The sequence below is a fragment of the Planococcus sp. 107-1 genome, from assembly GCF_021513255.1.
Classification (GTDB): domain Bacteria; phylum Bacillota; class Bacilli; order Bacillales_A; family Planococcaceae; genus Planococcus.
The window spans coordinates 2246290-2361632 of record NZ_CP090977.1; the positions used below are offsets into that span (position 1 = coordinate 2246290).

Genomic DNA, 115343 nt, shown 5'->3' on the forward strand with positions numbered 1-115343 from the left:
AGCTAAAGCTGAGAACCTCTTTCAGCAACTAAAACGTTCGACCACGACTCCGTATTTCGTCATGCTTTTGGTAATGCTGATTTTCGCCTTCGGATTAGCCAATTTCCAATCGACGATCGCTTTGTACGTCGACAAGAAATATCAATTCACCCCGAAGGAGATTGCAGTCCTGATCACTATCGGCGGGTTTGTCGGCGTCATCGTCCAAACCTTTGTCATCAATAAATTATTCAAACGCTTCGGAGAAATGAAAGTTATTCTGGTGAACTTGCTGGTTTCTGCAGGGGCGATGATCGGAATCTTATTTGTCAACACATTCTGGACCATTCTTTTAGTATCTGCTGTCTTCTTTACAGCTGCCTCTCTGCTGCGGCCGGCCATCAATACGCTGATTTCCAAACTTGCAGGCAACGAGCAAGGGTTCGCAGCCGGCATGAACAATGCTTATATGAGTTTAGGGAATATGTTCGGCCCTGCAATGGCAGGAATTCTTTTCGATATCGACATGAGCTTCCCGTATATTTTCGGAACAGCCATTTTAATCACTTGCTTCTTTATTGCAAGCAACTGGTCAGCCAAAAAGCAGCAGTTGCTCGCAACGAGCAGAAGCTAAGAAAAGCGGAAGCGGCTGTTCAGCTCCGACTGGCATAAGACACAACAGCGAAGCGGCGCTCTTTGCCGCACAGCTGGGCTGGCTTATGACCCGAGGAGCTAGCTGCTGGAGTCTGGACACCGAAAAGCGGAAGCGCCCATGTAGATTCGACGGGCTTAAGACGATCTGGCGAAGCGGCGTTTCTTCAGCCGCATAGCCAGAGTGGCTTATGTCCCGAGAATCTGGGCGCTGGAGTCTGGACATCGAAAAGCGCAAGCACATCATAAAAGCGAAAAAGAGGTCATCCCCTCTTTTTCGCTTTTATTAATTGTTCGATGGTTTGCGGAGGTGCTTCTGGTGATGACGAAACCGCCGCTTTTGGTTTTTTCAACGAAGGGATCAATCGAAGCCCGAATCTGCGGATTGTGATGTCTACGAAAAACAGCAGCATCGCAAGCAGCAGTAAGAAATGCTGGATCGGCTGATTGGTCCCGCTTTCGTATGGGATTTCCCGGAGCGACTCTTCCAAAGATTCCAGAACTCTTCCTCCGCTCCTCTCAGCTACAGAAGCGAGCAATGCCGTGTTGGGTTCACTTAGGCGATATTCTTCTCCATAAGGGATTGTCAGCCCCGTCTTATACGCTTCCCCGTTTTCATTCCGGATGCTGAAGAAAACCAGCCCCGGATCCGCATCCAAGGTTACTTCCATTTTGCCTGGAGCCACCGGTTCACTTTGCAGCGGGATTTCCATTCCTTTTTCATCGATAGCGGCCACTTCAATAATGGCCGATTGCCGAGTGGGATCTTCCATCGTGTAAACGCCTTGTTGCTTCCTTGCCACTGTAAAGGGGATTTCGTCATATGACGGCAAGAGCTCGGAAACGGAGCGGTTCCAAAACGCCGGCCAATTTTTCCACGCCTGAAAATCTCCGCTCCATGCACTGCTTCCGGAAGTATAGGCCATCGTTTTGCCGAGGCCATAATTCCACGATGCGAGCACCGGGTCCCCTTCCTCACTTTCCAAAGCGACAGAGGCTGCAGGTTTCGCAGTTGTGGCAATATACGCATTCATTTGCGGCACGCCATCAGAAAACAAGTCGCTCCAAGGGCTGTCATAGACAATCGGATAAAACGGTTCATCTACGATATAAGTCCGGGACATCATAATCGTTTCCCGAGAAAGAATGGCGGGGATCGTTGTGGCATCCGCTACTTCATAAAATCGCCCATTGCCGGTGGCAGCCAAATCTTCCAGTAACCCGATGTCCGCATCTTGCCCGATTGAAACCGTCGATAAGGTAATATTTTCTTCCTTGCCGTCTTCGATTAAGCTCGTGTAATCACTCGGGGGAGATTGTCCGTCCGTCAATAAAATAATGTGTTTCCGCTGCAGCTCCAAACCTTCCAATTGCCCGTAAGCTTCAGTCAATGAACGAAAGATTTCTGTACCGCCGCCTGGCGTAACAGATAGAATTTTATCAGCTGCAGCCTTCGGGTCTGCCAATTTTTCCGTTTCAACAATTTGCCACGGCTGATCATCAAAAGCGATCACACCAACCGTATCATCTTCCCGGAGAAGTTCAACGGAACGTGCTGCCGCTTCCTTTGCCAACTCCATTTTCATGCCAGCCATACTCCCAGAACGGTCCATGACAATGATGAGTCCGAGGGAAGGAAGTTCGTGCTTTCCCTTGACTTCCATTTCAACTGGCAAAAGCCGTTCAATCGGCGATTTAAAATAGCCGCCGAGTCCATAACTTTCATCGCCGCCAACCATCATGAAGCCGACGCCGAACTGCTTGACTGCCTGTTCGATGACATCCATCTGCTGGCCGCCAACGGAGGTTCCAGAAACGTTGTCAAAAATGATGCCATCATACTGCAGGATCGATGAAAGACTGGCCGGAAGTTCGTTGGAGTCAATATTTGTTGTCCGTATATTTTCACCATCCAATAAACCAGGGATTGGACTTGGAATAGTTCCATTCACGACTAATAATTCCGGCTTCCCTTCCACTTCCGTGACACTCACCAAGGCGTTATTTTCCAGAAAACGATCTTCTGCAATCTCCAGTCTCGCTTCATATTTCAATAATCCTTCTTCACTAGCAGGGTATCGATAGGAAAACACATTTTCTCCATCAGCTAACTGAATACGATGCCGATCAAATTCTTCATCATTTTTCGAAAGGACCAGTTCCGCTTCCCTCTCGCCGTCCGACTGAAGCGTTAGGGAAAATGCCTGCGATTCGCCGAGAAACGCCTTCGAAGGCGTTTCAAACCCAGTAATCGCTGCGTCTTGAGAACTGTCTTGCTGAACCGGCAAGACATCAATTTGAACACGCTCACTTTGAAGCCTATTCAAACTTTCGAGAGCCGAAGCTTTTGTTTCGTTGCCATCGGAAATCAGCACCAGCCTCGTCGCTAAATCCGTATCACCGCTGTTGGAAGCGAGTTCCAACGCTTGGGCAATATTTGTATGGTTCGCCATCATTGTGCTTTGATCAAGCGGCAATGCCCGTGGTTCCGCTGATATCGGTAATAGCGTCTGAAAATCTTCTGCAAACGTATAGACACCGACATGCTGGCTATCACTCTTTTCAGCAATGGCTGTCTCAATCGATTCCGCAATCGCCGATTGAGATCCTTCCATTGAAGCGGAGCGATCTATGAGATAGATGATTTGCTGTTGATCGGCTGGCCGGTAAATCGATGGCATGGCTAAAGCGAAAATCAATAAAACTACGGCCGCAACACGCAGGACAAAAACAAGGCGGAAGAAAAGGCTGCCCAGTTTAACGTTTTTAAAACCGCTATACGCAAAGTAAATGAGTGCCGGTAAAAGCAGCCAAAGAAAGAGAGGTTCATCTAATCGCAATTCCACGGCGGTACACCTCCCATTCAACTAGCAGCAATAATAAGACAAGGGCAATGGCCCAGGGAATCAGTGGATATTGGATTGTTTCATCTTCCCCTTCAGTTTGGCCAATTGCATAAGATGGGCCGGATGATAGTATTTTTTCTTCGGAACTCAACTGGACAATCATCTGCATGGATCGGCCGTCTCCATTCACTTCATAAACACCTGGCTCTGTAGGGGCGATAAAAGGGCCTTCCCCCTCCAGATAGGAGCTTACATAATCTTCTCCCTTAAACAATTCCCATTCCCCTGCTTCAGAAGCAAGCCGGGACGGACCGATGTTCATTTGGCTGAAAATAGCCTAAAAAGGCTTCGTTTCCCGACAATTCATCCGCAGCACTCCACAGAAACAAAGGAAATGATGGATCCAATGGCCAATTTGTCGATTGGATATCTGAGAGAATTACGATATCGCCTTTTGGACTGATTTGGATAAATGGCTTTCCGTCGATTTCTGCAATGGTTTCATAAGCTGTAAATCCCGGATAAAGCGCTGATACATATACATTTTCCAAATCGGCATAAGTAAACAAGGGGTGCGCAGCCGTTTCAATCAATCCCGAAACCTCGGTTGCTTGAACATCATTTCTGCCAATTAAAAGAATCGGGGAATCCGACTCTATCAGTTCCGTTTGATTGGTTGCAAGCATCGATCCCGTCCGTTCTGCAAGCTGCATTGGGTCGGCAGTCGCCGCTTCCATGCCGATGGATTCAAAGCCTTTCGCTAACAACGAATGAAGCGACGAATCGATCACTACGCCAGTAGATTCTTGCTGGACAAACGATAGCATCCGGTTATCCACCTTGTAGTCATCTTCGACATTTATTTCAGCCGTCCATAAATCTTCAACAGGCAGGTCTTCAAACGGCACCAATAAATCTTCTCCTGCCGGCAGCTCCAACTCAGCTTCTTTTGAAACGTCTCCAGCCGATAAGCTTACTGTACCTTTCATCGTTTCTTCGCTTTCATTGACGACTTGCACAATCGCCCGCAAGCCATTGTCGGATTGGGACAAGCCAAATTGCCGGATGGACGCATTAACCAAATTATCTTCGTTTGCATGGACGACAAAAGACTGATCCGTTTTAGCCGCTAAGGCTTCACGCGCCAAAGCATCCGTGAAGATATGGATGACGGTCGATTCATCTTTCACTAGGGATTCCGCAAACAAAATCGTCTGGTCCATCCTAGCCTCTTCGTAGCTGATATCCAGCTGTTCGATGTTTTTTAAAAGTGTCTGCTGATCCCGTTCTTCCCGAACGGCGATTTCCGGAGTCTGGCCGGTCTTAATAATGGTCACAGGTTTCCCCCCGCTTGGTCGACCAGTTCCGACATTTTGATTTTCTGTTGATCGAAGCGGCTGGGCGAACCGGCAAGCATCGTAGCAGAAGTGTCCACAATAAAAATCAGTTCATTGCCTTGGACCGTCTCCGACTCGATATACGGTTGAAGTAATCCGAAAACACATAGGATCAATGCCGCCAACTGTAGATAAAACAAGAGATGATGCTGCAATTTTTTTAAGTACGGTGAAGCTTGAATTTCTTTCATCATTTCTTGCCAAAAAAGAACAGATGAAACATTTTTGTTTTGGTATTTTTTCCGGAAAAAATAATAAAGGATAACGGCAACCGGCATGATCGCTGTCCAAATCCAAATCCAATTCGCTATTCCCATGCCGCTCCCCCTCTATTCAATCCATTTTTTCCGAGCCAATTGATGAATCATTACTTGCTGGATGCCGTCTTCGATATGGATGGGCATATAATGGACACCGTGTTTTGCACACAGAGCTTCCAACGCCTTATTATGCTGCTCCCGCTGTTTTAAATACGCTTCAATCGCCTGGCGCGTCATCGTTACATTTAAATCCGTACCGGTTTCTTCATCAATGAGACGTATATCCCCTTCAAAATTAGGAAACCTTTCTTCAGCTGTGGATAAGTGGAGAAAGCGTACATCGTGGGAATATTTTGGCACCTGCTTAAAGAATAGTTGCCATTCTTCCAGTTCTTCCAAGCCGTCTGAAATAACGAATAAAACCGTGGAATCTTTTGCACTGTAAAAACTCGCATTTTTTGCAAAAGAACGGCTTTTGGGATCCGGGAGATTCACCATAAAATGTTCAAAAAGCTTTTTGGCCGACTTTCCTTTTTTCTTAAAAGGCGATGCTGAAGCTCCACCCGCTGAAATGCTCAAACGATCATCTTTGCTTAACACCATCACGCCTAAAGAAAACGCTAATTGCTTCGAGAAGAGCCATTTTTCTTCCATCGATTTTGAATCATCCAGCAAGACATGGACCCGCATTTCCTGTTCGTCCAAATACCGTTTTATATAAACTTTTTCCGTTCGGGCAAAAACGTTCCAATCGATATGGCGAACATCATCTCCAGGATGATATTCCCGGAAATCCGAAAAATCGAGGGAAGAACCAAAACGGCTGGAACGGTGAGATCCTTTATGATGTCCTCGGATTTTTGCTTTAGTGGCTATGGAATAACGGCTTAACCGCTTTATCCAATCGCCGGGCAATTGCAGCCCACTCATTTCAATACGCCTCTTCCTGCGGTTTCCAAAATCATTCCGATAAGATCGTCAATTGTTTTTTCAGCCGCTTCTCCTTCATAATTCAACAAAATCCGGTGCCTTAATACGGGTTGGGCTACATATTTCAAGTCGCCAATCGAGACATGAAAACGCCCTTCTGATAGCGCTCGGGCCTTCGCAAGTTTGATTAAGCTTTGAAGTCCCCTTGGACCGCTGCCATATTGGACAAATTGTTTGATTTCATCAAACTGCGTGTACTCCGGATTTGAATGCTGAATGATATCGACCGCCACCATGAGAATATCTTCCGCAATCAATACTTCTTTCACCATTTGCTGCGCTTCGATTAAAGAAGCTGTATCCATTTTCTTAACGAGGGAAACCGTTTCAGCTCCAGTTGTTCTTCGGCTAATTTCCGCCAACTCTTCACGATTCGGGTAAGATACAAGAATCTTGCATAGGAACCGGTCCATCTGTGCTTCCGGCAACGGATAAGTCCCTTCCATTTCGATCGGATTTTGGGTCGCTAATACGAAAAACGGCCGCGCCATTTTTTTCGTATCGCCTAATATCGTCACCGTTTTTTCTCCCATCGCTTCAAGCAAGGCACTTTGTGTCTTCGGCGTAGCCCGGTTAATTTCATCGGCTAATACCATCTGATGGAAAATCGGGCCTTCTCTGAAAGTGAATTGCTGCCTGCCTTCAGCATCCCGTTCGATCAGGCTGGTACCGGTAATATCAGATGGCATCAAATCCGGCGTGAATTGGATACGGGAAAAACTCAAATCCATCACATCTGAAATGGTACGGATTAACATCGTCTTGCCGAGCCCCGGCAAACCTTCAAGCAATGCATGGCCATCCGCTAAAATAGCATACAAGGAAAACTCCACCGCTTGTTCTTGTCCAACGATAAATTTGCCGATTTCCTCTCTGACCTCTTGCAGTTTGTTGCTCATTTCCTTAAAATCATCTGGTGAATACGCCATATAGTCCCCTGCTTTCTCTTAATCGGATTCAACTGTTGAAAAATACTGCTCAACGACTTTTTGCAAGTCTGGCGGCAATGCCAAACGATCGGCGCTTGTAAAATAGGAATCGCTATATTCGCCCACCACTTCAGAATAAGGACGGACTGTCCCTTTCGTAGCCGGGACAACCCCCTCCTGTTCTTCTGCCGCTTCACCGTCGCCAAGTTCTCCTTGATCGACAGTTGTCTCACTTTCTCCACCTATTCTAGAAGGAACTGTTAGGAGTTCACGGCTTCCTTGACCCGTTCCAAAGCCTGAGCCTTGTTGTCCTTGGCCTTGCCCCTGGCCTTGACCTTGTCCTTGTCCTTGTCCCTGGCCCTGGCCTTGGCCTTGGCCTTGACCTTGTCCTTGGCCTTGGCCCTGCCCTTGGCCTTGGCCCTGCCCTTGACTTTGTTGCTGATTCTGGCCATCGCCTTCGCTTTCGGATTCAGTATTGGGGGTGCCGCTGCTCCCTTCACCGGATTCACTTCCAGATTCTGAAGAATCTTCAGCGCCTTCAGATGCTGCCCCGTCACTTTTGGAAGCTTCCGGGTTTGCGGCCCCGGCAATGGTCTGTTGAAGCGGAAAACTTACCGGTTTCCCCATATTGCTCAAAGCTGTCTGTGTTTCTCCCGCTTGTTCAGCAAGCTGTTTTGCTGCATTTTCAAGATCTGCTTTTTCCTGTTCTGCAGCTTCCCCTTCTGCTGGCAATTGCTGTTGCTGAGCCATTTCTTTTTGCTTCTTGACCACTTCTTTCAACGCTTCTTCAGCTGTTTCGCTTTCTTCCACTTTTTTCAGAACTTCCTGCAATTCCTCTTTAACGACTTCTGTTTTTGCCTCTTTTTTCAGATCAGTAATTTTTTCTTTTACTTCTTCTATCACTTCTTGTTCCTTTTCAATATCTTTTGCTTGTTCCTGCAGCGTACTCGGAAACAAAAACAGCAGCATCAGCAATGCTCCTGTGATTAATGAAGCACTCAACCATTTCCCAAGAAACCATTTCTGCGGTTCTTTTCTAAACAATTGATAGCTAAAAGGGATGACTTCCGCAGTCTGTTTGGTCAATGCTTCTGTCAGCTCGTTCTGTTCCTTGATCTTCCAAGATGTCAACAGAAGATTATGGGGAGTAAACCGATCCAACTGTTCTACCGCTTGGCCGATGTTCGGCATGTTCTTATAAGAAAAAAGCAGGCCGACCAGTAAAAAGATGGACCCGGCGGCATATGCATAAAATTCATAATAAGGAAGGACGAACAACCGGGAGATGACCACAAGCAAAAGTGCAGATAGGAGTCCTAAGAAAACTGCAATTTGTAAAGCTCGGGTCATGTGAACAAGCTTCAATCGCATGGCTGTTTTTTTTACATAGCGGACCAATTCCCGGTTGTTCATGCGTATCCCTCCTTATTTGTATTTATTCATATTGACGCGCAAACGTTTGACCGACAGCCAAATCGCGCCCGCTGTCAGCAAACTGTAAAATACCAAATAACCGACCCAAAGCGGCAGTTCAATTACCGTCATCGTTTGGATTTCCTGGGCAAATCCGGGCTGCAATAAAGTAAGCATCACGATAGCCGGGTTAATGCTTGCCCAGAAATAGGAAAATGGCGAAAAGCTAGGCGCGGTTGTTCCAAGCGTTGAAATTTGAACGGACAGCAGCAGGAAAAACGCTGTCACGACAGCTAAGAAAATCATCGTTCCGTACGTGACGATCATCGACACGATCGTCTTTCGAATTAAGGTTGAATACATGACACCTATGCTTCCGATGGCCAATAACGTCAAGAAATAGAAAAGAAAAATGACAACAATCTGAAGCGGATCAACTCCACCATATAAAAATACCAAACTGTAGATAGGCAGACCCGATACGATCATCAACAGCAGAAATGCGATGGATGAAGTCATTTTTCCAAAGATGATTTGGAAAGATGTCTGCGCAGTCGTCAGCAAAATATTCAAGGTCTGCTTTTCTCTTTCCGTACTGATTGTCCCTGCCGTTAAACCGGGAGTGATGAAAAGGATCAAGCCTAGCTGGATATAGGTCATCATGCTAAATAACAAGAAACTCTCATCCGGTCGGAAAAATCCGCTTCCGGACAAAGAAGTCGTTAAAAAGATGAATCCGAAAACAAATATACTCATCGCCATCAAATAGAAGAGAATGCCTGTAAAGCTCTTCATACTGCGAAAACGCAACTTTACTTCTTTTATGAGTACGGGATTTGCGAGGAGTGTTTTCACTTAACTTCCACTCCTTTCGTAATGGCCATAAAGACATCTTCCAGATCTGTCTCTTCTTCGGCAAATGATAAAATTTGAAGGGATTGCTCCATAGCTTGCCGCAGTAAACGGATTTGGTCTTCTTCTGTTCCCCGATATAAGAATTCAATCGATTGTTTTTCCGGCTTCTCAATCAATTTTGAAACAAGTGGGTCGTTTTCAAAGAAAGCCATCGCTTCTTGTGTCGGCCCGGCTAGTTTAACTTTTAATACTTTTTCACTTTGAAGATGCGCTTGGATTTCATGCACAGAACCTTGAGCGATTAATTGCCCTGAATCAATGACTCCAATGCTGTCGCACATTTCGGCAAGTTCCGGCAAAATGTGGGAAGAAATCAGGATGGTTTTGCCCATCGATTTCAATTCCTTCAAAATATCCCGCATTTCCACGCGTGCCCGTGGATCAAGTCCAGATGCCGGCTCATCCAGAATAAGAATTTTCGGATCGTGGATTAAGGCTCGTGCCAGACACAGCCGCTGCTTCATCCCGCGGGACAATAAATCAACATAATCATATCGTTTATGCGACAAATTGACGAGCTCCAATAGCTTGGGAATCAGAACTTCACGCTCTTTAGGTGCTATCCCGTAGCTTGCCCCGTAAAAGTCCAAATACTCATTAGCCTTCAATTGATCGTATACGCCGAAGAAATCCGGCATATAGCCAATCTGTTTCCGCACCTCATGCGCATTTTTAGTAACACTCATTCCATTGATGAAGGCATCACCGGCAGTCGGCTGCAGCAAAGTTGCCAAGATGGAAAATGTGGTGGATTTCCCTGCTCCGTTGGCTCCTACAAAGCCAAAGACTGTGCCTTCTTCTATCGTTAAATTTAAATCTTGCAGCGCATAGAAAGAGCCATATTTCTTTGTCAATCCGACGATTTCAATCACGGAGCAACCACCCCTTTCAGCTTGATTTTCGGCAGCATGATTTCAGGCGAATTGCTGTCGGTATTGGCATCGACAACAAAGCTGACTATGCCGTCTTTTGAAATGTAATCCGTTATATTTTCTGTAATGGCTGCTCGGTTTTCTTCAATTTTTTCAAGTTTGTCGGTAGAAATATTGCGAATGGCCACTTCTCCCTTTGTATCGCCTCTTGAAATCTCCAGTGCACTCCACTCTGTTTTATCCAAGCTCAAAGCTTTCGGCGTCTGGTAAGTCATTTCAACTTGGCCGCCATCTATATAGTAAAGATAAGGATCCGGAGCAACATTCTCAAAATAAGTCGACTGATTCGCCGCCGCCACTTTTAAGGTCAGGGCTTCTACTTGCAGATCAATTTCTCCAGTCAAAGTCGTTTCGGGATTGAAAGGTTGTGCAACCAAGTTCATGGCTGAAACCGATGCCCGCTGATCTTTAAGCGAGACCGGAACAATCGCATCTTTCGTATAGGCAATCACATATGGCGAACTGTTATCTGCTTCCATTTGGTTATACGAAGCGGATAAGATCGTTTGTTTTCTGGCGGTTTCCAATTCCTTTTTATCTTGAATCTGTTGATAAGAATAATTCGTGGAAATCGGCGAAATAGATGCCAAAATATCGGATTGGACTTTTTCATTTACGGTCAGTTTTTCCCCCGGGCTTAAATTGCCCAAAGACATGATCCGGGTTCCTGTCCAAATGGAAACATCTTCGATCGCAAACGGGAAATTATTTTTGATCGTTCCTGACAATCGCTTATTTTCCACTTTCAGTTGAACATCAAAATCCCCTGTATTTTCAATATACGATTGGCCTAAAATCGACCCTACTGACCAATAGCGCATATTCCGCATAGTCAGTTGGTTGCTTGCAGCTTGATGTTCCAAAATAGCCGCATCTTGAGGCGACCCTTCTGAAAACTGCGAGTTCAACAAACTCGTCATTGAAGTTGAAGAAGGAGCTGTAAATTGATAATTGCCTCCTCGATTTGATAGGAGTGTATTCATATAATAGCCGTTTAATCCACCATCCTGATCAACTTTAAAAAATCCGGTCTGCTGGATTTGCGGACTCGCAATTCGGTCTTTTGCACCTACAGCAAACAAGCCGATTGACGTAAGCACTGCCACTGCCGGAATAATCACCCATGCAAGTTCACGTTTATCCCGTTTCTTCAAAACGATATACAGCACTGGAATAATTAAAATGATATAGAAAAAAACGATTGCGATTGTCCAAAATTTTGAAACGGCAAAGCTTTCAAACAGCTCATTCACATTGCCCACTTCATAGGACATGTATTCCAAAGTCGATTGGCCCTGGTTATATTGCTGATTGCTGATAGACAGCGGCAACAGGCCTTTCATCATTTCTGCAAATCCTTCTTGGGAGCTGATCTGGCTGTCGCCAAGCGAAAAAGCGGTTTGGGTAATAGAGCCAGCCCCTATTTGCTTTCGTGCTGCTAAAACAGCTGAGCCTTGAGTTAATAAGGCTTCGGCTCCTTCGTTCAACGCAGCTTCGAAAACTGGAACCTCTTTTTCAAGTAGCGGAACTGCCATTTGAACTTGCTTTCCTATGTTCAATGGCAATTCCTTGGCGAGTTCGCCCATCGCCGCCTCAATATTCTCTGTAGAACCGACAATTAAACTTCCGCCTTGTTGGACCCACTGCAAGATCGCTTGCCGATTAGCTTCAGGCAGATCACTGAATGAAAATTCATCGATCAGTAAATGATCAATGGTCCCCCAAGCAATCGCTTCTGTTGGCAACGAAAATTGATTCAATTGATTTAAATGGAAGACTTGTGTCAAGTCGCTTCCAGTCGGTACAACTTTATTCAATTGCAAAAGCCGATCTGAGTTTTCCGTTAAAGTTGCAATGAACAGTGAAGAAGGAGAGAAAAAAGATGGAGACAAATTTTTATCTCCTTTAATTTCTATTTGCTTTCCTTCTTCCCATCCTCCTTCATATAGAAAAATGTTGCGAGAAGAGTTTCCCATCGACATCATATCGGACAATCCCGGCACTGCGACTTGGATTGTTTTTGTTTCTCCTTTTGCCAAATCAACCGGCACGGAAATTCCTGCGCCAAGGCTGTAAGTTTCACTGTAGCCTAAAACCAAATCTCCTGAAAAGTCATCCCCATTGTTTACCAGTGTAAATTGAATGGGCACTCCGCTTTCATACTTCACTTTATTGGCAAATCCCGCTTCAGCATCAACGGAAATTTCTGCGGCTGCCAAAGCAGTCTGAGGCAGGATAATAATTAATAACATGAATACGCTTGCACTGATTGCCAGCCATCGCTTGAACATATGGACCCCCCTATTTATTCTCTCTACTAAGTAGTACGCTGTTAAACGGATTTAGTTCCATCTACATAGAAAAAAAGTGGCCAGCTGCATGCCGGCCACTTTTAAAGTTGTTTAAAAAATTGATGGATGAAATTCGGCAAAGTTTCCAGCACCGATTCATTTGGATTTAATCTGGAATGATGCAGCCCAAACGCTGAATCCACTCCTGCCCAAAACATGACGCCCGGCAATTCATCTGTAAAATAGCCAAAGTCTTCACCGGTCATGGCCGCTTCACTTCTTTTTGCTTGAATGCCTATAAAATTTTCAGCGAAGTTCAAAAGCTCTTCAGCCAATACTTCATCATTGTTCACTTCCAAATAACTCGAACCGTAGTCAATGGAGATTCGGCACTGATAGCCTTCTTCAACAGCCCGGCACATCGCTTCAACTCGCTGTTTTACTTTCAGCATCGATTGCAAATTCAAGGTACGGATAGTTCCTTCAAGCCGAGCGTTTTCAGCTATGATATTTTGGACTGTCCCTGCAGTGAATTTTCCGACTGTCAGGACCGCTGAATCCATCGGGTTCACATTGCGGCTGACAATCGTCTGCAGCTGCATCAGCAAAGCGGCTCCAGCAACGGCCATGTCCTCTGTTAAATGAGGAAACGCCGCATGGCCGCCTTTGCCGTGCAAGTCTATAAACAATTCAGATGTATTGGCGAATAGAAGGCCGGGTTTTGTCGCTATCGTTCCGACCGGTAATTCAGGAGCAATATGCAAAGCATAGATTTGATCCGGCAAAAACGAAGGCTGTTCGTTTTTTAGCCATTCTCGGAAAGGCAAAGCGCCCCCAGGCCCTTCTTCTGCAGGTTGAAATAAAATCACGGCATCTTCAGCAATCGGGTCTTGAATCAGCTTCTCAAGAAGCCCGATCGCATTTGCCATGTGGATATCGTGGCCGCAGGCATGCATAAATCCAGGGTGAGTGGATTTAAAGTCAAGGCCTGTTTCTTCTTGTATCGGAAGACCGTCAATGTCGGTACGCCAGCCAATGAGCTTTGTTGGATTCAAGCCGCGAATTTTAACGGCAAGGCCCGTTTTCCATTGGATGATTTCCAGACGCTCTTGCGGAAAAGTTGAAATGATTTCCTTTAAATACGACTGGGTCTTCACTTCCTGGAATCCAATTTCCGGAATTTGATGTAATTCTCTTCTGATTTTCACTAAATCCATCTGGTATCCCCTATTATAATTGGCGAAGTTCGTGTTTAATTTCCGTTTTCGCACGTGTTTTTTCGTCCATCAATTTCAAAACGCGCGCTGGCGTACCACCGACTACTGCATTTTCAGGAACGTCTTCAATAACAATCGCTCCAGCAGCAACAACCGCACCTTTGCCGATGCGTACGCCTTCTAATACAACGGCATTTGCGCCGATCATCACATTGTCTTCCACAATTACCGGGGTTGCAGATGCTGGTTCGATAACACCGGCTAGCACTGCACCAGCACCAATGTGGCAATTCTTCCCTACTGTTGCACGGCCGCCAAGAATAACGCCCATGTCAATCATGGTGCCATCTCCGATGACTGCTCCGATATTGATGACAGCGCCCATCATGATGATGCAATTATTGCCAATTTCCACATTTTCACGGATAAACGCACCCGGTTCGATGCGGCTATTGATGTTTTTCATATCCAATAATGGGATTGCCGAGTTTCTCCGGTCATTTTCGACGACTGAATCTTCAATAACAGCGGCATGCTCTTCAAGAGCTTTCTGGATTTCAACCCATTCCCCAAAAACAACTGCATTGTTGCCTTCACCGAATACTTTTGCTTCTTTTCCAAAATCCAAGTCAGCTACGCCTTGGCCTTTTATGTAAACTTTCACTGGTGTGGATTTTTTTGCATTCTGTATGTACGAAATAATCTGTTCTGCATTCATTTGTTCCATTATTCTACCTCTTTCCATAAGTTATGCTGTAATTATAACGGACATAGCAACTAAATTCATCACTTTAGCTTAATAAAGCGGCATGTTTTTTGACTATATCGACAAATGCCTCAACTTGCCTTAATTGAAACGCCGCATCATAGCCAATCAGCCATGTGTCCCGGGTCAATTCCAATTCTTCTGCACTGCTCGAAAGCGGCATCATATGAACCCCTTCCGTACCGCTTAATGTAATAGAAGGCAAAATCGCATAGCCGATTCCATTGACCGCCATTTGCTTGCAAGTCTCGATTTGATCGACTGTAATTTGGCGTTTTGGATTGGAGGAGAAATGCTTTTGCCACCATTGCTGAATTTCTTCGTAATAATTCGAGTCGCTTTTAAATTGGATGAAAGGGCGCTCGGTTTTCACAACTTCAGCCAAAGTTTGAATTTCCTTATCGACCAAATACAGCGTATCTTTGAACAAGTGGATTTTAGGCCCTTTCCAGTCCGTATGTCCACGTACAATTCCGATATGAGCTTCCCCTTCGTATAAAGCACGGACAATTTCAGAACTCCAGCCGGTGATCAGCTGAATTTTCGCTTCCGGGTAGAGCGTCACAAAATCTTTTAAGACTTTCGGCAGCCAGTTTTGTCCAATGATTGTGGCACAGGCAATTTTTAACGTCCCATGGACTTTCGATGTCAATGTATGAAGAACTTCAAACACTTCTTCTTTGCGCAGAATCATTTCATTGGCGTATTCAATGACCAATTCGCCCGCAGGTGTCGGGGTCAATCCTTTTTGGGAACGGATGAATAATTGTTCACCCCAATCTTTTTCAATTGTCTGAAGCCTTTGGGAAAGCGCCGGCTGTGAAAGAAATAATCGTTCCGCAGCTTTTCGCATATTCCCTTCTTCAGCTAAAATTTTTATGATTAACTCTTCATTGGACATCGCCGTTCAACCCTTTCTTTCTTGGCAAACCGAAAATCAACAGGAAGCTGATGCCGGCAAACAATGCTGTCACGCCGTAGACATTCTGCAACGCACCGCCCAAAGCATCTTGTAAATAGACTAATGTTTCAGCCGGTATCGCTTCCCTTCCTTTTTGTGTCAGCAATTCGTTTACTGAATTCAAATTCAAATTCAGTTCTCGTTCATTAAAATACTTTAATAGGGAAGAATTCAGAAGGCTTCCAAGCAAAGCGACTCCGATGGTGCTTCCTAAATTCCGCATGAACACATTGGAAGCTGTCGCAGATCCGCGCTGCTCGTAAGAAACCGCTGCTTGAATGGAAACGATAAAAGAAGTGCTTGTCAGCCCCATCCCGACTCCTACGAAGAAACTCGACATCGCCGCCCAAAATGGTCCGAATCCCGGTTCCATCAAGACGAAGAGAAGCGTGCCGATCACGAGAAAGACACCGCCTGCCAACGACGTCTTGAAATAGCCGAATTTAATCAGCAGCTTTCCGGAAAAGAAAGAGGCAATCGGCCAGCCGATGGACATCGCAGTTAAGGTGAAGCCAGCCACTGTAGCGGATTGTTCCATCACTCCTGTTACATATGTAGGCAAATAACTCGATACCGCAATTAATATAATGCCTGTGAAAAGTGAAACGAGGTTCGCATATAAAATGGAACGATTACTCCAAATATCAAACGGCATCATCGGATCCACTGCTTTTCGCTCAACTAAAATGAATAATCCAAAGACGAGCAATGCCCCTCCGCACAATACTGCCGACTGCGCCGACACCCACGGAAAGCCGACACCGCCTTCCACTAACCAATAGAGGAAAGCCGTTAGTGAAACTGTTAATAGAAATGCACCGATATAGTCAATCGAAGGCTTCGATTTTTTAGCAGGTTCCACTAAAAACAGCATAACACCGAGCAAAGCCAGGATTCCGAGAGGGATATTCACCCAGAAAACATACTCCCACCCAATGGTTGCCACGAGAATACCGCCGATTGCCGGTCCCGTAACAGCTGATATTCCCCAGACACTCGACAAATATCCTTGGATTTTTGCCCGTTCTTCAGCGGGATAGATATCACCGACAATGGTCGTAGCAATCGGCAAAACGGCTCCAGCCCCAATTCCTTGGATAAACCGGTAGAAAATAAGCATTTCCATTGAGTCCGCTAAACCGCAGAGTAAGGATCCGAACAAAAAAAGCAGGACCCCGATTGCAAAAATCGGTTTTCTGCCGAATATATCCGATAATTTTCCGTAAAGGAGGACCGTTACGGTACTCATCAGCAAATACGAAGAAAACACCCAACTGTATTTTGCAAAACCGCCGAGATCTGCAGAAATGCTTGGCATGGCGGTTGACACAATGGTCGCTTCTACTGCTCCGATAAACATTGCAAGCATGACCGCCGCAAGTACTAGTGGCCTATTTGTTTTTTTCATCTCTTGCCCCTTCTTTCAATTGACAGAAAAAAGGCCTCAAAATGAGACCTTCTTATAAATTCAACATTATTTTCTTAATTGATAAATCTGCTTTTTTAACTGTTTTAAAATGACTCGGCGCGTGAGAATCCCCATAAACATACCTTCAGCATCTACTACACATAGAAAGTTTTGATCAATCAGTAAATCCAAAGCGCGTTGAAAACGTTCAGTGATGTTGATCAGCGGCAAATCTGTCTGCATAATCTCGTCGACTTTTATATCAGGCAAACGTTCATACTCAATGTGTTCTAAACCTAAAATAGCATCCGTAATCCGCTGGGCATTGATTAAACCACAAAAGCGGTATTTAGGATCCAATACGGGAATAGCGGAATATCCGGTTTTTGTTAAGACAAGCAATGCATGTTCAGCACTATTTCCAAGTTGCACATGCGCGACTTTTTCCGATGAAATGATAAATTCTTCAATTGGCGTATCTAAAAAATCTCTGCTAGGTAATGAAATCATGTACTCTTCTCCTTTTGCATCCTAAACGAGTCACACTACTTACTTCGATTTCATCATAACATCTTTATTCGAACTATTCTATTTTGTTCTTTCGCTTTCCGTATTAAAATGGAAATTTATTTAACCACTGCCCGCCATCCAAAGTGACAATTTCACCATTCATATAAGAGGCTTTATCCGACATCATGAAGGCGGCAAGCTCTGCCACTTCTTCCGGTTTGCCCAAGCGGCCGATTGGAATCGACTCTAATGTCCGTTTTGCCGCTTTTTCAGATTCCCATAGTTTATCAGCTCCGCCTGTGCGTTCAATCGGACCAGGAGCGATCCCGTTTACCCGAATGCCGAACTGCGTTCCCCATTCAACAGCCAATGTCCGGGTCAATGACATGACGCCAGCTTTAGCTGCAGCTGAATGTGCGACACCAGCCCCTGCATTCCAAGCATATGTGGCCAGCATATTGATGATATTCCCTTTGATGCCATTTTCAATCCAGTAATTGCCGACAGCGTGGGAACAGAAAAAAGTACCATTCAATACGATATCAATGACGGATTTCCAGCCATTCGGCGTCAGTTTCTCTGCATGGACGATGAAATTCCCTGCAGCGTTGTTGACTAGGCCATCAATGCTGCCAAAAGTTTCATGCGTGAACTTGACCATCGCTTTTGCATGTTCCGGTTCACGGACGTCCATTTGGAAAGCTTCCACTGATCCCCGCTGTGCATCAATGGTTTTCACAGCCTCATTCAATTTTTCCATATCGCGCCCTGTGATGACTACATTGGCACCTTCAGCTGCAAATTTTTGTGCCATATGCAATCCCATTCCACTTGAACCGCCTGTTACAATTATCGTTTTTCCTGCTAGCATGATGCATTTCCCCTTTTTCATTATTTTCCCCGATATGCCTATTATTTAACTAATGGAAATTCACTATTTGCGCCGGTATACACTCGTACCGATTTTTGATATGATGAATCTGTATTGCACTGTAAAAGAATTGTCAAAGAAAGGAATGAGCCCATGTCCATTAAAAAAACAGATTCTGATATCGCCCAAGCCATTTTCACAGTGAATAGGCACGCTAAAACTGCGCCGGACAATCAATATCTGTATGCATTGAAAAAAGAAGCACTTTCTATCATGATTCTTCAAGAACGCGCCCAAAAGATCGGGCTTCACTTCAGCAAAAACCCCCGGAAAAGTCAACAGCAATCTTCAGTCCTCGTAAAATGCGGAAATTATTATTTTCACATGCTGCCGAAAAAAGAAGACTTTGAAAATCTCGAACATTTGGGCCAGCTCGATGAGTCTTATCGAAATCCGCCTAGCCGCATGAACCTTAAGATGGCGAAAGAAATGTTAAGCGAATTGACCGGCCTTACGCCGAAGAAAAAAGAAGAACCGAAAAAACAGTTCACGAAATCTTATCAGCCGCGGCAAATGGATCGATTCTACACGCCGAAAAAATCCTATTTTGATTGATATTAAACACCGAAGCCTTATAGGCTTTCGGTGTTTTATTTTTTATAGCGTTTTTACGATTTGCTGTAGAAATGGATCAATGCCTGTGTGCCATTTTCTTCAAAGCCTTGGTCGGCAAGTTCTTCATACATGCCTAGTGAAAGGCGCAGCCCTGGAAGATTTAAGCCCATTTGCTCTGCTTCTTCTGCAGCGATTTTCATGTCTTTTATAAAATGTTTGATATAGAAGCCCGGAGCAAAATCTTCGCCGATCATCCTCGGAGCCAAATTGGATAACGACCAGGAACCTGCTGCCCCCGATGAAATCGACCGCAAAACAGTTTCAGGATCAAGCCCCGCTTTTTTGGCATAAATCAAAGATTCACAAACACCGATCATATTCGTTGCGATATTGATCTGATTGCACATCTTTGTGTGCTGGCCAGAACCCGTTGGCCCTTGATAGACGATGTTTTCCCCGAACAATTGCAGCAACGGGAGCGATTTTCTGAAAACGGCTTCGTCTCCTCCGACCATAATGGATAGGACCGCTTTCTGCGCCCCGACGTCACCGCCCGATACCGGGGCGTCTAAGACGTCAATCTCATTAGCTTTCGCCTCTTCAAAAATGCGTTTAGCTAAATTGGGTTTGGAAGTGGTCATATCCACCAGCGTACTTCCTTTTCTAGCGTGCTTCAGCAAACCATTTTCACCGAAATACACTTCTTCTACATCACTTGGGTAGCCGACCATCGTAAATACTACATTTGACTGCTCTGCCACTTGCTTCGGCGACTCGGCCAAAACGGCTCCTTTCTCGATCAGCTCTTCCGCTTTTTTAGCGGTGCGGGTATAGATGGAAACTTGATGCCCTGCCTCAAGCAAATGCTTAACCAAACTTTTGCCCATAACTCCGGTTCCGATAAATCCTATTTCCATATGTAACATCTCCTTCAAGTTGTATAATCAGTTTAGCAAAAATCTTCTGATCATTCATCCTTATTTATTGATTCTCAAGGTTAACGACTTTGCGTAAGCTAATAACTTATGAAGCAAATTTGGAAAAAAGGCAAAAAAAAGAGGCCGACCCGTTACCGGACCGACCACAAAAGGGGGAAATGAGAATGTTGCTGTGTTCAAGTATACTATGCCCGCTGGCAACCCCTCTTAAACATCTTTTTTCAAAAAGTTTTCTTTCAATTTTTGGATTTCATTTATAAAGGGAGTTGCTTCTTTTTCCGATATCGACCCTTCACCGTAGCGGACGAAATCATAGGTCTGAAAAAAACTATCCGAAACCGGCCATGCCATTCGGGCAGTCCACTCTTTCACCGTTTCAAAATCTTGTCGCCCTTTCCCTGCCGCTGCTGCTTCCCTATCAAATGCTCGGAATGCTTCTCTGACAATCTGAAGATCCATTTCTCCGTACACAATTGGACTTTTCGCATCAGTTTCTACATTTTCAGGGATGGTTGCAAAACGTTCTACCGACACATGACTTTCCGGCTTTTCGTTTCCTTTTTCGACTTTTACTTTCTTCAGCCAAAAGATCAACGCGATTAAAGCCATTATAATCCCAGCTCCCAAGAAGACTTCGGTTGGAAAATCAAAACTTCCGGACTGGATGATTTCCTGTGCCTGTTCTTCACTTTCATCCGGCCCCATCTTTTCTAAAGTCGCTTCCATTTCGGACTCGGTGGATAAACCGGATAGATAATCCGTCAGTTTTTCCATAATTCCCGCAAACGGCCAAAGGACAACCCGGAGAATTCCGGCCAAAACAAATGCAGTACCTTGCCTTACTTCATCTGCAAGGAACCAAACAAGAAAAGAAAGGACACCGGAAATTCCAACTACCACTAATGCGGCGCTAACCGCCTGCCCTAATTTCACCCCTTGTGTTCTCGCTTCCAAATAGCGGTATGCCATTCGGAAAAACACATAGAAAACAAGGGCACTAGCTACAATTGAGAAAATGATCATTGAGGAATCAGCTAACGGGCTGAACAAGTCCACGATCAGGCTCGCAGAAAATAAGAGAACAAAAATCAGCAGGAAATTTCCGTCTGCATTCAATCCGTCGTCAAGAACCGAAAAGCGGGCATGGAGCCGGTACATGGTTAAAAAGATCAATAATAGAGCAACCCCTACCGATGCGCCGAGCAAAATTGCCGCTGACATGGTGAGCGCAGAAAGGGCAAAGGCTACCCCTACATGATAAGGCCATTTTGCAAAAATGAGAAAGCTAAGAACAGCAACAGCAAAACTTGAAACGAGCCAAATGAAAGCCAGCGGCAAGTCTGTTTCATTTGCGAAAAAAACGAAGATGAGTGAAATCGCGAATGCATCGAGCATATATTTGCCGGCAGAAAGAAAGCGTGCGCTAATCATGCACTTTCACTCCCTTTCATCCCATTTAGCATTTTCAATTCTGTTCTTCGACTCCATCTTGAAGCGAATTCCATCACCTCAGCTGGATCTTCCATCAGGAGATAAGTCGTGAAGGGAAGCTCCGTATGAACATCCAAATGCGCCAACATGGAACGGAATGGCATTGTAGAATGGTTCTTTGAGATCAATGAAAGAAAATCCAACGCTTTTTGGCGCTGCATCTGCCCTTCACCGGAAGCCAAATAAATATACGGTGTTTTTCCGGCGGACCGGATATTAATCGCTACAGAATAAGGAATGCCTTCCCTATAGCAATGTTCTATATAGGAAGCGACTTCTTCTATGCGTTCTTCTAAATTGGTAATGGTGGCATAATGAGAAGCTACATTCATCACAAACAAGATCGACTCATTAGCGACACGTTCAACGATTCTCGTCTGATAATTTTGCATCCTCGCACTGGCTTTCCAGTGGATTTGGTTAAATTGGTCAGTCGGCACATAATCTCTTGTGCCAATCGGCTGGAACGTATCTTCAAAAAGGGAATGCTTTAAATTGAACTGGCCAGGCCGTTGATGGGATGGTGCATAACGGAACGGATTCTTCCGGAGTTTCGGGTAGACGAGCTGCTCCTGCAGAATCATCGGTTTGTATTCCAGCACGACATTTCCTTCGCCAAACGGATGCGGGACGCTGAGTTCCATCTTTTTCAACCGCGCTAAGCCGCGTTGCTTGGCGATTAACGGAACTTTTAACACAATCGTCTCATTGCGTCCCACCGTTAAAGGCAGATCCATTTCTACTAATTCTCCGTAATTCACCATTAAATCGCTTTTGGATTGAACCGCATCAGAAAACCAGATTTTCAAGTTGCCTCCCCAAATCGGCAATCCTTTATTCGCGAAAGCCAACTCCCAGGAAGTTTCACTTCCGTTCAGCACCCGCTTCCGCAGCTTCTCATTTTTAAACTCCAGCCCATTGCCGACTTTAGAAAAATATAGCCATTGAAGGCCCACAATCGCAGCAATAAAGGCGATAACGGCAGCAGCAGCAAATTGCAGAAAAACCAATGCCATAAATAAGAAAACCAGCAAAAAACCGAATATCCATTTGGTGTTTTTAGCATGATGGTCATGTCGGATCCACATCATAATTAGATCGCCTCAACAGGCGAAGGAATAGATTCTGAAATTTCCTGGAGCACATCGCTCGCCTTTAAAACGAGCAGGCCTTCTGCTGATAGGAGCAGCCTGTGCAGAGCGACCGGCTTCAATACATACTTCACATCGTCAGGCGTCACAAAATTCCGGCCATCGATAAACGCTTTTCCTTGTGCCGCATGGACAAGAGCCAGTGCTGCACGCGAACTCAAGCCCAGCTCGATCATCGGATGTTCCCGTGTTGCCCGGACTAAACCAATAATGTACCTTTCAACATCTTCATGGATTTTCACTTTTTTCGCTTCTTGTGACCAGCCTTGAACATCCTCAATCGAGGCCACTGCCTGAATCGTTTTTTTATGGGACACATTGTCCCGGAAGTTTCGGATGATTTTCATTTCTTCCTCTGGAGTCGGATAACCGATTTCCAGACGGAAAAGAAAACGGTCCAATTGGGCCGCTGGCAGCGGGAACGTGCCTTGCTGCGACTCCACTGGATTTTGGGTAGCAATCACAATAAAGGGTTTTGGCAATTGCAAGGTCTCCCCATCGATGGTCGCTTGCTTTTCTTCCATGGCTTCAAGCAAACTCGATTGCGTTCTCGGAGTAGCCCGGTTGATTTCATCTGCCAATAAAAGATTGGTCAAAACCGCGCCGGGACGCAACTCGAATTCTTGAATTTTCGGATTAAAGAAACGGATGCCGGTCACATCAGACGGCAAGACGTCTGGAGTAAATTGCAGTCGTTGGAATTGCCCTGTAAACGATCCAGCGAACGCTTTTGCCATCCAGGTTTTCCCCGAGCCCGGCACACTTTCCAATAACACATGCCCTTCCTGGATCAACGCAATCAACATAAAATCAATTTCTTTTTCCCTTCCGACAATCAATTCATTCAAATGACCTTTAACTTCGCTCAATGTCCCCATTAGGCTCCCCCTTGTATGTATTGCTGCTTATTTTGATGGTTCTTCAGTATATGTATAAATCGTGATGCCGTGATGATAAGCTACCCCTCGAAAATGCTTAAAATCCGGCCGCTTAATTAATACTTTCCGGAATTCCAAAAAATCCTCTTTTTCAATCTTGATGGATTCCAACTCGCCATTTTTCAATTGCTCCAGCATTTCTTCGTAATTGGTCATAGAATATTCTCCTTTCGTCCCTAAATCGACTATTTTCGTCTGTTATAATAATTATTGGATACCTTAAGCTTTCATGTGTAATATAGGTAGCTACACCACCCAAAAATAATTGGTCTTATTTAACAGTATACAACATTAAAATAACTTACACAGTCTTAGCCAAGCCGATCTGGATTTTTAAGAACGGCTTTTCATTTTTAGGAGGATTTTTCATGTTCACTTTTTTAAAAGATCATAAATTGATTTTATTTATCCCGGTGGCACTGTTCTTATATGACTTAGCTTTCCGTGATACTGCTATTTTTTGGTATATGTATACATTTTCCATCTTGGTCTTAATGTCTATCGCCATGCTCTATACGAAAATATTGGATGAAATGCCGACATGGAAGTCCTTGATCTACGGCTTAGTTTTCGGTGGATTGATTTATGCATTGATCGCCGGCGGTTTCCAGTTGATGCAGTGGTCACCGGTTGCAGTCGAAAAGTCTGTGCGTTCTTTCCTTAACACCTATGCTCCGGCCTCAATATGGCATTATTTGCTGCTCATGTTCCTAATCGTTCCAGGAGAAGAAATTTTTTGGCGAGGGTTTGTCCAGCAGGAATTGAAGAAATACATGCCGTTGAAATGGACGATTCTCCTTTCAAGTGTTCTGTTTGCCCTAGCAATCGGCATCAGCGGTTTCTGGCTAGGTGCCCTTGCAGGCTTGGCAGCCGGCCTGGTGCTAGGCGGCTTATACGAGTGGAAGCGCAGCATGCCTTTGCTAATTATCACACATCTCGTTATGATAGTATTATTGTTTCTTATAGCGCCATTGGCTGTTTAAAATGAAACATATTGCCAGGTGAGTGCGTCAACTAGAGTAAAGGGAGGAATTTTTTATGAAAAAGAATTTATTATTTGCAGCATCCATTCTAGCAATCGGCGGTTTCTTGGCTGCATGCGGGTCGGAAGAAACGACTGATGAAAATACCGGATCATCTCCGGACAAGGCTACTGAAGAAGTGGTAGACAACGAAACAGCGGAAGAAACGCCAGCGGAAGAAACTGCTGAGGATTCAGAAGTCGTTGAAGAATCGGAAGAAGATGCAAGTCCTGAAGAAACAGAAGCCCCTTCTGAATCTGTTGATGAAACGGAAGAAGCGGCAGAAGCTGACGAAGCAGCTGAGGCGCCTGAAACAGAAGGCACTGTAACACAAAGCCCTGAACAAGCATATGAAATCACGGTATTGCCTGCCTATGAGCTTACTTCTGAAGAGCCTGGAAAAGATTCACTATTCCTTACTTCAGATTCTTCCGTATTCATGCGTGTGGAAACTTTCTCACCTGACGACCTCGACTTTGCTTATGCAGAAGACATCATGAAACAGACTGTACAAGCCTCAAACGGCGAAGCGGAAATGACTGAAGGGGCAGAACTGGACGGAGAAGAGTACATCAACTCCTCCGTTTATGAAGTTTCAAGCGAAGATGGAAAAGTGACTGGCGTTGTTTATGAAAAAGATGACATGATTGTACGCCTTACTATTTTCGATAAAACCGCTATTGATGCGACTCCTGACTTTATCAAAATGGGACAAACCATCGACTCAACCAACTAAACGAAAAAAAGCAGCCTATAAAGGCTGCTTTTTTTGATGCTTACTAAATTTAAAGGGTATTACTCTTCAATGCCTGTTTCTGCTGTTCTTAATAAGATAAATCCTTGATCGACAATCCAAGTTTTTTCATCAATTCGATGGCTTGCTCTTTTTCTTCACTCGATAAGGCATTTGTCAGTTCATGGAGATGCTTTTCATGTTCTGGAAAGATCTGGCTCATAAATTCATTACCGGCTTCGGATATTTCAGCGTAAGTGACACGACGGTCAGACGGGCAATTGACGCGCGTGATATAGCCCCTTTTCTCCAGCTTATCAATAACATACGTAATAGATCCGCTCGCAAGCAGGATTTTACCGCCAATTTTCTGCAGAGGCTGTTTGCCTTTATGGTAAAGAAGCTCCAAGACAGCAAATTCTGTCGGATTCACGCCATTTGCTTGGAAAAATTGATTGGTTTGTTCAGAAATCGCTTTATGTGCGCGCGACATCACGATAAATAATTTCAACGATTGCTTTATATCTTCATTCATTCTTTTCACTCATTTCCGATTAAAAATCTATTATACCAATTATAATCATTAAATCGAAAAAAGGCACGGTTTATAGTCTTTTTGTGGCTTTTTCTGTATTTAAAGCAAGCAAATCTTTACCCGATGATCACGCGTTCTTTAGGATAATGGAACTTTGTTGGATCAGTCTTTCCACCTATCGTGAACAGGAACGAGATCAAGCCAACCCGTCCGATAAACATCAATGCCATGATGATCAATTTACCCGGACTGGATAAGTCTTCGGTGATGCCGAGCGACATTCCGCAAGTTCCAAATGCTGAGGTGATTTCAAACACAATTTCGATGAGGCTAGCAGCCGGCTCTGTTAAGATCAATGCCATTGTTGCTGCCAAGACCATGAATCCTGCAAGGATAATTACAGCGTAAGACCGGAATACATCAATCAATTGAATTTCTCTTTTGAATATTTGTATCGTATTTTTTCCCCGTGCGAAATTGATCAAGAACAAAAGCGCAATGGCAAAAGTCGTTGTCCGAATACCGCCTCCAGCTGAACTTGGCGAAGCGCCAATAAACATCAATGCACTCATAAACAGATTGGTCGCTTCACTAAATTGAGTGATATCCATAGTTGTCATCCCGCCAGAACGGGAAGAAACAGAGTGGAACATCGCAGCAAAAAGCGTTTCATGCCAAGAATAATCTTTAAAAGCTTTAAAAGATTCGAAAGCCAGCAAAACCACGGTTCCTATCACCAATAATCCTCCGAACGTGACGGTCGTGATTTTCGTGAATAACGAAAAACGGAATTTCTTGTTTTTATTGGATAGAAATTCTTTCAGTTCGATCAATACAGGAAAACCGATTGCCCCTAAGATGATCAGGATCATATTAATGATTTGCACAAAGTAATCATTAAAATAAGGAGCCATCGACTGGCCAGTAATATCAAATCCACCATTGGTCGTTGCACTGACTGAAGCAAAAATCCCTTGCAGCATGGCTTCGTCGAATCCATCGTAATACTGCGTAAAATACAAAGTGAAAATAATGGCTCCGACTGCTTCAATCAGCAAAAGGATTTTAATGATTTCCCGAATCAGCTTAACCGCTCCGGACATGTTGAATTGGTTGTGGTCTACCATAATCAATTGGCGCTCTCTCAACCCGATGCGCTTGCCGACCAATAACCAGAAAAATGTCCCGATGGACATGATTCCGATCCCGCCTAATTGCAGGATGAACAGTAAAATCGCAATGCCGAAAATAGAGTAGGTTTCTGAAATATTGATAACCGTCAATCCTGTCACACTTACTGCACTCACAGCTGTGAATAATGTATCAATCCAGCTTATTTCAACCCCAGGCAAATGCACTTTCGGCAAGCTGAGCAGCAAAAAGGAAAAGGCAATCGCTACGAAATAATACGAAACGATTACCTGCGCAGGCGTTAATGACCTAATTTTTTGCAGCGATTTATTCATAACTTTTAATTCCCTTCAGCCTTATCTTCTTTCCTTATTCTATGAAAAGAATGTGGAAAAAGAAAGGATAAAATAAATTACTTTCCTAAAACAAGCGAAAAGAGCAGAAGAAGGACTTCTACTCTTTTCCGTTTTTCCCTTTATTATTTCCAGTTTGTCCATCTGGATTTTTCTTGTCTTGCCCTGGCGGTGTTTGCTTTTTCTCTTGGCCAGGCGGCGCTGCCTTCTTCTTTTCCTGTCCTGGAGGTGTTTGCTTCTTTTCCTGTCCAGGCGGCGTTGCCTTTTTCTTTTCCTGTCCTGGCGGTGTTTGCTTTTTCTCTTGGCCAGGCGGCGCTGCCTTCTTCTTTTCCTGTCCTGGAGGTGTTTGCTTCTTTTCCTGTCCAGGCGGCGTTGCCTTTTTCTTTTCCTGTCCTGGAGGTATTTGCTTCTTTTCCTGTCCAGGCGGCGTTGCCTTTTTCTTTTCCTGTCCTGGCGGTGTTTGCTTCTTTTCCTGTCCTGGCGGTGTTTGTTTTTTCTCTTGGCCAGGCGGCGTTGCTTTTTTCTTTTCCTGTCCTGGCGGTGTTTGCTTTTTCTCTTGGCCAGGTGGCGTCGTCTTTTTCTTATCTTGGCCAGTCGGCGTCTGCTTTTTCTCTTGTATAGGAGGAGTTGCTCGATTTGAACGTTCCGGTGCTGTCGCTTTCTTCTCTTGTTCTGGTGCAAGATTTTCTTTGTTCTGCTCAGAAGAGTCAGGCGGTGCTTTTACCGGATCTTTCTGCTTACTTTTTTCTTTTAAAGGCGGCTTGCTGTCCGCCGGAGTTTCTTTCGTTTTTGAAGATTCCTCAAAAACTTTAAAGTCCTCTACTTTTTGGCCGACTGGCACATTTTCCTTAATAGATTTTCTCCATTGCTCAGGGCTTGCTTCTTTTAAATGGACTTCTAATTTTTCTTTTGCCACTTTAGCTGAAACAGCCAATACCGCAGCTTCGAGATCAGCCAAACTTTCTTTTTCATCGCCAGTCACTACCGTTGTAATGGTCACTTCTTCTGTCGATTCCCGTAATGACAACAGGATGGCTTTTTCCAGAACTTCATCTACCGATAGATTTTCCCAATCCTTTATCTTCGAAATGACTTCCAGGCCATCTTTATTTAGTTCCCTTAACGATACCACTCGGAAATTCTCATCAATTCCCATTTCAATGCTCGGATTTACTTCTATCTGCACATAGGCATAAGCTTCATTTGAAGGAAGTACTGTTGATAAAACAAGCATGAGGATGGCCGCCGCTAACACAGCCGGTGCCAACATCATCCCTACGCGGCTTTTGGCTTTTTTTACTTTCGGAAAGAAATAAGCCTCTTCTCCGACAGCCGCTTCATCCGCTGGGCGGCCCTCTACAAATCTGCCATCCTTTAAGATGAAGACGGAGCGGTCCTTATTCAATTCCAGACAAATTCCTTTTTGCATCTGCATTAAAGCAACCGCTCCTTTAAATAATCTTTTAAATAATGTAAATCACTTTTGATCAAAATAATAATAGCGATAATATACTTCCGATTCCGTTCAATGGTTTTTCGGGACACTTTGACATGTTGTTCAATTTCTTTAATCGGCAATTTCTTTTTTTCGTAAAGATAGTCAAAGTATTCTTCTGTTTCTGCTATCATCTGTGCAATTTGCACGGCCGTTTTTCTAGCATCTTCATGAGCAGGTGAAACTTTAGCTAAGACTTGGAAACTGAGCTTGTATTCTGCGAGCATCTGCTCATATAAGTGAATTTCTTCTTTGCGGATCTCTGCTTGCTTTTTTACATCGTAATGTTTGATAGCTGCATCGGCTTCAATCCAATGATTGGTCTCATCACTATCTATCTGAACTTGGAAATCATGGCTGAATTCCGAGCGGTTACTTTCTTTTCGAATAAAATCAATCACTCTTCTGCGAATGATTAAATGGGCAAACGTTAGAAAGGAAGCATTTTTATCTTTTTCGTATCCTTTAACAGCTTCATGAAATGCTGACAACGCAATGCTCCATTCGTCATCATGCTGATCGATGAATCGTTTGCATACTTGTGCTGCAGTTTTTTTTACAAAAGGGGCATAAGATTGAAGCAATTCATTTAAAGCCTCTTCATCCCCAGCTTTGGCGAGCAGCGCTAATTCTTCAGCAGAATGTTTACCATCTCGACCAAATAACCCTGTTATTGCAGACAAAAGCATGACCATTCACCTCTTTTCATTTCTTCACTACTCCTGATTGTAACGGCAGCATTTCGAAATGAAAAGGAAGAGTTAACTTGCTCTCTATATATATTCGGAGATTTTTACATCTTTATGTCCGCATCTAAAGAATAATTTTCCAAAAGAAAAAGCCTCCCGAAGGAAGCTTTTTATCAAACATTCTCTTGCTTGCTTTTACGTACCCCTAAAACGGCACTTACTACGACAATACCGATTAGAACTGTCCAGAACGTAAGCGTCCATGGTGTTGAATGCGGGAAGTCATGCGGCAAAATACCAACATTTTCGTGTGCCAAAGTCATAACAAGAAGTTTGACCCCAACCCATCCGACAATGACAAATGCCCCTGTTTCAAGTTGCGGATACTTCTCAAGAAGCTGAACAAATTTATGGGCTGCAAATCGCATGATGATAACACCGATTAAACCACCCAATAGCATAACTGTGAATTGACCGGAGTTGATGCCGCCAATTTCTTCGACGCCGAATAGATCCAAATGAGGCAAGGTTACTGCAAGTGCAACAGCCGCTAACATAGAGTCAATCGCAAATGCGATATCTGCTAGTTCGACTTTTAAAACCGTCATCCAGAAACCAGAACCTTTTTTCTCGACTTTCTCGCCTTTATCATCGAGAATTTGATCACTGTCGCCTTTACGCTGATCGTAAATGCTCTTAACCGAGATAAACAGGAGATAAGCTGCTCCTAGGGCTTGGATTTGCCAAATATTCACAAGTAATGTGATCATGAATAGGGCTGCAAAACGGAAAACAAATGCCCCAACTAATCCGTAAAATAAAGCTTTTTTCTGTTGCTCTTTAGGCAAATGTTTTACCATTACTGCCATTACCACTGCGTTATCCGCAGCGAGCAGCCCTTCAAGCCCTACTAAAACCAACAGGACCCAGGCATACTCCAATAATACTGCTTCCATCTTCTTTCTCCTCCTAATTTTTGCCAGCAAAAAAGACCCCTGCCTAATAAAAGGCAAAGGTCTCGCTAAGCAATTAAAATCGCTATCATAACCGATGGTTACTAACCATGTATTGACGATTATGAAATAGGTTTCCCTAAAGCTACTCCCCCTTGACTGAAAGCCAAAGTGTATTGAGTTGTAATTTTATTATAGCATCTTTTGGAATGAAGTAAATATTTAACCTATTTTCACATGAAATTTTTTGTTAAATTTATGAAGTTCATAAAACTTGACCATCGTAGGGATTGTTTCTAAAAAATCGGCGCAATGGATTTCGGATCCTGCAAGGAGCTGTTGCGCATTCGCCGTATCAAAATGGGCGTTCCATGTTAAGTAATCCAAGGTTTCTGCTTCTACCCCTATAAACCGCTGCAAAGAAACGCTTTTCAATGAAAATGCCGCGACTGTATGAGGCAAACGCAGTTTTGGTGTCTTCCCTGTTTTTTCTTGAACCATTTTCCGGTAGACTTCTTCGACCGGATGCGGATTCGGATCCGTCAAATGGACGGTTTTCCCTTCCGCTTCATCGTGTTCACTTAAATAGACGGAGGCTTTCAATATATAATCGATCGGAACGACATTGATGAAAGCTGTTGATCTTCCGATATAAGGTATGAAAGGCAATTTTCTGAGCCGGTCAATCATGTTCAAAAAGAAATACGGACCGTCAAACTTAATGGTTTCACCCGTTTCAGAATTCCCTCGAACAATCCCTGGCCGGATAATGGTCACGGGACAGGTCTCTTTCAATTCTTCAACTAATAGTTCTGCTTCAAATTTCGTCTCTTCGTAGAAATTCTTGAAATTTTCCGGCCGGATCAATTCATCTTCATACAATGTCCCTTCTCTGTCTCCAGCTACATAAGCCGTGCTGAAATACATATAGCGCAATAGATGAGGCAGTTCCGATACAAATCGATTTACATTTCTCGTGCCTTCAACATTCACTTTCCAAGCGATTTCACGAGGGACAGCCAGGTCATAAATGGCTGCAAGATGCCAAAACACCACTTCTTTGTCTTTCAGATAGGCGGTATCTTCATCGTTCAACCCCAGCCCATCTTTGGTGATATCCCCTGCCATCAACCGAATGGGTCCACAATCAGTGAGCCGCTGAATTTCATCAGCCTCCCTTCTTGCTTTTTCCATTTCAGCCGCCAAGACGATTGCGGATACGCTATTTTCTTTTTTGATGACCGTGCGAATTAATTGGCTTGCAATAAACCCGGGAAAGCCTGTGAAAACGACTTCTTTCATGAACCCAACTCCTTCCTCCCCAAATACGCCTATCATTTGAAGTTGATTTTCATTCATTGTACTAAATATTCCAAATAAAAAATGCAAAAAAATAAAAAGCAGGGATTTAACCCTGCTTTTTATTCATCTTTCTAGTATTGCGATCGAATAAGCTATACACAATTGGAACAATGTATAAAGAAAGGAAAGTGGAACTGATCATTCCTCCGATAACGGTAATAGCCATTGGCTGATTGATTTCTGTCCCTTCGCCGATGCCAAGAGCAAGAGGGACCAAGCCTAAAATAGTCGTGAGTGCTGTCATCAGTATCGGACGCAGACGGTCTTTTACCGAAACAATAATCGCCTCATACGATTCCAGTCCCGCGGCTTTTCGCTGGTTAATATAATCAACCAACACGATGCCGTTATTGACAACAATACCGACCAGCACCAGCAATCCGATGACGGCCGTAATGCTGACTGGTGTTTGAGTGACGAAAAGAGCGATGGCTACTCCAATGAACATCAAAGGAACGGTAAACATGATCACAAGCGGATATTTGAAAGACTCGAACTGGGCAGCCATAACAATATAAACCAGGACGACTGCAAGAATGACAGCCAAGAGCATATCGTTTATAGCACTTTCAAATAATTCCCGATCACCGCCAAAAGTGATGACTGTATTTTCATCAAGATCTAATTCTTCAATCACTTTATCCACTTTATCAGACATATCACCTAAGCTGATATCCGACTTATACTGCATTGTTATCGAAACACTTTCAGCTTGGTCGACGCGCTGAATGCTCACGGGACCTTGCTCGATGCTAATGTCGGCAAGTTCCTGCAATTCAATGAACTGCCCCGCCGGTGTACGCAATTTCAGTGTGCGCAATTTCTCCACACTGTTTTTGTATTCATCATCAAATTTTACAAATACGCTATATACTTCGTCATTTTCAGCAAGAATTTGAGAAGCTTGCACACCACGTGTCGTGTTATTGACTGTTTGGGCAATCTGGACAGGTGCGAGCCCATATTCTGTTGCCGCTTCTTTATTGATCACCATTTGAAGTTCATCGATCGTTTCTTCCCGATCGCTGGTCAGTTCGGTGACATCCGGAAGCTCGCGAATTTCTTCGCTCAGACGGCTTATGGCTTCATCTAACCGGGCTTTGTCTGTATCAGTAACTGTGAAAGTTAAACTATTCGGAGTCGATCCTGCAGCTGTCTGCAAGTTAAAACTGACTTCGGCTTGTTCTCCAATTGTATCAAGCACCCGAGGCTGAACCTCATCAACAAAATCGAACACCGACCGATCCCGTTCATCCAAAGGAATCATTTTCACGTAAATTTCGGCCGTATTCGTTGCCGAGGTCCCTTGGGACTGGCCTTGTTGAGTTGTACCGATCAAACTGACATAAACATCGATATCCTCTTCTTTTTTCAGTTCTTCTTCTATTTGATTGACGACCTCATCCGTAGCTGAACGAGAAGCACCATTTTCCAGCTCAACGGACACACTGACAAATCCTTCATCAGTAGCTGGGAGGAATTCTGTGCCCACTTGCAGGATGCCTAAAGTTCCAACACCTAAAAGCACCAGCGCAGCTAAAATGACAGCTAACCGATGTGCCAAGGCCCATTTAATGGACCGCTCAAATTTTTTCAATCCTTTCGAACGCCGTTTTCTGGCCTCCATATTCCCTTTTGGCTTGCTTAACATACGGGATGCAAGCATAGGGATAACGGTCAAAGCCACTGCCAAACTGGCAAAAAGACTGAACGAAATCGTCAAGGCAAATTCGGTGAAGATTTCACCGATCAAGCCCGTAATAAAGATTACCGGTACAAATACGGCGATGGTCGTTAAAGTCGAGGCGATGATAGCTGTTGAAACTTCTTTGGCGCCATCAGAAGCAGCTTGCCGTGAAGTTTTGCCCATCGCCAAATGGCGCTCAATATTCTCGATAACGACAATTGCATTATCGACCAACATCCCTATCCCTAGAGCCAGGGCTCCAAGCGTCATGATATTCAAAGCGAAATCCGAGAAATACATCAAGACAAACGTCACAATTACGGAATAAGGAATCGCTACACCGATAATAATCGGACTCTTTATGCCGCGCAGGAAAAAGAACAAGACGAGCATGGCGAAAATACCGCCATAAATTAAAGTTTGCCCAATATTGCCGACCGCTAATTGAACATAATCACCTTGGTCAAATAAAATATCCGCTTCTACTCCGGCAAATCTTTCTTCTTCAAGAAGTTCGTTCAGCCTGTCTTGAAATGCACTCGAAACGTCGGCTGTATTCGCGCCGGATTCCTGAAGTGCCGATAACAGGACAGCAGGTTCTTCATTTGCCCGGGTTTCTGAAGTTCTTTCCCGTTCACCAAGCGTCACTTCCGCCACATCGCCGATGGTCACGTTTTCTCCATCTAACGGATTGACTGTAATTACGAGATTCTGGATATCTTCAACACTTGTTAAGGTGCTGACAATCCGTGTTGTTAAATTCCGCCCATCTTCCGTTTCTATCGCTTCCCCAGGCAAGGAAATATTATTCGCTTGGATCAGCTGAACAATATCCGATTGCTGCAGGCCTTTTTCTTCCAAAGTTTCCGGATTTAATGCAACATTGATTTCTTCAATCAATGAACCGGAAATATTAACATTGGCAACTCCGTCTGTCTGCAGTAATTCCGTTTCCAGCTCTTCCGCTAAAATCCGTACGTCTTCACCAGATTCGGTTGCGCGCAAGGACAATTGAAGAACTGGAAATTGTGCAGGGTCAAACTTCAAAAACCTTGGCGGGTTTGAGTCATCCGGAACCGGTGTTAAATCGATTCGCTGCGTAATATCCGCTTGCACATCATCCATATCCGTGGACCAGTCAAATTCCAGCAAGATGAAGTTCGAACCTTCTTGGGATGAACTTTGAATCGACTTAATCCCTGGCAAGGTGGATAAATTCGCCTCTAAGGGCCTTGTTACTTTTTCACTTACTTCAGTGGGGCTGGCCCCAGGATAATTTGTAACTACCACTCCGATTGGAGGGTTTAATTCCGGTATCAAAGTAACGGGAATCTTAAAAAAAGATACCGCGCCCAGAATGATGACCAATAGCATGATGACAATGGTAAAAACAGGTCTCTTAATTGAAAAATCGCTTAATCTCATCTATTCAAAATCCTCTCTCATTCTCATTCTTTTATCATAAGAAAAATCACTAGGAACCGCAAATTTAAATGTTTCTTTTCTGATAATATTACAAAGAAAAAGCCTGCATTAGCAGGCTTTATAATAAGCTGTAAAGTTTGATTTCAGGATTTTTGTCCTGGAACCAACGTGTTGCAAATTCATTTTCAAATAAGAAGACTAAATTGTCATGGCGATCTTTCACTAACATCGACCGGCTGCTAGACATCGATTCTTTTACATCCGCTTCGTTTTCGATCCAACGGGCAATTTTATTGCCGACGGGCTCCATACGGACATCCACATTGTATTCATTTTTCATGCGGTGTTCGAACACTTCAAATTGCAGCTGCCCGACAGCTCCGAGAATGACTTCTTCAAGATGAAGGGTTTTGTAATACTGGATAGCGCCTTCTTGAACCAATTGCAAAATCCCTTTATGGAAATGCTTTTGTTTCATGACGTTTTTCGCCGTTACTTTCATGAACAATTCTGGCGTGAACTGCGGCAAACTTTCAAATTCGAATTTTTTTCCGCTCGTAATTGTATCGCCGATTTGGTAGTTGCCGACATCATGCAAACCGATAATGTCTCCCGCCACAGCTTCTGTTACGGTTTCGCGGTCATCCGCCAAGAATTGAGTTGTTTGCGCCAGTTTAAAGGATTTCCCGGTTCTTGCAAGCGTCACATTCATGCCTCGTTCAAATTTCCCTGAGACAATCCGTACAAACGCAATGCGATCACGGTGAGCCGGATTCATATTCGCTTGAATTTTAAAGACAAAACCAGAGAATGGATTTTCTACTGGGCTGATTTCTTCTTTCTCTTGCGTTTCGCGCGCTTGCGGCGGCGGAGCAAACTGAAGATACGTTTCCAAGAAGGTTTCCACTCCAAAATTCCCTAAAGCGGAACCGAAAAAGACTGGCGTCAATTCGCCTTTTTTCACGCGTTCAATTGAAAAGTCATTGCCTGCTTCATCCAGCAATTCAATGTCTTCCATCGCTTGCGTGTAATAAGACGTTTTTGTCATCTCATGTTCTTCAGCTAATTGGCCATTTTCATCCAATGCTAAAAAGCGGTTGCCTTGTGAACGGAATGGCTCAATCCGCTTGTTGAAGCGATCGTAAATTCCAAGGAATTCTTTCCCCATGCCGATTGGCCAGTTCATCGCATACGACTGGATACCGAGCACTTCTTCCAATTCTTCCATAAGTTCAAGCGGTTCTTTTCCTTGGCGGTCCATTTTATTGATGAATGTGAAGATCGGAATCCCGCGCATTTTGCAGACTTTGAATAATTTCACTGTCTGTGCTTCGATCCCTTTCGCTACATCAATAATCATGACCGCACTGTCCACTGCCATCAGCGTACGGTAAGTGTCTTCACTGAAATCTTGGTGTCCAGGTGTATCCAGGATATTGACACGATGTCCATCATAATCGAATTGCATCACAGAAGAAGTTACGGAGATTCCGCGCTGCTTCTCGATCTCCATCCAGTCGGAAGTCGCAAATTTCCCTGACTTCTTCCCTTTTACTGTTCCAGCATCGCGAATTGCGCCGCCAAATAAGAGCAATTTCTCCGTTAACGTCGTTTTCCCGGCATCCGGGTGAGAGATGATTGCAAAAGTTCTTCTATTTAATATTTCATTTTTTAATTGGTCTGACATCATATACGCTCCTTTAATTCTACTCTATTCATATTAGAGAAGCGACGGGAAAAAGACAAGGAAATTTCACCGCCGCTCCAGAAAAAAAGAAGCCAAGTATGGCTTCTTTTTAACTAAATTTCTTTAAGGCTTCTTTTACGGCAATTTCTTTATCGCTATGCGGATACTTTGTCGATCCGATAATTTGGTAATCTTCATGGCCTTTGCCTGCCAAAATAATGATATCGCCTGGTTCTGATTCGGCAATTGCATGTTTAACCGCTTCTGCTCGGTCGCCTATGCAAGCGAATTCTTCATGTTTCATCCCCGCTTTTAAATCGTTTAAAATGCTGTCATCTTCCTCAAATCGAGGATCGTCGGTTGTGAGGACAACATACTCAGCAGCAGAAGCTTTTTCTGCCATGATCGGCCGCTTCGTCTTATCGCGGTTGCCGCCGGTTCCTACAAGGAAAATAACCCGATTCGTTTTAAAATCTTTTACCGCATCAATCGCTTTTTCAATCGCATCCGGTGTATGGGCATAATCGATGAAGATGGAAATCGGTGCATCCAGTTCTACTTTTTGCATCCGTCCTTCGACCGGTTGGATTCGCGATAATGCTGCAATGACTTCTTCCAACGGATAATTTTCAGCAGCTAATGCCGTGATGGCCGCAAGTGCATTCGAAACATTGAAATGGCCAAGCAATTTCATCGATACATTGAATTCACCTTGTGGGCTTGTCAACGTAAAACGCGTCCCTTGATGGTCCATTTCGATCTCACTTGCTTTGAACTGGGCTGGCTGCTCGATGCCATATGTATACACCGGATGTGCCGTCATCTCTGCATATTTTTCCGACCATGGATCGTCGGCGTTCAATACCGCCTGCTTTTTCTCTTGCAGATTTTGTCCCAGCTGAGAGAAAAGCAAGCCTTTCGCATGGCCGTATTCTTGCATCGTGCCGTGGAAATCCAAATGGTCGTGTGTCAGGTTCGTGAAAATGGCTGTATTGAATTCCACTCCCGCAAGTCTCCCTAGCACCAACCCGTGTGAAGATACTTCCATCGTCATATGGGAACACCCGGCTTCTTTTGCCTGGGATATCATTGCTTGTGTGGTCAATGCATCGCTTGTCGTATTTGCTGATTGGTGAAGTTCGCCATTCAAATTAAAGCCGATTGTCCCGGTTAAGGCAGAACTTTCATTCAGTTCCATCAACATGGCATGAATCATTCCAGCTACACTTGTTTTCCCGTTTGTGCCGGTAACGCCAATCATTTGAAGGGATTTGGACGGGTAGCCGTAGAATTTTGCAGATAGCAATCCCAGCGCCCGGTCCGTATCTTCTACAATTATGACAGAAGCCCCTTCGACGTCTATTGGCTTTTCAGCTACAAAAAGAACTGCACCTTGTGCAGCTGCTTGCGCAGCAAAATCATGGCCGTCTACCGTATAGCCTTTGATGCAGACAAATAATGAACCGTTTCTCACTTCCCGGGAATCCATTGCTAAATGTTCAATCGTTTCCGGTAGCGTGCCGATGATTTTTGTATAAGGCATGCTTGTGAGCAATTCTTGTGTTTTCATGATCTTCCTCCTACTCTGTAACCATCGGTGAAAATACGTATGCATGCAGCAAGGCTGCTGCCGCTTTCAACGAATCAATATGGGTCCGTTCATAAGAATGGGAAGCTTCTATTCCCGGACCGAATAAAGCGTGCTTAATATCATGGCCGGCACCGATTGCTGCAGAAGCATCCGATCCATAATACGGGTATATATCAACTTTATAATCAATGTGATTGTCTTTGGCCAAAGCGATTAAATGGCGTGTTAAACCGTAATGGTAGGGGCCGCTCGAATCTTTGGCACAAATAGATACCGTATATTCATCTGAAGCCTGCCCGTCTCCGATCGCTCCCATGTCTACTGCAATATATTCGACTGTTTCAGGTGTGATATTGGAATTGCCGCCATAGCCGATTTCTTCATTATTCGATATGTAAAAATGGGTTGTATACGGCAATTGCTCTTCCGTATCTTTTAAGTGCTTCACTAATTGAAGCAATAATGCCGTACTTGCCTTATCATCCAAATGGCGCGATTTAACGAAACCGGATGCTGTTTCGGTGTAGCGCGGGTGGAAAGAAACAAAATCGCCGACTTCAATGCCCAGATTCCGGACATCTTCTGCAGAAAATGCTTTCTCATCCAACCGGACTTCCATATTGTTTTCATCGCGGTCTGCGGTTCCCGCATCTTTGTATACATGCACCGTCGTTTGATGCATCAAAATGGTGCCTGAAACAACGGAACCATCCGCTTTATGGATAAGGCAGTTCTCCCCTTCGATTGCGTTGAACCGGAATCCACCGACTAATGAAAGCTTCAATCGGCCACTTGGTTTAATGTCTTTGACCATAGCTCCTAGCGTATCGACATGGGCTGTCAATAACCGGTGGCGGGTGTCGTCTTTTCCTCGCACTGTTGCGATAATGCTGCCTTTATTCGTCGCGGTGTATTCAATATTCCATAGATCAAATCTTTTTTTCACCGATTTCATCACTTCCATCGTGTAGCCCGATGGACTTGGAATTTCAACTAGCTCCTTTAAAACACTGAGCGTTTCCTGTTTATTCCATTCATATGCCATAATAAACGCCTCCTGTCTATTAATCATATCAAAATCAACCATGTTCTGACAGGGGATTATATAGTAATATTGAGACTAATCCCATAGACTGAGGTGTAGCATGGAACCTTTATCATCCAATATTAAGAGAAATCAGCTCTTTATTTATTTATACGGCTGCGCCGCCGTCCTGCATCTTTTAGGCAGATGGCTGTTCACTCCGGAAACCGGATTTGCATCGCCAATTTTTGGTCTGCTTACCTTCGGCATATTATGGATGCTGCATACCCTTCAATTGAACGTTCGGCTTATCCAAATCCTGATACTTGCATGCATGAATTTCTACGTCTTCATGTTGAATTTCGAATCGCTGTCAGCCGTTACAATTATCTTTTTTGTCATTCCAGTCATTGCTTCTGCTTTGTATTACGATACTTTTCCAAATATCATTCTCGGACTTATCACGTTTGCTGAGATTCTGCTTTTAGCATTTGTTTTCGATGAATTGGCAGGACGGGCATCCATCGCTTATATTCACGTATCCCTGTTCACTTTTGTCGCAAGCGTCCTGATCTTGACTACCATCCACTCGATTTATTTCAGCCGGATTTGGTCTCAGCTGGAGCAAAAGAACAAAACGATGGAACAAGCCTTGATTTCAAAAGAAGGCTATCTTCAACTATTCTTTGAAACTGCGAAAGACGCCATTGCCGTCTACGATTCGGACAATAGGATCATCGCCATCAATCCGGCTTTTGAAAAATTATATGGTTGGACTTCCGAAGAATGCATCGGGGAACCGCTTAGATTATATCCACTTGAAAATGCCGAGCTTGCCGAAATCCGTACCCGCCATGTCCAAGAAGGCGGAAGCTATTCGCTGCTTGAAACGGAAGATATCAAAAAAGACGGCACCGCTTTCACGCTCAAATCACACTGTCCCCCATTATTGACCAAAGCGGCAATGTGGTGGCGACATCCGTCATTTCGCGTGACATCTCTTACCAAAAAGAAGCGGAAAAATTAATTGTCCAATCTGAAAAGTTAAAGCTTGCCGGTGAAATTGCGGCAGGCGTCGCCCATGAAATCCGTAATCCGATGACCGTAATTTCCGGCTTTGTCCAAATGATGCAAAGCGACGCAGATTATCCCTATAAAGAATATACGAAGTTGATCCGTTCTGAACTGGATCGCATCAATTTGATCATCAGTGAGTTTTTAGTGTTGGCAAAACCGCAAGCCTCTTCTTTTAAAAAGATCAGTTTACGGAAAATTCTAGACGACACAATCGCTTTATTCGGACCCGAGCTCAATTTGCACGGCATCCTTTTTGATTATTGCTGGGAATTGGATGACTTCATCATTGAAGGCGAAGAGCACCGCATTAAGCAGGTCCTTATCAATTTGATGAAAAATGCGATTGAAGCAAGTCAGGATCCTGGGGAAATTTCGTTGATTGTGGAACTGCGGGATGAGAATTCGGTTGCTGTCCTATTACAAGACCACGGCAAAGGCATCTCTAAAGAAGAACTTGGCCAGATTTTCGAACCTTTCTATACAACAAAAGAAACCGGGACAGGCCTCGGATTAATCGTTTCCCAAAAAATCATCCAAGAACATGGCGGCACACTGAAGATTGAAAGCGAACCGGGCTGCGGCACTTTAGCAACCATCGTCTTGCCTATAAACTAAAAAAAGGAGCCGAGGGCTCCTTTTTTTGATTTAATCTCTATCGTCATCGTCATTATCAGTTTCATGTTCTAAAATGCTGCCGTCTGTTGCATTGACATAGATTTCATGATCGGTTCTGCCATCTTCAATTTCGACTTCATAATAAGCTACACCATCTTCACGGTCCAACTCGACTTTTTCGACAGTTCCTTTTGCCACTGCTTGTGCCGCTTTAATGGCTTCGTCTGAACTGATCAAGTTTTCATCAGCTGCAGCTGCATCTCCATGATCGTCAAAATCATCGTCGTCCCGGTCTTCTCTTTCTTTTTTCTGTTCCATCACTTCACCGGTTACCGCATCAAATTTCAAATCGTAGTCGTAACCATCATACCAAACGTCCACTTCGTAATGAGGCGTTCTCGCATTTTGATCCAGTTCAATGTCGGTAATCGTCCCATTGGCAATCCCCAAAGCTTTTGAAGAGACTTCATCAAAAGATAAGAAATTCTCTTGTGCGTTGTTGCCTGTTCCATTTTCTGTCTGATTTGTCGTTGAGTTCGCTGCTGGCGTCTCCGAATTTTGCGTGTTCGCCAAGACAACTCCTCCAAATGCCAAGACGCCAACTGTTACGGGAATGTAGATTAATTTTTTCATGTTCTTTTCTCCTCCTCATTTGTTCTATCTTTACTATAGCCCCCGCTTCTGAGAAGACTGTGAGAGCAAAATGAGAATTTGATGAGAACATCATGAAATTACGTTAATCTTCCCATTCAACTGTTAAGGTCTCGCCTCGGACAGCATGAACCCGAATGGTCGCTTCTTGATCAGTACGGTCATTTTCGATTTCAATCAAATAAAATCCACCGTCTTCCGTCTCCGTGAACTCCAGCTCCTGAACTTCCCCGTCCAAGGTTTTTTTGGCAATTGCAATTGCTTCCGCTTCGGTGATTACCCGATTAGCCGGCTCTGCTTCATTTTGTTGAATCGGTTCTTTTTGGATGTCAATGACCGTTCCACCAATCGCATCAACAAGAATTATGGCTTTTTCCTGTTTATTTTTTACAACCACTTCGTATTGATTTTGTGTTTTAGAGAAACTCGATTGCATAATTTCCCCGTCCACTTCCTTTAAAGCCAATTCGCTCGCTTCACTTTCAGTGATAACAGGATTTGCATCAGCGGCTTTTTCCAACAAAGCCAACGATTCAATGCGCCCAGTTGATCGGTCGACTTGCGCAGAATACTTTCCGTTATCCCGGTTGAAAATAATGGTGTAGCCGTCTTTTGCACGTTCTGTGCGCTCGACTTCTCCACCGTACAACTCAATTACAGCAGCACTTGCTTCCGTTTCAGTGACCGGATTGTCATCAGAACCAAAAATCAGCACAAAACCGAAGACAAGCAATCCAAGCAAAATGGTGGCACCGGCCATCATCAGTTTTTTACTCATGACCATCCCTCCTGCTTAGATTGTACTGCCCCAACATTAAAATCGGATGAGAAAATGATGGAAATCGTCGTACCAAGATCTTCAACACTTTCAATTTCCAATCTTACGCCCATGCTATCAGCAAGTTGTTTGGCAAGCGACAAGCCTAGACCAAATCCACCCGTTTCCCGACTTCTCGCTTTATCCACCCGATAAAACCGATCAAATACATAGGGAATCGATTCTTTCGGAATTCCGATTCCATAATCACGGATTTGCAGCATCGGGATTTCTCCATTTCTGACGATTAATTCAATCCGGTCCGAACTGTATTTTCTCGCATTGTCCAAAAGGATGTACATCAATTGCTTGATTTTGGCGAGATCGGTTATCACCATTACATGATTCTCTGTTGACACGAGCTGAAAATCCCGATTATAGGAAGTCGACATCGCAGTGGCAGTCTGCTTGGCCAAAACGACCAGATCGACAGATTCCATCTCCAATTGGGTTTCGCTTCGCCTTGCAATGTGAAGCAATTGTTCAATCAAAGCTTTCATCCGGTCCGTCTCAGTCCGGATGGCTAAAAGCCCTTCTACTGCAAGCTTTGGATCATCCATTCCTTGGCGCTGCAATAATTTCGCATAACTGCCAATCACCGTTAACGGCGTTTTTAATTCGTGGGAGGCATTGGATACGAATTCTTCCTGTTTCGTATAGTTTTCCTCGAGCAATTCCATCATGCTATTGAAGGTGCTGCCCATCTGTCCAATTTCATCTTTCGATGACTCGGTGATAGGCAATTTTTCAAACTGTCCGCTCTTTTGGATCCGCGTCATCGTCGTTGTCAGATCCGTGATAGGTTTCGTCACCACTTTCCCCAATACAACACTGGAGACGAAAATCGGAATCATCGCGAGCAGACTTACCGTAATGAGGACGAGCCCCAAGGTACGCGCATTATTGACCACTTCTTCTAAAGACTGCGCCACAACCAATTCCGCAATTTCTCCGTCCGTCCAAATGATCGGTGCAGTGACATAGGCAAACAAATCCCCTTCCACTTTTACCGTTCCCGAACTTTCCGGCAACTCTTCAGGAAATTCATTTGTGATATCCGGGTCCTGAATAGCTGGAATCAGCTCGCCCCCTTCTCTTTTCGCTTGAATCAAGCCATTTGGCGGAACATACCCCCTTAAAATGTCACTCGGGTCAGCTGTATCGCTTGTATTAAATGTCGACACCAACGCATCGACATCCGCTTGAAGCTGGCTGACTTCAGTCGAATAAGCGAGTCGGCTGAACGAGAAATAAATGATGGTCATCAACACGATCAAGATGAGCAGCATCATCAGCGTCGACCAAATATTGATTTTTGTTTTAAGCTTCATTCGCATGCTCCTTCAGGACATACCCGACTCCCCGCACAGTCTGGATATAAGTCGTCTCTTCGCCTGCGTCTATTTTCTTTCGAAGGTAGCGGATGTAGACATCAATGACATTGGTATCACCGAAATAATCATAACCCCAAACTGCATTCAATACTTGCTCCCGGCTAAGCACTTGCTGAGGATTTTGCATCAAATACAATAGTAGGTCGAATTCGCGCGGCGTCAATTCAATCGTCCGCGCATTTCTTGTTACTTCTCTTGTCGCGGTATTTAACTCGAGATCATGGAATACATGGAGATCCGTGTTTTTCTTGCCCGTCGAAAGCCTTAAACAGGCACGGATTCTGGCAAGCAATTCCTCAATTTCAAAAGGCTTTGTTACATAATCATTTGCCCCCAGATCCAATCCCGCAACTTTGTCTTTCACATCGTCTTTTGCTGTCAGCAAAATGACCGGGATTTCACTTCCAGCGGAACGGATCCGCTTTAGCACATCCAATCCATGAATTTCCGGAAGCATCAAATCCAGCAAAACTAAATCCCATTCCTGTTCCCTGAATCGGATCAGCCCTTCAGCTCCAGTCAGTGCCACACCGGTTTTATATCCTTCATATGTAAGCTCGAGTTCTAGAACGCGAGCAATGCTTTTTTCATCTTCGACGATCAATATCCGTTCGTCCATCCATCTCACCTCTTTGCTCCATCATAGCAGGATTAAAATGAAAAAAGCGACCAAATGGTCGCTTATTTCATTAAGGTTTTCACAAATTTCACTTTTTGCTTATACGGCGGATAAAGCACATTCGTCGAAAGTTTCGTCGACTTTTTCAAAATCGATTTGGCATGTGTGAATGTTTCGAAACTGTGTTTGCCGTGATAGGAATTTACCCCGGATGTTCCAATGCCTCCAAATGGAAGATACGAACTGCCGACATGGGAAACCGTATCATTGATGCAGCCTCCGCCAAACGGGAGTTCATCAAGGAAAAACTCGATTGCGCGTTCACTTTCCGAGAAAAGATAAGCCGATAAAGGCTTTGGCAATTTACGGATTTGGCGAAGCAATGCCGGAAGATCATTGTACGTGATGACCGGCAAAATCGGCCCGAATATCTCATCTTCCATAGAAGGGCTATCCCAGTGGATGTTGTCGAGAATAACCGGCTCCATATAAAGGTCGTCGCGGTCTCTTTGGCCGCCGTAGACAATTTGTTCTTGCTCTTGGTCAATGATCGCAGAGAGGCGGTCAAAATGCTGCGCGCTGACAATCCGACCGTAATCGGGGCTTGTTTGTGCGTCTTTGCCGTAGAAGTTCCGGATGGTCTTTTTTAATTTTTCCATAAATTCTTCTTTAACGGATTCATGTACACAAATATAATCAGGCGCTACACAAGTTTGCCCCGTATTCATCAGCTTGCCCCAAGCAATGCGTTTGGCAGCTAAATCCAAATTGGCTGTCTGATCTACGATAGCCGGACTTTTTCCACCGAGTTCCAATGTAATCGGAGTTAACCGTTCTGAAGCGGCTTTCATAATGACTTTCCCGACGTTGACGCTGCCGGTAAAGAAAATGTAATCGAAACTCGCGTGGATCAAGGCCGTCACTTCTTCTCTTTCACCTTCTACCACTCGGATATAATAAGGCGGAAAGACATCTTCGATAATCGTTTTAATCACGGTGGCAACATTCGGCGTGGTCTCTGATGGCTTGACGATTGCACAGTTTCCGCCGATCATTGCACCGATCAAAGGCTCCATGATCAATTGGAACGGATAATTGAACGGCCCGATGATCAAGACCGATCCGTAAGGCTCACGCATTACAAAACTTTTGGCCGGCTGCAGGTAGATCGGTGTTTTTACCGGTTCGGGCTCCATCCATTCATCCAAGTTTTTCGTCATATTGGTGATGCTGTCTAGGACAAAGCCCACTTCTGTTGAATAGGCTTCAAATTCACTTTTCCCTAAGTCTTTTCTTAAAGCTTCCAGCACTTCAGGTTCGTATTTTTTGATCGATTGTTTCAATTGGGCCAATTGGGCTTTGCGGAATTCCGCCGGTTTTGTAGCTCCTGTATAATAATAAGCGCGTTGAGATTCAATCATCTGTTCCACGTCGTGTGCCGTAAAATTCATTTCATTCTCCCCTTCGTCTCAAAAGTCTCACCTTAAACTCTTTACCCTTTACACTGAGCCCTAAATCACTCGGATCCAAGAAGCTGGTCGATATGCCGCTGAATTGTCAGCCCTTCTTCAAATGGAACAAGAAAAGTCGACTGCTCCCGCATCGAATCAAACAAGCTCGGTAATAATGGGAAATCAGCGAGGCGCTTTCGTTCCTCGTACTTTTCTGATAAATAAAGCTCTGACCAATTTTGGAGTGTTAATACGCCTTTTTCTCCGTACACTTTGAATTCCAGCAATTCTTTTTGCCCCGTGCCGCTGATGCCTGTAAGCAATAGCGGGATTGCTCCAGCGGAATGGCCATGCGCGATAATACCCGTCTCACATAGTTCTTGGTGTTCCGGATACGTAATTTGGTGGGACTTGATTGTCAGGCCGCCGAATATCCGATTGATCAATTGCAAATAATGGGGGAATACTTCCCGCACAAATCCACCTTGGCTTCTTGAAGCAATCCAAGGATTTTGCTGCCACGGACGCGGCCAATCCGGAAAGAAGGTCTGCAATTCAATGCGGACAATTTTGCCGATGCTTTTATTGCGGATTCGTCTGACCATTTCGTGGACAGCCGGTGAATACATGAGCGGAAAATGCATTGCTGTATGGATCCGGTTCTGATTGGCTGCAAGCGCCATCTGTTCTCCAGCTGCCGCGTTGTGCGCCAGCGGCTTTTCGCATAAAATATTTACGCCAGTGCGCGCTGCCTTTATGGCAATTTCTGCGTGGAATGCCGGCGGTGTCCCGATGTACAGCCAATCGATGTCCGCATGCAGCAGCGCTTCCAAAGACTCGTAGACAGGAATCTTGTATTCTTTTTCCAAAGCAGCCAATCTGTCTGGCTGCTCATCGTAAAGTCCGCGAATTTCAATGCCTGTCTCCTGCAGCATTTGCTTGATGATCCGTTCGCCTACGATTCCAGCTCCCACAATGCCGATTGTTATCATCTAACCCCTCTTTTCCAAAGGCCCTTTGGCTTAATTTTTGACTACCTGTTTAATAGTGTAACCTTTTGGGGTATAGAATAGTCAAACAATAAAGACAGAAAATTCAAAGGAGGAATTGATCATGGAAAAACAAGCAAACTGGTGGGAACCTATTTTTTCTGGAGAACTTGAAGTGGGATTGAACAAAGATAAGTTGGCGGATCTTGAACAGGAGTCCTTTTTGTACTTCGCCCCAACGTCCTCAATCGACATGGAGAACCACGCTTAATTGGCAGCATCAATTATCGTACTTTGCCGCATTCGTACATAGAAACGCCTTTTCGATTACTAATGGAAAAGGCGTTTTAATCTGCATATTTTTATTCGATGCTTCGCCATAAATACAAAGCGGCATACGATAAATAAGGCTCCCAGTCCGGAAAATGTAAAGCGATTTCTTCTTTTTCCGGCTTTTCGCTTCGTTGCCATTCGATTTTCAAGGCATTTTGAAGTCCGATATCCGCTAAAGGAAATAGATTTGGACGCCCTAAACCGAACATGAGAAAACTTTGCGCCGTCCAAGGGCCAATGCCTCTATAAGCGATCAGTTCAGAAGTAATCTCTTCATCTGTCCGGTTTTCCATTTCATCAAGCCTCAAAGTGCCGGCTGCAATCGCTTTGGATAAGCCGATGACATATTCCGCTTTTCTTGTACTAAACTGCAGCTCTCTTAAGTCTCCGGGTTCAAGCTTCGCTATTTTCTCGGCGCTTGGATAAAACCAGACCCCTTCCTTTTCTTCTCCGAAATTCTGGACAAACCGGCTTGTCAATGTATGGGCAAAAGAAAGGTTCAATTGCTGATGGATGATGCTTTTCATTAAAGAACCATATAAAGAAAATTCACGCACTAACGGCGTCCCTTGATGTTCGTGAAAAAGCTGGGCAAGATTCGTCTTCTGGTAATGCTCATATACAGGTTCCAGTGAACGGTCAAAATGAAAAATATGTTTGATTTCTCGGAGTTGATCCGGTTTCGTCCCTACAATTTCAAAGCTGGGTTGATGAGTTGAACCCGTCGCTCTTACTTTCACAATATTCCCTTCCGGCATCGGCAGCCTGACCGCTTTTTCTGATAGATCGATTGCATGAAGCGGGTCTAGTGATAAGCGCTCGAGCGTCCGATCAAAATCGTAAGTGAATGGCAAAGTGATTTCCATAGAAACCCTCCTTTTTTCTAAACGTAGCCGAACGTATTTTCGATTGCAAGCCGGACCTATTCAAAATATAATGAAAAAATGGAAGCAGGGATTTAAATGAAAAAATTAATCGGAATGATTTTATTGTCGCTTCTATTGGGCGCTTGCACTTTTCCGGACTCTGAAGAAGAAAGCAGCTCTTCTTCAGCCCTTATCCCCGTGGATGTCGTTTCTGTTATCGATGGCGATACGATAAAAATCGATTTTGAAGGAAAAACACAGACAGTGCGTTATTTGCTTGTCGATACACCGGAAACCAATCATCCGACAATCGGCAAACAGCCGCTCGGTGCAGAAGCCACTGCCGAAAACAAACGCATCATCGATTCCGGAGATGTTTCGATTGAATTTGATGAAGGCGGCCGTTACGATGATTACGACCGGCTCCTCGCGTATATTTATGTGGACGGAGAAAGTGTCCAGGAACAGATGCTTGCATCCGGATTGGCACGTGTCGCTTATATCTATCCGCCAAACACCCGCTACGTCGAAGAGTTCAAGGAAGTGGAAGAACAAGCCAAAGATAAAGGGATCGGTATTTGGGAATATGACCATTATGCAACCGACCGCGGATTTAACGCATCGGCTTACGGATCGACTGCACCGTCTTCTAGCCAATCCTACGATAAAAAATGCACGATTAAAGGGAATATAAGCCGCAGCGGCAGCAAGATCTACCATATGCCCGGCCAAAGCTCTTATGAACAGACCAATCCAGAAGAATGGTTCTGCACAGAACAAGAAGCACAAGATGCCGGTTTTAGAAGCACCGGGAGCTGACTTAGGAGGATATTTATGCAAGCTATTGTTTTAAGGTTCGATTATCAATCATCCGGCGTCATTGAAAATCTGCAAAATCAAGCCAAAACGGTAAGCATCAACCCAAACCAGATTTTCCCCGCCGCATATTACACTGCAAACCTATACACAAGCGCATCCGCTGGAACTGAAAAAAGCGATTGAATCGTGGGCAGGATCTTTTCAGCAGCTGCCGCTTTCCTTCGATTCGCTTGGCTTTTTCAAACAGCAAGGCAGTTTCTTCCTGGCTGCGGTTTTCACAAAAAGCTTGGCCGAATTGCACCGGGCAGTGGACCTGTCCACTCGCGAATTCTCCGGCCAAAACCATTACTATTTGCCGGATCACTGGGTGCCGCATGCGACTGTCATCAATAATATCGCCCCGCCTTTTTGGGGACCTTTATTTGCCCGGCTCAGCTTAGAATTTGAGCCCTTTCAAGGGAAGGGCATTGCACTCGAATGCTGGTCCATTCGGCAGGAAAAAGCCCAAACCGAATGGTGCATCTTTCTAAACGAATAAAGTATTGACTTTTATCCGGGGCGCGATATAATTATATTTGTCCTGGAAATTGAGATTCCTTAGCTCAGCTGGGAGAGCGCTACCTTGACAGGGTAGAGGTCGCTGGTTCGAGCCCAGTAGGAATCATTGGGTGCCAAACCCCGCAGCAGGCTTTAGGAACAGAGCCTGCTACAAAAAATCCGGCTGAAAGCGAATGCTTCCAGCCGGATTTTCTTTTATGCTTCAGAAGTTCTTACTTCTTTCTTTTCGCGCCCAAGCCATTGGATGACGAATAGGACGATGAATACGACTGCCCCGATTGCATCTGAATAACCTTCCGGATAAATCAATGCCAGCCCGGTAGCTACTGCAAGAATGCGTTCAAACCAATACAATTTCCGGTACCAGAATCCGATCAATCCGGCTCCGATCGCTAACATCCCTGCAATCGCCGTGATTAAGACGATGATTAATTGAGGGACCGTAGTATCGATCATCAGCAAAGCTGGATTCAATACAAACATGTACGGGATAATAAACGCGGCGGCCGCGAGTTTTGCGGCTATAAACCCGGTCTTGATCGGTTCGCCTCCGGAGATCCCAGAAGCCGCAAAGGCTGCAAGTGCAACCGGCGGTGTGATATCGGCGATGATGCCGAAATAGAATACGAACAAATGCGCAGACAAGGCAATCACTAATGGCACTGCCGCTCCTGCCGGTTCACCGATCATCAGCAAAGTGATGATCGCCGGTGCCGCAATGGTAGATGTAATAACGTAGTTTGCCGTAGTCGGCGAACCCATTCCTAGGACAATTGCTGCAAGCATTGTAAAGAAGAGCGTTAAGAGGATATTTCCGCCTGAAGCAGAAACAAGTCCGTTCGCTAAGCTCAAGCCAAGACCGGTCTTTACAACCACCCCAACAATAATACCAGCAGCTGCAGTCGCCGCTGCTACTGCTAACGCAGTTCTCGCCCCATCCACAAGCGCATGGACCATGTCTTTAAATCCTAAGCGAGTTTCTTTGTCAAAAGTACTTACAAAAATTGTCAAAACGATGCCATAAAGAGCAGCATGCATCGTCGGAACTCCAATTAAGAGGAAAACGATAATTGCAACAATTGGCAAAAGCAGATAAATTTTCTTCAAGACTTCTTTGCGGTTCGGCATTTCTTCTTTCGTTAGCCCTTTTAAGCCGATTCGCTTCGCTTCGAAGTGGGTCATGATCCAAACACCGGTAAAGTAAAGAAGTGCCGGAATGGCAGCTGCTTTTGCAATCTCCCAATACGTAACACCACCGATAAATTCAACCATCAAGAAGGCAGCAGCTCCCATGATCGGCGGCATCAATTGCCCGCCTGTCGAAGCAGCCGCTTCAACGCCTCCTGCAAATTCTTTCTTGTAGCCTAATTTCTTCATCATCGGAATCGTATAAGACCCCGAAGTTACAACGTTCGCTACAGAACTCCCCGAAATTGTTCCTTGGAGAGCACTAGAGAAAATCGCCACTTTAGCAGGGCCACCAGTCAAATGGCCGGCAAGTGAAACAGCGAGGTCATTGAAATATTGCCCTACTCCCGTTTTCACCAGGAAAGCCCCAAATAATAGGAAGACAAAGATAAAGGTAGCGGAAACACTGATTGGTGTACCGAGTATCCCATCAGTCGTATAGAACATCAACTGGATGACAGAATCTAAATCCTGTCCTCTATGTTTTAAAAAGCCCGGGAAATAAGGGCCGAAAAAGGCATAGGCCAAGAAAGCCGAAGCAATGACCGTGATTGGCAACCCTACTGCGCGGCGAGTTGCTTCAAGCGTCAGCAAAATCGCCAGAATTCCTACAATAAGATCCAATTCCGTTACACGTCCGAGCCGGAATACTAAATCATCATACATGATGGGCCAGTATAAACCGACACCGATCGCGAGTAATGCCAGAACATAATCGTAAATGGCGACTTTATGTTTTATGCCTTTACGCTTTACTGCCGGAAATAGCAGGAATATAAGCGACAATGCAAATCCTAAGTGGATGGAACGCTGTATATAAGCTGTATATTGACCGAAAATCGCGGTATAAAGCTGGAAAATGGAGAATGCTAACAAGCCAAAAAACACAATATGTTTCATGATTCCTGCTAAATCACGTGTATTGGATTCCGGATCGTATTTTTGCAAAATCTCTTTTTGTTTTTCTTCCGAAATGTAATGTTCATCTTCTGGCGGGAGTTTCATTGTTTCCCGTTCTTCCGGCGTACGTTTATCGCTCATTTAGACTCACTCCTTCTAGTTGCTCAAATAATGAAACGCGCTGGATTTTGATGGTATAGGATTTCCCCCTGCTCCAGCGTCTTCTTTAAATCGTATTGATGCCCATCTGCCAAGAAAAACAGATGAGCGTCAACGTCACCGACAAACAGCCGAAAATCGTCAACTTCCCTTTTCATATTCGTGATTAGGTATTTTCCATCTTTTTCGACAAAGGTCTCTCCTTCTCCTGCATTGGAAGGCATGCCGATGTTAAAATCTTCATATTCCAATTCCACCATCCGGATTCTATTGTCCGGCAATATTTTATAGCCTTCCAACACTTCAGAAAGATGGATGGAATGCGTATAGTTGATTTGAAAAGCATCATTTTCCGCTTTAATGAAAGCTGTCAATGTGCCTTCCCGATTATCGATAAAAACGATTCTTTTTTCTATTGGAATAAAAATGATCGCAGCGAGGATAAGAATGAGGGCTAGCACCGAAAGAAGAATCCACTGATTTGTCTTTTTAGGCATCTTAGTTCTCCTCTTCTAAATTTGAATCTCTACAAAAATAACGACGATAAAGCTTTCGCTTTATCGCCTATTATTTTGGACCGCTTATTGATTTGCTTCATCAAAGTATTTTTGTGCACCTGGGTGGACATCGATTCCGATACCATCAAGCGCCGTTTCCGGTTTGATGAATGCCGCTTTAGCATGCTGAATCTGATCCGTGTTTTCATAAATCGCTTTTGTCATGTCGTATACGAGATCTTCGGAAAGATCATTTTGTACGACTAGCATTGCAAGCACCGACACTGTCGGTACATCTTCAGTCAAACCATAAGTACCGGATGGCACTGTATCCGTTGCATAGTAAGGGTATTTTTCAATTAATTCCGCAGCTTTATCTTCTGCTACTGGTACAATCACTACATCCGAAGTTGCGCTTAAGCTTTCAACTGCTCCTGTCGGTGTCCCGGCAGTAATAAATGCCGCATCGATTTGGCCAGCTTGCAGACTTTCTTGGGATTCGCCGAAGTCAAGATTCTGTGCTTCGATGTCTTCCATTGTCATGCCGTGGATTTCAAGCAATTGCTCTGCGTTGATATAAGTACCTGAACCAGGCGCTCCAACAGAAATGCTCTTGCCTGCTAAATCATCAAAAGAAGTAATGCCGGAATTTGCAGTCGTTACCAATTGAATCGTTTCCGGATAAAGTGCTCCGATCGCTGAAACTGTATCGATGACTTCTCCTTCGAACATATTCGATCCTTCAGCTGCATAAAAAGCTGTGTCGGTTTGGACAAATGCGATTTGTGCATCTCCGTCCGCAAGCGCTGTCATATTGGCGGCAGATGCTTGGGAAACCTCAGCTGTTGTATCAATTCCTGTTTCATTTTCAATAATTGTAGCCATTGCTCCGCCAAGCGGATAGTACGTTCCTGTCGTCCCACCTGTTAAGATGCTTAGGAATTCCGGATCTGCTGAACCGCCAGAACCGCCGCCGTCTCCACTGTCGCTAGCCGTGTCATCTCCACAACCTGCAAGGAACACAGATCCTGCAAGTGCTACAGCTGCAAATAGACCAAATTTCTTTTTCAACATAAAATGACCTCCCCTTTGTTTGAATGTTTCTATATTTCCAATTCTATCATAACATGACTTTGTATCTAGGAGTCAAACTGATTTTTGAGAATAAAGAAACTAAGGGCAGCGTTCAGTCAATTCACATTAAATTTCCGCGCCGTCTACATGTGTTTCCGGCGCTGTATCTTCCGGACTCAAATCTTCAAATGTTTTGCCTTGCTCTTCCAAATCCCGAGTGCGATGGGCGATACGGGCCGAAGCACAAGCCGCGACGCTCGCGACCAAATCATCGAGAAACGTATGTACTGCTCCCCCGACTTTCGTATCCAATTTGCGGATGATGCCTACTTTGTTTTTATCGAGATGCCCAAAAGTGGTAACGGCAATGCTGCCATAAGTCAGAACTGCGCCTAAGCCGATCATTTCATCGACTCCGAAAAGCCCTTCGTCCGCTCCGACGATTTGCTGCAATGGAGCTGAAAGTTTCCCTTGTTCTGCGAGCTCATCCAATTCAATGCCGACCAGCAAGGCATGCTGTATTTCCCGTTTGCGAAGTACGCTTTCCACTGATTCTATGCAATGGGCAATCGTTAGACCTTCGTTATAAGGCAATTGCATTTCCAAAACGATTTTCGCGATCTCCTCTACTTCTACTCCGCGTCGAGCCAGAGCTTCATGAGTCGCTTTTGTCACTTCTTCTGAATGTACTCGGAATTTCCCACCATCCATACTAAAAATCCCCTTTCCAATTTAGCGTTCTTACTAATTATACCTTGTACCATGAATATGTTACAATTTTCGTACAGAATAGTATAGGAGGCTCATCTATGAACAGAGGCACAGTGGAAGATTTAACGATTTACAGTGAGGCGTTGCAAGAGGATATGCAATTATTGGTTTACCTGCCCCATAATTATTCGCCTTTATATAAATATACATTAGTCATCGCATCTGACGGCAAAGACTATTTCCAATTAGGCCGTGCACCGCGTAGCTGATGAATTATTAGAGAATAAGGAAATCGAAAATATTATTTTTGTCGGCATTCCTTATAAGAGTGTGAAGGAACGCAGCATGAAATACGAACCGACCGGCGAACAGCACGGAGCTTACCTTCGTTTCTTAGCCCATGAACTCGTTCCTTTCCTTGACGAAAAGTATCCGACTTACCAAGTGGGCATGGGCAGAGCTTTAATCGGCGATTCACTTGCAGCTACGGTTTCATTGAGTGCCGCTTTAACCTACCCGAACATCTTTGGCCGCGTCATTCTCCAATCGCCAAAAGTCGGCGATGAGTTATTGGAGAAAGTAACGAATTTTAAATCCGCTCATCCTTTCACGGTTTACCATGTGATTGGAACTGGTGAGACAGCCGTAAAACTAAGCAATGGCGGGACTGCTGACTTTCTTGAGCCTAATCGGGCTTTGAACAAATTACTGCAAGATAAAGGATTTTCCGTTTTCTATGAAGAATTCGATGGAGATCATACTTGGAAACACTGGCAGCCCGATTTAAAACGGGCACTTATACAAAATTTCGGTGTTTGACCGGCCATTCACAATTTTCAAGTTTCTTTTGGTATAATAAATTAAGAAATAGGAATTACTGACGAGGAGGTCATTTTATGAAATACGGAATTGTCGCTTTCCCATCCAAAAAACTTCAAGATTTAGCAAACTCATACCGCATGCGGTACGATCCGCATTATGAGCAGATCACGCCCCATATGACGCTCAAGGACGCTTTTGAAGCGGATGATGCTGAGATTAAAGATATTTCAGAAGAACTTACGAAAATCGCAAAACGCCATAAGCCGTTTAACATCCATGCGACACGGGTCAGCAGCTTTGCACCGTTGACGAATACGCTTTATTTCAGAATTGAAGACAATCCCGAAATTGCTGCTTTGCATGAAGACCTTCATTCCGACTTTTTCGGTGGTGCGCCACGCTTTTCCTTTGTGCCGCACATCACAATCGCCCAAAAAATGTCCGATTCCGAGCATGCGGATATCTTTGGCCAATTGAAAATGGTCGGCATCAACCATGAAGAAGTCATTGATCGTATCCACCTTCTTTATCAACTGGAAGACGGATCGTGGACGGTTTATGACACATTCCGTTTAACAGGAGATGAGCAATAATTGCAGAAAGCTAAAATCGCCGAAACCCCTTTAGAAAAAGAACACGCTTTTGATATCAGAAGAAAAGTATTTGTGGAAGAACAAGGCGTACCCGTACATCTTGAGTTGGACGAGTATGATGATACAGCGGTCCATTTTATCGGCTATGAATTGGAACAACCGATTGCAGCAGGACGCATCCGGGAAACGGAAATGGGCGTTGGAAAAATTGAACGCGTTTGCGTTCTTCCGGAATATCGTGGTTTGCATGTCGGAGTATTAATGATGAATGAAATGGAGGAATACGCGCGAAAAACCGGGCTTCTGACTTTAAAGCTCAATGCCCAGTCATACGCCATTCCATTTTATGAAAAATTGAACTACACCGTAACTTCACCCGAATTCCTGGACGCCGGGATTCCCCATCGTGCCATGGAAAAAAACGTTATGTAAAAACAGGCCATCGCTTTTTATGCGATGGCCTGTTTTTTTTCATTTATAGGATATGGTAGCCGCTGTCTACGTGGATTGTTTCACCCGTGATGCCCCGAGACATATTGCTGAAAAGGAAGACAGCTGTATCGCCGACTTCTTCTGGCGTCGTGTTGCGATGAAGCGGCGCTTTTTCTTCGATTTCATGAAGGATGCTGTTAAAATCGCTTACCCCTTTTGAAGACAACGTACGGATCGGCCCTGAAGAAATGGCATTGACCCGAATTCCCTGGCGTCCAAGATCAGCTGCTAAATAGCGGACAGACATTTCAAGAGAAGCTTTTGCTACGCCCATGACGTTATAGTTCGGCATCACGCGTTCGCCGCCGATATACGTAAGGGCGATGATGCTGCCGCCTTCTGACACAAGCGGTTTCGCATGGCGCGCAATAATCGTCAATGAGTACGAACTGATATTTTGGGCTAATAAGAAACCGTCTCTCGATGTATCCGAGAAATTCCCTGCAAGCTCTTCCGTTTTAGCGAAAGCGATGCAATGCGCCAACCCATCGATCGTGCCGACTTGTTCTTTAATAGAAGAAAAACAGTTCTCCACACTTTCATCGTTTGTTACGTCACACGGCAAAATGAGGTCGTGGTTTCCTTCAAGTGTAGCGACAAGGTCGCGAACCGATTTTTCAAATCGTTCTCCTGCATAAGTGAAAATAAGGCGGGCTCCTGATTGATCCAGTGAACGTGCAATCCCCCATGCGATGCTTCGTTTATTGGCTACTCCCATGATTACGTATGTTTTGCCTTCTAATGATATCGACATCCCAATTCCTCCTGCAATTCTATTTCTTGTTTTCAATGGCGTTTTACAAATAAACTTTTAAAACTTTATATTAATACCTGGTACTAATATTACCTCATAAAAAAGAAAAGTGCAATTCGCACTTTTCTATAGTTGCCCCAAAAATGTAGTTGCCAATCCTAAATAGATCAGGATGGAGATAATATCATTCAAAGTAGTGATAAAAGGCCCTGAAGCTACAGCTGGATCGATTTTCAGGCGATGGATCAACAAAGGGATAAAAGAACCTGCTAAAGTGGCTACAAATATTGAACCGAATACCGCCGTCCCCACTAAAGCGCCAATCAGCAGTTCGCCTTTCCAAAAATACACCAAGCCTACGACTACCGCTCCGCAAACGATTCCCGTGATCAAACCGGTGCCCGCTTCCCGGAATAATAAACGCATCTTGCTTTCTTCCTCGATATCGCCTGTCGCAATCCCGCGGACGGCAACCGCCAAAGCTTGAGTTCCGCTGTTTCCCCGCCATCCCAGCAATTAAAGGGATGAAAACTGCGAGAAGTGCCACTTTATCAAGCGTCGCTTCAAACATCCCCATCAAATTGGCCGTCAGCATCCCAAGGAATGTCAGCAAAATCAGCCAAGGCAACCGTTTTTTAGCTGCCGTAAATGGGCCTTTATCGAACGTATCCATATCGGAAACTGCGGCAAGTTTGGAGTAATCATCTGAAGCTTCCTCGTCCAAAACGTCGATGATATCATCGACTGTGATGATGCCGAGCAAATGCTGCTGAAAATCGACTACCGGTATCGCCAAGAAATCATAGTCTTTGATCATGCGCGCAACTTCTTCCTGGTCTTCGCTGACGGAAACACTGACTACCCGTTCATTCATAATTGCACTGATCAACGTATCTTCGTCCGAAACGATCAAATCCCGGAGCGTGACAATCCCAGACAAGCGTTTGTCTTCATCGACTACGAAAACATAGTAAATGGTTTCAGCATTAGGCGCAGCATTCCGCAAAATGTTCATCGCGGAACGGACGGTGGAATTTTTCGGAATCGAAACGAATTCCGTTGTCATGATAGAACCTGCCGTATATTCTTCGTAGTGAAGCAAATCTTTAATCTGCCTTGCTGACTCTTTTTCCATAATCGTCAAATAGGTAGCCACTTGTTCTTTGTTCAGCAAGTTCAAAATATCAACTGCATCATCTGTATACATATACGAAAGCAAATCGGATGCATAATTGACATTCATTTCCTTGAAAAGATCTTCGTATTCATCGTCATCAATTTCAATGGCTTCAAAAATATCCGCCATTTCCTTCGGAGAGAGATACTGATACATCAAATGCCGGATATCTTGATCTGCTTTTTCATAAAATGTAGCCTGGTCATATGGATGATGCGTTAAGAAATCACCCCTGAAGCCTTCAACGTCTCCTTGCTTCAGAAGATCCAAAAGCATTTCATTATCCATTTCACGATCATTATGGTTCATTTCTTCCATCTGGTGTACTCCCTCCTTCCCTAATCTCAACACACAATTTCACCATTCTATACGTTACACTATGTATAAAGATAATCAAGATTAAAGAGGTGTTTTTTATGGGATTTGATATTATTGGCGATATTCATGGATGCTACCAGGAACTTCTCGATTTGCTGAACGAGCTTGGCTACCTGGAAGAAGGTGGCCTTTACCGGCATTCAGACAACCGTCGCCTTGTGTTTGTAGGAGATGCCATGGACCGCGGTCCTGCCTCTCTTGATGTTCTGCATCTCTTATTTAAGATGCAAGACGCAGACATCCTATACTATTCCCCCGGAAACCATTGCAACAAACTTTATCGTTTTTTTAAAGGCAACAAAGTCCAGATCAGCCATGGCCTTGAAAATACGCTTGCTGAGTGGCAGCGTCTGCCGAAAAAGAAGCAATCGGAATTCCGGTCCCGCTTATCTGCAATTCTACGAAAAGCTGCCGCTCTATCAACAGCTTAGCCCAGACCTTGTCGTTGCCCATGCCGGCATCAAAGAAGAAATGATCGGAGCAAAAATAAGCAAAGGCATTGCGGCTTTTGTTCTTTACGGAGACACTACCGGCAAATTCCATGCAGATGGACGGCCTGTCAGAAGAGACTGGGCGAAAAATTACCAAGGGGCTAAATGGATTGTTTACGGGCACACGCCCACAGAAGAACCTTATCAAATTAACCGAACGGCCAATATCGATACCGGCTGTGTTTTTGGCGGCGCGCTCACTGCATTTCGCTTCCCTGAGAAGGAATTCGTTTCCGTTCCTTCTAGGCAACCTTTCCAACCGGAAAAATTCCACCGTTATACGTGAATCAATTGCTTCATATCTTCGTTTAATGGCGAAGAAAAGACTAATTTTTCTCCGGTTACAGGGTGCAGCAAAAGCAGCTTACTGCAATGCAATGCTTGGCGTGGGATGATTTCTCGGGTACCGCCATATAAATCATCGCCAACTAAAGGATGGCCGATGTGAGCTAAATGTACGCGGATTTGATGGGTTCTTCCCGTATTCAATTGCAGCTGCACGCGGCATATCCGTCGAATTGCTGAATCACTTCCACTTCAGTTTCTGCAAACTGTCCGTCTTCACGGACTTCCCGTTCAATGATGCTCGTGTTTTTTCGGCCAATCGGCTCAGTGATCGTAAACTTTTCTTCTGTAAAAAATCCATGTGCCAGTGCATCGTATTGCCGTTTCATAACTTTTTCTTTTTGCTGCATCGAGAGCATATGATGGATATGGCGATTTTTCGCGATGCATACAAGCCCTGAAGTATCCCGGTCAAGACGCGTGGCGATATGCAGCGTCGCTGGTACGCCGTGGTCTTCAAAATGTTTTGCGACGATATTGGCCAGGCTGCCTGAAGGATGTTCTCTTGAAGGTATCGTGTTTTGAAGCGGCGGTTTGTCTACAATCAATAAAGCCTCGTCTTCATAAATGATGCTCAAAGGACCGCTTTCCGCCTGCAGCCCTCCACCTAATTCCTCTTTAGGAAAAATAACGGTCACGGCATCGTCTTTTTCAACGACATGCCGGACCGTTACTTCACGACCGTTGACCAGTATCTTTCCACCCCCATATTTCACTGATGCCAAAGTCCGCTTGGAAATCCCCCAGCCGCTTAACGCATCACGCAGAAGCATGGAAGTTTTCACGTTATAAGTTAATTGAAATGCTGTCATTTGTTCCACTTTTAAACCTCGCTATCGATAAATGAATCGTGTACGCGTCTCCAAAACGGGAACGCGCGGAACCGTGCAAACCGGACATTTTCCTCAGCCACCCGGTATTCGATCGACTTCACGTCTTTATGAAGCAATTGCAGGTGGTCGACTGTCACCATAAAATCTGGTGCTTTCACCGGCCGAAGTGCACATCGGTGGTGGGCTGGCAACACTAATGGAGAGCCGACTGTACGAAAAACGCGGTTATTGATGGACGCCATTTCCGTCAACTGCATAGCGTGCAGCGACGGATGGATAATGGCTCCTCCCAAAGCTTTATTATAAGCCGTACTGCCGGAAGGTGTAGACATGCATAGTCCGTCTCCTCTGAAGCGTTCGAAATGCCCTTCGTTCAAAAAGACATCCATCACTAAGGTAACATCAGGGGATTTGACCGTTGATTCATTCAATGCCAAGTAAACAGAAGGTTCGGCTTTGTTTAAATAGTGGATGCTGACTTCAAGCAAAGGATACTCGATCACTTCGTATTCTTTTTTCGCAATCGACAATACTAATTTCTCAATTTCGATCGGTTTCCAATCCGCATAGAATCCTAAATGGCCTGTATGTATTCCGACAAAAGCCACTGTGTCCAACTGATCCCGGTATTTGTGAAAAGCGTGCAGGAAGGTCCCATCCCCACCAATGGATAGCACGACATCCGGCGCCTCTTCGCTCCATTCCAATCCAAAGTCCTGCAAATACTCCCGTGCAGTCGCCATTAATTCATTTGAAAGATCATCGGTTCTCGATATGATAAAATATTTCATCGCTTTGATTGTCCCCCTTCTCTTCCTGTAGGAAAATGTGTACCCGCGGATTCCTTGAATTCGGTAAAGTAAGCTTGGGCTTCCTGGATCTCGTCCCGGATTTGCGACATTTCTTCATCCAGTTGGAATGCCGCTTCTGCAGCGCGCTGGAGCCTGTTTTTGATTTCTTCCGGGAAAACGCCTTTGTATTTATAATTCAACGAATGCTCAATCGATGCCCAAAAATTCATCGCGAGTGTCCGAATTTGAATTTCAGCGAGAATCAGCTTTTCGCCATTGATGGTTTGGACTGGGTATTCCACAATTACATGATATGAGCGGTAGCCGCTTTGTTTTTCATGGGAGATGTAGTCTTTCTCTTCAACGATCCGCAAGTCATTCCGTTGGCGCAAAAGCGTGACTACGGTCTGTATATCTCCGACAAATTGGCACATCATGCGAAGTCCGGCAATATCCTGCATTTGATGCGCCAATTCCTCCGACGGTTCAAAAGCGATCCCTTTTTCAAGTGTTTTATCGTATATGCTCGCCAATGGCTTTACACGGCCGGTAACAAACTCAATTGGCGAATTCGTATTATCCGTTTCAAATTGCTGGCGCATCCCTTTAAATTTAATCTTCAATTCATCAACCGCTTGTTTATACGGTGCTAAAAAACGATCCCATTGGCCCATACCCAATCCTCCTTACTCCTCTTTATGCTTGTGAAGCAAGTGCCTCATGGAAAACAGCTTCGACTGCAATGCGGAAATCCTCCGCATAATTATCATTGCCTTCGATGTTTTCAAGCAGCATGCCCAGTTCTTCATGGAATGCATCTAGAGGCATTATTTGTTTATCCCAAACGAGCAGAGGAACAACATCCGTCTGCTTAAGCGCTTCCGCTAAAAGCGGCCATGTATGTTCTTTAAAATGGACATAAATATATTCGGTGCCGGTATCGACTACATAAACAAAAGCACAGGCTTCTGTATCTGTCAGCATTTTCCCGGCAGCTTCCACCGCTTCTGCAGGTTCTGCCGCATTCACTTTAAATTGAATGTTTTGGCCTTCGAAAAGACCCTCTGATACTTCTACTAATTTACGCAAAGGGATGCATCCTTTCCAGTTTTAATCTATAGTCATATTTTAACACAGCTCTCGTGTCCGTTGCAGTTTGGCAAAAATTATCCCATAATAAATAAGAATGATGAGGTGAAGCCGGAATGACAAAAGAACTTGAAATCGAATACAAAAACATGCTGGAACAAAATGAATACAATCGTTTATTGGAGGCTTTTGAAGTAAAGGCTGAAGAAATTAAAACACAGACGAACCATTATTTCGATACGAAAGATTTCAGCTTAAAAGCGAAACGCTGCGCATTGCGGATTCGCGTGAAAAATGAGGATTATGAATGCACATTGAAAACTCCCGCTCCTGAGGGGAATTATGAAATTACGGATTCTCTAACACCCATGCAAGCCGAAAAGATGCTAGACGGCCATTCTTTTGAAGCGCTGGAAGTGAAAGCAGCCTTAAAAGAATTGGCCGTAAATGAAAAAGACCTTGAACGATTCGGGACTTTAACGACCCATCGCGTAGAGTTTCCTTATAAAGACGGCTTATTGGTTATCGACCACTCGGAGTATGGCCAGGCTGAAGACTACGAATTGGAATTCGAAGTCCAAAATGCTGAAGTCGGCCGCAAACAGTTTTTGGATTTCCTGACTATACAGAAAATCCCTGTGCGTCCTGCCGATAAGAAAATTGCGCGTTTTATGAAATCCATAAAACCTTTTACATGAATTTAATCCATCCTTATTTCCTATCTTTTCCACTTTCAATCGATTTGTTTGAGAAATTTCCGTTGCGTTGATAGAATGAATCTACAGCTAAAGCAAAGGAGACTCAATAATGACTGGAAAACCGATTATTCCGTACGAAGAAATTGGTGCGGAACGCTTGTCACAGTTAATTGACGCGTTCTATTCGCGAGTGGCAAAGCATCCAAAGCTGCAGCCTATTTTTCCTAAGGATCTTACTGAAACAGCTAGAAAACAAAAACAATTTATGACTCAATATTTAGGTGGACCCAATATATATTCTGAAGAGCACGGCCATCCGCGGTTAAAGGCACGCCATCATCCATTTCCGATCACTCCAGAGCGGGCGCAGGCTTGGCTTGAATGCATGAGTGAAGCAATGGATGAAGTGGAATTGACCGGTAAATTCCGCGAAGTCTTTTACCAACGTCTTGTTTTGACTGCTCACCACATGGTGAATGAGCAAGATAGCGAGGAGGAGTTAGTGTGAACCAATTAGATCTGACTCAGGAAAGCCCGGATATCCCAAAGCCGGCAAAGCCCATGGAACTTTACATTTTTCTTGATCCCTTAAATCCGCAGTGCTGGGCGCTTCAATCGATCGTCCGTAAACTTCAAATAGAATATGGCCATTACTTTTCAATGCGATTCGTTTTAAGTACCAAATTGTTCAATTTGAACAAAGCTGCAGAAGCACCGAATATCGATACCGAAAACCTTTCCCATCCCGTTCTGGCTTCCGTAGCCGTAAAAGCTGCAGAACTCCAGGGCAGACGCGCAGGCAACCGCTTCTTGCATAAACTTCAGGAGCATCTCTTGTTGAAGACAAAAGATGTTTCTTCTTATGATGTTTTGCTAACAATTGCGAGCGAATCCGAATTGGATTTAGAGGAGTTCAAGCAGGATTTCCACTCTGTCAATACGGCCAAAGCGTTCCAATGCGATTTGCAGATTACGCGGAAATGGAAATCGACGAAGTGCCTAGCATCGTTTTCTTCAATGAATGCATTGAAGACGAAGGAGTAAAAGTATCTGGACTTTATTCATATGATGTTTATCAAACGATTCTTCAAGAAATGTCAGGAGAAGAAAATTTAAACCGACAGTCTCCGCCTTCTTTGGATGAATTATTTATCAAATACTCTACGATGGCAACGGGTGAAATTGCTTCTATTTATAATATTTCTGAGCAAAATGCAGAACGGGAATTGAAAAAGCAATTGCTTCAGCAAAAACTTGAACGCATTAATTTGCCAGGCCAAACCTTATGGACATTAAAATAGCCTTTCGCATATGCGAAAGGCTATTTTTTCTATTCGTCTGGAATTTTTGGCAAAGTGAAAGGCGCCTTCCACGTCCGGAAGGCGCCTTTCGGTATTACACAAAGGGGATGGGAGAAATGTTCACGCTCAAACAAAGGGGTGTATGTTTGTATGTGATTTATTTCACAACCTTACTTTATCACGGAATAATAGTTAATGCAATAATTCACAAAGGATTTCACAAATTTGTCATATTGCTGTAAAGATAAGTTAATCTATATTCTTTTTCATTATATTAATATACCAAAATAAAAGAAGCCGGTTGGTTTTCCGGCTTCTTGATCTTTTATTTATTCAATAATAGTTTTTCCAGTTCGTCGAGTTTTTGCTCGAAAACTTTACATGCTTCTTCCACTGGTTCTGGCGATGTCATATCGACGCCTGCTTTTTTCAGCACTTCAATTGGATAATCCGAGCTCCCTGCTTTTAAGAATTCGTTGATATAGCGATCCACTGCCGGCTGACCTTCTTCTAAGATTCCTTTGCTGAGGGCTGTAGCTGCACTGAACCCTGTAGCGTACTGGAACACATAATAATTATAGTAGAAATGCGGAATCCGCGTCCATTCCAAACCGATTTCTTCGTCGATTGCTGCATCTTCCCCGAAGTATTTCTTGTTTAAGTCATAATAGACTTCCGTTAACCGGTCAGCTGTCAACGCTTCCCCGTCCTGGTTCATCTTATGGATCAAATGTTCGAATTCTGCGAACATCGTTTGGCGGAAGACTGTGCCGCGGAAACCATCCAGCCAATAGTTCAATAAATACATTCTTTCCTGGTCGTCTTCCGTTGTCCGTACCATGTATTCATTCAATAAAGCTTCGTTCGTCGTCGATGCAACTTCAGCTACGAAAATCGAATAATCTCCATATACATAAGGTTGGTTCGAGCGCGTATAGTAACTGTGGACACTGTGTCCAAACTCATGCGCCAATGTGTAAAGATTATTGACGTTATTTTGCCAGTTCATCAAAATATAAGGGTTTGTGCCGTAAGCGCCTGAAGAATATGCGCCGCTCCGTTTCCCTTTGTTCTCTTTGACGTCTACCCAGCGGTTGTTGATGCCGTGCTCCACGATGCCGGTGTATTCTTCACCGAGAGCTTCGAGGCCTTTAAGCATGATTTCTGTGGCTTTTTCATATGGGATCTCCATTTTCACTTCTTTGACTAGCGGCGTGTACATATCCCACATATGCACTTCGTCGAGCCCTAGCACTTCTTTCCGCAATTTCACATAACGGTGCAAAAGATGGAGGTTTTTGTTGACCGTCTCTACCAAATTATCATAAACACTTTCTGGAATATGGTCATCAGATAAAGCAGACTGTCGCGCAGATTCGTATTTGCGGATTCGTGCATTTACGTTATCGCGTTTAATATTCCCGGATAAAGTCGAAGCAAAGGTGTTGCGGAATTTGCCATAAGTCGCATATACCGCTTTAAATGCATCTTCACGGACTCGGCGGTCAGTGCCTTCAAGGAAATTGGAATAATTCCCGTGGGTAATCTGCACTTTTTCACCTTTTTCATTTTCTATTTCCGGAAATTCCAAATCAGCATTGTTCAACATGCCGAATGTTTCAGACGAAGAGTTCGCCACTTCGGAAAGTTGCGCAAGCAAAGCCTCTTGTTCCGCAGGCAATACATGCGGACGCATATTGTTCAATTCTTCAAGGGCATGTTTGTACAATTTCAATCCCTCATGCTCTTCAATAAATGCATTTAAAGTTGATTCTTCAAGTTCCAAAATTTCAGGAGTCAAGAACGACAAGCCTGTCGCCACTTTTGCATAAAATGCTTTGATGCGGCTGTCCATTGCCTGATAAGTTGAATTCGTCGTGTCCTGGTCATAACGCATATGCGAAAACGTATATAAACGCTGCAGGCGCTGGATCAATTCATCTTTATAGACCAGCACTTCGTATAAAGCATTTGCCCCATCTTTCAATTTCCCTTGATAAGACCCAGATTTCTCAGCGAGTTCAGCAACTTCTTTGAATTCTTGTTCCCACGCTTCATTGGTTTCAAATATATCTTCCAATTTCCATGTAAGTTCAGCAGGTACTTCATCTCTAAGCAGTAATTTTTCAGCCATTCTATTTCCTCCTTTTCCCGCTCTTTCGGGAGTCGAACTATAGCTTATTTTCTCAATTTTCATACGCTATTGCAATAGTTATCATATAAAAGCTCAAGTGTTCTTGTAAAGTTATCTGACTGTCCGGTCAAAATAATGGAGATCTCGATATATTGCTCCAATATCTTTACTGCTTCATTAAAATAGCGCGGATCTGCCAATAAAATTTTCCCCGCTTTCGATTAACTTCGGCATCGGCATTTGTAGTTTGAATGCTTCAAGGGCCAATAGTTGCCACAACACGGCATGCTGCCGGAAAATGCCCGCACCGATAAACGGGAGGCCAATCGAATATGGCAGCCTGTCCCTCTCCAATTGCAGGGTATAGCAAGCACGCCAAAAAAGATTGCGTACCCTGTTCTTCGCAAATAGCTGGCTCTGGATAAATTGCTGGCGTGCTTTCAAGAAAAGTACATAAACGCGGCTGAATTCCTCCTGGCTCAAACGCTTAGGCACAGCAAAAGGAAACGATTGGCGTGACGCTTCCAAAGATTTCACCTTTCCAATTCTTCGGCTGCCACTTACGTAAAACAAGTTCGAATAATAGTAAAATCGATTATCGTCGGGATAAAAAGCCAACAAATATGGATTTTTATCTTTTCGCTGAAACAATTCAGTTTCGTATGCTTTCAACCGGATTTCTTGGATTGATTCATTTGGGGGATTTTTTAAGCCGCCGATCCAGATTGGATCAATTTCGTGCTGCAGATAGCCTGCTGTCCGCTGAATTACTTTATTCGGAGGAATAGCACTGCATTGAAATTCGATCGCTGTCTGTCCTTCTACGAGCAAATCTGCACGTTGGCGAATAGCGGGCAGGAATTTCTCCAGCTCGCTTTGGAAATGGCGTTTTTGGAAGAATTGATGAAGTAACAGCTTGCCATGAAGGTGCAAAGAGGATTCAGGTTCATTGGAATAGTCACAACCCGAAAGCGTTTTATGGGCGAAATGGGGGATTTTAATGTCACCGACCTTTAAAACGACCGGCGTAAAACACTGGGAACAAAAGAACTGTTCTTTTTCCCGAAGAGCGAGCAGACTCTCCTTTTGTTTAACATGAGCAAGATTGATGACGGATTGATCCGCTAATAATGCGATTAATATCAAAAACACCTCCCGCTCAATTGTAAGAATATTCCCGAATATAAGCAATAAAAAAAATCCCCGATTAAGGGGATTTTTATCCGAAATAATATAGTACATTCGACAAAGCATCTTGTTTAAAGATCTCTTTGCCATATTCCTCTAAACGGTGGATGGTTAGAGGTGAACTTTGCAAGTACTCGGATATGATACTGGTATTGTCTTTGACATCGTCTTCTGAATGAAGCAGATCATCAAAGCTCACATGAAGATAATACTTGTTTTCGAAATGATACAATGCAGATTCAATCGGCACATACATCAAGCGCCGGGCAATTGGCAATAACTCATCAACTTCAGTAAACGCATAAGTAAATTCAAGTTTCTTCAGATCCGGCTCATCGAAGACCGGTTCAAATTCATCAAAATCAGCTGTATTGGCATCATCACTTGAAAACATTTTACGTCGTTCTTCTATATCATCAGGCATGTCAATCTTCTGCCCGTCTTTCGTCAATTGTGCGCGAGTAACTGTTACTTCAAGTCCTTTATCCATAGCTTGGACTTGAATCCACAAAGGCCCTTCCATTACAAAATCAGCCTCTTCATTCACTTCGTCCATCATTTCCCAAAAAAGTTCTTCACTTTTATCTCTGTTAAACCATATTTCATCACGGCTGAAACCCCGTTCTTCAACGTCGAGATAGGAAATGTAAAATTTAACTGTATTGTCATTGATTCTTTCTATTTCCATTTTACACCTCTCCTTTCGAAATGGACTAAGAGGATTGTCCTTATATGCCGTGCTTATGTTACTAATACTAGTATATCGTGTTTCTTAAGAGAAGAAAAAGTTTCTGCCTGAATCATTTAGTAACTCTTAAGTACATACGAGTCTAGATTATTTCACCAAATTATGCAACTATTTTAGATAAAGAAAAGCTGTCCATGATTTCCTTATGAAAGTTCATAAAGACTGGACAGCTTTCGTAGCTTTTTTAGTTCACCATACGCTGCGCTTCGAGCAATTGGTAAGCACGAACTTTGCGCGGAAGGAAACGGCGAATTTCGTCTTCATTATAGCCAACCTGCAGGCGCTTTTCGTCCATAATAATCGGACGGCGCAATAATCCAGGATGCTCTTGGATTAACTCATATAAGCGTTGAAGAGGCAGACTCTCAACATCAACATTTAATTTCTGGAAAATTTTCGAACGAGTCGAAATTATTTCATCTGTTCCGTCTTCTGTCATACGCAAGATCTCTTTGATTTCGCTGATTGTTAACGGTTCAGAAAATATATTGCGTTCAGTATATGGAATTTCATGTTCTTCTAGCCACGCTTTTGCTTTCCGGCAAGACGTACAGCTTGGAGAAGTAAATAGAGTTACCATCATAGTGGAACACTTCCTTTCGGATTCAGGTTAAATCATTTTAGAAATTTATTAAATTAGAATCACTATAATATAGAAGCTCTACATTCATTATACAATATTAGCTTTCAGTTGAACATACCTTAGACAAAAAAACTATTTATCTTTAAGGGTTTGTCACATTATCGTTATAATTTCACGGCTTCATTCTCTCTTACATATTATTAAATTTACCCGGATTTAAAAACCTTTAAACCCTATTCCTAAAAATATTTATTCTCAATTACATCAGTTATCTTGAAAATAAACTCTTCTCTTTATAGTACGTTTCACCTTTTAAATAGTTTCGTCTAACTGAGAAATAAGTGCCGAAGTTTTTTAGCCAATTAAAAAAGCCGAAGGAGAAATTGTCGCTTTCCTCCTTCGGCTCTGTCTTAATGCCTCTTTATTCAGGTGTATAATCGACGCCAGTCGAATAACTATTGCCAGCATTCCATAGAAGATATTCTTCAATTCCATTATCATGCAATGCTTTGATCTGTGCTTCCACTTCCGCTTTTCCATAGTTCAAGTAATTTCCTGCTCCTAAATAGGAAGCTGTAAAATCTTGAAGCCAAGGACGGGATACAGGTGGATCTTTCAATTCGCCCAGCTTTTTATTTTCTACTTTTGCGTATTCCGAAACTAATTTATACGGCTCTAAATCCGGTTTGGCAATTCCGAAATAAGATGTCCAATGGCTAGGGTAGATCATAGATGAAATGACATCCACATTCTCAGAGATCTTCGAGAAGTTTTGTCCAATTCCAGGCGCTTCTGGCAGCGTAGCCGAATAGCCAAAGATGTCGACTGACACTTCAACATCAAACGGTTTAAGCTGCTCCCTTGCGTATGCCACGAAATCCGTTACTGCTTCCACTCTTCTTTGGACAGGATCTAATTCCGAGTTTTCGTATTCTCCCATCGAATATTGGAGAGTATCTGCCCGTTTTTCAAATCCTTCAGGGAATCTCACATAATCAAATTGGATTTCTTTAAAGCCAAGTTTTGCAGCTTCAATCGCAATTTGGACATTATAATCCCATACTTCTTTTAAGAATGGATTTACAAACGATTCGCCTCGTCCATTTTTCCAAACCCCGTTGCCCTCAACAAAGGAAAGCTCGGGTTTTGCATTGGCCAATTCCGAATCTTTAAAAACAACCACTCGCGCAATCGGGTAAATCTGTTTTTCTTCCATTCTTTCCAGAACTGCCCGCGGGTCTTTCATAAAAGGCTGCCCGATGCCCAGTTTAGCGAGCGGCGAGTCTTCTTCGGGTTTATATGTCAAATAACCCATATCTTCTTTGAAATCGATGACCATGGCGTTCAAGTCTGTTGTATCAATCAAATCAACCAGTTTTTCAAAACGCTCGCCGCCAGCAGAATGACCCGTCACAAAAATGCCTCTCACAGCATCTGGATATTCAAAAGACAATCCGGAGTCATATTTAAACAATTGGGATGTAGCTAAAATATCTGTATTCACTTCAAGTGAATGATATGTACGCGTGGTAAAATCAGGCGCTTGTTCTTTTTCCTCAGCCGCCATAACCGTGGTGGATGCCAATGTACTTAGCATCAGAGCGCTAATAACTGTAAATTTTGTCCATTTCATTGTTGCAATGCACCCTCTCCATGTTCTAGTTTAATTTTATCATTATTTCAATAAATTGAAAGAAAAAAACGATGATTCCAAAGTATGGAATCATCGTTAGAGTTTTATTATTTTACTGCTACAGATGCTTTTAAGGATTGGAACTCACTTTCTGAACATTGAACGAAATGTCCAGGCGTGATTTCTCTCATTTTCACATCGTCCTTTTCCGTGTAATTATGAGTCGATGGATCGTAAGATTTACGGACCCGATTGCGTTCATAATTTGGATCTGGAAGTGGGATAGCTGATAATAGGGACTGAGTGTACGGGTGCATCGGATTATTGTATAAATCTTCTGCTGGCGCTAACTCAACCATTTTACCGAAATACATTACGCCGATACGGTCTGAAATGTATTTAACCATCGACAAATCGTGGGCAATAAATAGATAGGTCAACCCTTTTTCTTCTTGTAATTCTTTCAGCAAGTTTACAACCTGTGCTTGGATTGAAACGTCTAATGCAGAAATCGGCTCATCTGCGATGATAAAATCCGGTTCTACAGCTAGTGCACGGGCAATTCCTAAACGCTGGCGCTGTCCACCTGAGAATTCATGCGGGTAACGGTTCGCGTGCTCTTTATTCAAACCAACTGTTTCTAGCAAGTCAAAAACCATCTTTTTGCGGTCTGCTGCATTTTTAGCGAGTCCGTGAATATCAATGCCTTCTGCAATAATGTCCATTACTTTCATTCGAGGATTCAAAGAAGCATATGGATCTTGGAAAATCATCTGCATTTTGCGATTGAATTTTTTCAAGTCTTTTTTGGATTTTTTGCCATGTACATTTTCGCCTTCATAAAATACATCGCCAGAAGTCGCATCATACAGACGAATGATAGAGCGGCCAGTTGTGGATTTCCCACAACCGGATTCCCCTACCAATCCAAGTGTCTCACCGCGGTAGATATCAAAGCTAATGCCGTCTACCGCTTTTACTTCATTTGGTTTGCCAACATTGAAATGCTGTCTTAAATCTTTGATTTCCAGTAATTTTTCTGCCATTAAATTGCGCCCCCCTCATAATATCGGCTTCCTGGGAATTTCTTCATGCGCTCGATAACAGTTGCAGGAGGTTCCACTTGTGGAGCATCCGGGTGCAACAACCAAGTTGCAGCAGAATGCGTATCGCTGACTTTGAAGAATGGAGGGTTTTGCTCCATATCAATCTGCAATGCATATTCGCTGCGAAGCGCAAACGCATCTCCTTTTGGCGGATCTAGAAGATCCGGAGGAGTTCCTGGAATGGCATATAATTTCGCTTCATCCGTATCTAAAGAAGGCATAGAACTTAATAGCCCCCATGTATACGGATGCTGTGGGTTATAGAAAATTTCATCTACAGTACCAATTTCCACAATCTTGCCGCCGTACATAACTGCTACTCGGTCAGCAACATTTGCAACTACCCCTAGATCATGGGTAATGAAAATGATAGATGTGTCGATCTTCTTCTGTAAGTCTTTCATGAGCTCAAGAATCTGGGCTTGAATAGTAACGTCAAGCGCAGTTGTCGGCTCATCCGCAATCAAGATTTGCGGGTTACAAGCTAATGCGATGGCAATTACGATACGTTGGCGCTGACCACCTGAAAATTGGTGCGGATATTGTTTCATCCGTAATTCAGGCTTCGGCATCCCAACAAGGCGCAGCAAATCGATTGCCACTTTTTTCGCTTCTTCTTTGCCAATCTTTTGGTGTTTTAACAATGGTTCTGTAATCTGGCGGCCAATCGGCATCGTCGGGTTTAAAGAAGTCATCGGATCCTGGAAGATCATCGAAATGTCCTTGCCACGGATTTTCTGCATTTCTTTGTCGCTCAATTTTGTCAGATCACGTCCGCCGAATAGAATTTCGCCGTTTTTGAATTCTGCTGAGTTTTCAGGCAGTAAACGCATGATCGATTTAGTCGTAACCGATTTACCAGAACCGGATTCTCCTACAATCGCCAAAGTTTCGCCTTTATATAGATCAAAGTTAACGCCTCGGATAGCTTTGACTTCCCCACCAAATGTGTTAAAGGAAAGCTCGAGGTCTTTTACTTGTAAAATCTTCTCCATTTAACTTTCCTCCTTAATCTTTCATCTTCGGATCAAGCGCATCACGAAGACCATCGCCGATCAAGTTAAAGCAAATCATGATTAGACTCAATAAGATAGCCGGGAATGCAAGAATATGCGGCTGGTATTGAAGCAATTTATAGCCATCATTGATTAATGTTCCTAATGATGCATCTGGTGCTTGCAGACCCAGACCGATGAAGCTTAAGAAAGCTTCGAAGAAGATCGCGCCTGGAATTGTGAACATTGTGTTGATGATGATAATGCCCAGCACGTTCGGCATTAGGTGTTTCCAGATAATGCGGGAATCGCTTGCCCCTAAAGTACGGGATGCTAAAACGAATTCTTGAGATTTATATTTTAATACTTGCCCACGGACAACCCGTGACATTCCTGTCCAACCGGTTATGGTCAAAGCGATAATAATCGCAAGAATACCAGGATCCATGATCAGGATAAAGAGGATAACCACAACTAAGTTAGGAATACCCGTTAAAATTTCAACGATACGCTGCATGATATCATCTACACGGCCGCCGAAGTAACCGGAAATCCCACCGTAGATAACCCCAATTAACATATCAATTGCAGCAGCAACGAATGCGATGAATAGGGATACTTGCGTACCTTTCCAAAGACGGGAGAACATGTCACGCCCCAAACCATCTGTTCCAAACCAATAGTTGACTTCTACATTCTTCATCTCATATAAGTCAACTTCTTTGCCGCCTAGTGTACCTGTCCCATCTAAGATCCCTAAGTTTTCAATAACTGGAATTTTCGGAGGCAAGTTAGCGTGTGTAATCGTTTGAGCATTCGGCTCATACGGGCTAATGATCGGCCCTAAGAATGACATGATGACAATCAGTCCAAAAAGGATGATACTGACGATTGCCCCTTTATTTTTCTTTAAGCGCATCCAAGCGTCTTGCCAAAAGCTGACACTTGGCTTAGAGATGCGTTCTGCCTGTTTTGTGTCTACCGTGATGCGTTCAAAAGAACCTTTTGGCAGCTTTTCTAGATTTTGTGTCATTAGCTTTTACCTCCTGAAAGACGGATCCGCGGATCAATAACGCCGTACAAAATATCTACGATTAAGATAACGACGATTAGGAAGACTGAGAAGAAAATCGTTGTACCCATAATGATTGAGAAGTCATTCACCATGATGGATTTAACGAACTGCTCGCCAATTCCTGGGATAGCAAAAATCTGTTCAACTACAAGTGAACCTGTCAAAATCGAAACCGTCATTGGTCCTAAGACTGTAATCAAAGGAATCAAGGCGTTTCGGATAGCATGTTTAAATGCGATTTCTGAACCGCTTGCACCTTTAGCTTTCGCTAATGTGATGTAGTCAGAACCTAATACTTCGATCATTTCTGTACGGATAAAACGTGCCGCTGTAGCAAGCGGGAACATCGCTAATGCGATAGATGGCAAGACACTCGACATGAAGCCGTCTTTCCATAAGGCTACAGGGAACCATTCCAATTTTAAGCCGAACCAATATTGCAGCAAGGATGCAAATACAAATGATGGAATGGATATCCCGATAATCGCCACAAGTGTACTGGAGTAATCAACCCACGTATTTTGCCGCAGGGCGGCAATCATACCAAGCAGAATTCCGATAATCGTTCCAAGCACCATGCCTTGGAAACCAATTTGTGCGGACGGCCCCATACGGCTAATAATTAAGTCCGTAACGTCGGCCCCTTTAAATTGGTTAATTGAAATACCTAAATCCCCTTTTAACAAACCAAACATATAGTCAAAATATTGAACTGGCAGAGGTTCATCTAAACCGTACCGTGCTTCTACTACTGCCCTTTGTTCTGGAGATAATTTATCTGCGGAAGCGATAGGGGAACCTGGTAAAATCTTCATTAAGAAAAATGTGAATGTCGCAATCAATGCCATTGTGATTACCATATAGATCAATCGTTTGCCGATGTATCGTGCCATGTTGCACCTCCAAAAAATAATTCTATTTCACAAGCTATGTGCGTTGACGATAGGCTTGATCTTTTCGATAGTTAGCAGAAAATGGTCAATTTTCGGTGAATTCGCCTGCATTAGAAAAGAGAGTATATCGTCCAAAAACCAGCGATATACTCTCTTTCTATTTGTTTTTCACAGAGGCCGGGTAATTAACTTATTTACCTGAAATGTAAGCCCATTTGTAGCTGTAATCTCCGCCGAATGGGTGAGAGATAATGTCATGCACGTAAGGTTTTTGAAGAGACATTAGACCGCGTTGGTAGATCGGTGCGATAGCTGCATCTTCTTCGATTAAGATTTGTTCTGCTTTAGCCATAGCTTCCCAGCGACCAGCAAGATCTTGAGCCAATTCGCCTTTCGCTTGGTCAACTAAAGTATCAAATTCTTCGTTAGAGTAAGACATTTTGTTTTGAGCAGATCCAGTTACGAATAGGTCAATGAATGTCATTGGATCCTGATAGTCAGGGCCCCAACCAGAGTTTTGGATATCATAGTCTTGTGCTTCATCAAGCTCTAAGCGAACTCCGAAAGGAACTGCTTTAAGCTCAAGAGTTAAACCTTCAAGGTTTTCTTCAAGCTGAGATTTCATGTACTCGTCCATTTTTTTAGCAAGTTCTGAATCTCCACCAAGCATTTCTAGTGTTACTTCAGTCAAGCCAAGCTCTTCCATTCCAGTTGCCCACAATTTCTTAGCTTCTTCTGCATTGAATTCGTTCATGTCGCCGTTAACTTCACGGAAGTCCGCGTTGTTTTCATCGAATGTGAATTCAGTTGGTACCAAGTAGTTAGCTGGCAATGAACCGTTTGCTAATACTACGTCAACTAGATCTTGTTTGTTGAAAGCCATAGAGATCGCTTTACGGATATTCAAGTTAGCAAGTGGAGTTTGTTCTCCGTTGCGCTCTTGGTTAAATTTCAAGTAGAAAATTGTTGGTTCTAATTCTCTTACAACTTCTGGATCTTCAGCATATTGCATTGCGAATTCACCAGATAGACCAGTACGGTCTTTTTCACCTGAAGTGTAAAGGTTGATTGCAGTGCTAGTTTCTTTAACAACGTCTACGTTGATTGTTTCAAGTTGAACTGTTTCTGCATCCCAGTACTCAGGGTTTTTTTCCATAGACCAAGTCAAGCCAGTACCATCCCAGTTAGTTAACATGAATGGACCGTTGTAAAGCAAGTTATCTGAGTTAGACGCGTAAGCATCGCCTTTTTCAGTTACGAAAGCTTCGTTTAATGGGTAGAAAGTTCCGAATGCCATTAATGACATGAAGTATGGAGTAGCGCGCTCAAGAGTAACTTCAAGAGTCTTCTCATCAACTGCTTTAACTCCTAATTCAGAAACTTCCATTTCGCCTGCAGCAATTGCTTCAGCGTTTTTGATTGTACCAGCCATCATGTATGGGCCGTAAGGTGATCCAGTTGCAGGATCGATAGCACGCTGCCAAGCGAATACGAAATCGTTAGCAGTTACTGCTTCGCCGTTAGACCATTTAGCATCACGCAATTTGAAAGTGTAAGTTAATCCATCTTCGCTGACTTCTGGCTCAGCTTCTGCAAGAGCAGGTTCAGCAACGTTTTCTTGGTTTAAACGGAACAAACCTTCGTTAACGTTGTTCATAATGTTGAAAGCAACAGCATCTTCAGCCAATGATGAATCCATTGTTGGAATTTCTGCACTTTCCATCAAGTTTAGTACTTGTTCAGCATCTGGTTCTCCAGCTGGTTTTTCTTCTCCGGCTGCTGTATCGTCGCCGTCTGTCTCTGGTGTTTCAGCCTTTTCGTCGTCCCCGCCGCCACATGCAGCTAGGAAAGCGCTAAGAACTAAAACAAGGCTAAGTAGCCAAAATAACTTGCTGTTCTTCACTTAGGTGACCCCCTTAAATTTTCTGAAAAATTGGTACACTGTTTATTATACATAATCTTTTTTTCTTGTACAGTACTTTTTTTAAAAGTATTTACACTTTTGTAACAATTGTATTTCAACAACATTACAGAAAAAGCCGTGATTATTGAAGTTATCAGCATTTTTGAGGTGGAATTTTTTTCATTATTTTTTTGATTTTTTTTTCAACTTCTTCTACAATTAATAAGAATTGAGGTGCAAAAATGAAAAAAATGGTGATAAGTGTCATTATTGTACAAGGGCTAATTTTACTGACCATGCTAATTCGAAGCGAGCCTTTCTCCCTGCTTTCTTATATAAATAATTCGTTTATTTTTGGCGGGGTCCTGGTTTTTATCGGTTTATGGGTGTTTGTTATCAGGACAGGAATTTTCGATATTTTCACTCTGAGCATGCGGAAATTCTTTAAAGTCAAGACCACATTAGATGATGATGAAATGCGCGCCCCTTCTGAAATATTCTCCTTATCTAGTGCGCCTTTGCTGATTCTTGGCGGAGTAACCCTATTATGTATGGCAATCTCGCTGGTAATTTATGAACTTTAACCATTGCACAATAAAAGTTTTTTGTATTATACTTAGAAAATAAACATTGAGCGATGAAAAAGAAGAGTAAATGCAGTTTCTTCTATATAGAGAGCCTGTGGTTGGTGGAAACAGGCGGAGAACTGTATTGAATGGACTTTTGAGCTGAAACGGTGAACTAACAGTAGCCGTTTCCGTGATCTTCACGTTATGAAGAAGAGTGGCCAAATACGGCAACTAGGGTGGTACCGCGGAAAAACACATCATTCGTCCCTTTTTTACAGGGATGTGTGCTGTGTTTTTTTATTATGAGGAGGAAAAGCAATGAAGAAGAAAATCTTTTCAGGCGTCCAGCCTACCGGTACAGTAACGTTAGGAAACTACATCGGCGCGTTTAAACAATTTACAGATTTGCAGGATGAATTCGATTGTATTTTTTGCATCGTCGACCAACATGCCATCACGATGCCGCAAGACCGCTTGGAACTGAGAAAGAATATTAAGGCTCTTGCAGCGCTTTACTTGGCTGTCGGGATCGATCCTGAGAAGGTAACCCTGTTCATCCAATCAGAAGTTCCAGCGCATGCCCAAGCTGGATGGATGATGCAATGCGTCTCTACCATCGGCGAATTGGAGCGCATGACTCAATATAAAGACAAATCAGCGAAGACCGCTTCTGTTTCTGCAGGATTATTAACTTATCCCCCGCTTATGGCTGCGGATATTCTGCTATACCAAACAGATGTTGTTCCTGTCGGCGACGACCAGAAACAGCATATTGAGTTGACGCGCGACTTAGCGGAACGCTTCAACAAAAAATACAATGACGTGTTGACCATTCCGGAAATCCGTGTGCCCAAAAACGGCGCGCGCATCATGTCTCTTCAAGATCCTTCTAAAAAAATGAGCAAATCCGATGCCAATAAAAAATCAATCGTCACGTTATTGGATGATTTAAAGATAATTGAAAAGAAAATCAAATCAGCTGTTACAGATTCAGAAGGAATTGTTAAATACGATCCTATCAACAAACCCGGGATTTCAAATCTTTTGACGATCGAAGCAGCCCTTACAGATGCAAGCATCGATTCGCTAGTCGCTAAATACGAAGGCGTCGGCTACGGCGACTTTAAGGCTTCTGTTGCAACAGCTGTAACTACTCACCTAGCTCCTATCCAAGAGCGCTATAAAGAATTATTGGACTCTGAAGAACTTGACCGCATTTTGGATGAAGGTGCCGAAAAAGCGAATTCCCTAGCCAATAAGACATTAAAGAAGATGGAAAATGCGATGGGCTTAGGCCGCAAACGCAGATAAATTAGAAAGAGGCTGCAAAATTGCAGCCTCTTTTATTTAGGTTCGCCGAATCTGCATCGCCGCTTACGCTTTTTTTATTGTCCAGACTCCAGTGGCCAGATTCTTGGGTCATAAGCCAATCAGGCTGTGCGGCTGGAAATACGCCGCTTCGCCTGCTCGTCTTATGCCCGGCGAATCTACATGGCCGCTTACGCTTTTCTTATTTCCCTGAGATGTATGCCCATTTGTAGCTGTAATCCCCTCCAAATGGGTGGGAGATGATGTCGTTGACATATGGTTTTTGCAAGGACATCCGGCCGCGCTGATAAATCGGAGCGATTGCAGCATCTTCTTCTATTAAAATTTGTTCTGCTTGCGCCATCGCTTCCCAACGCCCTTCAAGATCTTGAGCGAGATCGCCTTTTGCTGCATTGACCAATTCATCAAACTCAGGGTTTGAGTAAGACATCTTATTTTGAGGCGAATCGGTTACGAACAAGTCGATGAAGGTCATCGGATCTTGATAGTCCGGACCCCAACCGGAATTTTGAATATCATAATCTTGTGCTTCATCCCGTTCCAAGCGGACACTGAACGGGACAGTATTGATTTCAATTGTTAACCCTGCCAGGTTTTCTTCAAGCTGGGCTTTCATGTACTCGTTCAATTTTTTAGACGTCTCGGTGTCGTCTCCTAAATAATCCAGTGTGATTTCACTGACTCCGAGTTCCTGCAATCCCGTTTCCCAGTATTGCTTTGCCTCTTCTGAATTAAATTCATTCATATCGCCGTTGATATCACGGAAATCTTCGTTATTTTCATTAAAGGTGACTTCTGTCGGTACGAGATAGTTCGCTGGCAATGATCCGTTTGCAAGCACGACATCCACTAAGTCCTGTTTATTGAAAGCCATGGATATCGCTTTTCGGATATTTTCGTTGGCAAGCGGTGTCGCTTCCCCGTTTCGTTCCTGATTAAATTTCAAGTAGAAGATACTCGGTTCGAGTTCAGTTATCACTTCCGGGTCTTCTGCATATTGCATCGCAAACTCTCCGGACAACCCTGCCCGATCCTTTTCTCCCGAAGTATAGAGATTGACCGCTGTACTTGGTTCTTTAATGACGTCCACATTGATCGTCTGAAGCTGAACCGTATCTGCATCCCAATATTCCGGATTCTTTTCCATGGACCAGGTTAAACCGGTACCGTCCCAGTTCGTCAGCATAAACGGTCCATTGTATAGCAAATTATCCGAGTTGGCCGCATATGCATCACCCTGCTCCGTTACAAACTCTTCATTTTGAGGATAAAAGGTGCCAAATGCCATTAATGACATAAAGTAAGGAACTGGCCGCTCAAGGGCCACGACTAAAGTTTTATCATCCGTTGCTTCTGCTCCCAATTCTGCTTTGTCCATTTCCCCCGCTGCGATTGCTTCAGCATTTTTGATGGTCCCTGCCATCATATAAGGACCGTAAGGTGAACCCGTTGCCGGATCAATTGCCCGTTGCCATGCAAACACAAAGTCATTGGCAGTAATTGGTGTCCCGTCAGACCAATTAGCATCACGTAAGGTGAACGTATACGTCAAACCGTCTTCGCTGATTTCAGGTTCACTGTCGGCCAAAGCCGGTTCAGCCATATTTTCCTGATTTAACCGAAACAAGCCTTCATTGACATTATTCAGGATATTAAATGCTACCGCGTCTTCGGCTAATGCAGAGTCCATTGTGGGAATTTCAGCACTTTCAATCAAATTCAACACTTGCTCACTATCAGGCTCTCCAGATCCTCCCCCAGCACCGCCTTCATTATTCTGGCTCCCTTCTTCACTTCCTCCGCTGCCGCCGCAAGCTGCTAAAAATCCACTTATCGCCAAGATGAAAATAAGTAAGATGCGTCTCTTCTTGGTGAACACGGTAAGGCCTCCTTATTTTTTGAAAAGTTTAATTTTTTTAATTATAACTCCTCTCGATTATTTTTGCACTTTCTTTTGATAATTAATAATATTTTATCAATTTGTGTTTTATTCCATCAAAAAAGAGCCGCATATTATGCAGCTCTTGCTTTTATCGAAGTGATTTTGGATTAAGGGCATCCTTCAATCCTTCACCAATGAAATTGATCGACAGAATTGTCAATGTGATAAGGAGAGCCGGCGGCATCCAAATCCAAGGTTTGCCTTGCAATACATCCGGTTCATTTGCTGATGACAACATATTGCCCCAGCTTGGCGTAGCTTGTGGAACACCGAACCCTAAATAACTTAATGCCGCTTCCGCAACGATCATGCTGGCAAAAATCAAAGTCGCTTGCACAATAATGGTCGACATAACATTCGGCAGCAGATGCTTCCGGATGACTTTCCACGGGGAACAGCCGATCGATAATGCCGCCAAAATGTATTCATTTTCTTTTTCAGCCAGAACTTTGCTTCGCACGAGTCGTGCCACTCCGCCCCAACTCAAAACGCCAATCACTAAAATCAGCACCCACAGGCCATCTACGATTCCATATAAAATCGTATTTAATACGATAACAAAAACTAAAAATGGAAAGTTCAAAACGAAATCCGTAAAACGCATCAGAATATTATCTACCAAGCCTCCGAAGAAACCTGCAATCGAGCCGACAAGCGTTCCTAATGAGATAACAATTAAAGTCGCGCTAAAACCGACTAATAAGGAAATCCGTCCCCCGTAAAACAATCTTGTCAAAACGTCTCTCCCGCTTTTATCGGTTCCAAGCAAATGCTCGCCGTTCGGTTGAATGTTCATCGATCCGATATTTACTTTGGTTACATCTGGAAGCGGCGATAAAAAATTCGCTACAAATGGTGCAGATAAAGACATGATGGTGACAAGGATGATAAAAACGCTGCTGATCATCGCTAATTTATTGCGTAAGAATTTCTTTCTTGCAATCTGCCAGGGAGACAAGCTTCTTTCCGGCTTCTTTTGCTGTGCAATAGTAGTAGTTGATGCCATAATTGCTCCTCCTTAGTCCAAACGGATTCGTGGATCCACGATTCCGTATAAGATGTCTGCGATTAAATTCCCTGCCAGTGTCAAAAATGACAAAAGCATTGTAAGTGCCATTAAGGTTGGATAATCCCTGCTTGTAACGGATTCCAAGAAAAGTTGGCCAATTCCAGGATACGTGAAAATCGTCTCTGTAATGATCGCGCCGCCGATCAGCGCTGCGAAATCAAACCCTAAAAAGGTAACTAAAGGAATGATGGAGTTTCTTAAAATATGGACATTGTAAATTTTCTTGATCGGCGTCCCTTTTGCACGCGCTGTGCGCACAAAATCTTTCCGTGAATTTTCAATGATGTCATTTCGCAAAAATTGTGTGTAAGAGGCTGTGCTCATAGCACCTAAAACGATTGCCGGAAGGAGCACGTGATGTAATTTGCTGAACCAATAGTCCAACGTGCCTTCTTCAACCAGGATATCGACAGACCCTCCAAATGGAAACCAATTCAAATGGAAAGAAAAGAAGTAAATAGCGAATACAGCTGCTACAAATGAAGGAATTGCCAGCATGATATAGTTAATGCCCGCTATGGCATTATCTCCTAGCGTATACGGTTTGCGGCCTGAGTACATCCCCATTAAAAATGCAAGAATATAGGTTATGAGCAGGGACATGACTCCAAGGAACAGCGTATTAGGGATTTTCTCCATAATAATATCTGCCACTGGCACTTTAAAACGCGTCGACTTTCCGAAATCACCTTGCAGGAAACCGGTTATCCAATCAAAATACTGGACCGGCAGCGGTTCGTTATAGCCTAACTTCTCTCTCATCTCCGCTATGTATTCGGGATTCGTATTGAGCGGATCAATTTCGCCGCTCAAGGAATCCCCTGGCATAAGCTTTGCTAATGTAAATACCACAATGGATATAAGGATGAGCATAGGAATCATTCCAAGCAACCTTCTAATCGTATATTTCAGCATGTATACTCTCCTTGTCTGTAATATTCTCAGCTGTGCTCCCGGGCACGGTAAGAAATGTTTGTGTTCAAACACACCTTACCGTGCATAAGAGCTAATAATGATTCAACGATGGGCGATAACTGCGCCCACCGTTGAATGAAATCTTCTATTATTCTGTTACAAACCATTCTGCCGGGCTGTTTTGACCAGAAACGTCATACTCAGTTCCGCCAACACGTTTGTTTAATGCTTTAATTTCTTCCAGCTCAGCAATGTATAGCATTGGAACTTCTTCGTTGACGATCTTCTGCCACTCGATATAAAGGTCCGCACGTTTTTGCTGATCTGTTCCAACAATCTCAATATTCAAAGCATCATCAAGCAATTGATCTGCTTCAGGATTGTTGTAGCGCGGTAGTTCCACAATTGATCTGCTTTCCATAGGCCTGATGGATCTGGATCTGATCCAGTTCCCCATCCACCGAAGAAAGTTTCGATTGAAGGATCATCTTTTTCAATCATTTCGTAGTAAAGGTTTACTTCGACCATTTCAAGTTCCGATTTGATGCCGACTTCTTCCCAGTACTGAGTGATTGCTTGTGCACGAGACTCGAATGTCGGGTTTCCAGTTGCATAGTGGGAGAATTTCACAACGAACTCGTCGCCGTTCGGATCTTCACGGAATCCGTCGTCGTTTGTATCAACGTATCCAGCCGCATCTAACATTTCTTTCGCTTTTTCCGGGTCGTACTCATACGTATTCAAATCTGCTTCAGCATCGTCTGCTGCGTTCCAATGTGAAGTTGGAACCGGTTTGTTCACGACATTTGCATAACCGAAGAAGAATGCATCCACCCATTCCTGGCGGTTAATTGCATACATCATCGCTTGGCGAAGCTCTTTGCTTTGGTATTTCGGAAGTTCTTCTGTGATAGTTTGTGTCGCATTATCGAATTTACCAAGCTTGAATCCTACATAATAGTAAGAAAGGCCAGGATAAGTCACGATATCCACGTTTTCCAATGGCTCTACTTCAGGGCCAGAAACTGGCTGCAAGGAAATCATGTCCACATCGCCGTTTTGCAATGCCCCAACTACTGAAGAGTTGTCAATTACGCGCAAAACGATTTTGTCCAAGTTAACTTCGCCATTCCAGTATTCATCGAAACGAGAAAACTCAACCGATTCGCCGGGAACAATTTTGTCCACTTTGAATGGCCCGATTCCGATCGGAGTAGAACGCACCCATTCAGATGCTGACATTTCAGCTACAGGCACATCGCCTAGTACCGATTCTGGCAGCGGATAAGACCAAAGGTTCGTCAAGTTATTTACACGTGCTTCATCAAAAGTGATGTTGATTTCATAATCGCCGACAACTTCCACACCTGAGATCGTATCAGCTTCTCCGTTGCGGAAAGCTTCTGCTCCTTCAATTGTCTGAACGTTTGTGTAGCGAGGGCCATCATAGTCTGGGCTTGCAATTGTTTCGAATGCAAATACCCAGTCATTGACTGTCAATTCTTCGCCGTTGTGCCATTTAACGCCTTCTTCGAATTTGAAGTTGAAAACTTTATTGTCTTCTGTCGTCCAAGAAGCTACGTTCGGCTCTGGCTCAAGATTTTCGTTATAATTGATTAATGATTCATCGAATAAATCAATTACTTCGGCATCAGTAGCAATATTATAAAATGCTGGATTGTATAACCCTTCAGGTGGAGCATCGATTCCATAAACTAACGTGCCGCCTTTTTGCGGTTCTCCGTCGGCTGCCTTATCTTCAGTTGTGCCATCTTCTTTTTTCGAATCTCCACTGCCAGAATCGCCGTCATCTCCACCGCAAGCCGCTAGGAACGCGGAAACGACAAGAATCATAGCGAAAAGCCAAAGTAAGGATTTGTTCTTCTTCATACTTTTCCCCCCAAAAATTTTTTTGATTTAATACAGAAGACACGCAGCAAAATGTCCGGGCCGCACTTCTTTTAATGGAGGCTTTTCTTTCGAACACGCTTCCATTGCCATCGGACAGCGCGTATGGAACGGGCAGCCTGTCGGCGGATTTTGCGGACTTGGCACATCTCCTTCCAACACAATCCTTTCTTTCTTGATCGCCGTATTCGGTTCTGGAATCGCAGAAATCAAAGCCTGTGTGTACGGATGCAAAGGTTCTCTGTATAAATCTCTATTTGAAGCAAGCTCAACGAGGTTGCCCAAATACATCACTCCGATTCGATCGCTCATATGCTTTACGACGCTCAAATCATGCGCAATAAACAAATAAGTCAAATCGAACTCGATCTGCAATTCTTTTAGCAGATTCAATACTTGCGATTGAACAGACACGTCCAGTGCGGACACCGGTTCGTCTGCGACAATCAGTTTGGGATTCAACGCTAAGGCACGTGCTATCCCTATGCGTTGCCGCTGGCCGCCGGAAAATTCATGGGCGTATTTATAATAGGCCTCTTCCGGCAGTCCAACTCTCGTCAATAACGCTTTGATTTCTTGCTCCAACTCTTTTTTATCGCGCTTCTCGTAATTGAGAATTGGTTCTGCAATTATATCTCCAACCATTTGCATCGGATTTAACGATGCATAAGGGTCCTGGAAAACCATCTGAAAATCCCGTCGTGCTTTTTGCAATTTCGATCCTGTCACTTTCGTGATGTCTTTTCCTTCAAAAAGGATTTTTCCATCAGTCGGTTTCAGTAATCGGAGGATGGTCCGGCCTGTTGTCGACTTGCCGCAGCCAGATTCCCCTACCAGCCCCAAGGTCTCACCTTTTCGGATGCTGAATGACACATCGTCAACCGCTTTTACGTTGCCGACGACCCGCTTGAAAAATCCACCTGTTACCGGATAATAGGTTTTTAAATTTCGCACTTCTAGTAAGACTTCACGATTCTCTAGGCTATCGATTCTTTCCTGGATAAAATCTCTAGTTGTCATAGAACAGTAACTCCTTCTCTTTGGCGTTCTTCTCCTGCCGGCCAGCTTTCATCGTAAAGGAGGCATGCTGCTTCGTGCTGCAATTCCACTTCGCCTAATTGAGGAGTGACAGTTAGACATTCCGGCATTGCCTTCGGGCAACGGTTAGCAAAACGGCAGCCGATTTCCGGCATATTTATAATAGAAGGAACTAGTCCATCAATCGTTGCTAATTTCTCCACATCTTCATCCATTTTTGGAATAGCTTTCATCAGAAGATCGGTATACGGATGCTTTGGATTATTGAACAAATCATCTACTGTCGATCTTTCAACAATTTTCCCAGCGTACATGACTATCACTTCGTCGCATATTTCTGCCACTACACCAAGATCGTGGGTAATGAGGATGATGGACATATCATTGGTTTCTTGAATGCCTTTCAATAGTTCCAGGATTTGGGCTTGAACAGTAACATCCAAAGCGGTAGTCGGCTCATCTGCTATGAGCAGTTTCGGTTGGCACGCAATGGCCATCGCAATCATGACCCGTTGCCTCATCCCTCCTGATAATTGATGCGGGTATTCGCTGACGATTTTATCTGCTCTTGGAATTCCGACACTTTTTAACAAAGAGATAGAACGAAGTCTTGCTTCCTTTTTAGAAATATTTTCATGGTTCAAGATTACTTCTTCTATCTGGTAACCGATCGTGAAAACAGGATTTAATGATGTCATCGGTTCCTGGAAAATCATTGATATATCTTTGCCGCGTATTTTATTCATCTTTTTGTCATTCAGTTCTGAAATGTTCAATCCTTCAAAATCGATTTCACCGCCTCGAATCTTGCCAATTCCTGGAGGCAATAGCTGCATAATGGACAATGACATAACGCTTTTTCCACATCCAGACTCTCCGACAATCCCGACAATCTGTTTTCTGTCGACATCGAACGATACACCTTCTACAGCATTATAAAACTTGCCATCAATTTTAAATCCCGTCTGTAGATTTCTTACTTGCAAAAGGGGTGTCATTTTTTTCGTTGTGTAATTCCCAGTCATGTGAACACCTCAAAATTCTTTTTTTCTGTCAATTTAACTTAGATAAAGTTTATTACAAAAACATTACGAAGGCAACGTATTTTTTATAATTTTACAAATTATTTAACAATTTATATAAATATGACATTTAATGTGACACTCCTTTAAATTCTTTGAAGTTAAAAACATAAAAAAACCATCAGCTGGAAACAGCTGATGGTTTTAATTGCAAAAATCATTATTCTGCTAGTTTTTTAAATACTAAAGATGCATTATGCCCACCGAATCCAAGTGAGTTGCTCATTGCATATGCAAAATCTGCTTTACGTGCTTCATTCGGCACATAATCCAAATCACATTCTTCATCTGGTGTTTCGTAATTCATTGTTGGCGGCATGATTCCTTCTTTCAAAGCCAAGGCTGTGAAAATCGCTTCAATTCCGCCTGCTGCCCCTAATAAGTGGCCAGTCATAGATTTAGTAGAACTCATTCCTAAGTTATAAGCGTGCTCACCGAAAACCGTTTTAACTGCCATCGTTTCATATAAATCATTGTATTGTGTGCTTGTACCATGTGCGTTGATATAGCCGATTTCGGTTTTATCGATGCCGCCGTCTTCCAATGCTTGAGCCATTGCTCTTGCAGCACCTTCGCCACCTGGAGCCGGAGCCGTAATATGGTGGGCATCTCCAGTTGAACCGTAGCCTACCAGTTCCGCATAGATTTTTGCCCGCGTGCTTTTGCATGCTCATATTCTTCCAGGATTACAATCCCGGCACCTTCAGCAATAACAAAACCATCCCGGTTTTTGTCAAATGGACGAGAGGCTGTCGCAGTATCCGGATTTGTCGTAAGTGCCGTGTTTGCTGTAAAACCGGCAACCGATAAACGGGTGATCGGCGCTTCCGCTCCACCTGAAATCATAACGTCTGCATCTCCACGCTGGATAACTTTAAATGCGTCACCGATTGAGTTTGTTCCGGATGCACAAGCAGTCACCGAACAAGAGTTGATCGCTTTCGCACCAAAGTGGATAGAAACTTGGCCAGATGCCATATCCGGAATGATCATCGGTACAAAAAACGGACTGATCCGGCGTACGCCGCGGTCATTTAAAACATCCATCTGATTTTCAATCGTTTCCATGCCACCGATCCCAGAACCGATCCAAACGCCTGTGCGAAGTGCAGTCTTTTCATCAAGCTCAAGTCCTGCATCTTTCATTGCCATGATAGAAGAAGCTAACGCATAATGTGTAAAGCGATCCATTTTACGGGCTTCTTTGCGCTCAATGTAATCTTCAATAGAAAAGTCTTTAACTTCTGCAGCTACTTTAGCTGGATATTTATCTGCATCTAAACGAGTAAGCGGCCCTACGCCCGATTTACCAGACTTTACCGCTTCCCATGTGGTTTCGATATCATTTCCTAAAGGAGTCACTGCTCCAATACCTGTAATTACTACTCGACGATTAGCCATTCTCATTTCTTCCTTTCGCATATCCCTTTATTTGCCCCATCTCATTGCTATTGCGCCCCAAGTCAATCCGCCGCCAAACCCGACCATAACGACGACGTCATCCTCTTTGATCCGGCCTTCTTCCACATCTTCTACTAGAGAAATCGGAATCGAGGCTGCAGATGTATTGCCATATTTATGGATTGTTTTCGACATTTTCTCGATTGGCAACTCCAACCGAGCCGCGAAGCTTCCATAATACGGATATTCGCTTGGTGAGGAATCAGAAAATCGACTTCCTCTTTCGTTAATCCTGCTTTTTCAATGACATTGATCGCAGATTCACCCATTTGGCGAACAGCGAACTTAAACACTTCTCTTCCGTTCATCACCAAATGCTTTCCTTCTTGGTAAAGGCTCGAACCGCCGCTGCCATCCGCTCCAAGTTCAAAGGAGAGGATGCCGCGCCCTTCGGATACTTTCCCGACAATTGCTGCTCCGGCTCCATCACCGAATAACACCGCTGTATTCCGGTCTTCCCAGTTGGTAATTTTCGATAATTTTTCCACGCCTACAACGAGGACATATTTATAAACATCAGAATCGATAAATTGTTTTGCTGTTACGACGCCATACATGAAGCCTGCGCAAGCAGCAGACACATCCATCGCTGCAGCATGAACTGCGCCGATTTCCTGTTGGATAACGCAAGCCATCGATGGAAAAGGCTGATCCGGTGTGACTGTCGCAACCAAAATCAATCCGATGTCAGCTGGATCGATGTCAGCGTCTTTAATCGCTTTTTTCGCTGCCTCTAATGCCATATCCGACGTGTCCTGTTCATCCCTTGCAATTCGGCGTTCTTCAATCCCGGTCATTGTCCGGATCCACTCATCAGAAGTATCCATCCGTTTTTCCAAATCGAAGTTCGTTAATTTATCTTCCGGCAAACTTCTTCCTATGCCGATGATTCCTGCATTCATTATGGGTCCCTCATTTCAATTTAACATCAATTATTAGTACCTGGTAATAATGATACGTCATGTCCTTCATTTTTTCAACTAACTGACATACTTCCGACAAAATATCTTTGATTCTTCGAAACTTTCTTTGTGTATGGGGAACGGTATGATATGATTAAGCTAGATATTTTATGTAGAGGTGAAATTAGATGCAGTATATTGGAACATTCTTTTGGTCGTTCTTATTAATTTCTTTGTTGAACTATGTAGTAAGTGCTGTTCAAAACGTACATTTCGATTTCATGTTGGGCGTTTACATTTCTCTAATTGTCTCTGTCTTGATTTTTGCAATTTCTGCAATCATCCCAGACGAGCCAGCAGCAGAAAAGCATTAATAAAAAATCGCCATCCGGAACTCTCCGGATGGCGATTTTTTTAATTAATTTTGATCTTCAATTTCCCATCTTCCATCGCCAAATGCAGCGTGGTATTTGCTTCGATTTCGCCTTTGATCAATTCCCGGGCAATCTTGGTTTCGATTTCCCTTTGGATAAAGCGTTTCAACGGACGGGCTCCGAATATCGGGTCGGTTCCCGCTTCAATAATATAGTCAACGACAGAGTCGTCGACCGCCAATTCCAATTGCTGCCCTTTCATCCGCTGTCCAAGTTCTCCCAACATCTTTTTCGCAATGCCATAGAAATGCGAATTGTCCAGCGCATGGAAAATGACAATATCGTCAATGCGGTTCAATAATTCCGGTTTGAAATGCTTCCGCAATTCAACCATGACAATGTCTTCAAGCTCATGTTCATCATCGGTTCCGCTGATATAAGCAGAGCCGATATTAGAAGTCATGATTACGACTGTATTCGAGAAATTGATCAACCGGCCCTGGCTATCTGTGATGCGTCCATCATCTAGAATTTGCAGCAAAATATTGGCTACATCCGGATGCGCTTTTTCTATTTCATCCAATAGCACAACAGAATATGGATTTCTGCGCACCGCTTCTGTCAGTTGACCGCCTTCTTCATAGCCGATATAGCCTGGAGGAGCCCCGACTAAACGGGAAACGCTATGTTTTTCCATATACTCAGACATGTCAATGCGGATAAAATGGTCTTCCGAATCGAATAGGTTTGCGGCTAGCGCTTTTGCAAGTTCCGTTTTCCCGACCCCAGTCGGACCTAGGAAAATGAAAGAACCAATCGGCTTTTTCTCGTCTTTAATGCCAGCGCGTGCGCGCCAAACCGCTTCTGTCACAAGTTCAACAGCCCGATCTTGCCCAATGACCCGTTCTTTTAACGTTTCATCCAGCCTTAATAGTTTTTCGCGTTCCCCTTCGACCAATTTTGTGACGGGAATACCCGTCCATCTAGCAACGATTCCAGCGATTTCATCTTCGGTCACTTCTTCACGCAATAGACGTTCTGCACCACCCTCGTGCAATTCTTTTTCGAGTACAGCCAATTCCTTTTCCAGTTCTGGAATTTTGCCATGGCGGAGAACAGCGGCAGCATTTAAATCGTATTTGTTTTCTGCCTCTTCCAATTGCCGGCGATATTGATCCAGTTTTTCACGCTTTTCCTGAATTTTTTTCAGCGATTCTTTTTCCGCGCTCCATTGGTTCTTCATATCGGCTGTGGAAGATTTCAAGTCCGCTATCTCTTTTCTCAAAACGGCCAACCTGTTTTGGCTCGCCGCATCTTTTTCTTTCATTAGAGCTTGTTCTTCAATCTCCAATTGCATCAACCGGCGAGTGACTTCATCCAGTTCCTGCGGCATCGAATCGATTTCTGTCCGAATCATTGCACACGCCTCGTCGATCAAATCGATCGCTTTATCCGGCAAGAAACGTTCCGTAATATAGCGGTCAGACATTGCTGCAGCTGCCACAATTGCCCGGTCATGGATCCGGACTGCATGATGCAGTTCAAACCGCTCTTTCAATCCTCTCAAAATCGATACGGTATCTTCTACAGAAGGTTCACGCACAAGGACTTGTTGGAAGCGCCGCTCCAAAGCCGGGTCTTTTTCAATGTTCATCCGGTACTCATCAAGTGTCGTCGCCCCGATGCAATACAATTCTCCCCTTGCCAGCATTGGTTTAAGCATATTCCCTGCGTCCATTGCGCCTTCTGTTTTCCCTGCTCCGACAATGGTATGGATTTCATCGATGAATAAAATAATCTGTCCATCGCTGTCTTTTAACTGCTTAAGCACACTTTTCAGGCGCTCTTCAAACTCGCCCCGGTATTTGGCACCGGCAATGAGCGAACTCATGTCCAGTTCGTAAATGATACGGTCTTTTAACCCTTCAGGTACGTCATTTCGGACAATCCGCTGTGCCAATCCTTCGACAATCGCCGTTTTCCCGACGCCCGGCTCCCCGATTAGGACTGGATTATTTTTCGTTTTGCGGGATAAGATCCGGATCACATTGCGAATCTCCTGATCTCGTCCGATGACCGGATCCACTTTTCCATTCTTCGCTTGTTCCACCATATTTCGACCATATAGTTCCAATGGGGATTTTTGTTCTTCATTAGTAAATTGAACCATAAAATCACTCCTTATTAAGTTTGACCTTCTTTGACTAATTTAATTATAGGTAATCTCATCTTGTTTGGCAAATAATAACCACAAAAAAACACCGTAAAATCAACTGATTTTACGGTGTTTGATAGTCTCATTATCTAACGCCAAGCGCCATTTTCGCGTAGCGAGACATATGGTCTTTGCTCCATGCTGGCTGCCAAACGATTTTCACGTCTACTTCTTCTATTTCTGGAAGTTCGTATAACGCACGTTTAACCATATCTACGATTTGCGGTCCCATTGGGCATCCCATCGATGTCAAAGTCATCGTTACAACTGCAAACCCATCTTCTGAAAGGTCAAGGTCGTAAACAAGCCCTAAGTTGACGATATCGACTCCAAGTTCCGGGTCCACTACTTGCTCTAAGGCACCCATCATGCTGTCTCTCATATCTTGATCCATCATAATCCCTCCCTATTCTGCTCTTTTCATCTTAACAAATTTTCCTGGAAAAAGAAATTTAACCGCTTATTTAGCCACGTGCTCAACCAACCAAGCAGTAGCTGCAAGCATACCAGGCCGGCTGACCGCATGCCCAGACTCTTTTTCCCGCATAAAATGGATCCGGTCCGGCACTTCGGCGTAATCTTCTTTTAACGCATGATAGAAATTGAAAGTCGGTTCAAAAGGAACCGTTGTATCCTGTTCACCGTGCCAGAAAAATAGGGGTCTCTGTTTGAAGACAGCCCGGTTTTTCGTTCCGTCAAAACGGGCAAGTGTATCCAGCATTTTCTTCCGTTCGTCATCCGTAATCGGCAATTTAAACCCTTTCGATTCAAATTGAGCCATTTGCGCTTTTGCCAATTGGACGTAATTGGCAGCCCCCATCATGACCGAAGCCGCTTTGACCCATGGATAAACAGTCAAAGCACCTAAAGTTGTGATGCCGCCCATCGAAGTTCCGCCGATGCCAATCTCGCCTTCAGCTAATTTCTTTTGGTGGATAACTGTATGTATCGTAGCTAATTCTTCTATTGAAGTAAGAACAATTTCCCAAAAACGCAAGCTCATTTGGATTTCATCCAAACCTTCGTCCCGGTCGCCGTGCAAATGGGCATCCGGCAAGATGACACGCATTCCCTTATTTGCCAATTGATAGGCGTAATGCAGATTATGCTCTTTTGCACTCATATGGCCGTGAAAGAAAACAACCGTCGGCAATGCATCTGCAAACCGGTTTTCAGCTGCAACGTTCAGGAGCGGGATGCCTTCCCAAATTTCATGTACTACTTTCACTTAACCCACATCCTTTTTTCTTTTTCTATCCAATCCTACCAATGTTCTTCTTCTCCAGCAAACAATCTGCAAAGCCTTAAAGAAAATTTTCGAAATGAAGCATTCCGATGGAAGTTTTTTTGACGAACCGCTTCATTTATCGCTAAACTATACATAGAGAGAGAAAGGAGACGGTTATTAATGAAGCAACATTTAATAGTCTTAGATTTAGATGGCACCTTATTGACCGATCAGAAAGTCATTTCCGATAAAACAAAATCTACTTTAACTAAGGCTCAAGAACAAGGCCATCAAGTAATGATCGCGACTGGCCGCCCTTTTCGTTCAAGTGAAGTGTATTATAAAGAGCTTGGATTGAGCACGCCAATCGTCAATTTCAATGGTGCTTTTGTTCATCATCCAGCCGATTCTTCTTGGGGCACTCACCATACCCCAATTTCTTTGGACGTGGTACATGAAGTGGTCGAATCGATGCACCAGTTCGATTTTTATAATATCGTCGCAGAAGTATTAGACGATGTGTATGTGCATCACCACGATGAAAAACTGATGAATATCTTCAGTTTCGGAGATCCGTCTATCACGACCGGCGACTTGAGAAATTTCTTAAAAGTAAATCCTACTTCGCTGCTGATCCATGCACCGGTTGAAAAAGTGCAATTGATCCATGACCACTTATCTTCAGTGCATGCCGAAGTAATCGACCACCGCAGATGGGGAGCCCCGTGGCATGTGATCGAAATTGTCAAAAGCGGTTTAAGCAAAGCGGTCGGACTGGACCGGGTTTCCAAATCGCTTGGCATTCCACGCGAAAATATCATTGCATTCGGAGACGAAGACAATGATCTTGAGATGATCGATTTTGCCGGTGTCGGTGTTGCGATGGGCAATGCAATCGACCCGTTGAAAAATATTGCCAACGAAATCACCTTAACGAATAATGAAGATGGAATCGCTGAATTATTGATTGACCGATTAAATTTAAAATAAAAGGAGGATTTATATGCGATTATTCGCTGACAGTGCATCAGATTTACCTAAATCTTTTTTCCAAGATGAAAATGTGATTTTATTTCCGTTGCGGGTCCATATCGGAGATGAAGAGTTTGAAGATATTCGGACCGTCCACTCGAAGAAAGTGTTTGATGCCATACGGTCAGACATCCATCCGAAAACGTCCCAAGTATCCCCGGACGAAATGCTGAACGCTTTTGAACAATTGGCAAAAGACGGAGAAGAAGGGTTCTACATCGCTTTTTCTTCTGAATTGTCCGGGACGCATAATACTGCTGTTATGGTAGCAGAACAAGTCCGTGAAGATTATCCTGAGTTAAAATTAACCATTTTGGATTCAAAAGCGGCTTCCTCCGGTTACGGCCTTCTTGTAAAAGAAGCGGTTAAGATGCGGACAGCAGGTGAATCCCTTGAAACTGTCATCGAGAAAGTTCGCCACTTGGCGAATCATCTTGAAAGCCTGTTTACAGTAGAAGACTTGGATTATATGGCAAAAGGCGGAAGAATTTCAAAAGGCAGCGCCTTTGTCGGGGGCTTATTGAATATCAAGCCATTGCTGCACGTGGAAGACGGCAAATTAGTGCCAATCGAAAAATTGCGTGGACGCAAAAAAGTGCTCAAACGAATGGTGGAGCTAATCGAAGAGCGCGGCGACAAGTTGAGTGAACAGAACATTGCGATTTGCCACGGCGATGATTTAGAGTTTGCATTGCTATTAAAGAACGAACTTGAAGAACATTTTCATCCAAAAGCGGTTGAAATTGATATGATCGGCTCTGTAATTGGCGCCCATACCGGTCCTGGCACACTCGGTGTCTTCTTCTTTAACGAATGGAAAGCTTAATGGTGGCAGCCATGAAAAAAATTGTGATTGTCGGAGCCGTCGGCGGCGGAGCTACGGTTGCCGGCCAAATCCGTTTTTACGATCAAGATGCTAAAATTTCGGTATTCGACCGCGATTCGACGATGTCTTATGCCGCTTGCGGCACTCCTTATGCGATTGGCGGCGTTATTGAAGAAACTCAATCCTTGCTGATGGCCGACCCGCAGCAGTTTGAAGAAAAACGAAATATCGACGTCTATTTAGAGCACGAAGTACTGGAAATTAACCGGACGGAGAAATCCGTTTTGGTGAAAAACCTTAAAACCGGAGAAGTTTTTCACGAGGCTTACGATTTTTTAATCCTTTCTCCCGGCGGTTCCGCTATTGTCCCTGCAATAGATGGTCTCGATTCTACAAACCATTTTGTTCTTAGAAGCTTCGGCGATATGGAAGGGATTATTTCTTATATCGAGAAAGCGAAGCCTTCAAGTTGTGTAGTTTCAGGCGCCGGGTTTATCGGGATTGAAATGGCGGAGAATTTAATGAACCTTGGCCTGAAAGTCCAAATGGTACATAAATCCTCACATGTGATGTCGATATTGGATCCTGAATTCTCTGACCGGGTGCTAACAGAGTTGAAAAATAACGGCGTAGTTGTCTATACAGACAGTGTGATCACCAAAACAGATAAGAAGGAACTTCATTTATCCACAGGACAGAAACTGCAGGCTGACTTTATCATCATGAGCGTCGGAATAAAACCGAATACGCAATTGGCTGAAAAAGCTAGCCTCCCAATTGGGGAAACCGGCGGAATCATCACAAATGAATTTATGCAAACCGCTGATTCATCCATTTATGCGCTGGGAGATGCTTCTGAGAACACCGATTTCGTGACGGGCGGTGCAAAACGGGTACCGCTTGCTTCGCCCGCACATCGCCAAGCATTCATAGTTGCTAAGCATCTAACAGGAAACTCCATTCCAAAGGCCGGTTTGCTTGGCACATCGATTGTCAAAGTCTTCACGCTAGACGTGGCGATGACCGGCTTGAATGAACGTTCTCTACTGGAAAACGGAGTCCTTTATGAAACTGTGCTCCATAAAGGCAATTCAAACGCCGGCTATTACCCGGACCATAGCGAAATCACCTTGAAAGTCCATTACAGCCCTGAAACAAGGAAGATATTAGGTGCACAGTGCATCGGCAGCAAAGGCGTCGATAAACGGATTGATGTCCTAGCAACAGCGATGTTCGCAGGTCTTACGATTGAAGATCTGCAAGCACTCGAACTATGCTATGCCCCGCCCTATTCGTCGCCGAAAGACCCGATTAATATGGTAGGCTACAAAGCCATAAGAAAATAAAAAGGAACCAACGCCTCAATCGGCGTTGGTTTCTTTTTCATGTCCTTTATTTAGTTGCGTTTCTGTCCGCTTTCCGTTGTTTGCCTTTTCTCCAGACAACCCATAAGAATGCCATGAACACGAGATAAAGCACAGCTAAAGCTGCAATATAGGCTTTATTGAATCCAGTTTCGTCAATTACATGGAAAGTTTCCCCGATTTCACGGTCTAGCGTGATCCGGTAATCTCCGTTAGCTTCCTGGCGGATAATATCGCTTTCGAATAATCCCCGAAGTTCTTTATCACTGCCGATTACATCTGCAGGAAGATTGATAGCTTTTGTTTCCGCAGAGTTATTGATCGCTACAATCCATGTTTCTTCATCGTTAGACCGTTTGTAGACGAGCCAATTCGGTTCTTCTAAAATGATTTCCGTATCCCCTGTGCGAAGCGCTTCGGAAGAATTGCGCAGCGAGTTCAAATCGGAAATATGCTCGATCAATTCCTCATCTACGGACAAATCCAAAATCTGATGCGATTCTTGAGGCGTTACGCCATTCATGGCTGTTTCCGATCCGTATTGGACGACCGGAATTCCCGGCATAGTTAATAATTGAGAAAAGATAACCCGCATCCGAGTCGGCGGAAAACCTCTTTCAGCCACTACATCCGATACAAAACGCGAACCCAGCAACGAATCAATCTGGATGAGCTGGCCATCACTCGATTCAACCAATTCTCCTAACCCTGTGCTGTCTGCTCCAAAGTTTTTATAGCTAGTGCGCAATGTTTCTTCAGCTCCTGGCAGCACCATGGCATCGAATCCTGGAGTTTCTTCCATTTCTACGTCATTAATCAAATATACATCGCGGATTTCCTTCATCGCTTCTGAAAACTTCTCAATAAACTGAGGGTCCAATTGATCTGCATCAGATAAACGCAATCCATCCACTTGATATGTATCGATAAATTCGCTCATAGCGGCGATCAATTCATCTTGCACTTCCGGATTTGATGTATCCAAAGCCAGTGTCCCGTCTTCATTTTCAGAAAACCACTGAGGATTTTCAGCTGCCCAAATATGGTTGCTGCTGACTTGCTGAGTCGGCACATCCACCATCAATTTCAAATCGAATTCATGCGTCTTTTCAACGACTTCCTTCAACTCTTCTTCCGTTCCAAAATGCCGCTCCAATTGCCGGTAATCCAGTACTTTTTTGCCATCATAAGTATCTGTTGCAAAAACCGAGCCGATTGATAAAAGCGTAAAGCCCATGTCTTTTACATGCTGCAGCTGTTCGATTACGCCGCCAAAATCACCGCCATTGAAGGCTGCTGGATTTTGCGCATCCACTTCAAAATCGTTTTCGATTTGCTTATTGAAAAAGCGGTCAATCAACACGTCATATATAATTTCATCTTCAATCGTCTGTTCTTCTTCTGCAAAAGCTGCGGGTTGGATCAATCCAAATGCCAATACCCCGCTCAAGATGCCTGTTAACCATTTTGCTTTCAATCTAAATCCTCCCTTAATGAGGCTACTCTATTCCAGTCCACCCGATTAATTTTATCAAACCCTCGGCCTTGCCGCTATGGATAAATCGCGAAAACGCTGAGACGCCTTCCCACTTTCGTCTAAACTGTGAATGGAAGTCTATTCACTTCTTGATTTTACCCATAGAAAAACTGCACTTCCATTGCTATACACAAACAATGGAAGTGCAGTTCAAATTTGCCATTCGTTTAAACCTTAAGCTAAGAAATTGATGCCGACTGGAAGTTTAAATCCGAAGAACATGGTTACGAAAAGGAAGACCGCAAACAAAACCCAGAATAATGTGACCGGTTTTTGTTTTTTCGAACGGACCAATACCATTTCCATCATTCCGATCGTCAATAAACCGAACAAAAATTTCAAGCCATATTGCATTGCATCGAAAGAAGAATGTGCAATGAACAAAGCCAATCCTGAAATGACGATCAGGATATAGAACAAACGCAAGATCATGTGGACAATTTTGCGGCCCTTGCTTTCACGGTTCATGAATGCAGCTACTAGAAATAGAACGATTCCAATAACCCATGTCGTAATGTGTAGATGGGTAGTGTCAGTTAAAAAGTCCAAAAGCTCACCTCATTTAATAGTGTCCTTAACAGTTTAGCATAGTTAAGGTGCTAAAAGACATGCCTTCTGTTATGACAAATGTGTGACGAGCGTACCAATCGACTCGATTGAGACTTTGATGGTATCTCCTGCTTTAAGGAACTTAGGCGGATTATATCCTTTACCTACACCTGAAGGCGTGCCTGTTAAAATCACGTCTCCCGCTTCAAGCGGCACGTATTTGGAAATCTCGGAAACGAGATCATCCACACGGCGGATCATATCCCCTGTATTGCCATTTTGACGAACTTCATCATTCACTTTTGTGACAATCGATAAGTTCTGCGATTGCGGAATTTCATCTTTTGTGACAAGGTAAGGACCCATTGGGCAAGACCCTTCCAAGCTTTTGCCTAAGAAGAATTGTTGATGCTTTTCCTGCAAGTCACGTGCAGTCAAATCATTTGCTATCGTATAGCCGAAGACATAGTCGTATGCCATTTGCTTCGGAATGGATTTTCCTGATTTGCCGATGACAACCGCTAATTCACCTTCGTAATCGTAAGCATCCGTCAAATCCGAATGGACAGAAACGGTCTGCTCATCCGCAACAATGGTATGCGGCGCTTTTGTAAAGACCACTAAATCGACTGGGCCATCGCCGCCCATTTCTTTAATATGCTCTGCATAATTTTTCCCGACGCAAATAACATTTTTCGGTGTTTTTGATATTGGAGCTAACCATTCGATATCCGAAAAAGAGAGTTTAAATTGATCTGGGTTTTCAGATGCTTTAGCTGCTTCGCTTAATTTGCGCATTTGTTCTACGAATTCCATCCCTTGGGGAATTCCTTCAATCAGTGTAGCAGGAAACGAAGGCAAAACTTCCAATTCCTGTTGAATCGCTAACACATCCCACACAGCTTCCTCTTTTTTCACTTTTGGTCCAAAACGTTCTTCTTCTTGATATCGAAAAGATAACAGCTTCATTCGTCAAACACTCCTTTTCTTTGATTCCATTCATTATACACATTCATTCTTTTGAATTGTTGCTTTTTTCGAAATTTCTTCCATAGCTTGCTTTACGCCATAAAAATTCAATGGGGCCTTGCTTAAACTTGGAAAACCAGACTTCTGCAAAAATAAGTTGAATGGCAAAAATTCCGAGCGCAATCCATGTCCCGGTCAATAAATCCACTTGGCCATACAAGCCTAAACCGTATGAGTAGAAAATCAACGTGGCAATGACCGACTGCATTAAATAAGTCGTCATCGACATCCGCCCCACCTTGGCTAACGGATTGAGCAGTTTTCTAGCACTTGCATTTTGCGCAAGTAATACAATCATGGAAGCGTATCCGACAGCTACGATCGGTCCGCCAAACGAGTCCTGTAAATAACTATAGGCATAATTATTTTCAATGAAATATGGCGTGGCTTTCAACAACAAGCCGACCACGAGCGTGCTGATTCCAAGAATCCACCAAAACTTCGTTAAACTTTTAGCCCGTTCGATCAATCGCCATTTGGCTGCCGCTGCACCCACCATAAAGAATGGCAGAATGCGGACAATCAATTCCAGATAAAAAGCAGGATTATTGCTGTACAGCCAATCATCAAATCGTTGGCTGAAAATTTCTGCGAAAGTTCCGGTCGGATAGGCGGCCAAAGAATTTTGGACTTCCTGCATGCCTGTATAGAAGTTCGGATCGATCGCAACAGCTGCAAACATAAGGCCTAAAAAGAAAAATTGGGGAACTGCATAAATCACAGCTCCTAGGCCAAATAACCAAGATGCAGGAATCCGCATCATGCCTATCAATAAAAATCCGGTAATGGCATAAGTGATTAGTATATCGCCATACCAAATTAAAAATGCGTGAATGATGCCGATTATCAGCAGAATCGCCAGTCGTTTTGCCGCAAATGGCGCGAATGGCTGGCCCCGCTTCTCGGCTTTCATAAACTGCATAGTTAATCCATACCCGAAAAGGATAGAAAATAACGGATAAAAACTAGCTTGGACGAAGATATCCAAAAAAACGAAAACTTCATCATCCCAAGCCCCATCGAACCAGCTGTAAGGATCGATATATGAAAATGGCGAATGGAACGCCAGCATATTAATCAGCAGGATCCCCAAGAGAGAAAACCCACGCATTAAATCCAGCGCCGCAATTCGTTCAGTTGATGCAACAGGTTGTACTTTCACCTAAATCCTCCTAAATCTTTACTTCTTCGCCTGATGAAAACAAGTACAGCAGGCGTTCTTTAATCGGAATCTTCAATATCGCTTCAACTGCTTCTTGATAGACCGATAATTGAATCTCATAGCGTGCCGACATTTCTTTCGGCACATCTGAAATTTGGCTTACCCGATCTGTTTTGTAATCGAGCAGGACCCATCCATCCTCTTCTTCAAACAAGCAATCGATAATCCCTTGAACAATTTGGTAATCGCCTTCTTCATCTTTTTTAGCATATGTGAAAGGAACTTCTCTTTTGATATTCAAAGCATTCGAAAGGCGCTTGGCGATCTCACTTTCGTAAAATGCTTCAACATCTTTGACCCTGATCGCTTTTGCCTCGTCAGCGGATAAAATTTCTCTGCCTACCAAAGTATCGATAAACGATCTGATTTCAGCAGCCCCCATCTTCTCTTCGAAAGAGATATGCTGCATAACCGCATGTACTGCTGTTCCAATATCTGCAGCAGATAGCCGCTTATCTTGCATGAAATCCGGCCGGTGCATAATTGTTTTTTGAGCAGGGGCATTCGACTGGATGAACGATTCCGGTTCATCGGATCGTTGAAGCATCTGCAGCCGCTTCATTTCGGAAACCGATTGTTTTGAACGTTTTTCTACAGCGTGCATATAGGGATAACGATAATCAAAACGGGAGTTAATCTCTTCCGTATAATCTTTCTCATCAGCGGTGATCTGCAGGAGTTCGTCCAAATCCAATATGGCAGGCACGAGCGTTTGTGACTCGATTATGTTTAGCTGAAAACGCGAATGATGGGGCAGCATACTTCCTGAACTGCCAATCTCTTCTGTGATATCCGGGTGCCGGGAAAGTGCCGGTCCGATCCAATCGAGATAACCCTTTGCCCGGGAACGCATAAAGTCAGGCAATTTTAAATCAGAAGATGATACTTTCCATTTTTCGATCGTCTTCCCGATATCTTTAACAGAAGCGGTTAAGTAAAGGCGTTCTTTTGCCGCGTCATGGCTACATACAATACGCGCATTTCTTCCGCTTTCATCTGAAGCTGCTTCATTTCCTTTACAGCCAGAAACGGCAGCGACGTATATTCAATGCGCGTATCCGGGTTTACGGCTTTAACCGCCAACCCATAGTCCTGGTCAAATAAATAGGATTTATGGAAATCCATTTCATTAAATTGGCGGCCGGTCCCTGCAAAAAACACTACGGGAAACTCCAGCCCTTTCGACTTGTGGACGGTCATAAGGCGTACGACGTTCTCCTTTTCACTTAATGACTTTGCAGTTCCGAGATCGTCGCCTCTTTCCCGCATCCGGTCGATAAAACGCAGGAAGCGGAATAAGCCACGGAACGATGTTTTTTCATATTCAAGCGCCCGGTCATGCAGCGCCCGCAAATTCGCTTGCCGCTGCTTGCCGTTCGTCATGGCGCCGACCATTTCATAATAGTTTGTATCGAGATAAACTTGCCAAATCAATTCGGCGAGCGACCCGCCGAGCCAGATTGCGCCAATCTTCCAATTGGTACATGAACCTTCTTAATTTTTCTGCAGTTGCTGGATGAATGCCGGATCCTCCGCGGATAAAAATTTTCAACGCTTCATAGAAAGATGCTTGCGGAGCCTCTAGACGGATGGCAGCGAGTTCATTTTCCTTAAGGCCGATAAACGGCGAACGCAGAACTGAAACGACAGGTACATCTTGATACGGATTATCGATGACCCTCAGCGTATTCAGCATGATCATCACTTCCAACGCGTCAAAATAGCCGCCGGACAGTTCCGCATATAAAGGAATGCCTGCCATCTTGAATTCGTCCACAAAATCTCCAGACCAAGTCATCGAACGCATGAGCACCACAATGTCACTGTATTCCAATGTCCGCTGCGTCTTTTTCCACGGATCGTAAATCTGAGTTTCTTTTTCCATCAATTCCCGGATTTTGCCCGCAATATAACGGGCTTCCCATTGTGATTTCAACAGCTCATCTTCCGGCTCTTCTTCCGTTTCCGGCTCATGGATCAGCGTCAGTTCTACAGGGACTTCCTGTTCGGGATAAGGTGCCTGATGTTTTAACGCAGCTGCTTCGTCATAATTGATTTCGCCCACGCGTTCACCCATGATTTGAGAAAAGATGTAGTTTGTACCATCAAGCACTGCCTTGCGGCTGCGGAAATTGGCATTCAAATCGATTCGCATGCCATTCTCGCCGCCTCCTTTCGCAAAACGGTTGTACTTGCCAAGAAACAGCATCGGTTCAGCCAACCGGAAACGGTAGATGGACTGTTTTACATCTCCTACCATGAACAAGTTGCCATCTTTTTCACTGCCTGATTTGACCAATGAAAGAATGGTTTCCTGCAGCATATTGGTATCTTGGTATTCATCCACCAAAACTTCTGCAAACCGCTTGCGGTAATCTTCTGCAATGGGTGAAGGTTTGCCGTCTTCTAGCAGGATTTGAAGCGCATAATGCTCCAAATCGGAAAAATCAACGATGGCACGTTCAATTTTCAACGCCTTATACTGTGCTGCGAACTGTTTCGTCAAATCGACTAATGTCCGCATCAAAGGTGCCATTTCCCGCATTTCATCGAGCAAGCGGTTTGGGGTGCGCATGAAATAGGAATCGAAAACGCCATTGACGATTTTCTTTACGTCATTCCGGCGCTTTTTCGCTTCCTCTGCAAGGGCGGGTCGCAGCTATCTTTGCGGATGGTAGCCGCTTTTCCCCAAGTGAATTTTTTGCTGAAATGATAGAGGCTCTCCCAAGACTCCTCCAATGCGAAAATGGCCTGTCTGACAAGCTCACCGTCCATATCAAATGTCTCTGCAAGCAAATGGGGGCCATCCGGTTCAAGTGTCAGCTGCTTTCCTTCGTGGATCAACTGAAGCGCCTCTTCTAAAGCATGATGGATGGTCATTTTCAAGTCATCGATAAACGGCAGTTCGTCGATAGTAGATCCACTTGGCACATCGTATAATTCTGGGACCTTATCAAGCCATTGCTCAGGGGATGGATGCACACGCGAGTAATCATATAATTTGCTTAGCAGCACTTCCATCGCCTGGTCGCTTCTGTCAGAAGTGAAGCTGTCAGCCAACCGGTAAACCGCATCTTCCTGGTCGCCTTCATAAGCCCGTTCAAGCACCGCTTCCAATACATCATCGCGCAGCAAAGCCGCTTCGGTCTCATTGGCAATACGGAATCCGGGATCGATTTCCAATAGGTACGCATATTGCTTCACCACTTGAAGGCAAAATGAATGCAGTGTGGAGATCTGTGCTTTATTGATCAAACGCAATTGTTTCCGCAAATGCTTCGATTCCGGATTTTCAGCAACCGCTTTTTCCAAAGCTGCCGACATCCGGTGGCGCATTTCTGCAGCTGACGCGTTTGTAAAAGTCACGACCAGCAATTCATCAACGGAGACCGGATTTTCTTCTGATAAGACCCGCTCAATCATCCGATTGATCAAGACAGCTGTTTTACCGGATCCAGCCGCTGCTGAAACCAGCATATCCTGCCCTTTTGCCCAGATGGCCTGCCATTGCTCATCTGTCCAAGTCGCATCACTCGGTTTGATCGGTATCATCTGCAATCGTCTCCTTTCGAATCAATTCAACAGCCTTATCAGGTGATAAAGCCGGTAATTTCCGGAAATTCTGTTCCGGATCGGTCGGATCGAATTGGCAAATCGACCGGTAGGAACAAAATTGGCAAGGGGTATCTTCTTTTACTTTATAAGGGGTAATTTGTGTATCTCCATCAAGGATTCCATTACCCGCTGCTTGGTGCTTATTGCGGACAAACTTCCGGATTAAATTCATGTCCTCTTTCAAAACAGTTTTTGATTGGGATTTTGAAATGACGCCTTTCGTATTCATGCGCACCGGAATAATATTGGAGAACCCATCTATTTCATTGTCCATCGCATGGATCACTTCCGGGTCCTCCACTACCAACCCGTTCATTTTAAAGGACCGCGCCAATTCTTCTTCCAACTCTTCTGCTGTCATCAATTTCGTCAACTTCAACATCGGGTTGTGCATATGGAAATAAAGCACGCCCGCCGGTTCAGCTTCCGCTCCGAGCCAGCGCTCTGAATGGGTCAGAGCTACATCTAAGTAAGTGAACGTTTGAAGCGACAATCCGTGGTAAACATCCCCTAAATCCAATCCTTGCTTAGAAGATTTGTAATCGACAACGCGGATATAAGGTTTACCGTTAATATCTGTTGAGTCAATCCGGTCAATGCGTCCACGGACATTCATTTTCCGTCCGCGTTTCAAGTCGATAGCGAGTGGAGGAATTTGCTCTTTCGGGCCAAAGCCGACTTCAAGCGCTACCGGTGAAAAGCCTGTGACTTTTGCATGGCGGCTCAACATAAATGCCGTTTGGCGGATAATCCCTTCCAATTTGTGCTGAATGTAGCGATATCTATGGGAACTGATTAATATATGATTGACAAAATAAGGTGAAAGTTGATCTAGTGCATTTTTAGCCATTTCCCGGCATTGTTTTTCTGTCAGTGAAGACCACGAGACATTCAAGCGGTTTACTTCATCTGAAATCCATTTGATCGCTGCATGGAAAAGATCACCCATTGCCGGCGCCGCTAATTTATACTGGCTGCGTTCTTCTAAACGGAGGCCATACGTAACATAATGCGCAAAGGCACAGCCATAATACGTCTCCACTCTTGAAACACTCGATGCAATTGGTGTGCCATATAAAGGTTCAGCGATATCTTCCCTTAATTGTTCCGCAATATTCGGCTTCAACGGTTCCAAAATCCGTTCAATGACCGATGCCCATAGAGGATCCTGTTGATAATAATGGAGGACGGCCCGCCATTCAGGCGATATTTCGCCGTTCCGCAGTTGGGAAGTCAAATAAGACAACGTCGCCCGTGGATGAGAAATATAAGAGAGATGGGATACTTCTTTCAATTCTTCCGGATCGATGACGGCCGGAGTCAATTCGATAGAAAGCATATCACGGAGCTTCTGAATATAAAGTGAAGGCAAGAGCGCTTTCCCTTCTTCGTCGGCAATTGGATAGGATACCGTCAAATAATCGGAAGAAGATGTGAATGTCCGATAAGCCATATACGTTTCATCCATTAGCCGCATTTTCGAAGTCGGAGCCAGTTCAAAGCCGATTTGGGCAAACCATTCCCGCTCTGTATCGGTAAGCAGCCCTTCTTGTTCGACGCGCTGAGGCAAGATGCCGTCATTGGCGCCGATCACAAAGACCGATTTAATATCCATTAGACGGGCCAAGTCCATTTTGGACACCGTCACTTGGTCCAATGAAGGAGGAATGCGCGAGAATTCCAATGTTTCAAATCCTTCATCCAAAATTTTCAATGCAGCCCCTAACTCGACTTCTTTATCGCCGAACATTAAGACGAACTGGTCTAAAACAGTGGTCCATTGTGTCCACGCCTGTTCATGTTCAGTTGCCGACAGCAAGCGGTGTTCTGTCTCTTCTCTGTTTTTCAGGGCTTGCAGTTTTTCATAGATATGCATTTGCTCGATAAAGACATATAAAGTTTCAGCAATGTCTCTGCCGGTACGGCACCGCTCCAAATCGTCTTTCAACTGAAGCAACGGTTCCCTTATCAAATCCCGGACTGCATGCAGTTCCATTTGAGCAGCTAGCTCCTCGTCCGTTTGAATACCTGTATGGAATTCAAGTCCGCGATATTTTTTATAGAACCAGCGCTTCTCTTCAAACCAGCGCTCTCCATAAATGCCATTGGCAATGACGAAGTTTTCAAGAATGTCGCTTCGTTCCCGCCATTTAGAGACACTGCCTTCCGGAAAGAACAAATCGGTCTTTACTGCTCTAAATACCGGTTCGTAGGAGAAATTCGAAAGTACCGCTTCTAGAATCGACCGATTGAATTCGATGAGCGGATGATGCAGCATGGACTTTTTTCTGCTGATAAAATAAGGGATCTCATATTGCGGGAAGACCGTATTGATCAATTCATCATAGACTTCCGGCTGCCGGTATAATAAGGCAATGTCCTGGTAGCGCAGTCCGTTCCGAACCTGATCACGAATTTTACGTGCGACGGCATGCATTTCTGCGCGCCGATTCGAAGCCTCGATCAATTCGACGTTCCCTTCAGAGACGGTTGTGCGCAAAGGAAAATCATCGAAATGCTTTTCCAAATGCGCCAATTCACGATTATTATATCGCCGCTGTTCTGTCATATAAACGGGCATATCGATATCTACCGCTTCAGCTTTTGCCAATTCGGTCAACCGGCGTGCAGTATTCGCCGACTGAAAAAAAAGATCCTGTTCGTCCTCTGGATTCGAATGGTCATCCATTGGAAGTGCAATGGTCATATTCTTAGCGTATTTCATGAGTTCTGTCAGTATTTCGTATTCACGTGCTGTAAAATTAACAAAACCATCGATATAGATGGTTGAAGTTTTAATCATTTCCGAATGCTTAATGCGTTCTGAAAGCATAGCTAAATGCCCTTCAGAATCTACAAAAACCGTACCAAGCCGGCTTTCAATTTCCGAAAGGATCAGTTCTAAATCCGAAGCTTTATCAAGCAAGGTTCGCGGAGCCCCGCTTCAGCCAATGTATTGCGGATTCCAGTCAATTCGCCGCAATCTACGCAGTATCTCGAGAATTCTTTCACTAGCTGTTCAATCTGATCGGTAAAGCCTCTTTTTCCGGCAGCTCTCCGGAATAACTGAAACTCTTCTTTATGTTCTTCCAATAAACTGCGGATCAGCATGCGATAGCCGAATGTATCCACTTCTCTTCTGCTGATGCCGCCTACTTCCTGGAGCACTCGCCAAGCTAGGCGTTTAAAAGTCACGGCTTGTGCACGGATCATGCCTTGCATGCCATATGCTGATGAAAGCCTATACTCGGTAGAAAATGACATTTGATCCGGTACAATGAAGAAAATCGGATCGCCGTCAGCCTGCCGTTTTAATTCATCGGCTATTTCTTCTTGGATGAATCGTGTTTTTCCGGAACCCGCTCTTCCGTAAACAATTCGTAATGCCATTATTTAACCTCCAATAAGAACGTTTGTTCTAATTATATAAGAACTTGGCCATATTTGCCATTCCCAACTGCTATTCCACTTTGCTGCTTTCACGGTCTTTCTTGGCTTGCCGGAAGTCTGCTTCCACTCGCTTGTTCAATCTTTTCTCAAGCACCTTTCCGATAACGTAGAGTAAAATAATCACTACTATAACGACAGCTGTCCGTATCGGTTGAGTGAATAATGCACGGATATCATAGCCTACATAAGAAATCATAAAGACCATCACAAATTTCCCGGCCATCAGCGTCAACAAATAATAATGGCGGCTGATATTAGAAAGGCCTGCCACTAAATTTACTAATGCAGATGGTGTGAAAGGAAAACAAAGTAATAAAAAAAGCGGGCCGAAGCCATTTCGTTCAACCCAATGAATCAGCCGCTGGACACGCTCATGTTTTGTCATGAAATTCATAAAGCGTGCACGGCCATATTTCCGGATAATCAGAAACACCACATAAGATCCTGCTACTGCCCCGCCCCAAGAAATTAAAAATCCAATCCATAAACCATAAGCTGTCGCATTCGCGAACACAAAAACAAACAAAGGAAGAAACGGAAGAAATGCTTCAAAGAAAGGCAGCAAAAATCCGATCAACGGACCAAAAGCCCGATAAGATTGGGTCAATTCAATAATATTTTCCATCGTAAAAAAATCAGCCATGAACTCAATCCTTTTAATTGCTTAATTTTCAAAAATCGTTTCTATTTTCAAATAATTTTATGCTATGCTTATATTCGTATATTATTTACTTTACACTCTTTCTCTTCATTTGGAAAAGAGAAATACTTTGTGCAAGGAGCGATTTGAATGGATGATCGTGGATTTGCTTCCGGGATCAAAGCAGGAACAAGCATTGCAGTAGGTTACTTCCCGATTGCCCTGACATTTGGATTGCTGGCCAAGACAACAGGCTTATCATTGCTTGAAGCTACTGCGATGAGTATTTTCGTCTATGCAGGTGCAGCCCAATACATATCTCTTTCACTAATTGCAGCGGGCGTTTCTCCGCTTCTCATTGTCTTGAACACGTTTGTCGTCAACATTCGCCACTTTCTTATGACGGCTTCGCTCAACGAAAAGATGCAGCCAGAGAAAAAATGGATAAAAGCCCTTTACGCTTTTGGGGTGACTGATGAATCTTTCTCGGTGCTTGCGACTCAAAAAGGCGGCAAGCTGCGGACTTCTTTCGGGATTGGCGTTATAGTGATCGCTTATGGCAGCTGGGTCATCTTTACTGCCGTTGGCCATTTGATTGGAGCCAATCTTCCCCACTTCCTGCAAGCGGCCATGTCCATCGCTTTATATGCCATGTTTGTCGGGCTATTGGTCCCTTCCATGCGCGGCAACCGGAAAGTAGTCAGCTTAGCGTTAATCGCCGCTTTGATTAATTCTTTCTTTTATTTCACCGGTTGGCTGACAACCGGGTGGGCGATTCTTGTTTCAACGCTGGCATCAGCGATTTTTATTGAAATCATTTCTTCGAAAGGCAGGCGGACATGATGGGCGCTTGGTATTGGTGGATGATTATCGGTATGGCGGTAGTGACTTACCTTCCACGCGCAATCCCTTTGACTTTTTTGGAAGGGCGCGAATTGCCGCCGGCCATCCAAAATGTATTGCGCAATATTCCTTATGCGGTATTAGGTGCACTCATCTTCCCGGCCATCTTTTTTGTACAGGAAAATGTATGGTTCGGCATTATTGGAGCTACTGCTGCTTTTGGAATCGCTTTTACAGGAGCAAATGTGATGACGGTGGTGTTAGGCTCAATCGCTGTACTCGCCGTTTACAGCGTTTGGTTCCTATAATGACCATTCGAATCCTTTCTTGCCTATAAAAAAACGCCGTTACTCATCTTCATGAGTTTCGGCGTTTTTTCTGCGTTGGTACATCGTTGAAGCATACCAAAACCCGATGGTCAGGGAGGCGGCATTTACGACAAATAAGAGCCAAGTATGGGTGTAACCCGCGTAGACAGCAGCTGCAATAAGCGCCACTGTCAAGATCAATGCGACTATGTGATTGAAGGTCACGCGGGTAAATAACACGACGAGCAAACCGGGCACCAATAACGATAAGAAAAATTTTGTTATCATTGAGTCCATTTGAATTCTCCTTAGTTGACCACAATTAATCCTAAACGGTGGTGATCATGACGGAAAATGACATGCTGGCGCAATCGGACTTCCCGGTTGTGATCTAAAACTTCCAACCGGCAATGGGCCGCATTCACTTGGATCGCTTCGTAGAGTTCGGTTTCATTCGAAACAGACAAGCCATTTACTTTTCGGATGACTTCTCCTTTTAACAGACCCATTTTATCCGCTGGAGAATCCGGCAGCACATCGACTATCATGACCCCCATCGACTGAGGCGTCACTGCATGGTTTCCTTGGCGTTCTTTGATTTCAAAGAATAGCGTAATTGCCAAGCGTCCTGCTGCACCTGCCACCAATGCCACGAAAGCCATTGGTTCCCACAAAAATGAACCAAGTGCCAGGACGATGATGGCGATGCCTAATTTCCATGTAAGCCCTCCGATTTTTGGGAACAGGTAAATCGGCATCGTTCTTCTTGAGCGGTTCTGGAACGCGAAAATAAAAGGCACTAACATAAACGAAAAAGAACTTTGCCCGATTGTAAATTGCGGCCAGTAAGGTGCATAAGCATCCAGTAGGCTGCCTGGAACGACAATTAGCACCGGAATCAGCCATAAGCGTTTAACATCATAGACAGCAGCCATCAATCCGCGCGAAGTATTCTCACGGCGAGGAGAAGCCGAACTTGCGCCTTTTTTCGAGATAAGAATCCCTTCGGCTATAACGAATGCGCCGGCGATCAATGCCACAGGCACCAGCCAGCCCCAATCGAGGTAGTAACCTCCATATTCAAAAATCCCAAAATCGATGGTCCAGCCATTTCGTTTAAACAGCCAGCCAAAAATAACAGCCGCCAATGCTATATAAACAAATGAACCAAAGTAGAAAAATCCTGTAACCATCATTAAGATGCTGATGAGGCTGAGTGCTACAAGCCATTCGAGCGGAACGACCAATCCAAGTGCACAAAAAACCAAGGAATAAATTAAGATAAAGACCGCACCATCTTTTAACAGCCCTGAAAATTCAGTCCATCCCCAAACGATGCGTGTCCGAAACATCTTCCGTTCTCTTTTGACACGGAAATATCCTAACAGAACTGCTGTCAACAGTGCTATGTAAAAAGCAGGGTTGATAAAAAATCTTCCTATGTCCAGTAACGCATCCATTATCACTTCTTCACACCATCCTATCACGTGCACTGTCGTTTCTTTCCATTGTACCAAAGAACACGAGGTTTCTGTAGATTTTTTCGGTTAACGGAAAGCTTGCTCTAATTGTTTTAAAAGATCTTCCTTCCCTTCAATTCCTACGGACAGGCGAACGACTTGCGGAGTAATACCGATTTTCTGTTTTTCTTCCTCCGTTAAAGCTCTGTGTGAGGTGCCGTATGGATAAGAAACGGTCGTTTCCACTCCAGCCAGTGTAGGGACAATTTTAATCCATCCTAAAGAAGAAAAGAATTTAGAGATATCCACATCTTCCGGCAACTCGAACGTGACGATTGCGCCTTTTCCGGGATACCAAACTCTCGCTTTTCCTTGCAGGAATTCTGCAATGGCTTTCGCATTTTCAGTTTGGGCTTTCATGCGCACCGCGAGCGTTTTGAGACCGCGAAGAGTCAGCCAAGCTTCAAAAGGGCTTAAGTTCAATCCTAAATTAACCACTCGTTTTTCCGCTTCATCGATTAAATCTGCATCTCCTACAAGGACACCTGCCGTGACATCACTATGCCCGCCTATATACTTCGTCGCACTATGAGCTACAAGGTTTGCCCCTTCGGCATAAGGGGTGATCGTATATGGCGTTGCAAAAGTATTGTCGATCATCACTTTCACTCCATAGCGCTGTTTTAATTGCTCCAACGCCTGAAGATTTTCTACACGCAGGAATGGATTGGTAATCGACTCACTAAAAATCAATTTAACTTCGGGAAAATCATTTAGTACCTGTTCCATTTCATCGATTTTTGTAAAATCAGCAAAATGTACTTGGATTCCCATCCGCACCAATTCTTCTCTCAAAAGATGAAAAGTTCCTCCATACACATCTTCTGCAGCCAGTATATGGTCTCCCGTTTTCACCACCGCAAGCATTCCTGCGAGTATGGCAGACATCCCAGAAGAAGCTGCTATTCCCTTTGGAGCGCCTTCCATTTCTGCAACAGATTCTCCTAAAGCATCGGTGTTTGGATTTGCTGTGCGGGAATACAAATACGTCCCGTTTCCTTCGTAATGGCCTTCCAACTCTTCTAATGAAGAAAAAGAGAAAGCGGAAGTTTGATACAACGGCATCACTTTTGGTTGGATGGAACGTTCTTTCATTGTCGAAGTGTGAACGGCTTTGGTTTCAATTGAGCGCATTTTAGCATCCCCTTTAATCCATATTGGCGATCATTTCTTTCATCATTGTTTCATTCATCGGCCCTACGACTTTATTCTGGACTCTTCCTTCTGTATCAATCATGTATGAAGTAGGGATAGTCACCGCTTGATAAAGTGTTCCTATATCGCCTTTCTCATCCATCGGAATCGGAAATGTCAGTTCATATTCCTTCACAAAATTTTGAACTTTATCAATACCTCGATCTTCAGTCGTCAAATTCACTGCTAAAATTTCGACATTATTGCCAGCTGCATGCTCTTCAAAATAGTTTTGCATGTGAGGCATTTCCGCTCTGCACGGAGGACACCAAGTCGCCCAAAAATTCAAGATCACTTTTTTTCCTTGATAATCAGAAAGTTTTACTTTTTCGCCTTCTAAAGTGGTAAGTTCAAAATCCGGAGACAATTCTCCTTTTGCCAACCCTTCCTCCGTCGGAAGAAAATCGACATCGCTGCCTAGAGCCATATTATCAAATTCATCTTTATTTTCAAGATTCGATTTCACGATCCCTGCAACTGCAATTCCGATCATACAAGCAATGAGCAGTAATCCAATCATTTTTTTAGACATTTACAAGTCACCTCATTCATCTTTCATCATACGATAAATTGACCCCGCTTGTTCCACTTCTGTCTCCATAATTTAAATCATTTTGGCATAATAAAAAGCCGGCATCACTTGACGATGCCGGCTTTGGTATTAAAGTGAGATGTAATTTGCAGGGTTGACTGCATTCGTGCGTCCACCATTCCATGGACCTACATGGATTTCGAAATGCAAATGCGAACCAAATGAACGGCCTGTGTTACCCATTGCGCCGATGCTCTGCCCTTGGGAAACAGATTGTCCGACTGATACGCCAATTGAACTCAAGTGAGCATAAACTGTAGCATGAGTTTGTCCATTGAGAGAATGGGTAATGATAATTACATTCCCGTAGCCGCCCATTGAACCGGCATATGAAACAAATCCATTAGCAGAAGCCATAATATTCGTTCCGACACTATTTGCAATGTCTACGCCTTGGTGGAACTCAGGGCCTGAACCGATATCTCTCCAGCCAAACTTAGAGGTATAACGGCCCGAAGTTGGATTGATGAACCCTGAACTTTTTGCTGGCTGTGCTGCCGGTGGTGTATATGCCGGCGCTGCTGGTGCAGCCGCAGCATTAGCCGACTTCGCACTCGCAGCCACTTTGCGTGCCGCCGCTGCTCTAGCTTCAGCCGCCGCTTTTTCTTGTGCTGCTCGTTCAGCAGCTAATTTGCGTTGGCGTTCTTCTTCAGCTTTACGCGCTAATTCAGCAAGTCTTGCCTGTTCAGCCGCGATTTGCTTTTCCAGATCTGCACTGACATCAATGGTTTCTTCACGTTGCTTTTCTAATTTTGCTTTCTCGTCAGCTAAACGTTTTTGTTCAGCTTCAAGCTTTTTAACTAAACCTTTTTGCTTCGCTTTTTGTTCATCCAAAGATGATTTCAAAGAAACCAGTTCAGCTCGGCGCTCTTCTTGTTGAGCAAGTTTTGTTTCGACTTCCGCTTTCTGTTCAGCTAGAAGCTGTTTGTCTTCCGCTTGTTCACGCATGATTTTACGGTCAGCGTCGATCAATGTATTCACGGCAGAAAAACGGTCAATGAAATCGATAAAGCTGTTAGCACCTAGCAGTACATCTATGTAATCTACTGATCCTCCGCTTAATTGAATCGCACGTGCACGTTCTTGCAACAACTCGGTTCTTTCTGCAATTTTGCGCTCAAGTTCTTCAATAGAAGCTTTTAATTCTTCGATTTCATCTTTAGTAACACTGATTTCGCCTTCGACACTTGCGATTTTCGCTTCAGTTTCTTGTATTTTGCCATTCAATTCTTGAATCTGCGCCATGATTTTTTCTAATTCGGATTGATTTACAGAGATTGCTTCAGACTTTTTGTTGATCCCTGAATTCAATTCACTTTGTTTTTGTTGGGCTTCTTGCTGTTTTTGTTCTAATTCACTTAGTTTATCTGCACTGGCTGTAGGCATGATTAGCGATACAGCAAGTATAGAAGATAACCCAGTCAACATCCATTTCGACTTCGACTTCAAGTTCGTGTTCCCCTTTCGGATTTACGTTCTCTTCTCTCTGTCTTAAACACGCAAGAATTTACGTATTGACATAAAGCTTCCCCAGATTCCTATAAATATGCCCATCAATAAGATTAATGCGCTCACTTGATAGATGAATGGAGAGAATTCCAATAGCTGGAATATTTCATTTTTCAATCTTGGTTCTGCATAAACAGTAACGTTATAGTACAACGCAGCTACCAGGCCAATCGGAATAATAGATCCTAATAACCCTAGCCACATGCCTTCTAAAATGAATGGAATCCGTACAAACCAGTTGGTCGCACCCACTAATTTCATAATTTCGATTTCATGGCGTCTTGCGACGATGGTGATTCGGATTGTATTGGAGATCAAGAACATCGCTGTGAACAACAATGCAAGAATTAATACAAGACCCACATTGCGGCCGGTATTCAAAACATTGAATAATTTCTCAATCTTTCCTGCTCCAAACTCCACTTTTTCGATTAATTCAATCTTAGAAATTTCACCTGCGACTTTTTCAGTCTGCTGTGGATCTGTTGACTTCACATAAAAAACATCGAACAGCGGATTGTTTTGTTCGTAAAGGCTGAAATCATCTCCAAAGTTCAGGATTAGATCTGTCAATTCCTCTTCTTTAGTAGAGAATTCCACCGATTCAACCCCTGGCAAAACGCTGATTTCGTTTTCCAGCCGATCAATATCTTCCTGGCCTGTCTCTAATGCGATAAATACTTTCATTTCCACGTCGTTCTCAACATCATCCGCTACTTTGTTCAAGTTCATCATGATTAAAACAAAAACACCGACAAGCAGTAACGTTACTGTTACAGCACTTACTGATGCAAAGGTCATCCAGCCATTACGGCCAAGGCTTTTTAAGCTTTCTCGGAAATGGCGTGCTAATGTTCTAGCCTTCATAGCCGTAATCACCTCCGGCTACGTCTCTGACGATCAATCCGCCTTCAACGGCGATTACGCGGTGTCTCATTGAGTTTACAATCTCCCGGTTATGGGTCGCCATCAGGATTGTTGTACCGCTTTTATTGATCTGTTCAAATAATCTCATGATGTCCCAAGAAGTTTCAGGATCTAAATTCCCAGTAGGCTCATCTGCAATAACCACTTTCGGTTTATTGACGATTGAACGCGCGATTGAAACCCGCTGCTGCTCCCCACCCGATAGTTCTGTAGGAAACATTCGTGCTTTATGTTTTAAACCTACTAAATCCAAGACCTTTAATACACGCTTGCGAATTTCTTCCGGTTTTTCTTCTATTACTTCTAGCGCAAACGCGACGTTTTCGTATACGTTCAATTTAGGAAGCAATTTAAAATCCTGGAAGACGACGCCGATCTGGCGGCGAAGCAACGGTACTTTCGAGTTCTTTAATGTAGCAATATCAATGCCGTCTACGAACATTTGGCCAGAGGTTGGACGTTCTTCCCGATACATCATCTTGATAAATGTCGATTTCCCCGCTCCACTCGGACCTACTACATATACGAATTCACCTTGGTCGATCTCAACGTTCATTCCGTTAAGTGCCACAATGCCGTTCGGATACTTTTTGTAGACATTTCTCATTTGAATCATTTACTAACCACCTATATATATTAAGAGTTTCCCTAAACCTTAAGTTTCCCTGAAAATTTCTAGCAGACTCATTATAACACCTTAAACCTCTTTTTTTATTACATTTATGTATCAATTAAAATTCAATATGAAATATTTTATGGTTTAATAGTAATGCCTTTTTCTAGAATTACACATCAAAATAGTATCATTTTACTTAATTTTATTGCATTTTTGCATTGAGAGATAGTTGTGACATTTTTGTGAAATAGAAAAAACCGGCTTTTCAGCCGGTTCATTTCTTCTCTGATAACCATTTTGCAACTGCATCTGCTTCTTCGCCTTCAATGATATCCGGTGGCATAGCACCTTGACCGTTATCGATAACTCCACGAATTTCTTCTTCTGATAACCGTGCACCGACGTCATTCAAAGCTGGGAAATTGCCTGCGCCTTCCAAGTTTTCACCATGGCAAGAGATGCAATTTTGTTGTACAACTTGCTCGGGATCCACTGAAGATTCTTCTGAGCTGCCGCTATCTGGCGTTTCTGCTGGCTCACTTGATTCTTCTCCTCCGCCGCAAGCACCAAGAACCAGTGCTGAACCAAATAATAAAGCCATTAATTGCTTTTTCATACCGGGTCCCTCCTCGCTATTTTACC

General features: G+C 43.8%; 103 protein-coding genes, 1 tRNA gene, 8 pseudogenes and 1 other annotated feature (1 of these 113 running past the window's edge). Of the genes and pseudogenes, 26 read left to right on the forward strand and 86 right to left on the reverse strand.

Translation table 11 applies throughout. From position 1 onward, the window contains the following. Positions 1 to 613 carry the 3' portion of an MFS transporter gene (locus L0M13_RS11840; RefSeq protein ID WP_235196686.1) on the forward strand. It extends 578 nt beyond the left edge of the window, so 613 of the gene's 1191 nt are visible here — the last part of the coding sequence; its start codon lies off the left edge, out of view; its stop codon occupies positions 611 to 613. Between the two features lie 280 nt (positions 614 to 893). Here L0M13_RS11840 and L0M13_RS11845 read toward each other — a convergent pair whose 3' ends face one another. The 16 genes from L0M13_RS11845 to fadH form a co-directional block, all read right to left on the reverse strand. Then, complete coding sequence (locus L0M13_RS11845) at positions 894 to 3476, reverse strand: vWA domain-containing protein (RefSeq protein ID WP_235196687.1); 2583 nt, start codon at positions 3474 to 3476, stop codon at positions 894 to 896. Next, positions 3457 to 3750: a hypothetical protein gene (locus tag L0M13_RS11850; RefSeq protein WP_235196688.1), complete on the reverse strand. Its 294-nt coding sequence runs from the start codon at positions 3748 to 3750 to the stop codon at positions 3457 to 3459. The genes L0M13_RS11845 and L0M13_RS11850 overlap by 20 nt, the downstream gene beginning before the upstream one ends. 16 nt (positions 3751 to 3766) lie before the next feature. Then, complete coding sequence (locus tag L0M13_RS11855) at positions 3767 to 4813, reverse strand: hypothetical protein (protein WP_235196689.1); 1047 nt, start codon at positions 4811 to 4813, stop codon at positions 3767 to 3769. Continuing rightward, positions 4810 to 5190, reverse strand: coding sequence for a vWA domain-containing protein (locus L0M13_RS11860; RefSeq protein ID WP_235196690.1), 381 nt, complete (start codon positions 5188 to 5190; stop codon positions 4810 to 4812). The genes L0M13_RS11855 and L0M13_RS11860 overlap by 4 nt, the downstream gene beginning before the upstream one ends. A 12-nt stretch (positions 5191 to 5202) precedes the next feature. Beyond that, positions 5203 to 6063, reverse strand: coding sequence for a DUF58 domain-containing protein (locus L0M13_RS11865; protein ID WP_235196691.1), 861 nt, complete (start codon positions 6061 to 6063; stop codon positions 5203 to 5205). Continuing rightward, entirely contained in the window at positions 6060 to 7052 is a 993-nt protein-coding gene (locus tag L0M13_RS11870; RefSeq protein ID WP_235196692.1) for an AAA family ATPase, read from the reverse strand. Before L0M13_RS11870 ends, L0M13_RS11865 begins: the two co-directional genes overlap by 4 nt. Before the next feature lie 18 nt (positions 7053 to 7070). Then, positions 7071 to 8465: a cell envelope integrity TolA family protein gene (locus L0M13_RS11875; protein WP_235196693.1), complete on the reverse strand. Its 1395-nt coding sequence runs from the start codon at positions 8463 to 8465 to the stop codon at positions 7071 to 7073. A 12-nt stretch (positions 8466 to 8477) separates the two neighbouring features. Then, positions 8478 to 9320 (reverse strand): ABC transporter permease, encoded by an 843-nt coding sequence (locus L0M13_RS11880; RefSeq protein WP_235196694.1) that lies wholly within the window; start codon positions 9318 to 9320, stop codon positions 8478 to 8480. Beyond that, complete coding sequence (locus L0M13_RS11885; RefSeq protein WP_235196695.1) at positions 9317 to 10252, reverse strand: ABC transporter ATP-binding protein; 936 nt, start codon at positions 10250 to 10252, stop codon at positions 9317 to 9319. The genes L0M13_RS11880 and L0M13_RS11885 overlap by 4 nt, the downstream gene beginning before the upstream one ends. Then, entirely contained in the window at positions 10249 to 12603 is a 2355-nt protein-coding gene (locus L0M13_RS11890; RefSeq protein WP_235196696.1) for a hypothetical protein, read from the reverse strand. The genes L0M13_RS11885 and L0M13_RS11890 overlap by 4 nt, the downstream gene beginning before the upstream one ends. 101 nt (positions 12604 to 12704) lie before the next feature. Beyond that, complete coding sequence (locus L0M13_RS11895; protein ID WP_235196697.1) at positions 12705 to 13820, reverse strand: N-acetyldiaminopimelate deacetylase; 1116 nt, start codon at positions 13818 to 13820, stop codon at positions 12705 to 12707. Between the two features lie 13 nt (positions 13821 to 13833). Continuing rightward, entirely contained in the window at positions 13834 to 14547 is a 714-nt protein-coding gene (gene dapD / locus L0M13_RS11900) for a 2,3,4,5-tetrahydropyridine-2,6-dicarboxylate N-acetyltransferase (RefSeq protein WP_235196698.1), read from the reverse strand. A gap of 64 nt (positions 14548 to 14611) precedes the next feature. Then, positions 14612 to 15487, reverse strand: a complete 876-nt coding sequence (locus L0M13_RS11905) for a transcriptional regulator CcpC (protein ID WP_235196700.1) — start codon at positions 15485 to 15487, stop codon at positions 14612 to 14614. After that, positions 15477 to 16955 (reverse strand): MDR family MFS transporter, encoded by a 1479-nt coding sequence (locus L0M13_RS11910; RefSeq protein ID WP_235196701.1) that lies wholly within the window; start codon positions 16953 to 16955, stop codon positions 15477 to 15479. The genes L0M13_RS11905 and L0M13_RS11910 overlap by 11 nt, the downstream gene beginning before the upstream one ends. A gap of 66 nt (positions 16956 to 17021) precedes the next feature. Then, entirely contained in the window at positions 17022 to 17465 is a 444-nt protein-coding gene (gene cbpB, locus L0M13_RS11915; RefSeq protein WP_052651020.1) for a cyclic-di-AMP-binding protein CbpB, read from the reverse strand. A gap of 103 nt (positions 17466 to 17568) precedes the next feature. After that, a complete protein-coding gene (fadH, locus tag L0M13_RS11920) occupies positions 17569 to 18336 on the reverse strand; it encodes a 2,4-dienoyl-CoA reductase (RefSeq protein WP_235196702.1) in 768 nt (255 codons plus the stop codon). 153 nt (positions 18337 to 18489) lie between these two features. On the opposite strand from fadH, the gene L0M13_RS11925 reads away from it, so the two are divergent. Further along, positions 18490 to 18951 (forward strand): YkyB family protein, encoded by a 462-nt coding sequence (locus L0M13_RS11925; RefSeq protein WP_235196703.1) that lies wholly within the window; start codon positions 18490 to 18492, stop codon positions 18949 to 18951. 53 nt (positions 18952 to 19004) lie between these two features. Here the strand turns inward: L0M13_RS11925 and L0M13_RS11930 are convergent, their stop codons facing one another. The 5 genes from L0M13_RS11930 to L0M13_RS11950 form a co-directional block, all read right to left on the reverse strand. Next, positions 19005 to 19877, reverse strand: coding sequence for an NAD(P)-dependent oxidoreductase (locus L0M13_RS11930; protein ID WP_260107774.1), 873 nt, complete (start codon positions 19875 to 19877; stop codon positions 19005 to 19007). Between the two features lie 219 nt (positions 19878 to 20096). Further along, the gene (locus L0M13_RS11935) at positions 20097 to 21320 is read right to left on the reverse strand and encodes a DUF4129 domain-containing protein (RefSeq protein WP_235196705.1); all 1224 of its coding nucleotides are present in this window, start codon (positions 21318 to 21320) and stop codon (positions 20097 to 20099) included. Then, positions 21317 to 22471 carry a DUF58 domain-containing protein gene (locus L0M13_RS11940; protein ID WP_235196706.1) on the reverse strand — a complete coding sequence of 385 codons (1155 nt, stop codon included), beginning with the start codon at positions 22469 to 22471 and terminating at the stop codon, positions 21317 to 21319. Before L0M13_RS11940 ends, L0M13_RS11935 begins: the two co-directional genes overlap by 4 nt. Before the next feature lie 2 nt (positions 22472 to 22473). Further along, positions 22474 to 23409, reverse strand: coding sequence for an AAA family ATPase (locus L0M13_RS11945; RefSeq protein WP_235196707.1), 936 nt, complete (start codon positions 23407 to 23409; stop codon positions 22474 to 22476). A gap of 27 nt (positions 23410 to 23436) precedes the next feature. Next, positions 23437 to 23625 (reverse strand): hypothetical protein, encoded by a 189-nt coding sequence (locus L0M13_RS11950; protein WP_235196708.1) that lies wholly within the window; start codon positions 23623 to 23625, stop codon positions 23437 to 23439. A 212-nt stretch (positions 23626 to 23837) separates the two neighbouring features. Between L0M13_RS11950 and L0M13_RS11955 the strand changes: the two genes are divergently transcribed. Continuing rightward, positions 23838 to 24452, forward strand: a complete 615-nt coding sequence (locus tag L0M13_RS11955; protein ID WP_235196709.1) for a CPBP family intramembrane glutamic endopeptidase — start codon at positions 23838 to 23840, stop codon at positions 24450 to 24452. A gap of 55 nt (positions 24453 to 24507) precedes the next feature. Beyond that, positions 24508 to 25227, forward strand: coding sequence for a hypothetical protein (locus tag L0M13_RS11960; protein ID WP_235196711.1), 720 nt, complete (start codon positions 24508 to 24510; stop codon positions 25225 to 25227). A gap of 88 nt (positions 25228 to 25315) precedes the next feature. Here L0M13_RS11960 and L0M13_RS11965 read toward each other — a convergent pair whose 3' ends face one another. From L0M13_RS11965 to L0M13_RS12010, 10 genes are all read right to left on the reverse strand, one after another. Beyond that, positions 25316 to 25759, reverse strand: a complete 444-nt coding sequence (locus L0M13_RS11965) for a MarR family winged helix-turn-helix transcriptional regulator (RefSeq protein ID WP_235196712.1) — start codon at positions 25757 to 25759, stop codon at positions 25316 to 25318. A 116-nt stretch (positions 25760 to 25875) separates the two neighbouring features. Next, complete coding sequence (locus L0M13_RS11970) at positions 25876 to 27225, reverse strand: TrkH family potassium uptake protein (RefSeq protein ID WP_235196713.1); 1350 nt, start codon at positions 27223 to 27225, stop codon at positions 25876 to 25878. 118 nt (positions 27226 to 27343) lie between these two features. Continuing rightward, entirely contained in the window at positions 27344 to 28678 is a 1335-nt protein-coding gene (locus L0M13_RS11975) for an anti-sigma-I factor RsgI family protein (RefSeq protein WP_235196714.1), read from the reverse strand. Next, complete coding sequence (gene sigI, locus L0M13_RS11980; protein ID WP_311195563.1) at positions 28678 to 29433, reverse strand: RNA polymerase sigma-I factor; 756 nt, start codon at positions 29431 to 29433, stop codon at positions 28678 to 28680. The genes L0M13_RS11975 and sigI overlap by 1 nt, the downstream gene beginning before the upstream one ends. Positions 29434 to 29600: 167 nt before the next feature. Then, on the reverse strand, positions 29601 to 30383 hold the full coding sequence (locus L0M13_RS11985; protein ID WP_235196715.1) for a TerC family protein: 783 nt from the start codon (positions 30381 to 30383) through the stop codon (positions 29601 to 29603). A gap of 219 nt (positions 30384 to 30602) precedes the next feature. After that, on the reverse strand, positions 30603 to 31682 hold the full coding sequence (locus tag L0M13_RS11990; protein ID WP_235196716.1) for an SDR family oxidoreductase: 1080 nt from the start codon (positions 31680 to 31682) through the stop codon (positions 30603 to 30605). A 106-nt stretch (positions 31683 to 31788) separates the two neighbouring features. Continuing rightward, entirely contained in the window at positions 31789 to 34854 is a 3066-nt protein-coding gene (locus L0M13_RS11995) for an efflux RND transporter permease subunit (protein ID WP_235196717.1), read from the reverse strand. Positions 34855 to 34972: 118 nt separating this feature from the next. After that, complete coding sequence (locus tag L0M13_RS12000) at positions 34973 to 36541, reverse strand: peptide chain release factor 3 (protein ID WP_235196718.1); 1569 nt, start codon at positions 36539 to 36541, stop codon at positions 34973 to 34975. Between the two features lie 109 nt (positions 36542 to 36650). Then, positions 36651 to 38111 (reverse strand): UDP-N-acetylmuramoyl-L-alanyl-D-glutamate--2,6-diaminopimelate ligase, encoded by a 1461-nt coding sequence (locus L0M13_RS12005; protein WP_235196719.1) that lies wholly within the window; start codon positions 38109 to 38111, stop codon positions 36651 to 36653. Between the two features lie 10 nt (positions 38112 to 38121). Beyond that, positions 38122 to 39177, reverse strand: a complete 1056-nt coding sequence (locus tag L0M13_RS12010; RefSeq protein ID WP_235196720.1) for a M42 family metallopeptidase — start codon at positions 39175 to 39177, stop codon at positions 38122 to 38124. Positions 39178 to 39277: 100 nt separating this feature from the next. Between L0M13_RS12010 and L0M13_RS12015 the strand changes: the two genes are divergently transcribed. Next, positions 39278 to 40183, forward strand: a complete 906-nt coding sequence (locus L0M13_RS12015; protein WP_235196721.1) for a PAS domain S-box protein — start codon at positions 39278 to 39280, stop codon at positions 40181 to 40183. After that, positions 40126 to 40848: an ATP-binding protein gene (locus L0M13_RS12020; protein ID WP_235196722.1), complete on the forward strand. Its 723-nt coding sequence runs from the start codon at positions 40126 to 40128 to the stop codon at positions 40846 to 40848. Before L0M13_RS12015 ends, L0M13_RS12020 begins: the two co-directional genes overlap by 58 nt. 30 nt (positions 40849 to 40878) lie before the next feature. On the opposite strand, the gene L0M13_RS12025 is transcribed toward L0M13_RS12020, so the two are convergent. From L0M13_RS12025 to L0M13_RS12050, 6 genes are all read right to left on the reverse strand, one after another. Beyond that, positions 40879 to 41481: a PepSY domain-containing protein gene (locus tag L0M13_RS12025; RefSeq protein WP_235196723.1), complete on the reverse strand. Its 603-nt coding sequence runs from the start codon at positions 41479 to 41481 to the stop codon at positions 40879 to 40881. Between the two features lie 103 nt (positions 41482 to 41584). Further along, a complete protein-coding gene (locus L0M13_RS12030) occupies positions 41585 to 42277 on the reverse strand; it encodes a PepSY domain-containing protein (protein ID WP_235196724.1) in 693 nt (230 codons plus the stop codon). Next, a complete protein-coding gene (locus L0M13_RS12035; RefSeq protein WP_235196725.1) occupies positions 42274 to 43647 on the reverse strand; it encodes a sensor histidine kinase in 1374 nt (457 codons plus the stop codon). Before L0M13_RS12035 ends, L0M13_RS12030 begins: the two co-directional genes overlap by 4 nt. Next, positions 43637 to 44329, reverse strand: coding sequence for a response regulator transcription factor (locus L0M13_RS12040; protein ID WP_235196726.1), 693 nt, complete (start codon positions 44327 to 44329; stop codon positions 43637 to 43639). The genes L0M13_RS12035 and L0M13_RS12040 overlap by 11 nt, the downstream gene beginning before the upstream one ends. Before the next feature lie 62 nt (positions 44330 to 44391). Then, a complete protein-coding gene (locus L0M13_RS12045; RefSeq protein WP_235196727.1) occupies positions 44392 to 45780 on the reverse strand; it encodes an aldehyde dehydrogenase in 1389 nt (462 codons plus the stop codon). A gap of 65 nt (positions 45781 to 45845) precedes the next feature. Continuing rightward, complete coding sequence (locus L0M13_RS12050) at positions 45846 to 46772, reverse strand: Gfo/Idh/MocA family protein (protein ID WP_235196728.1); 927 nt, start codon at positions 46770 to 46772, stop codon at positions 45846 to 45848. 121 nt (positions 46773 to 46893) lie between these two features. Here L0M13_RS12050 and L0M13_RS12055 point away from each other — a divergent pair, with 121 nt between their 5' ends. Continuing rightward, positions 46894 to 47040 carry a hypothetical protein gene (locus L0M13_RS12055; RefSeq protein ID WP_235196729.1) on the forward strand — a complete coding sequence of 49 codons (147 nt, stop codon included), beginning with the start codon at positions 46894 to 46896 and terminating at the stop codon, positions 47038 to 47040. Positions 47041 to 47131: 91 nt separating this feature from the next. Here L0M13_RS12055 and L0M13_RS12060 read toward each other — a convergent pair whose 3' ends face one another. Then, positions 47132 to 47968 carry a DNA-3-methyladenine glycosylase family protein gene (locus tag L0M13_RS12060; protein WP_235196731.1) on the reverse strand — a complete coding sequence of 279 codons (837 nt, stop codon included), beginning with the start codon at positions 47966 to 47968 and terminating at the stop codon, positions 47132 to 47134. 96 nt (positions 47969 to 48064) lie between these two features. Here L0M13_RS12060 and L0M13_RS12065 point away from each other — a divergent pair, with 96 nt between their 5' ends. From L0M13_RS12065 to L0M13_RS12075, 4 genes are all read left to right on the forward strand, one after another. Beyond that, positions 48065 to 48787 carry a thermonuclease family protein gene (locus L0M13_RS12065; protein ID WP_235196732.1) on the forward strand — a complete coding sequence of 241 codons (723 nt, stop codon included), beginning with the start codon at positions 48065 to 48067 and terminating at the stop codon, positions 48785 to 48787. 15 nt (positions 48788 to 48802) lie between these two features. After that, on the forward strand, positions 48803 to 48970 hold the full coding sequence (locus tag L0M13_RS12070; protein ID WP_235196734.1) for a hypothetical protein: 168 nt from the start codon (positions 48803 to 48805) through the stop codon (positions 48968 to 48970). Continuing rightward, on the forward strand, positions 48954 to 49325 hold the full coding sequence (locus L0M13_RS18750; RefSeq protein WP_397443540.1) for a 2'-5' RNA ligase family protein: 372 nt from the start codon (positions 48954 to 48956) through the stop codon (positions 49323 to 49325). The genes L0M13_RS12070 and L0M13_RS18750 overlap by 17 nt, the downstream gene beginning before the upstream one ends. A gap of 53 nt (positions 49326 to 49378) precedes the next feature. Continuing rightward, positions 49379 to 49451: transfer RNA gene (locus tag L0M13_RS12075), tRNA-Val, on the forward strand. An 89-nt stretch (positions 49452 to 49540) separates the two neighbouring features. On the opposite strand, the gene L0M13_RS12080 is transcribed toward L0M13_RS12075, so the two are convergent. The 4 genes from L0M13_RS12080 to L0M13_RS12095 all read right to left on the reverse strand — a co-directional run bounded on the left by L0M13_RS12080 (position 49541) and on the right by L0M13_RS12095 (position 53874). Beyond that, positions 49541 to 51574, reverse strand: a complete 2034-nt coding sequence (locus tag L0M13_RS12080) for a TRAP transporter permease (protein WP_397443484.1) — start codon at positions 51572 to 51574, stop codon at positions 49541 to 49543. 23 nt (positions 51575 to 51597) lie between these two features. Continuing rightward, positions 51598 to 52089 (reverse strand): DUF1850 domain-containing protein, encoded by a 492-nt coding sequence (locus L0M13_RS12085; protein WP_235196735.1) that lies wholly within the window; start codon positions 52087 to 52089, stop codon positions 51598 to 51600. Between the two features lie 84 nt (positions 52090 to 52173). Then, the gene (locus L0M13_RS12090; RefSeq protein ID WP_235196736.1) at positions 52174 to 53163 is read right to left on the reverse strand and encodes a TAXI family TRAP transporter solute-binding subunit; all 990 of its coding nucleotides are present in this window, start codon (positions 53161 to 53163) and stop codon (positions 52174 to 52176) included. A 126-nt stretch (positions 53164 to 53289) separates the two neighbouring features. Next, on the reverse strand, positions 53290 to 53874 hold the full coding sequence (locus tag L0M13_RS12095) for a phosphatidylglycerophosphatase A family protein (RefSeq protein ID WP_235196737.1): 585 nt from the start codon (positions 53872 to 53874) through the stop codon (positions 53290 to 53292). A 98-nt stretch (positions 53875 to 53972) separates the two neighbouring features. Here L0M13_RS12095 and L0M13_RS12100 point away from each other — a divergent pair. The 3 genes and pseudogenes from L0M13_RS12100 (at position 53973) to L0M13_RS12110 (ending at position 55721) form a co-directional block, all read left to right on the forward strand. After that, a pseudogene (locus tag L0M13_RS12100) lies at positions 53973 to 54693 on the forward strand (alpha/beta hydrolase). A 77-nt stretch (positions 54694 to 54770) separates the two neighbouring features. Next, a complete protein-coding gene (locus L0M13_RS12105; protein ID WP_235196738.1) occupies positions 54771 to 55289 on the forward strand; it encodes a YjcG family protein in 519 nt (172 codons plus the stop codon). Next, a complete protein-coding gene (locus tag L0M13_RS12110) occupies positions 55290 to 55721 on the forward strand; it encodes a GNAT family N-acetyltransferase (RefSeq protein WP_235196739.1) in 432 nt (143 codons plus the stop codon). It abuts the gene before it with no gap. Positions 55722 to 55764: 43 nt separating this feature from the next. Here L0M13_RS12110 and fabI read toward each other — a convergent pair whose 3' ends face one another. Beyond that, positions 55765 to 56535: an enoyl-ACP reductase FabI gene (gene fabI, locus L0M13_RS12115; RefSeq protein ID WP_235196740.1), complete on the reverse strand. Its 771-nt coding sequence runs from the start codon at positions 56533 to 56535 to the stop codon at positions 55765 to 55767. Positions 56536 to 56661: 126 nt separating this feature from the next. Continuing rightward, a pseudogene (mgtE, locus tag L0M13_RS12120) lies at positions 56662 to 58030 on the reverse strand (magnesium transporter). Positions 58031 to 58128: 98 nt separating this feature from the next. Here mgtE and prpE point away from each other — a divergent pair. Then, a pseudogene (gene prpE / locus L0M13_RS12125) lies at positions 58129 to 58867 on the forward strand (bis(5'-nucleosyl)-tetraphosphatase PrpE). On the opposite strand, the pseudogene L0M13_RS12130 reads toward prpE, so the two are convergent. The 4 genes and pseudogenes from L0M13_RS12130 to L0M13_RS12145 form a co-directional block, all read right to left on the reverse strand. Continuing rightward, positions 58858 to 59738 (reverse strand): annotated as a pseudogene (locus L0M13_RS12130) (RluA family pseudouridine synthase). The pseudogenes prpE and L0M13_RS12130 overlap by 10 nt on opposite strands. An 11-nt stretch (positions 59739 to 59749) precedes the next feature. Then, a complete protein-coding gene (locus L0M13_RS12135) occupies positions 59750 to 60550 on the reverse strand; it encodes an NAD kinase (RefSeq protein ID WP_235196741.1) in 801 nt (266 codons plus the stop codon). Then, positions 60547 to 61224, reverse strand: coding sequence for a GTP diphosphokinase (locus tag L0M13_RS12140; RefSeq protein WP_285835933.1), 678 nt, complete (start codon positions 61222 to 61224; stop codon positions 60547 to 60549). Before L0M13_RS12140 ends, L0M13_RS12135 begins: the two co-directional genes overlap by 4 nt. A 22-nt stretch (positions 61225 to 61246) precedes the next feature. After that, entirely contained in the window at positions 61247 to 61639 is a 393-nt protein-coding gene (locus tag L0M13_RS12145) for a UPF0738 family protein (RefSeq protein WP_235196744.1), read from the reverse strand. Positions 61640 to 61755: 116 nt separating this feature from the next. Between L0M13_RS12145 and L0M13_RS12150 the strand changes: the two genes are divergently transcribed. The 3 genes and pseudogenes from L0M13_RS12150 to L0M13_RS12160 all read left to right on the forward strand — a co-directional run bounded on the left by L0M13_RS12150 (position 61756) and on the right by L0M13_RS12160 (position 63638). After that, positions 61756 to 62337, forward strand: coding sequence for a CYTH domain-containing protein (locus tag L0M13_RS12150; protein ID WP_235196745.1), 582 nt, complete (start codon positions 61756 to 61758; stop codon positions 62335 to 62337). A 109-nt stretch (positions 62338 to 62446) separates the two neighbouring features. Further along, entirely contained in the window at positions 62447 to 62845 is a 399-nt protein-coding gene (locus tag L0M13_RS12155) for a globin domain-containing protein (protein ID WP_235196746.1), read from the forward strand. Then, a pseudogene (locus L0M13_RS12160) lies at positions 62842 to 63638 on the forward strand (ClpXP adapter SpxH family protein). The gene L0M13_RS12155 and the pseudogene L0M13_RS12160 overlap by 4 nt, the downstream one beginning before the upstream one ends. Positions 63639 to 63963: 325 nt before the next feature. Here L0M13_RS12160 and pepF read toward each other — a convergent pair. The 10 genes from pepF to L0M13_RS12210 all read right to left on the reverse strand — a co-directional run bounded on the left by pepF (position 63964) and on the right by L0M13_RS12210 (position 75896). Further along, on the reverse strand, positions 63964 to 65772 hold the full coding sequence (pepF, locus tag L0M13_RS12165) for an oligoendopeptidase F (RefSeq protein WP_235196747.1): 1809 nt from the start codon (positions 65770 to 65772) through the stop codon (positions 63964 to 63966). 177 nt (positions 65773 to 65949) lie between these two features. Further along, complete coding sequence (locus L0M13_RS12170) at positions 65950 to 66918, reverse strand: competence protein CoiA (protein WP_235196749.1); 969 nt, start codon at positions 66916 to 66918, stop codon at positions 65950 to 65952. 73 nt (positions 66919 to 66991) lie between these two features. Further along, the gene (gene mecA, locus L0M13_RS12175; RefSeq protein ID WP_235196750.1) at positions 66992 to 67648 is read right to left on the reverse strand and encodes an adaptor protein MecA; all 657 of its coding nucleotides are present in this window, start codon (positions 67646 to 67648) and stop codon (positions 66992 to 66994) included. Positions 67649 to 67892: 244 nt separating this feature from the next. Then, positions 67893 to 68288: a transcriptional regulator SpxA gene (gene spxA, locus L0M13_RS12180; RefSeq protein WP_006829729.1), complete on the reverse strand. Its 396-nt coding sequence runs from the start codon at positions 68286 to 68288 to the stop codon at positions 67893 to 67895. A gap of 424 nt (positions 68289 to 68712) precedes the next feature. Continuing rightward, the gene (locus L0M13_RS12185; RefSeq protein ID WP_235196751.1) at positions 68713 to 69924 is read right to left on the reverse strand and encodes a putative glycoside hydrolase; all 1212 of its coding nucleotides are present in this window, start codon (positions 69922 to 69924) and stop codon (positions 68713 to 68715) included. A gap of 107 nt (positions 69925 to 70031) precedes the next feature. Beyond that, complete coding sequence (locus tag L0M13_RS12190; RefSeq protein WP_235196752.1) at positions 70032 to 70970, reverse strand: ABC transporter ATP-binding protein; 939 nt, start codon at positions 70968 to 70970, stop codon at positions 70032 to 70034. Beyond that, positions 70970 to 72025 (reverse strand): ABC transporter ATP-binding protein, encoded by a 1056-nt coding sequence (locus L0M13_RS12195; RefSeq protein ID WP_235196753.1) that lies wholly within the window; start codon positions 72023 to 72025, stop codon positions 70970 to 70972. Before L0M13_RS12195 ends, L0M13_RS12190 begins: the two co-directional genes overlap by 1 nt. Positions 72026 to 72038: 13 nt before the next feature. Beyond that, positions 72039 to 73058, reverse strand: a complete 1020-nt coding sequence (gene opp3C, locus L0M13_RS12200) for an oligopeptide ABC transporter permease (protein WP_235196754.1) — start codon at positions 73056 to 73058, stop codon at positions 72039 to 72041. After that, positions 73058 to 73993: an oligopeptide ABC transporter permease gene (gene opp3b, locus L0M13_RS12205; protein WP_235196755.1), complete on the reverse strand. Its 936-nt coding sequence runs from the start codon at positions 73991 to 73993 to the stop codon at positions 73058 to 73060. The genes opp3C and opp3b overlap by 1 nt, the downstream gene beginning before the upstream one ends. A 190-nt stretch (positions 73994 to 74183) precedes the next feature. Continuing rightward, positions 74184 to 75896, reverse strand: coding sequence for a peptide ABC transporter substrate-binding protein (locus tag L0M13_RS12210; protein WP_235196756.1), 1713 nt, complete (start codon positions 75894 to 75896; stop codon positions 74184 to 74186). A gap of 242 nt (positions 75897 to 76138) precedes the next feature. On the opposite strand from L0M13_RS12210, the gene L0M13_RS12215 reads away from it, so the two are divergent. Beyond that, positions 76139 to 76480 (forward strand): DUF3899 domain-containing protein, encoded by a 342-nt coding sequence (locus L0M13_RS12215; RefSeq protein WP_235196757.1) that lies wholly within the window; start codon positions 76139 to 76141, stop codon positions 76478 to 76480. Between the two features lie 44 nt (positions 76481 to 76524). Further along, positions 76525 to 76737: a binding site (T-box leader), on the forward strand. A gap of 46 nt (positions 76738 to 76783) precedes the next feature. Next, positions 76784 to 77776: a tryptophan--tRNA ligase gene (gene trpS, locus L0M13_RS12220; RefSeq protein WP_235196758.1), complete on the forward strand. Its 993-nt coding sequence runs from the start codon at positions 76784 to 76786 to the stop codon at positions 77774 to 77776. Between the two features lie 199 nt (positions 77777 to 77975). On the opposite strand, the gene L0M13_RS12225 is transcribed toward trpS, so the two are convergent. The 9 genes and pseudogenes from L0M13_RS12225 to L0M13_RS12265 form a co-directional block, all read right to left on the reverse strand. Next, entirely contained in the window at positions 77976 to 79673 is a 1698-nt protein-coding gene (locus L0M13_RS12225; RefSeq protein ID WP_235196759.1) for a peptide ABC transporter substrate-binding protein, read from the reverse strand. A gap of 151 nt (positions 79674 to 79824) precedes the next feature. After that, the gene (gene opp4C / locus L0M13_RS12230; RefSeq protein ID WP_235196761.1) at positions 79825 to 80742 is read right to left on the reverse strand and encodes an oligopeptide ABC transporter permease; all 918 of its coding nucleotides are present in this window, start codon (positions 80740 to 80742) and stop codon (positions 79825 to 79827) included. A gap of 12 nt (positions 80743 to 80754) precedes the next feature. Further along, positions 80755 to 81720, reverse strand: a complete 966-nt coding sequence (gene opp4B, locus L0M13_RS12235) for an oligopeptide ABC transporter permease (RefSeq protein WP_235196762.1) — start codon at positions 81718 to 81720, stop codon at positions 80755 to 80757. A gap of 148 nt (positions 81721 to 81868) precedes the next feature. Next, entirely contained in the window at positions 81869 to 82123 is a 255-nt protein-coding gene (locus L0M13_RS12240; RefSeq protein ID WP_235196763.1) for a hypothetical protein, read from the reverse strand. Beyond that, complete coding sequence (gene opp4A / locus L0M13_RS12245; protein WP_235196764.1) at positions 82066 to 83610, reverse strand: oligopeptide ABC transporter substrate-binding protein; 1545 nt, start codon at positions 83608 to 83610, stop codon at positions 82066 to 82068. The genes L0M13_RS12240 and opp4A overlap by 58 nt, the downstream gene beginning before the upstream one ends. Positions 83611 to 83637: 27 nt before the next feature. Beyond that, entirely contained in the window at positions 83638 to 84648 is a 1011-nt protein-coding gene (locus tag L0M13_RS12250; protein WP_235196765.1) for an ABC transporter ATP-binding protein, read from the reverse strand. Next, positions 84645 to 85691: an ABC transporter ATP-binding protein gene (locus L0M13_RS12255; RefSeq protein WP_235196766.1), complete on the reverse strand. Its 1047-nt coding sequence runs from the start codon at positions 85689 to 85691 to the stop codon at positions 84645 to 84647. Before L0M13_RS12255 ends, L0M13_RS12250 begins: the two co-directional genes overlap by 4 nt. A gap of 217 nt (positions 85692 to 85908) precedes the next feature. Then, positions 85909 to 87149: pseudogene (fabF, locus tag L0M13_RS12260) on the reverse strand (beta-ketoacyl-ACP synthase II). 27 nt (positions 87150 to 87176) lie between these two features. Continuing rightward, positions 87177 to 88111, reverse strand: a pseudogene (locus L0M13_RS12265) (beta-ketoacyl-ACP synthase III). Between the two features lie 188 nt (positions 88112 to 88299). On the opposite strand from L0M13_RS12265, the gene L0M13_RS12270 reads away from it, so the two are divergent. Beyond that, entirely contained in the window at positions 88300 to 88485 is a 186-nt protein-coding gene (locus tag L0M13_RS12270; RefSeq protein ID WP_235196767.1) for a YjzD family protein, read from the forward strand. 40 nt (positions 88486 to 88525) lie between these two features. Here the strand turns inward: L0M13_RS12270 and L0M13_RS12275 are convergent, their stop codons facing one another. From L0M13_RS12275 to L0M13_RS12285, 3 genes are all read right to left on the reverse strand, one after another. After that, positions 88526 to 90655: an ATP-dependent Clp protease ATP-binding subunit gene (locus L0M13_RS12275; RefSeq protein ID WP_235196768.1), complete on the reverse strand. Its 2130-nt coding sequence runs from the start codon at positions 90653 to 90655 to the stop codon at positions 88526 to 88528. A 130-nt stretch (positions 90656 to 90785) separates the two neighbouring features. Further along, positions 90786 to 91094 carry a metal-sulfur cluster assembly factor gene (locus tag L0M13_RS12280; RefSeq protein WP_235196769.1) on the reverse strand — a complete coding sequence of 103 codons (309 nt, stop codon included), beginning with the start codon at positions 91092 to 91094 and terminating at the stop codon, positions 90786 to 90788. Positions 91095 to 91160: 66 nt separating this feature from the next. Further along, the gene (locus tag L0M13_RS12285; RefSeq protein ID WP_235196771.1) at positions 91161 to 91928 is read right to left on the reverse strand and encodes a prolyl oligopeptidase family serine peptidase; all 768 of its coding nucleotides are present in this window, start codon (positions 91926 to 91928) and stop codon (positions 91161 to 91163) included. A gap of 180 nt (positions 91929 to 92108) precedes the next feature. Here L0M13_RS12285 and L0M13_RS12290 point away from each other — a divergent pair, with 180 nt between their 5' ends. The 3 genes from L0M13_RS12290 to L0M13_RS12300 are packed head-to-tail and all read left to right on the forward strand — an operon-like array spanning position 92109 to position 95132. Continuing rightward, positions 92109 to 92918, forward strand: coding sequence for a Cof-type HAD-IIB family hydrolase (locus L0M13_RS12290; protein ID WP_235196772.1), 810 nt, complete (start codon positions 92109 to 92111; stop codon positions 92916 to 92918). A gap of 13 nt (positions 92919 to 92931) precedes the next feature. Beyond that, a complete protein-coding gene (locus L0M13_RS12295; RefSeq protein ID WP_235196773.1) occupies positions 92932 to 93786 on the forward strand; it encodes a DegV family protein in 855 nt (284 codons plus the stop codon). Between the two features lie 11 nt (positions 93787 to 93797). After that, the gene (locus L0M13_RS12300) at positions 93798 to 95132 is read left to right on the forward strand and encodes a CoA-disulfide reductase (protein WP_235196774.1); all 1335 of its coding nucleotides are present in this window, start codon (positions 93798 to 93800) and stop codon (positions 95130 to 95132) included. A gap of 46 nt (positions 95133 to 95178) precedes the next feature. Here the strand turns inward: L0M13_RS12300 and L0M13_RS12305 are convergent, their stop codons facing one another. The 8 genes and pseudogenes from L0M13_RS12305 to L0M13_RS12335 form a co-directional block, all read right to left on the reverse strand. After that, positions 95179 to 96627 (reverse strand): alpha-amylase family glycosyl hydrolase, encoded by a 1449-nt coding sequence (locus tag L0M13_RS12305; RefSeq protein WP_235196775.1) that lies wholly within the window; start codon positions 96625 to 96627, stop codon positions 95179 to 95181. Positions 96628 to 96861: 234 nt separating this feature from the next. After that, positions 96862 to 97236 (reverse strand): YisL family protein, encoded by a 375-nt coding sequence (locus L0M13_RS12310; protein WP_235196776.1) that lies wholly within the window; start codon positions 97234 to 97236, stop codon positions 96862 to 96864. 69 nt (positions 97237 to 97305) lie between these two features. After that, entirely contained in the window at positions 97306 to 98205 is a 900-nt protein-coding gene (locus L0M13_RS12315; RefSeq protein WP_235196777.1) for a fumarylacetoacetate hydrolase family protein, read from the reverse strand. Positions 98206 to 98248: 43 nt separating this feature from the next. Further along, on the reverse strand, positions 98249 to 99427 hold the full coding sequence (locus L0M13_RS12320; protein ID WP_235196778.1) for a DUF418 domain-containing protein: 1179 nt from the start codon (positions 99425 to 99427) through the stop codon (positions 98249 to 98251). Positions 99428 to 99437: 10 nt separating this feature from the next. Beyond that, positions 99438 to 103039 (reverse strand): annotated as a pseudogene (gene addA / locus L0M13_RS12325) (helicase-exonuclease AddAB subunit AddA). Next, positions 103017 to 106028: a helicase-exonuclease AddAB subunit AddB gene (addB, locus tag L0M13_RS12330; protein WP_311195565.1), complete on the reverse strand. Its 3012-nt coding sequence runs from the start codon at positions 106026 to 106028 to the stop codon at positions 103017 to 103019. Before addB ends, addA begins: the two are co-directional and overlap by 23 nt. Then, the gene (locus L0M13_RS18600) at positions 106004 to 106492 is read right to left on the reverse strand and encodes a hypothetical protein (protein WP_311195566.1); all 489 of its coding nucleotides are present in this window, start codon (positions 106490 to 106492) and stop codon (positions 106004 to 106006) included. Before L0M13_RS18600 ends, addB begins: the two co-directional genes overlap by 25 nt. 70 nt (positions 106493 to 106562) lie before the next feature. Next, positions 106563 to 107195, reverse strand: coding sequence for a TVP38/TMEM64 family protein (locus tag L0M13_RS12335; protein ID WP_235196779.1), 633 nt, complete (start codon positions 107193 to 107195; stop codon positions 106563 to 106565). 147 nt (positions 107196 to 107342) lie between these two features. Between L0M13_RS12335 and L0M13_RS12340 the strand changes: the two genes are divergently transcribed. Both L0M13_RS12340 and L0M13_RS12345 read left to right on the forward strand, forming a co-directional pair. Continuing rightward, positions 107343 to 108035, forward strand: a complete 693-nt coding sequence (locus tag L0M13_RS12340) for an AzlC family ABC transporter permease (protein WP_235196780.1) — start codon at positions 107343 to 107345, stop codon at positions 108033 to 108035. Continuing rightward, on the forward strand, positions 108035 to 108343 hold the full coding sequence (locus tag L0M13_RS12345; protein ID WP_235196781.1) for an AzlD domain-containing protein: 309 nt from the start codon (positions 108035 to 108037) through the stop codon (positions 108341 to 108343). The genes L0M13_RS12340 and L0M13_RS12345 overlap by 1 nt, the downstream gene beginning before the upstream one ends. 39 nt (positions 108344 to 108382) lie before the next feature. On the opposite strand, the gene L0M13_RS12350 is transcribed toward L0M13_RS12345, so the two are convergent. The 8 genes from L0M13_RS12350 to cccB form a co-directional block, all read right to left on the reverse strand. Then, the gene (locus tag L0M13_RS12350) at positions 108383 to 108640 is read right to left on the reverse strand and encodes a CsbA family protein (RefSeq protein ID WP_235196782.1); all 258 of its coding nucleotides are present in this window, start codon (positions 108638 to 108640) and stop codon (positions 108383 to 108385) included. 11 nt (positions 108641 to 108651) lie between these two features. After that, entirely contained in the window at positions 108652 to 109695 is a 1044-nt protein-coding gene (locus L0M13_RS12355) for a PDZ domain-containing protein (protein ID WP_235196783.1), read from the reverse strand. A gap of 195 nt (positions 109696 to 109890) precedes the next feature. After that, complete coding sequence (locus tag L0M13_RS12360) at positions 109891 to 110997, reverse strand: trans-sulfuration enzyme family protein (protein WP_235196784.1); 1107 nt, start codon at positions 110995 to 110997, stop codon at positions 109891 to 109893. A gap of 13 nt (positions 110998 to 111010) precedes the next feature. Beyond that, the gene (locus tag L0M13_RS12365; RefSeq protein WP_235196785.1) at positions 111011 to 111589 is read right to left on the reverse strand and encodes a peroxiredoxin family protein; all 579 of its coding nucleotides are present in this window, start codon (positions 111587 to 111589) and stop codon (positions 111011 to 111013) included. Positions 111590 to 111718: 129 nt separating this feature from the next. Then, positions 111719 to 113098 carry a murein hydrolase activator EnvC family protein gene (locus tag L0M13_RS12370; protein ID WP_235196786.1) on the reverse strand — a complete coding sequence of 460 codons (1380 nt, stop codon included), beginning with the start codon at positions 113096 to 113098 and terminating at the stop codon, positions 111719 to 111721. Between the two features lie 42 nt (positions 113099 to 113140). Next, on the reverse strand, positions 113141 to 114025 hold the full coding sequence (ftsX, locus tag L0M13_RS12375; RefSeq protein WP_235196787.1) for a permease-like cell division protein FtsX: 885 nt from the start codon (positions 114023 to 114025) through the stop codon (positions 113141 to 113143). Next, positions 114015 to 114701 carry a cell division ATP-binding protein FtsE gene (ftsE, locus tag L0M13_RS12380; protein WP_235196789.1) on the reverse strand — a complete coding sequence of 229 codons (687 nt, stop codon included), beginning with the start codon at positions 114699 to 114701 and terminating at the stop codon, positions 114015 to 114017. The genes ftsX and ftsE overlap by 11 nt, the downstream gene beginning before the upstream one ends. Positions 114702 to 114975: 274 nt before the next feature. Then, positions 114976 to 115317, reverse strand: coding sequence for a cytochrome c551 (cccB, locus tag L0M13_RS12385; protein WP_235196790.1), 342 nt, complete (start codon positions 115315 to 115317; stop codon positions 114976 to 114978). Positions 115318 to 115343 lie beyond the last annotated feature (26 nt).

Excerpts from the sequence above, each read along its gene's own strand:
- L0M13_RS12050 (WP_235196728.1), bottom strand. The coding sequence starts at position 46,772 with ATGATAACAATCGGCATTGTGGGAGCTGGAATCGTAGGCGAACGGATC.
- L0M13_RS12140 (WP_285835933.1), bottom strand. The coding sequence starts at position 61,224 with ATGGGCCAATGGGATCGTTTTTTAGCACCGTATAAACAAGCGGTTGAT.
- L0M13_RS11905 (WP_235196700.1), bottom strand. The coding sequence starts at position 15,487 with ATGTCCAATGAAGAGTTAATCATAAAAATTTTAGCTGAAGAAGGGAAT.
- L0M13_RS11960 (WP_235196711.1), top strand. The coding sequence starts at position 24,508 with ATGAAAAAGAATTTATTATTTGCAGCATCCATTCTAGCAATCGGCGGT.
- L0M13_RS12095 (WP_235196737.1), bottom strand. The coding sequence starts at position 53,874 with ATGGATGGTGGGAAATTCCGAGTACATTCAGAAGAAGTGACAAAAGCG.
- L0M13_RS12350 (WP_235196782.1), bottom strand. The coding sequence starts at position 108,640 with ATGGACTCAATGATAACAAAATTTTTCTTATCGTTATTGGTGCCCGGT.
- L0M13_RS12135 (WP_235196741.1), bottom strand. The coding sequence starts at position 60,550 with ATGAAATATTTTATCATATCGAGAACCGATGATCTTTCAAATGAATTA.
- L0M13_RS12150 (WP_235196745.1), top strand. The coding sequence starts at position 61,756 with ATGACAAAAGAACTTGAAATCGAATACAAAAACATGCTGGAACAAAAT.
- L0M13_RS12295 (WP_235196773.1), top strand. The coding sequence starts at position 92,932 with ATGCGATTATTCGCTGACAGTGCATCAGATTTACCTAAATCTTTTTTC.
- L0M13_RS12315 (WP_235196777.1), bottom strand. The coding sequence starts at position 98,205 with ATGAAGCTGTTATCTTTTCGATATCAAGAAGAAGAACGTTTTGGACCA.
- L0M13_RS12035 (WP_235196725.1), bottom strand. The coding sequence starts at position 43,647 with ATGAAGCTTAAAACAAAAATCAATATTTGGTCGACGCTGATGATGCTG.
- L0M13_RS12070 (WP_235196734.1), top strand. The coding sequence starts at position 48,803 with ATGCAAGCTATTGTTTTAAGGTTCGATTATCAATCATCCGGCGTCATT.
- L0M13_RS11925 (WP_235196703.1), top strand. The coding sequence starts at position 18,490 with ATGTCCATTAAAAAAACAGATTCTGATATCGCCCAAGCCATTTTCACA.
- L0M13_RS12190 (WP_235196752.1), bottom strand. The coding sequence starts at position 70,970 with ATGGCAGAAAAATTACTGGAAATCAAAGATTTAAGACAGCATTTCAAT.
- opp4B (WP_235196762.1), bottom strand. The coding sequence starts at position 81,720 with ATGCTGAAATATACGATTAGAAGGTTGCTTGGAATGATTCCTATGCTC.
- L0M13_RS11945 (WP_235196707.1), bottom strand. The coding sequence starts at position 23,409 with ATGGGGACATTGAGCGAAGTTAAAGGTCATTTGAATGAATTGATTGTC.
- L0M13_RS12345 (WP_235196781.1), top strand. The coding sequence starts at position 108,035 with ATGGGCGCTTGGTATTGGTGGATGATTATCGGTATGGCGGTAGTGACT.
- L0M13_RS12105 (WP_235196738.1), top strand. The coding sequence starts at position 54,771 with ATGAAATACGGAATTGTCGCTTTCCCATCCAAAAAACTTCAAGATTTA.
- sigI (WP_311195563.1), bottom strand. The coding sequence starts at position 29,433 with ATGGTCATGCTTTTGTCTGCAATAACAGGGTTATTTGGTCGAGATGGT.
- L0M13_RS12250 (WP_235196765.1), bottom strand. The coding sequence starts at position 84,648 with ATGACAACTAGAGATTTTATCCAGGAAAGAATCGATAGCCTAGAGAAT.
- fabI (WP_235196740.1), bottom strand. The coding sequence starts at position 56,535 with ATGTCGATATCATTAGAAGGCAAAACATACGTAATCATGGGAGTAGCC.
- mecA (WP_235196750.1), bottom strand. The coding sequence starts at position 67,648 with ATGGAAATAGAAAGAATCAATGACAATACAGTTAAATTTTACATTTCC.
- L0M13_RS12040 (WP_235196726.1), bottom strand. The coding sequence starts at position 44,329 with ATGGACGAACGGATATTGATCGTCGAAGATGAAAAAAGCATTGCTCGC.
- L0M13_RS11940 (WP_235196706.1), bottom strand. The coding sequence starts at position 22,471 with ATGATGTGGATCCGACATGACCATCATGCTAAAAACACCAAATGGATA.
- opp3b (WP_235196755.1), bottom strand. The coding sequence starts at position 73,993 with ATGGCACGATACATCGGCAAACGATTGATCTATATGGTAATCACAATG.
- L0M13_RS11975 (WP_235196714.1), bottom strand. The coding sequence starts at position 28,678 with ATGCAGATGCAAAAAGGAATTTGTCTGGAATTGAATAAGGACCGCTCC.
- L0M13_RS11865 (WP_235196691.1), bottom strand. The coding sequence starts at position 6,063 with ATGAGTGGGCTGCAATTGCCCGGCGATTGGATAAAGCGGTTAAGCCGT.
- L0M13_RS11995 (WP_235196717.1), bottom strand. The coding sequence starts at position 34,854 with ATGAGATTAAGCGATTTTTCAATTAAGAGACCTGTTTTTACCATTGTC.
- fadH (WP_235196702.1), bottom strand. The coding sequence starts at position 18,336 with ATGCTAGCAGGAAAAACGATAATTGTAACAGGCGGTTCAAGTGGAATG.
- L0M13_RS11965 (WP_235196712.1), bottom strand. The coding sequence starts at position 25,759 with ATGAATGAAGATATAAAGCAATCGTTGAAATTATTTATCGTGATGTCG.
- L0M13_RS11955 (WP_235196709.1), top strand. The coding sequence starts at position 23,838 with ATGTTCACTTTTTTAAAAGATCATAAATTGATTTTATTTATCCCGGTG.
- L0M13_RS12090 (WP_235196736.1), bottom strand. The coding sequence starts at position 53,163 with ATGTTGAAAAAGAAATTTGGTCTATTTGCAGCTGTAGCACTTGCAGGA.
- L0M13_RS12055 (WP_235196729.1), top strand. The coding sequence starts at position 46,894 with ATGGAAAAACAAGCAAACTGGTGGGAACCTATTTTTTCTGGAGAACTT.
- L0M13_RS12355 (WP_235196783.1), bottom strand. The coding sequence starts at position 109,695 with ATGTTTCGGACACGCATCGTTTGGGGATGGACTGAATTTTCAGGGCTG.
- trpS (WP_235196758.1), top strand. The coding sequence starts at position 76,784 with ATGAAGAAGAAAATCTTTTCAGGCGTCCAGCCTACCGGTACAGTAACG.
- L0M13_RS12340 (WP_235196780.1), top strand. The coding sequence starts at position 107,343 with ATGGATGATCGTGGATTTGCTTCCGGGATCAAAGCAGGAACAAGCATT.
- cbpB (WP_052651020.1), bottom strand. The coding sequence starts at position 17,465 with ATGATTTCATTACCTAGCAGAGATTTTTTAGATACGCCAATTGAAGAA.
- L0M13_RS11990 (WP_235196716.1), bottom strand. The coding sequence starts at position 31,682 with ATGAAAGAAGTCGTTTTCACAGGCTTTCCCGGGTTTATTGCAAGCCAA.
- opp4C (WP_235196761.1), bottom strand. The coding sequence starts at position 80,742 with ATGGCATCAACTACTACTATTGCACAGCAAAAGAAGCCGGAAAGAAGC.
- L0M13_RS12290 (WP_235196772.1), top strand. The coding sequence starts at position 92,109 with ATGAAGCAACATTTAATAGTCTTAGATTTAGATGGCACCTTATTGACC.
- L0M13_RS11890 (WP_235196696.1), bottom strand. The coding sequence starts at position 12,603 with ATGTTCAAGCGATGGCTGGCAATCAGTGCAAGCGTATTCATGTTATTA.
- L0M13_RS12030 (WP_235196724.1), bottom strand. The coding sequence starts at position 42,277 with ATGAGTAAAAAACTGATGATGGCCGGTGCCACCATTTTGCTTGGATTG.
- L0M13_RS12185 (WP_235196751.1), bottom strand. The coding sequence starts at position 69,924 with ATGAAATGGACAAAATTTACAGTTATTAGCGCTCTGATGCTAAGTACA.
- opp3C (WP_235196754.1), bottom strand. The coding sequence starts at position 73,058 with ATGACACAAAATCTAGAAAAGCTGCCAAAAGGTTCTTTTGAACGCATC.
- L0M13_RS11895 (WP_235196697.1), bottom strand. The coding sequence starts at position 13,820 with ATGGATTTAGTGAAAATCAGAAGAGAATTACATCAAATTCCGGAAATT.
- L0M13_RS11950 (WP_235196708.1), bottom strand. The coding sequence starts at position 23,625 with ATGACCAATTACGAAGAAATGCTGGAGCAATTGAAAAATGGCGAGTTG.
- L0M13_RS12045 (WP_235196727.1), bottom strand. The coding sequence starts at position 45,780 with ATGAATTTTACGGCACACGACGTGGAACAGATGATTGAATCTCAACGC.
- L0M13_RS12360 (WP_235196784.1), bottom strand. The coding sequence starts at position 110,997 with ATGCGCTCAATTGAAACCAAAGCCGTTCACACTTCGACAATGAAAGAA.
- L0M13_RS12275 (WP_235196768.1), bottom strand. The coding sequence starts at position 90,655 with ATGGTTCAATTTACTAATGAAGAACAAAAATCCCCATTGGAACTATAT.
- L0M13_RS12080 (WP_397443484.1), bottom strand. The coding sequence starts at position 51,574 with ATGAGCGATAAACGTACGCCGGAAGAACGGGAAACAATGAAACTCCCG.
- L0M13_RS11985 (WP_235196715.1), bottom strand. The coding sequence starts at position 30,383 with ATGGAAGCAGTATTATTGGAGTATGCCTGGGTCCTGTTGGTTTTAGTA.
- L0M13_RS18600 (WP_311195566.1), bottom strand. The coding sequence starts at position 106,492 with ATGGCATTACGAATTGTTTACGGAAGAGCGGGTTCCGGAAAAACACGA.
- L0M13_RS12270 (WP_235196767.1), top strand. The coding sequence starts at position 88,300 with ATGCAGTATATTGGAACATTCTTTTGGTCGTTCTTATTAATTTCTTTG.
- L0M13_RS11910 (WP_235196701.1), bottom strand. The coding sequence starts at position 16,955 with ATGAAAAAAACAAATAGGCCACTAGTACTTGCGGCGGTCATGCTTGCA.
- ftsE (WP_235196789.1), bottom strand. The coding sequence starts at position 114,701 with ATGATTCAAATGAGAAATGTCTACAAAAAGTATCCGAACGGCATTGTG.
- L0M13_RS12195 (WP_235196753.1), bottom strand. The coding sequence starts at position 72,025 with ATGGAGAAGATTTTACAAGTAAAAGACCTCGAGCTTTCCTTTAACACA.
- L0M13_RS12015 (WP_235196721.1), top strand. The coding sequence starts at position 39,278 with ATGGAACCTTTATCATCCAATATTAAGAGAAATCAGCTCTTTATTTAT.
- pepF (WP_235196747.1), bottom strand. The coding sequence starts at position 65,772 with ATGGCTGAAAAATTACTGCTTAGAGATGAAGTACCTGCTGAACTTACA.
- L0M13_RS12085 (WP_235196735.1), bottom strand. The coding sequence starts at position 52,089 with ATGCCTAAAAAGACAAATCAGTGGATTCTTCTTTCGGTGCTAGCCCTC.
- L0M13_RS11930 (WP_260107774.1), bottom strand. The coding sequence starts at position 19,877 with ATGTTACATATGGAAATAGGATTTATCGGAACCGGAGTTATGGGCAAA.
- L0M13_RS11970 (WP_235196713.1), bottom strand. The coding sequence starts at position 27,225 with ATGAATAAATCGCTGCAAAAAATTAGGTCATTAACGCCTGCGCAGGTA.
- L0M13_RS12005 (WP_235196719.1), bottom strand. The coding sequence starts at position 38,111 with ATGAAAACACAAGAATTGCTCACAAGCATGCCTTATACAAAAATCATC.
- L0M13_RS12365 (WP_235196785.1), bottom strand. The coding sequence starts at position 111,589 with ATGTCTAAAAAAATGATTGGATTACTGCTCATTGCTTGTATGATCGGA.
- L0M13_RS12000 (WP_235196718.1), bottom strand. The coding sequence starts at position 36,541 with ATGTCAGACCAATTAAAAAATGAAATATTAAATAGAAGAACTTTTGCA.
- opp4A (WP_235196764.1), bottom strand. The coding sequence starts at position 83,610 with ATGAAGAAGAACAAATCCTTACTTTGGCTTTTCGCTATGATTCTTGTC.
- L0M13_RS12215 (WP_235196757.1), top strand. The coding sequence starts at position 76,139 with ATGAAAAAAATGGTGATAAGTGTCATTATTGTACAAGGGCTAATTTTA.
- L0M13_RS11860 (WP_235196690.1), bottom strand. The coding sequence starts at position 5,190 with ATGGGAATAGCGAATTGGATTTGGATTTGGACAGCGATCATGCCGGTT.
- L0M13_RS12155 (WP_235196746.1), top strand. The coding sequence starts at position 62,447 with ATGACTGGAAAACCGATTATTCCGTACGAAGAAATTGGTGCGGAACGC.
- L0M13_RS12335 (WP_235196779.1), bottom strand. The coding sequence starts at position 107,195 with ATGGCTGATTTTTTTACGATGGAAAATATTATTGAATTGACCCAATCT.
- L0M13_RS11935 (WP_235196705.1), bottom strand. The coding sequence starts at position 21,320 with ATGATTAGCGCACGCTTTCTTTCTGCCGGCAAATATATGCTCGATGCA.
- spxA (WP_006829729.1), bottom strand. The coding sequence starts at position 68,288 with ATGGTAACTCTATTTACTTCTCCAAGCTGTACGTCTTGCCGGAAAGCA.
- dapD (WP_235196698.1), bottom strand. The coding sequence starts at position 14,547 with ATGGAACAAATGAATGCAGAACAGATTATTTCGTACATACAGAATGCA.
- L0M13_RS11875 (WP_235196693.1), bottom strand. The coding sequence starts at position 8,465 with ATGAACAACCGGGAATTGGTCCGCTATGTAAAAAAAACAGCCATGCGA.
- ftsX (WP_235196787.1), bottom strand. The coding sequence starts at position 114,025 with ATGAAGGCTAGAACATTAGCACGCCATTTCCGAGAAAGCTTAAAAAGC.
- L0M13_RS12025 (WP_235196723.1), bottom strand. The coding sequence starts at position 41,481 with ATGAAAAAATTAATCTACATTCCCGTAACAGTTGGCGTCTTGGCATTT.
- cccB (WP_235196790.1), bottom strand. The coding sequence starts at position 115,317 with ATGAAAAAGCAATTAATGGCTTTATTATTTGGTTCAGCACTGGTTCTT.
- L0M13_RS12060 (WP_235196731.1), bottom strand. The coding sequence starts at position 47,968 with ATGGAAATCACTTTGCCATTCACTTACGATTTTGATCGGACGCTCGAG.
- L0M13_RS12280 (WP_235196769.1), bottom strand. The coding sequence starts at position 91,094 with ATGGATCAAGATATGAGAGACAGCATGATGGGTGCCTTAGAGCAAGTA.
- L0M13_RS12255 (WP_235196766.1), bottom strand. The coding sequence starts at position 85,691 with ATGACTGGGAATTACACAACGAAAAAAATGACACCCCTTTTGCAAGTA.
- L0M13_RS12300 (WP_235196774.1), top strand. The coding sequence starts at position 93,798 with ATGAAAAAAATTGTGATTGTCGGAGCCGTCGGCGGCGGAGCTACGGTT.
- L0M13_RS11870 (WP_235196692.1), bottom strand. The coding sequence starts at position 7,052 with ATGGCGTATTCACCAGATGATTTTAAGGAAATGAGCAACAAACTGCAA.
- L0M13_RS12065 (WP_235196732.1), top strand. The coding sequence starts at position 48,065 with ATGAAAAAATTAATCGGAATGATTTTATTGTCGCTTCTATTGGGCGCT.
- L0M13_RS12010 (WP_235196720.1), bottom strand. The coding sequence starts at position 39,177 with ATGGCATATGAATGGAATAAACAGGAAACGCTCAGTGTTTTAAAGGAG.